The sequence below is a fragment of the Streptomyces sp. NPDC029152 genome (assembly GCF_055564355.1).
Window position 1 is genome coordinate 697,614 of sequence record NZ_JBVHWR010000001.1, and the last position, 110,237, is coordinate 807,850.

Annotated in this window: 109 protein-coding genes, 1 tRNA gene, 1 other RNA gene, 1 pseudogene and 1 riboswitch (2 of these 113 cut by a window edge); of the genes and pseudogenes, 55 read left to right on the forward strand and 57 right to left on the reverse strand. The window is 73.7% G+C overall.

The window, feature by feature from the left end:
- Nucleotides 1-1,689: the 5' portion of a pyruvate dehydrogenase (acetyl-transferring), homodimeric type gene (aceE, locus tag ACZ4V6_RS03005; protein ID WP_467821985.1), read on the reverse strand. Its footprint begins 1,059 nt before the window's first position; the window shows 1,689 of its 2,748 coding nt (coding positions 1-1,689); it begins with the start codon at nt 1,687-1,689; its stop codon lies off the left edge, out of view.
- 377 nt (nt 1,690-2,066) lie between these two features.
- Between aceE and ACZ4V6_RS03010 the strand changes: the two genes are divergently transcribed.
- The 6 genes from ACZ4V6_RS03010 to ACZ4V6_RS03035 all read left to right on the forward strand — a co-directional run bounded on the left by ACZ4V6_RS03010 (nt 2,067) and on the right by ACZ4V6_RS03035 (nt 6,566).
- Nucleotides 2,067-2,504, forward strand: coding sequence for a DUF3052 domain-containing protein (locus tag ACZ4V6_RS03010; RefSeq protein WP_171990677.1), 438 nt, complete (start codon nt 2,067-2,069; stop codon nt 2,502-2,504).
- A 128-nt stretch (nt 2,505-2,632) separates the two neighbouring features.
- Nucleotides 2,633-3,091, forward strand: a complete 459-nt coding sequence (locus tag ACZ4V6_RS03015; RefSeq protein ID WP_467821986.1) for a peroxiredoxin — start codon at nt 2,633-2,635, stop codon at nt 3,089-3,091.
- A gap of 134 nt (nt 3,092-3,225) precedes the next feature.
- On the forward strand, nt 3,226-3,801 hold the full coding sequence (locus ACZ4V6_RS03020) for a calcium homeostasis/redox stress adaptation protein (RefSeq protein ID WP_467821987.1): 576 nt from the start codon (nt 3,226-3,228) through the stop codon (nt 3,799-3,801).
- 111 nt (nt 3,802-3,912) lie between these two features.
- On the forward strand, nt 3,913-4,488 hold the full coding sequence (locus ACZ4V6_RS03025) for a TerD family protein (RefSeq protein WP_077795968.1): 576 nt from the start codon (nt 3,913-3,915) through the stop codon (nt 4,486-4,488).
- Nucleotides 4,489-4,537: 49 nt separating this feature from the next.
- The gene (locus ACZ4V6_RS03030) at nt 4,538-5,677 is read left to right on the forward strand and encodes a DUF475 domain-containing protein (protein ID WP_467821988.1); all 1,140 of its coding nucleotides are present in this window, start codon (nt 4,538-4,540) and stop codon (nt 5,675-5,677) included.
- Between the two features lie 151 nt (nt 5,678-5,828).
- The gene (locus ACZ4V6_RS03035) at nt 5,829-6,566 is read left to right on the forward strand and encodes a TerD family protein (RefSeq protein WP_467821989.1); all 738 of its coding nucleotides are present in this window, start codon (nt 5,829-5,831) and stop codon (nt 6,564-6,566) included.
- Between the two features lie 43 nt (nt 6,567-6,609).
- On the opposite strand, the gene ACZ4V6_RS03040 is transcribed toward ACZ4V6_RS03035, so the two are convergent.
- Nucleotides 6,610-7,539: a TerD family protein gene (locus tag ACZ4V6_RS03040; protein ID WP_467821990.1), complete on the reverse strand. Its 930-nt coding sequence runs from the start codon at nt 7,537-7,539 to the stop codon at nt 6,610-6,612.
- Nucleotides 7,540-7,759: 220 nt separating this feature from the next.
- Between ACZ4V6_RS03040 and ACZ4V6_RS03045 the strand changes: the two genes are divergently transcribed.
- From ACZ4V6_RS03045 to ACZ4V6_RS03055, 3 genes are all read left to right on the forward strand, one after another.
- Entirely contained in the window at nt 7,760-8,926 is a 1,167-nt protein-coding gene (locus ACZ4V6_RS03045) for an HpcH/HpaI aldolase/citrate lyase family protein (RefSeq protein WP_467821991.1), read from the forward strand.
- Between the two features lie 91 nt (nt 8,927-9,017).
- Nucleotides 9,018-11,603 (forward strand): phosphoribosyltransferase, encoded by a 2,586-nt coding sequence (locus tag ACZ4V6_RS03050; RefSeq protein WP_467822231.1) that lies wholly within the window; start codon nt 9,018-9,020, stop codon nt 11,601-11,603.
- A complete protein-coding gene (locus ACZ4V6_RS03055; protein ID WP_467821992.1) occupies nt 11,603-12,412 on the forward strand; it encodes an HAD family hydrolase in 810 nt (269 codons plus the stop codon). Before ACZ4V6_RS03050 ends, ACZ4V6_RS03055 begins: the two co-directional genes overlap by 1 nt.
- 19 nt (nt 12,413-12,431) lie before the next feature.
- Here the strand turns inward: ACZ4V6_RS03055 and ACZ4V6_RS03060 are convergent, their stop codons facing one another.
- The 4 genes from ACZ4V6_RS03060 to ACZ4V6_RS03075 form a co-directional block, all read right to left on the reverse strand.
- Complete coding sequence (locus ACZ4V6_RS03060) at nt 12,432-13,088, reverse strand: DedA family protein (RefSeq protein WP_467821993.1); 657 nt, start codon at nt 13,086-13,088, stop codon at nt 12,432-12,434.
- 70 nt (nt 13,089-13,158) lie between these two features.
- Complete coding sequence (locus ACZ4V6_RS03065) at nt 13,159-13,377, reverse strand: FmdB family zinc ribbon protein (protein ID WP_161163936.1); 219 nt, start codon at nt 13,375-13,377, stop codon at nt 13,159-13,161.
- Between the two features lie 55 nt (nt 13,378-13,432).
- On the reverse strand, nt 13,433-14,839 hold the full coding sequence (locus tag ACZ4V6_RS03070) for a hypothetical protein (RefSeq protein ID WP_467821994.1): 1,407 nt from the start codon (nt 14,837-14,839) through the stop codon (nt 13,433-13,435).
- A gap of 71 nt (nt 14,840-14,910) precedes the next feature.
- On the reverse strand, nt 14,911-15,681 hold the full coding sequence (locus ACZ4V6_RS03075) for a DUF4097 family beta strand repeat-containing protein (protein ID WP_467821995.1): 771 nt from the start codon (nt 15,679-15,681) through the stop codon (nt 14,911-14,913).
- Nucleotides 15,682-15,898: 217 nt separating this feature from the next.
- Between ACZ4V6_RS03075 and ACZ4V6_RS03080 the strand changes: the two genes are divergently transcribed.
- Nucleotides 15,899-15,973 (forward strand) — tRNA-Val (locus tag ACZ4V6_RS03080).
- A gap of 67 nt (nt 15,974-16,040) precedes the next feature.
- Here ACZ4V6_RS03080 and ACZ4V6_RS03085 read toward each other — a convergent pair.
- Nucleotides 16,041-16,391, reverse strand: a complete 351-nt coding sequence (locus ACZ4V6_RS03085; protein ID WP_467821996.1) for a hypothetical protein — start codon at nt 16,389-16,391, stop codon at nt 16,041-16,043.
- Between the two features lie 115 nt (nt 16,392-16,506).
- Here ACZ4V6_RS03085 and ACZ4V6_RS03090 point away from each other — a divergent pair, with 115 nt between their 5' ends.
- The gene (locus ACZ4V6_RS03090) at nt 16,507-16,752 is read left to right on the forward strand and encodes a DUF2277 domain-containing protein (RefSeq protein ID WP_467821997.1); all 246 of its coding nucleotides are present in this window, start codon (nt 16,507-16,509) and stop codon (nt 16,750-16,752) included.
- 19 nt (nt 16,753-16,771) lie between these two features.
- Here the strand turns inward: ACZ4V6_RS03090 and ACZ4V6_RS03095 are convergent, their stop codons facing one another.
- From ACZ4V6_RS03095 to ACZ4V6_RS03110, 4 genes are all read right to left on the reverse strand, one after another.
- Nucleotides 16,772-17,419 (reverse strand): DedA family protein, encoded by a 648-nt coding sequence (locus ACZ4V6_RS03095; RefSeq protein WP_467821998.1) that lies wholly within the window; start codon nt 17,417-17,419, stop codon nt 16,772-16,774.
- 209 nt (nt 17,420-17,628) lie between these two features.
- Nucleotides 17,629-18,081, reverse strand: a complete 453-nt coding sequence (locus ACZ4V6_RS03100) for a DoxX family protein (protein ID WP_467821999.1) — start codon at nt 18,079-18,081, stop codon at nt 17,629-17,631.
- A gap of 233 nt (nt 18,082-18,314) precedes the next feature.
- On the reverse strand, nt 18,315-19,961 hold the full coding sequence (locus tag ACZ4V6_RS03105; protein WP_467822000.1) for an alkaline phosphatase D family protein: 1,647 nt from the start codon (nt 19,959-19,961) through the stop codon (nt 18,315-18,317).
- A gap of 82 nt (nt 19,962-20,043) precedes the next feature.
- Entirely contained in the window at nt 20,044-20,688 is a 645-nt protein-coding gene (locus tag ACZ4V6_RS03110; RefSeq protein WP_467822001.1) for an HNH endonuclease family protein, read from the reverse strand.
- Between the two features lie 399 nt (nt 20,689-21,087).
- On the opposite strand from ACZ4V6_RS03110, the gene ACZ4V6_RS03115 reads away from it, so the two are divergent.
- Complete coding sequence (locus tag ACZ4V6_RS03115; protein WP_467822002.1) at nt 21,088-21,669, forward strand: TMEM165/GDT1 family protein; 582 nt, start codon at nt 21,088-21,090, stop codon at nt 21,667-21,669.
- Nucleotides 21,670-21,818: 149 nt separating this feature from the next.
- On the forward strand, nt 21,819-22,478 hold the full coding sequence (locus ACZ4V6_RS03120; protein WP_467822003.1) for an HAD family hydrolase: 660 nt from the start codon (nt 21,819-21,821) through the stop codon (nt 22,476-22,478).
- A 169-nt stretch (nt 22,479-22,647) separates the two neighbouring features.
- Here ACZ4V6_RS03120 and ACZ4V6_RS03125 read toward each other — a convergent pair whose 3' ends face one another.
- Nucleotides 22,648-23,736 carry a peptidoglycan-binding domain-containing protein gene (locus tag ACZ4V6_RS03125; RefSeq protein ID WP_467822004.1) on the reverse strand — a complete coding sequence of 363 codons (1,089 nt, stop codon included), beginning with the start codon at nt 23,734-23,736 and terminating at the stop codon, nt 22,648-22,650.
- A 195-nt stretch (nt 23,737-23,931) separates the two neighbouring features.
- Here ACZ4V6_RS03125 and ACZ4V6_RS03130 point away from each other — a divergent pair, with 195 nt between their 5' ends.
- Nucleotides 23,932-25,980: an MDR family MFS transporter gene (locus ACZ4V6_RS03130; RefSeq protein WP_467822005.1), complete on the forward strand. Its 2,049-nt coding sequence runs from the start codon at nt 23,932-23,934 to the stop codon at nt 25,978-25,980.
- 6 nt (nt 25,981-25,986) lie between these two features.
- Here ACZ4V6_RS03130 and ACZ4V6_RS03135 read toward each other — a convergent pair whose 3' ends face one another.
- Nucleotides 25,987-26,490: a GNAT family N-acetyltransferase gene (locus tag ACZ4V6_RS03135; RefSeq protein WP_467822006.1), complete on the reverse strand. Its 504-nt coding sequence runs from the start codon at nt 26,488-26,490 to the stop codon at nt 25,987-25,989.
- Between the two features lie 163 nt (nt 26,491-26,653).
- Between ACZ4V6_RS03135 and ACZ4V6_RS03140 the strand changes: the two genes are divergently transcribed.
- Entirely contained in the window at nt 26,654-27,319 is a 666-nt protein-coding gene (locus tag ACZ4V6_RS03140; RefSeq protein WP_467822007.1) for a hypothetical protein, read from the forward strand.
- A gap of 5 nt (nt 27,320-27,324) precedes the next feature.
- Complete coding sequence (locus ACZ4V6_RS03145) at nt 27,325-28,002, forward strand: hypothetical protein (RefSeq protein ID WP_467822008.1); 678 nt, start codon at nt 27,325-27,327, stop codon at nt 28,000-28,002.
- A gap of 10 nt (nt 28,003-28,012) precedes the next feature.
- Here ACZ4V6_RS03145 and ACZ4V6_RS03150 read toward each other — a convergent pair whose 3' ends face one another.
- Nucleotides 28,013-28,420 (reverse strand): DnaJ family domain-containing protein, encoded by a 408-nt coding sequence (locus ACZ4V6_RS03150; protein WP_467822009.1) that lies wholly within the window; start codon nt 28,418-28,420, stop codon nt 28,013-28,015.
- A gap of 91 nt (nt 28,421-28,511) precedes the next feature.
- Here ACZ4V6_RS03150 and ACZ4V6_RS03155 point away from each other — a divergent pair, with 91 nt between their 5' ends.
- Nucleotides 28,512-28,904 (forward strand): hypothetical protein, encoded by a 393-nt coding sequence (locus tag ACZ4V6_RS03155; protein WP_467822010.1) that lies wholly within the window; start codon nt 28,512-28,514, stop codon nt 28,902-28,904.
- A 17-nt stretch (nt 28,905-28,921) separates the two neighbouring features.
- Here the strand turns inward: ACZ4V6_RS03155 and ACZ4V6_RS03160 are convergent, their stop codons facing one another.
- Nucleotides 28,922-29,593, reverse strand: a complete 672-nt coding sequence (locus ACZ4V6_RS03160; RefSeq protein WP_467822011.1) for an O-methyltransferase — start codon at nt 29,591-29,593, stop codon at nt 28,922-28,924.
- A gap of 154 nt (nt 29,594-29,747) precedes the next feature.
- Complete coding sequence (gene proP, locus ACZ4V6_RS03165; protein ID WP_467822012.1) at nt 29,748-31,145, reverse strand: glycine betaine/L-proline transporter ProP; 1,398 nt, start codon at nt 31,143-31,145, stop codon at nt 29,748-29,750.
- Nucleotides 31,146-31,631: 486 nt separating this feature from the next.
- Between proP and ACZ4V6_RS03170 the strand changes: the two genes are divergently transcribed.
- Nucleotides 31,632-33,734 (forward strand): bifunctional glycosyltransferase 87/phosphatase PAP2 family protein, encoded by a 2,103-nt coding sequence (locus ACZ4V6_RS03170; protein ID WP_467822013.1) that lies wholly within the window; start codon nt 31,632-31,634, stop codon nt 33,732-33,734.
- On the opposite strand, the gene ACZ4V6_RS03175 is transcribed toward ACZ4V6_RS03170, so the two are convergent.
- From ACZ4V6_RS03175 to ACZ4V6_RS03185, 3 genes are all read right to left on the reverse strand, one after another.
- A complete protein-coding gene (locus ACZ4V6_RS03175; protein WP_467822014.1) occupies nt 33,688-35,325 on the reverse strand; it encodes a hypothetical protein in 1,638 nt (545 codons plus the stop codon). The two genes, ACZ4V6_RS03170 and ACZ4V6_RS03175, sit on opposite strands and share 47 nt — an antisense overlap.
- Nucleotides 35,326-35,423: 98 nt before the next feature.
- Nucleotides 35,424-35,684, reverse strand: coding sequence for a DUF397 domain-containing protein (locus ACZ4V6_RS03180; RefSeq protein ID WP_467822015.1), 261 nt, complete (start codon nt 35,682-35,684; stop codon nt 35,424-35,426).
- Nucleotides 35,659-36,507 carry a helix-turn-helix domain-containing protein gene (locus ACZ4V6_RS03185; RefSeq protein ID WP_467822016.1) on the reverse strand — a complete coding sequence of 283 codons (849 nt, stop codon included), beginning with the start codon at nt 36,505-36,507 and terminating at the stop codon, nt 35,659-35,661. The genes ACZ4V6_RS03180 and ACZ4V6_RS03185 overlap by 26 nt, the downstream gene beginning before the upstream one ends.
- Nucleotides 36,508-36,599: 92 nt before the next feature.
- Between ACZ4V6_RS03185 and ACZ4V6_RS03190 the strand changes: the two genes are divergently transcribed.
- Complete coding sequence (locus ACZ4V6_RS03190) at nt 36,600-37,055, forward strand: ATP-binding protein (protein ID WP_467822017.1); 456 nt, start codon at nt 36,600-36,602, stop codon at nt 37,053-37,055.
- Here the strand turns inward: ACZ4V6_RS03190 and ACZ4V6_RS03195 are convergent, their stop codons facing one another.
- From ACZ4V6_RS03195 to ACZ4V6_RS03205, 3 genes are all read right to left on the reverse strand, one after another.
- Nucleotides 37,056-38,192, reverse strand: coding sequence for a hypothetical protein (locus tag ACZ4V6_RS03195; RefSeq protein ID WP_467822018.1), 1,137 nt, complete (start codon nt 38,190-38,192; stop codon nt 37,056-37,058).
- A 137-nt stretch (nt 38,193-38,329) separates the two neighbouring features.
- Nucleotides 38,330-39,052 (reverse strand): isochorismatase family protein, encoded by a 723-nt coding sequence (locus ACZ4V6_RS03200; protein ID WP_467822019.1) that lies wholly within the window; start codon nt 39,050-39,052, stop codon nt 38,330-38,332.
- Nucleotides 39,052-39,642, reverse strand: a complete 591-nt coding sequence (locus ACZ4V6_RS03205) for an isochorismatase family protein (RefSeq protein WP_467822020.1) — start codon at nt 39,640-39,642, stop codon at nt 39,052-39,054. Before ACZ4V6_RS03205 ends, ACZ4V6_RS03200 begins: the two co-directional genes overlap by 1 nt.
- 146 nt (nt 39,643-39,788) lie before the next feature.
- Here ACZ4V6_RS03205 and ACZ4V6_RS03210 point away from each other — a divergent pair, with 146 nt between their 5' ends.
- Nucleotides 39,789-40,790 carry a GlxA family transcriptional regulator gene (locus ACZ4V6_RS03210; protein ID WP_467822021.1) on the forward strand — a complete coding sequence of 334 codons (1,002 nt, stop codon included), beginning with the start codon at nt 39,789-39,791 and terminating at the stop codon, nt 40,788-40,790.
- Between the two features lie 87 nt (nt 40,791-40,877).
- Here the strand turns inward: ACZ4V6_RS03210 and ACZ4V6_RS03215 are convergent, their stop codons facing one another.
- From ACZ4V6_RS03215 to ACZ4V6_RS03240, 6 genes are all read right to left on the reverse strand, one after another.
- Nucleotides 40,878-41,291 (reverse strand): aggregation-promoting factor C-terminal-like domain-containing protein, encoded by a 414-nt coding sequence (locus ACZ4V6_RS03215; protein ID WP_467822022.1) that lies wholly within the window; start codon nt 41,289-41,291, stop codon nt 40,878-40,880.
- A gap of 254 nt (nt 41,292-41,545) precedes the next feature.
- Entirely contained in the window at nt 41,546-42,352 is an 807-nt protein-coding gene (locus ACZ4V6_RS03220) for an ECF transporter S component (protein WP_467822233.1), read from the reverse strand.
- Nucleotides 42,353-42,456: 104 nt separating this feature from the next.
- Entirely contained in the window at nt 42,457-44,133 is a 1,677-nt protein-coding gene (locus ACZ4V6_RS03225) for an ABC transporter ATP-binding protein (protein WP_467822023.1), read from the reverse strand.
- Nucleotides 44,130-45,269: a CbiQ family ECF transporter T component gene (locus tag ACZ4V6_RS03230; protein ID WP_467822024.1), complete on the reverse strand. Its 1,140-nt coding sequence runs from the start codon at nt 45,267-45,269 to the stop codon at nt 44,130-44,132. Before ACZ4V6_RS03230 ends, ACZ4V6_RS03225 begins: the two co-directional genes overlap by 4 nt.
- A 106-nt stretch (nt 45,270-45,375) precedes the next feature.
- Nucleotides 45,376-46,035: an SCO2322 family protein gene (locus tag ACZ4V6_RS03235; protein ID WP_467822025.1), complete on the reverse strand. Its 660-nt coding sequence runs from the start codon at nt 46,033-46,035 to the stop codon at nt 45,376-45,378.
- Nucleotides 46,032-47,291: a prenyltransferase/squalene oxidase repeat-containing protein gene (locus tag ACZ4V6_RS03240; protein ID WP_467822026.1), complete on the reverse strand. Its 1,260-nt coding sequence runs from the start codon at nt 47,289-47,291 to the stop codon at nt 46,032-46,034. The genes ACZ4V6_RS03235 and ACZ4V6_RS03240 overlap by 4 nt, the downstream gene beginning before the upstream one ends.
- A 133-nt stretch (nt 47,292-47,424) precedes the next feature.
- A riboswitch (cobalamin riboswitch) is annotated at nt 47,425-47,530 on the reverse strand.
- Nucleotides 47,531-47,608: 78 nt separating this feature from the next.
- Between ACZ4V6_RS03240 and ACZ4V6_RS03245 the strand changes: the two genes are divergently transcribed.
- Nucleotides 47,609-48,280 (forward strand): phosphotransferase, encoded by a 672-nt coding sequence (locus ACZ4V6_RS03245; RefSeq protein ID WP_467822027.1) that lies wholly within the window; start codon nt 47,609-47,611, stop codon nt 48,278-48,280.
- A 10-nt stretch (nt 48,281-48,290) separates the two neighbouring features.
- Here the strand turns inward: ACZ4V6_RS03245 and ACZ4V6_RS03250 are convergent, their stop codons facing one another.
- The gene (locus ACZ4V6_RS03250; RefSeq protein ID WP_467822234.1) at nt 48,291-48,947 is read right to left on the reverse strand and encodes a TetR family transcriptional regulator; all 657 of its coding nucleotides are present in this window, start codon (nt 48,945-48,947) and stop codon (nt 48,291-48,293) included.
- A 210-nt stretch (nt 48,948-49,157) separates the two neighbouring features.
- Here ACZ4V6_RS03250 and ACZ4V6_RS03255 point away from each other — a divergent pair, with 210 nt between their 5' ends.
- From ACZ4V6_RS03255 to ACZ4V6_RS03265, 3 genes are read left to right on the forward strand one after another with little or no spacing between them, the layout of a single operon-like run.
- Nucleotides 49,158-50,543, forward strand: coding sequence for a glycosyltransferase family 4 protein (locus ACZ4V6_RS03255; RefSeq protein WP_467822028.1), 1,386 nt, complete (start codon nt 49,158-49,160; stop codon nt 50,541-50,543).
- Complete coding sequence (locus ACZ4V6_RS03260; RefSeq protein WP_467822029.1) at nt 50,537-51,271, forward strand: class I SAM-dependent methyltransferase; 735 nt, start codon at nt 50,537-50,539, stop codon at nt 51,269-51,271. Before ACZ4V6_RS03255 ends, ACZ4V6_RS03260 begins: the two co-directional genes overlap by 7 nt.
- Entirely contained in the window at nt 51,268-52,356 is a 1,089-nt protein-coding gene (locus tag ACZ4V6_RS03265; RefSeq protein ID WP_467822030.1) for a prenyltransferase, read from the forward strand. The genes ACZ4V6_RS03260 and ACZ4V6_RS03265 overlap by 4 nt, the downstream gene beginning before the upstream one ends.
- Nucleotides 52,357-52,372: 16 nt before the next feature.
- Here the strand turns inward: ACZ4V6_RS03265 and ACZ4V6_RS03270 are convergent, their stop codons facing one another.
- The 6 genes from ACZ4V6_RS03270 to ACZ4V6_RS03295 all read right to left on the reverse strand — a co-directional run bounded on the left by ACZ4V6_RS03270 (nt 52,373) and on the right by ACZ4V6_RS03295 (nt 57,635).
- Nucleotides 52,373-52,660: a hypothetical protein gene (locus tag ACZ4V6_RS03270; protein WP_467822031.1), complete on the reverse strand. Its 288-nt coding sequence runs from the start codon at nt 52,658-52,660 to the stop codon at nt 52,373-52,375.
- Between the two features lie 121 nt (nt 52,661-52,781).
- Nucleotides 52,782-53,594, reverse strand: coding sequence for a hypothetical protein (locus ACZ4V6_RS03275; protein ID WP_467822033.1), 813 nt, complete (start codon nt 53,592-53,594; stop codon nt 52,782-52,784).
- A gap of 157 nt (nt 53,595-53,751) precedes the next feature.
- Nucleotides 53,752-54,744 (reverse strand): N-acetylmuramoyl-L-alanine amidase, encoded by a 993-nt coding sequence (locus tag ACZ4V6_RS03280; RefSeq protein ID WP_467822035.1) that lies wholly within the window; start codon nt 54,742-54,744, stop codon nt 53,752-53,754.
- A 102-nt stretch (nt 54,745-54,846) separates the two neighbouring features.
- Nucleotides 54,847-55,110, reverse strand: a complete 264-nt coding sequence (locus ACZ4V6_RS03285; RefSeq protein WP_403518028.1) for a hypothetical protein — start codon at nt 55,108-55,110, stop codon at nt 54,847-54,849.
- Between the two features lie 37 nt (nt 55,111-55,147).
- Nucleotides 55,148-55,798 (reverse strand): class I SAM-dependent methyltransferase, encoded by a 651-nt coding sequence (locus tag ACZ4V6_RS03290; protein ID WP_467822037.1) that lies wholly within the window; start codon nt 55,796-55,798, stop codon nt 55,148-55,150.
- 97 nt (nt 55,799-55,895) lie between these two features.
- The gene (locus tag ACZ4V6_RS03295) at nt 55,896-57,635 is read right to left on the reverse strand and encodes an MFS transporter (protein ID WP_467822038.1); all 1,740 of its coding nucleotides are present in this window, start codon (nt 57,633-57,635) and stop codon (nt 55,896-55,898) included.
- A 393-nt stretch (nt 57,636-58,028) separates the two neighbouring features.
- Here ACZ4V6_RS03295 and ACZ4V6_RS03300 point away from each other — a divergent pair, with 393 nt between their 5' ends.
- Entirely contained in the window at nt 58,029-58,913 is an 885-nt protein-coding gene (locus ACZ4V6_RS03300; RefSeq protein WP_467822040.1) for a MaoC/PaaZ C-terminal domain-containing protein, read from the forward strand.
- An 87-nt stretch (nt 58,914-59,000) separates the two neighbouring features.
- Here the strand turns inward: ACZ4V6_RS03300 and ACZ4V6_RS03305 are convergent, their stop codons facing one another.
- Entirely contained in the window at nt 59,001-59,168 is a 168-nt protein-coding gene (locus tag ACZ4V6_RS03305) for a hypothetical protein (RefSeq protein WP_467822042.1), read from the reverse strand.
- Nucleotides 59,169-59,265: 97 nt separating this feature from the next.
- Nucleotides 59,266-60,438 carry a hypothetical protein gene (locus ACZ4V6_RS03310; RefSeq protein WP_467822044.1) on the reverse strand — a complete coding sequence of 391 codons (1,173 nt, stop codon included), beginning with the start codon at nt 60,436-60,438 and terminating at the stop codon, nt 59,266-59,268.
- Between the two features lie 197 nt (nt 60,439-60,635).
- On the opposite strand from ACZ4V6_RS03310, the gene ACZ4V6_RS03315 reads away from it, so the two are divergent.
- From ACZ4V6_RS03315 to ACZ4V6_RS03325, 3 genes are read left to right on the forward strand one after another with little or no spacing between them, the layout of a single operon-like run.
- Nucleotides 60,636-61,493: a Nif3-like dinuclear metal center hexameric protein gene (locus ACZ4V6_RS03315; RefSeq protein WP_467822045.1), complete on the forward strand. Its 858-nt coding sequence runs from the start codon at nt 60,636-60,638 to the stop codon at nt 61,491-61,493.
- The gene (locus ACZ4V6_RS03320) at nt 61,490-62,233 is read left to right on the forward strand and encodes a zinc ribbon domain-containing protein (RefSeq protein WP_467822236.1); all 744 of its coding nucleotides are present in this window, start codon (nt 61,490-61,492) and stop codon (nt 62,231-62,233) included. The genes ACZ4V6_RS03315 and ACZ4V6_RS03320 overlap by 4 nt, the downstream gene beginning before the upstream one ends.
- Nucleotides 62,234-62,245: 12 nt before the next feature.
- Nucleotides 62,246-63,643 (forward strand): bifunctional RNase H/acid phosphatase, encoded by a 1,398-nt coding sequence (locus tag ACZ4V6_RS03325; RefSeq protein ID WP_467822046.1) that lies wholly within the window; start codon nt 62,246-62,248, stop codon nt 63,641-63,643.
- Here the strand turns inward: ACZ4V6_RS03325 and eda are convergent.
- Together eda and yaaA are read right to left on the reverse strand one after the other, a co-directional pair.
- Nucleotides 63,618-64,292 carry a bifunctional 4-hydroxy-2-oxoglutarate aldolase/2-dehydro-3-deoxy-phosphogluconate aldolase gene (eda, locus tag ACZ4V6_RS03330; RefSeq protein ID WP_467822047.1) on the reverse strand — a complete coding sequence of 225 codons (675 nt, stop codon included), beginning with the start codon at nt 64,290-64,292 and terminating at the stop codon, nt 63,618-63,620. The genes ACZ4V6_RS03325 and eda overlap by 26 nt on opposite strands.
- A gap of 72 nt (nt 64,293-64,364) precedes the next feature.
- Nucleotides 64,365-65,147, reverse strand: coding sequence for a peroxide stress protein YaaA (gene yaaA, locus ACZ4V6_RS03335; RefSeq protein WP_467822238.1), 783 nt, complete (start codon nt 65,145-65,147; stop codon nt 64,365-64,367).
- 101 nt (nt 65,148-65,248) lie between these two features.
- On the opposite strand from yaaA, the gene ACZ4V6_RS03340 reads away from it, so the two are divergent.
- From ACZ4V6_RS03340 to ACZ4V6_RS03385, 10 genes and pseudogenes are all read left to right on the forward strand, one after another.
- Complete coding sequence (locus ACZ4V6_RS03340) at nt 65,249-65,617, forward strand: hypothetical protein (protein ID WP_467822049.1); 369 nt, start codon at nt 65,249-65,251, stop codon at nt 65,615-65,617.
- A 125-nt stretch (nt 65,618-65,742) separates the two neighbouring features.
- Nucleotides 65,743-66,309 carry a Uma2 family endonuclease gene (locus ACZ4V6_RS03345; protein ID WP_467822239.1) on the forward strand — a complete coding sequence of 189 codons (567 nt, stop codon included), beginning with the start codon at nt 65,743-65,745 and terminating at the stop codon, nt 66,307-66,309.
- Nucleotides 66,310-66,333: 24 nt separating this feature from the next.
- Nucleotides 66,334-67,158, forward strand: coding sequence for an AraC family transcriptional regulator (locus ACZ4V6_RS03350; RefSeq protein WP_467822051.1), 825 nt, complete (start codon nt 66,334-66,336; stop codon nt 67,156-67,158).
- Nucleotides 67,159-67,180: 22 nt separating this feature from the next.
- Nucleotides 67,181-68,008: pseudogene (locus tag ACZ4V6_RS03355) on the forward strand (DMT family transporter); the annotation flags it as partial.
- Nucleotides 68,009-68,078: 70 nt separating this feature from the next.
- An RNA gene (gene rnpB, locus ACZ4V6_RS03360) (RNase P RNA component class A) lies at nt 68,079-68,492 on the forward strand.
- A gap of 465 nt (nt 68,493-68,957) precedes the next feature.
- On the forward strand, nt 68,958-70,748 hold the full coding sequence (locus tag ACZ4V6_RS03365) for a sensor histidine kinase (RefSeq protein ID WP_467822053.1): 1,791 nt from the start codon (nt 68,958-68,960) through the stop codon (nt 70,746-70,748).
- Between the two features lie 119 nt (nt 70,749-70,867).
- Nucleotides 70,868-71,287 carry a roadblock/LC7 domain-containing protein gene (locus tag ACZ4V6_RS03370; protein WP_467822055.1) on the forward strand — a complete coding sequence of 140 codons (420 nt, stop codon included), beginning with the start codon at nt 70,868-70,870 and terminating at the stop codon, nt 71,285-71,287.
- Nucleotides 71,284-71,640, forward strand: a complete 357-nt coding sequence (locus tag ACZ4V6_RS03375) for a DUF742 domain-containing protein (protein ID WP_385469967.1) — start codon at nt 71,284-71,286, stop codon at nt 71,638-71,640. The genes ACZ4V6_RS03370 and ACZ4V6_RS03375 overlap by 4 nt, the downstream gene beginning before the upstream one ends.
- Nucleotides 71,621-72,238, forward strand: a complete 618-nt coding sequence (locus ACZ4V6_RS03380; RefSeq protein WP_467822057.1) for a GTP-binding protein — start codon at nt 71,621-71,623, stop codon at nt 72,236-72,238. Before ACZ4V6_RS03375 ends, ACZ4V6_RS03380 begins: the two co-directional genes overlap by 20 nt.
- On the forward strand, nt 72,235-73,497 hold the full coding sequence (locus ACZ4V6_RS03385) for a cytochrome P450 (protein ID WP_467822059.1): 1,263 nt from the start codon (nt 72,235-72,237) through the stop codon (nt 73,495-73,497). The genes ACZ4V6_RS03380 and ACZ4V6_RS03385 overlap by 4 nt, the downstream gene beginning before the upstream one ends.
- A gap of 71 nt (nt 73,498-73,568) precedes the next feature.
- Here the strand turns inward: ACZ4V6_RS03385 and ACZ4V6_RS03390 are convergent, their stop codons facing one another.
- Entirely contained in the window at nt 73,569-74,795 is a 1,227-nt protein-coding gene (locus ACZ4V6_RS03390) for a cytochrome P450 (protein WP_467822061.1), read from the reverse strand.
- 186 nt (nt 74,796-74,981) lie between these two features.
- Between ACZ4V6_RS03390 and ACZ4V6_RS03395 the strand changes: the two genes are divergently transcribed.
- The 3 genes from ACZ4V6_RS03395 (at nt 74,982) to ACZ4V6_RS03405 (ending at nt 78,784) form a co-directional block, all read left to right on the forward strand.
- Nucleotides 74,982-76,535: a hypothetical protein gene (locus ACZ4V6_RS03395; RefSeq protein ID WP_467822062.1), complete on the forward strand. Its 1,554-nt coding sequence runs from the start codon at nt 74,982-74,984 to the stop codon at nt 76,533-76,535.
- Between the two features lie 214 nt (nt 76,536-76,749).
- Nucleotides 76,750-77,745: a glycoside hydrolase family 11 protein gene (locus ACZ4V6_RS03400; protein ID WP_467822064.1), complete on the forward strand. Its 996-nt coding sequence runs from the start codon at nt 76,750-76,752 to the stop codon at nt 77,743-77,745.
- Between the two features lie 34 nt (nt 77,746-77,779).
- Entirely contained in the window at nt 77,780-78,784 is a 1,005-nt protein-coding gene (locus ACZ4V6_RS03405) for a polysaccharide deacetylase family protein (protein ID WP_467822065.1), read from the forward strand.
- Between the two features lie 52 nt (nt 78,785-78,836).
- Here the strand turns inward: ACZ4V6_RS03405 and ACZ4V6_RS03410 are convergent, their stop codons facing one another.
- Entirely contained in the window at nt 78,837-79,184 is a 348-nt protein-coding gene (locus ACZ4V6_RS03410; protein WP_467822067.1) for a MazG-like family protein, read from the reverse strand.
- 42 nt (nt 79,185-79,226) lie between these two features.
- Nucleotides 79,227-79,769 (reverse strand): DoxX family protein, encoded by a 543-nt coding sequence (locus tag ACZ4V6_RS03415; RefSeq protein ID WP_467822069.1) that lies wholly within the window; start codon nt 79,767-79,769, stop codon nt 79,227-79,229.
- Nucleotides 79,770-79,912: 143 nt separating this feature from the next.
- Between ACZ4V6_RS03415 and ACZ4V6_RS03420 the strand changes: the two genes are divergently transcribed.
- Together ACZ4V6_RS03420 and ACZ4V6_RS03425 are read left to right on the forward strand one after the other, a co-directional pair.
- Nucleotides 79,913-80,239 (forward strand): nuclear transport factor 2-like protein, encoded by a 327-nt coding sequence (locus ACZ4V6_RS03420; protein ID WP_467822071.1) that lies wholly within the window; start codon nt 79,913-79,915, stop codon nt 80,237-80,239.
- Between the two features lie 71 nt (nt 80,240-80,310).
- Complete coding sequence (locus tag ACZ4V6_RS03425; protein ID WP_467822072.1) at nt 80,311-81,324, forward strand: aldo/keto reductase; 1,014 nt, start codon at nt 80,311-80,313, stop codon at nt 81,322-81,324.
- Nucleotides 81,325-81,597: 273 nt separating this feature from the next.
- On the opposite strand, the gene ACZ4V6_RS03430 is transcribed toward ACZ4V6_RS03425, so the two are convergent.
- Entirely contained in the window at nt 81,598-82,392 is a 795-nt protein-coding gene (locus tag ACZ4V6_RS03430) for an SDR family oxidoreductase (protein WP_467822073.1), read from the reverse strand.
- 143 nt (nt 82,393-82,535) lie between these two features.
- Here ACZ4V6_RS03430 and ACZ4V6_RS03435 point away from each other — a divergent pair, with 143 nt between their 5' ends.
- Nucleotides 82,536-84,203 carry an alkaline phosphatase D family protein gene (locus tag ACZ4V6_RS03435; RefSeq protein ID WP_467822075.1) on the forward strand — a complete coding sequence of 556 codons (1,668 nt, stop codon included), beginning with the start codon at nt 82,536-82,538 and terminating at the stop codon, nt 84,201-84,203.
- Here ACZ4V6_RS03435 and ACZ4V6_RS03440 read toward each other — a convergent pair.
- A complete protein-coding gene (locus ACZ4V6_RS03440; protein WP_467822077.1) occupies nt 84,190-85,227 on the reverse strand; it encodes a Gfo/Idh/MocA family protein in 1,038 nt (345 codons plus the stop codon). The two genes, ACZ4V6_RS03435 and ACZ4V6_RS03440, sit on opposite strands and share 14 nt — an antisense overlap.
- Nucleotides 85,228-85,310: 83 nt before the next feature.
- Here ACZ4V6_RS03440 and ACZ4V6_RS03445 point away from each other — a divergent pair, with 83 nt between their 5' ends.
- From ACZ4V6_RS03445 to ACZ4V6_RS03455, 3 genes are all read left to right on the forward strand, one after another.
- On the forward strand, nt 85,311-86,645 hold the full coding sequence (locus tag ACZ4V6_RS03445; protein ID WP_467822078.1) for a multidrug effflux MFS transporter: 1,335 nt from the start codon (nt 85,311-85,313) through the stop codon (nt 86,643-86,645).
- Nucleotides 86,597-87,772, forward strand: coding sequence for a serine hydrolase domain-containing protein (locus tag ACZ4V6_RS03450; protein ID WP_467822080.1), 1,176 nt, complete (start codon nt 86,597-86,599; stop codon nt 87,770-87,772). The genes ACZ4V6_RS03445 and ACZ4V6_RS03450 overlap by 49 nt, the downstream gene beginning before the upstream one ends.
- Nucleotides 87,773-88,554: 782 nt before the next feature.
- Nucleotides 88,555-89,547, forward strand: a complete 993-nt coding sequence (locus ACZ4V6_RS03455; protein WP_467822081.1) for a small ribosomal subunit Rsm22 family protein — start codon at nt 88,555-88,557, stop codon at nt 89,545-89,547.
- Here the strand turns inward: ACZ4V6_RS03455 and ACZ4V6_RS03460 are convergent, their stop codons facing one another.
- A complete protein-coding gene (locus ACZ4V6_RS03460; protein WP_467822082.1) occupies nt 89,548-89,736 on the reverse strand; it encodes a DUF6243 family protein in 189 nt (62 codons plus the stop codon).
- Between the two features lie 110 nt (nt 89,737-89,846).
- Between ACZ4V6_RS03460 and ACZ4V6_RS03465 the strand changes: the two genes are divergently transcribed.
- Nucleotides 89,847-90,470, forward strand: a complete 624-nt coding sequence (locus ACZ4V6_RS03465) for a TetR/AcrR family transcriptional regulator (protein WP_467822083.1) — start codon at nt 89,847-89,849, stop codon at nt 90,468-90,470.
- 92 nt (nt 90,471-90,562) lie between these two features.
- On the forward strand, nt 90,563-91,294 hold the full coding sequence (locus tag ACZ4V6_RS03470) for a bifunctional DNA primase/polymerase (protein ID WP_467822084.1): 732 nt from the start codon (nt 90,563-90,565) through the stop codon (nt 91,292-91,294).
- 22 nt (nt 91,295-91,316) lie between these two features.
- Here the strand turns inward: ACZ4V6_RS03470 and ACZ4V6_RS03475 are convergent, their stop codons facing one another.
- Genes ACZ4V6_RS03475 through efeO form a run of 4 tightly spaced genes read right to left on the reverse strand, consistent with a single transcriptional unit; the run spans nt 91,317 to nt 95,567 of the window.
- Nucleotides 91,317-92,309 (reverse strand): SCO2278 family lipoprotein, encoded by a 993-nt coding sequence (locus ACZ4V6_RS03475; RefSeq protein WP_467822085.1) that lies wholly within the window; start codon nt 92,307-92,309, stop codon nt 91,317-91,319.
- Nucleotides 92,269-93,141: an iron uptake transporter permease EfeU gene (gene efeU, locus ACZ4V6_RS03480; RefSeq protein WP_467822086.1), complete on the reverse strand. Its 873-nt coding sequence runs from the start codon at nt 93,139-93,141 to the stop codon at nt 92,269-92,271. The genes ACZ4V6_RS03475 and efeU overlap by 41 nt, the downstream gene beginning before the upstream one ends.
- A gap of 2 nt (nt 93,142-93,143) precedes the next feature.
- The gene (gene efeB, locus ACZ4V6_RS03485) at nt 93,144-94,397 is read right to left on the reverse strand and encodes an iron uptake transporter deferrochelatase/peroxidase subunit (protein ID WP_467822088.1); all 1,254 of its coding nucleotides are present in this window, start codon (nt 94,395-94,397) and stop codon (nt 93,144-93,146) included.
- Between the two features lie 15 nt (nt 94,398-94,412).
- Nucleotides 94,413-95,567 (reverse strand): iron uptake system protein EfeO, encoded by a 1,155-nt coding sequence (gene efeO / locus ACZ4V6_RS03490; RefSeq protein ID WP_467822089.1) that lies wholly within the window; start codon nt 95,565-95,567, stop codon nt 94,413-94,415.
- A 304-nt stretch (nt 95,568-95,871) separates the two neighbouring features.
- Here efeO and ACZ4V6_RS03495 point away from each other — a divergent pair, with 304 nt between their 5' ends.
- A complete protein-coding gene (locus ACZ4V6_RS03495) occupies nt 95,872-96,516 on the forward strand; it encodes a PhzF family phenazine biosynthesis protein (protein WP_467822091.1) in 645 nt (214 codons plus the stop codon).
- Between the two features lie 34 nt (nt 96,517-96,550).
- Here ACZ4V6_RS03495 and ACZ4V6_RS03500 read toward each other — a convergent pair whose 3' ends face one another.
- Together ACZ4V6_RS03500 and map are read right to left on the reverse strand one after the other, a co-directional pair.
- Nucleotides 96,551-97,198, reverse strand: coding sequence for a biliverdin-producing heme oxygenase (locus ACZ4V6_RS03500; RefSeq protein ID WP_467822092.1), 648 nt, complete (start codon nt 97,196-97,198; stop codon nt 96,551-96,553).
- A 160-nt stretch (nt 97,199-97,358) separates the two neighbouring features.
- Nucleotides 97,359-98,216: a type I methionyl aminopeptidase gene (map, locus tag ACZ4V6_RS03505; RefSeq protein WP_467822093.1), complete on the reverse strand. Its 858-nt coding sequence runs from the start codon at nt 98,214-98,216 to the stop codon at nt 97,359-97,361.
- Nucleotides 98,217-98,273: 57 nt separating this feature from the next.
- Here map and ACZ4V6_RS03510 point away from each other — a divergent pair, with 57 nt between their 5' ends.
- Entirely contained in the window at nt 98,274-98,504 is a 231-nt protein-coding gene (locus ACZ4V6_RS03510; RefSeq protein ID WP_467822094.1) for a hypothetical protein, read from the forward strand.
- Between the two features lie 10 nt (nt 98,505-98,514).
- Here ACZ4V6_RS03510 and ACZ4V6_RS03515 read toward each other — a convergent pair whose 3' ends face one another.
- A complete protein-coding gene (locus ACZ4V6_RS03515; protein WP_467822096.1) occupies nt 98,515-99,819 on the reverse strand; it encodes an MFS transporter in 1,305 nt (434 codons plus the stop codon).
- Between the two features lie 351 nt (nt 99,820-100,170).
- Nucleotides 100,171-100,773, reverse strand: coding sequence for a hypothetical protein (locus ACZ4V6_RS03520; protein ID WP_467822098.1), 603 nt, complete (start codon nt 100,771-100,773; stop codon nt 100,171-100,173).
- Nucleotides 100,774-100,905: 132 nt separating this feature from the next.
- Between ACZ4V6_RS03520 and npdG the strand changes: the two genes are divergently transcribed.
- Nucleotides 100,906-101,613, forward strand: coding sequence for an NADPH-dependent F420 reductase (gene npdG / locus ACZ4V6_RS03525; protein ID WP_467822100.1), 708 nt, complete (start codon nt 100,906-100,908; stop codon nt 101,611-101,613).
- 98 nt (nt 101,614-101,711) lie between these two features.
- Nucleotides 101,712-101,900, forward strand: coding sequence for a hypothetical protein (locus ACZ4V6_RS03530; RefSeq protein ID WP_467822102.1), 189 nt, complete (start codon nt 101,712-101,714; stop codon nt 101,898-101,900).
- On the opposite strand, the gene ACZ4V6_RS03535 is transcribed toward ACZ4V6_RS03530, so the two are convergent.
- A complete protein-coding gene (locus ACZ4V6_RS03535) occupies nt 101,890-102,687 on the reverse strand; it encodes a site-2 protease family protein (protein WP_467822104.1) in 798 nt (265 codons plus the stop codon). The genes ACZ4V6_RS03530 and ACZ4V6_RS03535 overlap by 11 nt on opposite strands.
- Nucleotides 102,688-102,856: 169 nt before the next feature.
- Between ACZ4V6_RS03535 and ACZ4V6_RS03540 the strand changes: the two genes are divergently transcribed.
- Nucleotides 102,857-106,279 (forward strand): AfsR/SARP family transcriptional regulator, encoded by a 3,423-nt coding sequence (locus ACZ4V6_RS03540; RefSeq protein ID WP_467822105.1) that lies wholly within the window; start codon nt 102,857-102,859, stop codon nt 106,277-106,279.
- Between the two features lie 6 nt (nt 106,280-106,285).
- Here ACZ4V6_RS03540 and ACZ4V6_RS03545 read toward each other — a convergent pair whose 3' ends face one another.
- The 3 genes from ACZ4V6_RS03545 to panB all read right to left on the reverse strand — a co-directional run bounded on the left by ACZ4V6_RS03545 (nt 106,286) and on the right by panB (nt 109,156).
- Entirely contained in the window at nt 106,286-107,104 is an 819-nt protein-coding gene (locus tag ACZ4V6_RS03545; protein WP_467822107.1) for an ABC transporter permease, read from the reverse strand.
- The gene (locus tag ACZ4V6_RS03550) at nt 107,101-108,129 is read right to left on the reverse strand and encodes an ATP-binding cassette domain-containing protein (protein WP_467822109.1); all 1,029 of its coding nucleotides are present in this window, start codon (nt 108,127-108,129) and stop codon (nt 107,101-107,103) included. The genes ACZ4V6_RS03545 and ACZ4V6_RS03550 overlap by 4 nt, the downstream gene beginning before the upstream one ends.
- A gap of 151 nt (nt 108,130-108,280) precedes the next feature.
- On the reverse strand, nt 108,281-109,156 hold the full coding sequence (panB, locus tag ACZ4V6_RS03555) for a 3-methyl-2-oxobutanoate hydroxymethyltransferase (protein ID WP_467822110.1): 876 nt from the start codon (nt 109,154-109,156) through the stop codon (nt 108,281-108,283).
- Between the two features lie 197 nt (nt 109,157-109,353).
- Between panB and ACZ4V6_RS03560 the strand changes: the two genes are divergently transcribed.
- A protein-coding gene (locus tag ACZ4V6_RS03560) for an MFS transporter (RefSeq protein ID WP_467822112.1) crosses the window boundary here: on the forward strand, nt 109,354-110,237 show its 5' portion. Its footprint extends 709 nt past the window's final position; the window shows 884 of its 1,593 coding nt (coding positions 1-884); its start codon is at nt 109,354-109,356; its stop codon lies beyond the right edge, outside the window.

Sequence of the window (110,237 nt, forward strand, 5' to 3'; positions counted from 1 at the left end):
CTCGTACTGCTGGCCGAGCGGGTTGTAGATCTTCGCGCTCGGGAAGAAGGAGTCCATGCCGAACGTGCGGTACTCGTCCGGCGCGATCAGCACGAACCGCTTGCCGAGTTCCTTGTCCCGCATGAGGTCCTTGAGCAGCCGCACGAAGGCCATCGTCGTCGCGATGGACTGCTGGCCCGACCCCTTCTTCACGGTCGCGTACACCTGCTCGGGCGGCATCGGCAGGGGCTTGGAACGCACCACACGGGTCGGCACGTAGCCGCCGCAGCCCTTGCGGCGGTCGTGCATGTACTGGATCTCCTCCGTGTCCCGGCCCGGGTGGTAGTACGGCGGCGGGCCGGACTCCAGCTCCTTGTCGGAGATCGGCAGGTGCAGCCGGTCGCGGAAGCGCTTGAGGTCGTCGACCGTCAGCTTCTTCATCTGGTGCGTGGCGTTGCGGCCCTCGAAGTTCGGCCCCAGCGTCCAGCCCTTGATCGTCTTGGCCAGGATGACCGTCGGCTGGCCCTTGTGCTCGACGGCCGCCTTGTAGGCCGCGTAGATCTTCCTGTGGTCGTGCCCGCCGCGGCCCAGGTGCAGGATCTGGTCGTCGGTCATGTTCTCGACCATCGCGCGCAGCCGGTGGTCGTCGCCGAAGAAGTGCTCGCGGATGTAGGCGCCGGACTCGGTGGCGTAGGTCTGGAACTGGCCGTCCGGCGTGGTGTTCATCTTGTTGACCAGCACGCCGTCGCGGTCCTGGGCGAGCAGCGGGTCCCAGGTGCGGTCCCACACCAGCTTGATCACGTTCCAGCCGGCGCCCCGGAAGATCGACTCCAGCTCCTGGATGATCTTGCCGTTGCCGCGCACCGGGCCGTCCAGGCGCTGCAGGTTGCAGTTGACCACGAAGGTCAGGTTGTCCAGGCCCTCGCGGGCGGCGATGGACAACTGGCCCAGCGACTCCGGCTCGTCCATCTCGCCGTCGCCGAGGAACGCCCACACGTGCGACTTCGAGGTGTCGGCGATGCCGCGCGCGTGCATGTAGCGGTTCATCCGCGCCTGGTAGATGGCGCCGATCGGGCCGAGGCCCATCGACACGGTCGGGAACTCCCAGAAGTCCGGCATCGAGCGCGGGTGCGGGTACGACGACAGCATGTACGGCGCCTTGGACTTCTCCTGGCGGAAGCCGTCCAGGTGCTGCTCGGTCAGCCGGTCCAGCAGGTACGCGCGGGCGTAGATGCCCGGCGAGGCGTGCCCCTGGAAGAAGACCTGGTCGCCGCCGTCGCCCTCGTCCTTGCCGCGGAAGAAGTGGTTGAAGCCCACGTCGTACAGCGAGGCGGAGGAGGCGAAGGTGGCGATGTGGCCGCCGACGCCGATGCCGGGCCGCTGCGCGCGCGAGACCATCACGGCGGCGTTCCAGCGGGTGGCGTTGAGGATCTTGCGCTCGATCTCCTCGTTGCCGGGGAAGAACGGCTCGCTCTTGGTCGGGATGGTGTTGACGTAGTCCGTGCTGCGCATCTCGGGCACGGCCACGCGCTTCTCGCGGGCCCGCTCGATCAGCCGCAGCATCAGGTAGCGGGCCCGCTCCCGGCCCCGCTCGTCGACGGCGGCGTCCAGGGAGTCGAGCCACTCCTGGGTTTCCTCGGGGTCGAAGTCAGGAACCTGACTCGGCAGGCCGCCAATGATGATCGGATTGCGATCGGATGCGGAAGCCACGCTGTTCCTTCGCTGTCGGAGGGCCACTTTTGCCGGGGTGTCTGCGCCGGTCCCCCATCGTGTACCTCGCGGGGGCGAACGTCATCTGTACCGTGGGGTAACCGGTTCTCCCGTGAGAGCCGGCGGCACGTTCATTCGAGTCTCGTACCCATACATGGTTCCCAAATACGCAAACGGGGCACAAAGGTGTGGTGTACGTCACCTTCGGCTCGGACGGCACGGCTGGAGTTGCGGCGACACGGCCGGGATCGTCACCGTTTCGGCGGTCCCAGTCGCCGGGTACTTGCGCGATCCGTCCCGCCCGTGTGGACTACGGCCAAGCTTCGCGCACGCGCGTGGCTGAAGACATCACCCAAGACATGATCAGGAGGCAACCCGTGAGCGCGACCGCGGACCACGCGGAGGAGCGGACGAACCCTGCCGCCAGGCTGGGGTTCCAGCCCGGGCAGGTGGTCCAGGAGATCGGCTACGACGACGACGTCGACCAGGAGCTCCGCGAGGCCATCGAGGGCGCCGTCGAGGGCGAACTGGTGGACGAGGACTACGAGGACGTGGCCGACGCCGTCGTGCTGTGGTTCCGTGACGACGACGGCGACCTGACGGATGCGCTGGTGGATGCCACCACGTACATCGAGGAGGGCGGGGCGATCCTGCTCCTCACGCCGAAGACCGGCCGTGCCGGGTACGTCGAGGCCAGCGACATCTCGGAGGCCGCCACGACGGCCGGACTGACGGCGTCCAAGAGCGTCAGCGTCGGCAAGGACTGGAGCGGCAGCCGGCTGGCCACCCCCAAGGCGGCCAAGTCGAAGCGGTAGCCGGTCCGGCTCCGCACCACCCGACCCGCGGACGGGCCGACCGCCGTCGGCCCGTCCGCGGGTCCGTGATGACCCCTGCGTAGGGTGGTTTCCAGCGAGAACCACCCCTCGAAGGGACGAACAGGACCATGGCGATCCAGGTCGGCGACAAGGCCCCCGACTTCGAACTCAAGGACAACCACGGCGCGACCGTGAAGCTGTCCGATTTCCACGGCCGGAAGAACGTCGTGCTGCTCTTCTACCCGTTCGCCTTCACCGGCGTGTGCACGGGCGAGCTGTGCGAGGTGCGGGACAACCTGCCGCAGTTCTCCGACCGCGGCACCCAGGTGCTCGCCGTCTCCAACGACTCCATCCACACGCTGCGCGTCTTCGCCGAGCAGGAGGGTCTGGAGTACCCGCTGCTGTCCGACTTCTGGCCGCACGGCAACGTCTCGCGCGCCTACGGCGTCTTCGACGAGGACAAGGGCTGCGCCGTCCGCGGCACCTTCATCATCGACCGGGAGGGCGTCGTCCGCTGGACCGTCGTCAACGGCCTGCCGGACGCCCGCGACCTGGGCGAGTACGTGAAGGCGCTCGACGCCCTCTGACCGACACCGCGCGCTCCGTCGGCCTGCGGCGGGCGGGAACCCGTCACTAGGATCGATTCGTTGATCCGACAGCCACAACACGTCATCCAACGCACTACGGGGCCTCCCGGCCCCTGGACACCAAGGGAGGACTCGTGGGAGTCAGCCTCAGCAAGGGCGGCAACGTATCGCTGACCAAGGAGGCCCCGGGACTGACCGCGGTCATCGTCGGTCTGGGCTGGGACGTCCGCACCACGACCGGCACCGACTTCGACCTCGACGCCAGCGCGCTGCTGCTCAACAGCTCCGGCAAGGTCGCCAGTGACGCGCACTTCGTGTTCTTCAACAACCTCAAGAGCCCGGACGGCTCCGTCGAGCACACCGGCGACAACCTCACCGGTGAGGGCGAGGGGGACGACGAGCAGATCAAGATCGACCTCGCCGGCGTGCCCGCCGACGTCGAGAAGATCGTCTTCCCGGTCTCGATCTACGACGCCGAGAACCGCCAGCAGTCCTTCGGCCAGGTCCGCAACGCCTTCATCCGCGTCGTCAACCAGGCCGGCGGCGCCGAGATCGCCCGGTACGACCTGAGCGAGGACGCCTCCACGGAGACCGCCATGGTCTTCGGCGAGCTGTACCGGCACGGAGCGGAGTGGAAGTTCCGGGCCATCGGCCAGGGCTACGCCTCCGGCCTGCGCGGCATCGCCCAGGACTTCGGCGTGAACGTCTGAGTCACCGCTCCGTCCGAGGCGACGGCCTCGATCGTCCGGCGCCGCACGGTTTACGTGCGGCGCCGGACGCGCAGGAAACCCAAGAACCATCACCCGGGGAGGGACCATCACATGGGCGTCACTCTTGCCAAGGGGGGCAACGTCTCCCTGTCCAAGGCCGCACCGAACCTCACGCAGGTGCTGGTCGGCCTCGGCTGGGACGCGCGTTCCACCACCGGAGCACCCTTCGACCTCGACGCGAGCGCACTGGTGTGCAGCGGGGGCCGGGTGCTCGGGGACGAGTGGTTCGTCTTCTACAACCAGCTCAAGAGCCCGGACGGCTCCATCGAGCACACCGGCGACAATCTGACCGGCGAGGGCGAGGGCGACGACGAGTCGCTGCTCGTCGACCTCTCCAAGGTGCCCGCCCACTGCGACAAGATCGTCTTCCCGGTCTCGATCCACATGGCGGACGAGCGCGGCCAGACCTTCGGTCAGGTCAGCAACGCCTTCATCCGGGTGGTCAACCAGGCCGACGGCCAGGAACTCGCCCGCTACGACCTGAGCGAGGACGCCTCCACGGAGACCGCGATGATCTTCGGCGAGCTCTACCGCTACCAGGGCGAGTGGAAGTTCCGTGCGGTGGGACAGGGGTACGCGTCGGGGCTCCGAGGCATCGCTCTAGACTTCGGAGTCAACGTTTCGTAAAGCCGAGTACGGCGCGGGGGAGCCCCGTACACACACGATTGGGTAGCCAGTGCTTCTGAAAACCTTCGGCTGGTCGTTCGCGGTCACCGCGCTCGGCTTGGTCGCGGCGGTCTTCTACGGGGGGTGGACCGCTTTCGGACTCGTGGCGATCCTCTCCATCATGGAGATCTCGCTGTCGTTCGACAACGCGGTGGTCAACGCCGGGATCCTGAAGAAGATGAACGCCTTCTGGCAGAAGATCTTTCTCACCGTCGGCGTCCTGATCGCCGTCTTCGGCATGCGCCTGGTCTTCCCGGTCGTCATCGTGGCCATCAGCGCCAAACTCGGACCGATCGAGGCCGTCGACCTCGCCCTCACCGACAAGGACCGCTACCAGGAGCTGGTCACCGACGCCCACCCGTCGATCGCCGCCTTCGGTGGCATGTTCCTGCTGATGATCTTCCTCGACTTCATCTTCGAGGACCGGGACATCAAGTGGCTGGCCTGGCTGGAGCGTCCGCTGGCCAAGCTCGGCAAGGTCGACATGCTGTCGGTCTGCATCGCCCTGATCGTGCTGCTCGTCACCTCGATGACCTTCGCCACCCAGGCCCACCTGCACGCCGGCCACGCCGACAAGGCGGAGACGGTCCTCATCTCCGGCATCGCGGGTCTGATCACCTACCTGATCGTCGGCGGTCTCTCCGGCTACTTCGAGGACAAGCTCGAGGAGGAGGAGGAACGCGAGCACGAGGCCGAGGAGGAGGCCGCGCGCACCGGCAAGCCCCGCTCGGCCGTCGCGCTGGCAGGCAAGGCCGCGTTCTTCATGTTCCTCTACCTGGAGGTGCTGGACGCGTCGTTCTCCTTCGACGGCGTCATCGGCGCCTTCGCCATCACCAACGACATCGTCCTGATGGCCCTCGGCCTGGGCATCGGCGCCATGTACGTGCGGTCCCTGACCGTCTACCTGGTGCGTGAGGGCACCCTCGACGACTACGTCTACCTGGAGCACGGCGCCCACTACGCCATCGGCGCCCTCGCCGTCATCCTGCTGGTCACCATCCAGTACGAGATCAGCGAGATCGTCACCGGCCTCATCGGCGTGGTCCTGATCGGCTGGTCCTTCTTCTCCTCCGTGCGCCGCAACAGGGCGCTCGCGGCGGCCGGGGGATCGGGCGAGGGAGACAAGACGGAGGTCTCCTCGGGGGTGTGACACCCTGACGGTCCCGGACCGGTGCGCCCCCGGTGCGCCCACGCCACCGGTGTGAACCCGGCCCGGACGAGGAACGCTCTGTGCGGGGCGGCCGACGAGGACGACTCCTCGGGGCCGCCCCGTCGGCGGTGAAGGGAACGTGGGGGCGGGAATGGGCTTCTTGGACGGGCTGTGGCGCGGCCGCGAGAGCGAGTTCGACTCGGGCAGCGCGGCCACCAACTCCATCGAGCTGACCAAACGGCACGGCCAGGTCTCCCTGACGAAACAGGGCGCGGCCACCGGGCACCTGCGCATCAACCTCACCTGGCGGATGCGCACCTCGGACATCATGGGCAACCAGCGCGAGAGCCTGCTGCGCCACCCCTTCAAGGCGCTCAAGCCCCCCGAGGTCGTCGGCCACAGCCAGAGCATGGTCAACGTCGACCTCGACCTCGGCTGCCTCTACGAGCTCCAGGACGGCACCAGGGGCGTCGTCCAGCCGCTCGGCGGCTACCTGGGCGACGTCAACGCCCCGCCGTACGTCAAGCTCAGCGGCGACGACCGGTTCGGCTCGGCCTCCGGTGAGACGATCTACGTCAACCTCGACCACAAGGACGCCATCAAGCGTCTGCTGCTCTTCGCCTACATCTACGACCAGACGCCGGCCTTCGACCGTACGCACGCCATCGTCACGCTGTACCCGAGCAACGGGCCGCGCATCGAGATAGGCCTCGACGAGCGGCACCCGCAGGCCCGCTCGTGCGCCGTGGTGATGATCGAGAACGTCAAGGGCGAGATCCTGGTCCGCCGCGAGGTGAAGTTCGTCTACGGCTTCCAGGGAGAGCTGGACCGGCTCTACGGATGGGGGCTGCAGTGGGGACGGGGCTACAAGACCAAGGTCGAGCGATGAGCCCCGCGCCGGCCGGTCCCGGCGCTCCCGCGGCCCGCGCGCCCTACCGGCCGACGAACTGCGGCCCCTGCGGCGGCAGCCGGAAGTCCGGGTCGGGCGCCGCGGTGGCCGCCGGCGGATAGCCGTAGCCGGGCCGGCCGGCGGCCCCGGAGGTGGCGGGCGGCGTCTGCGGGTAGCCGTAGGTCGCGGCGGCCGGCTGCGGGTAGCCGTAGCCGGGCTGCGCGGCCGGGGGCTGCTGCGGGTAGCCGTAGCCGGGCCGGCCCGGCACTCCCGGGGGCTGCTCCGGCGGCAGCGGGTGCGAGACCTCGGGCGCGGCCGGGACGGGCAGCGGCTGCACGGTCGTCGGCTGTTCCGGGTCGACCACGGGGCGGGCGGGCGTCTGCGCGGCCGGCTCCGGCGCGGGCGCGGCCTCCGGTTCCCCGGCCGCCTCGGACTCGTCCACCGAGATGCCGAAGTCGGTCGCCAGGCCCTTCAGCCCGTTCGAGTAGCCCTCGCCGAGTGCCCGGAACTTCCAGCCCTCCCCGCGCCGGTACAGCTCGCCGCAGATCAGCGCGGTCTCCTGGCCCGTCTCCGGCTTCACGTCGAAGCAGGCCAGCGGATCCCCGTCCGGGTCCGCCGCGTCGTACAGCAGGATGCGCAGGTCCCGTACGCGGTCGAAGGCCACCCCGTCCGCCGAGGCGACCAGCAGGACCCGGCCCACCGAGGGCTCGACGCCGGAGAGGTCCGTCTGGATCGTGTCGGTCAGACCTTCGGCGACCCGCTTCTTGCCGAGCCGCCAGACCTGCCCGGACGGATGCCGGGGCTGGTTGTAGAAGACGAAGTCCTCGTCGGAACGCACACGCCCCTCGGGGCCCAGGAGCAACGCGGAGGCATCGACGTCGGGGACCCCCTGCCCGGGTGACCAGCGCAGCACGGCGCGTACCGTGGTGGCTTGCAGCGGGATGTTCGACCCCTTCAGCATCGCGTGCGTCATGCCGTCATCCTGCCCTCTCGGTCCTGCTCACGACAACGCGGGGGCGGGATACCCGGTGGCTGTCCGGACCGTGCCCGCACGGCCCCGGCCGCCCGCCGCCGACCCGGCGGGGTCACCCGGAATTCATGCCCGGTGGGAACCACCGACATGAATACGTACGTACTATTACCGGCCACCTTGGACCGCCGACCGATCGCCCAGACACCGCGGGGGAGTATTCATGCGTCATTTCGGGCACATCGCCCCTGAGGTGCGCGGGCGCCTCTTCCACCGAGAGCCCTGCGCGTTCACCGCGGACTCCCCGGCCAGGCTGCTGTCCGCGGCCCTGGGAGCCACGCTCTACAGCCCCGCCACCCGGCCGAAGCTCGCCGACGACGTCCTCAAGCAGGGGGCGCGCGGGGTGGTGTCGATGGTGCTGTGCCTGGAGGACTCGATCGACGACGCCGACGTGGCGGCCGGCGAGGAGAACCTCGTACGGCACTTCACGGACCTGGCGAACCGCCCCGGCGCGGACGTGCCGCTGCTGTTCGTCCGGGTGCGCACCCCCGGACAGATGACCGACCTCGTGCGGCGCTTCGGCCCGGCGGTGCGGCTGCTGTCCGGATTCGTGCTGCCCAAGTTCACCGAGGAACGCGGCACGGCCTTCCTGGAGGCGCTCACCGCGGCCGAGGCGGCGAGCGGCCGGCGCCTGTTCGCCATGCCGGTGCTGGAGTCGCCGGACCTGCTGTACCGCGAGTCGCGCGTGCAGACGCTGGAGGGCATCTTCCGCGCGGTCGACAAGTACCGCGACCGGGTGCTCGCCCTGCGCCTGGGCGTGACCGACTTCTGCTCCTCCTACGGGCTGCGCCGGGCCCCCGACATGACGGCCTACGACGTCCAGGTGGTCGCCTCCGTGATCGCCGACGTGGTGAACATGCTCGGCCGGGCCGACGGCACCGGGTTCACCGTGACCGGGCCGGTGTGGGAGTACTTCCGGGTCCAGGAAAGGATGTTCAAACCGCAACTGCGGCAGAGCCCGTTCCTGGAGGGGCAGGCCGTGGAGCTGCGCCAGAAGCTGATCGAGCACTCCATGGACGGCCTGCTGCGGGAGATCGCGCTGGACCACGCCAACGGCCTGCTCGGCAAGACCTGCATCCACCCCTCGCACGTGCTGCCGGTGCACGCCCTGTCCGTCGTCAGCCACGAGGAGTTCAGCGACGCCCAGGACATCCTGAGCCCCGAGCGCGGCGGCGGGGGCGTGCTGCGGTCCGCGTACACGAACAAGATGAACGAGGTGAAGCCGCACCGCGCCTGGGCGGAGCGGACCCTGCTGCGCGCCGAGGTCTTCGGCGTGGCCAACGAGGACGTCGGCTTCGTGGAACTCCTCGCCGCCGGCCTGTCCGACTGAACCCGCCCGACCGAACCCGTCCGACCGAACCCGTCCGACCGAACCCAAGGAACCGATGAACGACGCAGTGGACCACGGGAGGCACGAGCAGATGAGCGAGGGGCCGCGGGCCGAGGGGCACGCCGGTGTCTGGTCCGGCAGCTGGGTCGCGGAGCGGCTCGGCGTCGAACTCGCGGGCGACGACGCCCTCACCGGCATGCTGGGGCTCGCCCTGCGCCGCAACCCCAAGCGCGCCCACCTGCTCGTGTCCCACGTGCTCGGCAAGCACGTCCCGCAGTCCCCCTCCGTCGTGTACGGCCACGGTCTCGTCCTCGGCCGCCGCGTCCGCGACCTGCTGGGCGCCGAGGAGACCGGCCGGGCCGTCGTCCTCGGCTACGCGGAGACCGCCACCGGACTCGGCCACTCGGTCGCCGACGGCCTGGGCGACGCCCCGTACCTGCACTCCACCCGCCGCCCCGTCACCGGGGTCGCCCGCGCGGGCGGCTTCGAGGAGTCCCACTCGCACGCCACCTCCCACCTGCTGCTGCCCGAGGACCCGGCGCTGCTGGCCGGCGACGGGCCCCTGGTCCTGGTCGACGACGAGTTCTCCACGGGGAACACGGTGCTGAACACCGTGCGCGACCTGCACGAGCGGTATCCGCGGGAGCGGTACGTGGTGGTCGCCCTGGTGGACATGCGGTCCGCGGCGGACGTGGGGCGGCTCGAGGAGTTCGCGCGGGAGATCGGCGCGCGGGTGGACCTCGTGGCGGCGGCTTCGGGGACGGTGCGGTTGCCGGAAGGGGTGCTGGAGAAGGGGCAGGCGCTGGTGGCGCGCTACGAGGCGGAAGGCGCCGGGGCCGGTGGTCCGTCGTCCGCGGCGCCGTCGTGGCCGGCCGCGCAGGCCCCCGCGCCCCCGAAGGGCGCCGCCGGCCCCGTGAGCCGTGAAGCCACCGCGCGACCGGCCCCCGGCCACGCGCACGACCACCGCACCCGTGCCACCCCCGTGGACCTGCGCTGGCCCCCCGGCCTCCCCGACGGCGGCCGGCACGGCTTCACCCCCGCCCACCGCGCCCGCCTCGAATCCGCCCTGCCCGCCATGGCCGCCCGGATCGCCCGGGCGCTGCCCGCCGGCGCGCGCCGCGTGCTCGTCCTCGGCTCCGAGGAGCTGATGTACGCCCCGCTGCGCCTGGCCTGCGAGCTGGAGCGGACCGTCGGGGCCGAGGTGCGCTACTCCACCACCACCCGCTCGCCCGTCCTCGCGGTCGACGACCCCGGGTACGCGATACGCACCCGCCTGGTCTTCCCCGCGCACGACGACCCCGCCGACGGCCCCGGCGAGCGCTACGCCTACAACGTCGCGGGCGGCGGCTTCGACGCCGTCGTCGCCGTCGTCGACTCGGCCGCCGACACCCCCGCGCTGCACGCGCCGGACGGGCTGACGGCCCGGCTGGCCGCGCACGTCCCGCACGTCCTGCTCGCGGTCGTCCCGTCGTACGCGCCCGGCTCCCCCGGGCCCCCGCACGCCCCCGAAAGGCCCCCGATGCTGCCCGAGCCCCTGCGCGGCCCCGCCTTCTCCTCGTACGCCCCCGACGAGGTCGGCTGGCTGCTCCAGGACCTCTCCGAGGTGACGCTGGAGGCGCCGACCGAGGAGCGCGAGGAGGCGATCCAGCGGGGCGGCGCCCACTACGCCGAGTCGCTGCCCGTCGAGTACCAGCCCAGCGAGCAGTACCAGGAACTGTTCCACGCGGCGCTGGAGGCGTCCGCCGCCCGCCTCGCGCGAGCCGTCGGCGCCGTCACCGAGATCGTGCTCACCGAGCGGTCGCCGCGCCCCGTCCTGGTCTCCCTCGCCCGCGCGGGCACCCCCGTCGGCATCCTGATGCGCCGCTGGGCGCAGTACCGGCACGGCCTCGACCTGCCGCACTACGCCGTCTCGATCGTCCGGGGCCGCGGCATCGACGCCAACGCGCTGCGCCGGCTGGCCGCCGACCACGACCCGGCCGAGGTCGTCTTCGTCGACGGCTGGACCGGCAAGGGCGCCATCGCCCGCGAACTCGCCGCCGCGCTGCGCGACTTCGAGGCCTCCGACGGCATCACCGGCTTCGACCCGGAGATCGCCGTCCTCGCCGACCCGGGCTCCTGCGTACGCACCTACGGCACCCGCGACGACTTCCTCATCCCGTCCGCCTGCCTCAACTCCACCGTCTCCGGGCTGATATCCCGCACCGTGCTCCGCGCCGACCTGGTCGGCCCGCACGACTACCACGGCGCGAAGTTCTACCGCGAACTCGCCGGCGCCGACCTCTCGGCGGCCTTCCTCGACGCCGTCTCCGCCCGCTTCCCGGAGGTCGCGGGCACCGTCGACGCCCAGGCCAAGGAACTCCTCGCCGCGGACCGCACCCCCACCTGGGAGGGCTGGGCCGCCGTCGAGCGCATCAGCGAGGAGTACGGCATCCACGACGTCAACCTCGTCAAGCCCGGCGTCGGCGAGACCACCCGCGTGATGCTGCGCCGGGTGCCCTGGAAGGTGCTCGCCCGGGCCGGCGCGGGCGCCGACCTGGACCACGTGCGGCTGCTGGCCGAGCAGCGGGGCGTCCCCGTGGAGGAGGTCGACGGCCTGCCCTACACCTGCGTCGGGCTGATCCACCCGAAGTACACGCGCGGCGCGACCGGCGCCGACGGCAGGGCGGTGACCCGCTGATGCCGGTGCTCGTCGCGAGCGACCTCGACCGCACGCTCATCTACTCCGCGGCCGCCCTGGGACTGACGATGCCCGACGCGAGGGCGCCCCGGCTGCTGTGCGTGGAGGTCTACGGGAGCAGGCCCCTGTCCTACATGACGGAGACGGCCGCCGGACTGCTGGCCGACCTCGGCGGCACGGCCGTCTTCGTGCCGACCACCACCCGCACCCGCGAGCAGTACCGGCGCATCAGGCTCCCCGGCCCCCCGCCGGAGTACGCGATCTGCGCCAACGGCGGCCACCTGCTGGTCGACGGCGTCACCGACCCCGACTGGCACGCACGGGTGACCGCGCGGCTGGCCGACGAGTGCGCCCCGCTGGACGAGGTCCGCGACCACCTGACGCGCGCCGCCGACCCGGTGTGGGTGCGCAGGCAGCGGGTCGCCGAGGACCTGTTCGCCTACCTCGTCGTCGAGCGCGAGCTGCTGCCCGAGGACTGGGTGAAGGAACTCGCCGTCTGGGCCGAGGACCGCGGCTGGACCGTGTCCCTCCAGGGCCGCAAGATCTACGCCGTGCCCAGACCGCTGACCAAGGGCGCCGCCGTGCGCGAGGTCGCCCGCCGCACCGGCGCCGACCTCACCCTGGCCGCCGGCGACTCCCTCCTCGACACCGACCTGCTGCTGGCCGCGGACCGGGGCTGGCGTCCCGGCCACGGCGAGCTGGCCGACTCCGGCTGGGCGGCGCCGGCGGTCGACGCCCTGCCCGAGCGCGGGGTGCTGGCGGGGGAGCGGATCCTGCGGGAGTTCCTCACGGCGGCGCGCGGCCGTTAGCGGACGCGCCCGGCGCCGCTCACCGCCGGTCGGCCTTGCGGCGGCTGCCGCGGCCCCGGCGCAGCAGCCGCAGGAGCACGAAGACCACCACGGCCAGCGCGGCGGCGCCGAGCACGACCTTGGAGTACGCGGAGACGACGGTGCTGACCCGGTGCCAGTTGTCGCCGAGGAAGTAGCCCGCCAGGACGAAGGCGGTGTTCCAGACGGCGCTGCCCGCGGCGGTCAGCGCCGTGAACACCGGCAGGGGCATGCGCTCCACGCCCGCCGGGACGGAGACCAGGCTGCGGAAGACGGGGAGCATCCGGCCGAAGAACACGGCCTTGGTGCCGTGCCGGCGGAACCACTCCTCCGTGCGCTCGACGTCCGAGACCTTCACCAGCGGCAGCCGGGCCGCCACGGCGATCGTCCGCTCCCGGCCGAGGAGCGCCCCGATGCCGTACAGCGCGAGGGCGCCCACGACCGAACCGGCGATGGTCCACACGAGCGCGGCGACCAGGCTCATGTCGCCGGTGCCGGCCGCGAAGCCCGCCAGCGGCAGGACGACCTCGCTCGGGATCGGCGGGAAGAGGTTCTCCAGGGCGACGGCCAGCCCGGCCCCGGGCGCGCCGAGGGTGTCCATCAGGTCGCTGATCCACCGGGGCGCGCCGCCCGTCGCCTCCGCCGCGATGACTGCCATGTCCCCACGCTAGGCGGGCGAACCTGAAGGGATCCTGAGCCGCCGGGGCCCTGGGGCCCGGCGGCACCGGTCAGCCGCAGCAGCCCCCGCCGCAGCAACCGCCTCCGCCGCCCGCGCGGGGCGCCGGGGCCGGTGCGGAGGCCGAGCCGCCGACGGCGACCGTCGACAGCAGCTTCACCGTGTCGTCGTGGCCCGCCGGGCAGGGCGCGGGGGCGGAGGACTCGGCCATGGGACGGCTCAGTTCGAAGGTGTCGCCGCAGCTGCGGCAGCGGTACTCGTAGCGAGGCATGCGCACAGGTTAACCGGCGCTCCCGGGCGGCCGGCCCCGGTGGCGGAAGCCGGTCTCAGTGACCGCTTCCCCGTTCCTCGCGGATGCGCGCCACCACGTCGGCGGCCGTCCGGCGGACCGCGTCCGTCTCCGTCAGGAAGTGCCAGTAGTCGGGGTGCCGGCCCTCCAGCGTGAGGATCGCCCGCTCCAGCCGGGCCACGGCGTCGTCCAGGGGCCGCGCGTGCCGGGGGTCGGGGGTGTTGCGGCCCGCCATGGCGAGCCGCTGGGCGTCGCGGATCGCGAACCGGGTGCGCTCGATCTCCTGCTGCGGGTCCTTCTGCACGGCGTTGAGCCGCCGCAGCCGGTCGCCGGCGGCGGAGACGGCCTCGTCGGTGCTGTTCAGCAGGGCCCGGACCGTCGACAGCAGGGCGGTGGCGTCGGGCCAGCGCTGCCCGTCGCGGGCACGCTGCGCCTCGGCCAGCTTGTCCTCGGCCTGCCGGACCGTTTCGGCGGCGTGGTCGGGCACGTGCTGGAGGTCCTGCCAGCAGGCGGCCGTGAACCGCCGCCGCAGCTCGCTCAGCACCGGCTCGACCTGCTCGGCACGGGTGGTCAGGGCCTGGGCGCGGGTGCGCAGGGACACCAGCCGGTGGTCGGTCTCGGCGGCCCGCTCGGGCAGCCGCTCGGCCTCGGCGCGGACGGCCTCGGCCTCCCGGGTGACCCGCTCGGCCCGTTCCAGGGTCTGCGGCACGCCGTGCTGTCCGGCGCCCTGGTTCAGCCGGGTCAGCTCCGGTCCCAGGGCGGCGAGACGGGCGGCGAGGTCGTCCGCCTCCAGCCCGGCGCCCCGTGCGGCGTCCAGGGCGTCGGAGGCGGCGAGCAGGGTCTGCCGGGCCCGCTCGACGGCGGGGGCGAGCCGGGCCAGCTGGGTCTCGGCCTTGCCGAGCAGCGGACCGAGCCCTTCGGCGAAGCGGTCCAGTTCCTGCTTGACCCGGCCCAGCTCGTCCTTGGCGGCGGTCAGTTCGGTGCGGGCGCGGGAGGCGGCCGACGCCTCCAGGTCGTCCCGGTCCAGGTCGTGGGCGTCGACGGCGCTGATGTACCGGCCGCTGGCCTCGTCGATGCGCCGGCCCAGCGCCGCGAAGTGGTCGGCGGCACGCCGGGCGGCGGGGGAGGAGTCGACGGCCGCGATCGTCTCGATCGAGATCCGCAGGTCCCGCTGGGCGGTGTCCAGCTCGTAGAAGGCCGCCGCGGCGGCGTCCTTCGCGGCCTGCGCCTCGGCCCGCTGGTTCTCGGCCCGTCCGCCGAACCAGCGCCGGGTGCCGCCGCCGGCGAACGCGGCGGGCAGGGCGAGCGCGGCCAGCAGCGGCAGGCCCAGCAGGGCGAGCGTGTCACGGAGCGCGCCGGGCGGGCGCCTCCCGGGGGGCCGGCGCGGCAGGCGCGGCGCGCGCGGCACCATCGGCGAGTGCGGCTGCGATGGTGTCGCCGTCACATCACTCTCCCGTGTCGTCCGTCCTGCCCGGGTTCATTCTCCCACCCGTGAGAGACGAACACACGGGCCGGTCAGTTCGCGGTCCGGACCGTGACTTTGCCGTCCCGGGTACGGGTGTTCACCACGTGGGAGCTCGTGTCGTCCCGGGGGACGGACACGTGGACGGACCCGTCGTCGCTGTCGGCGGACACCTTGTACGCGGCCCGGGGCAGGTCGACCGTGACGGAGCCGTCGTCGCTGCGGGCCTCCACCAGGTCCGGGACGGCCCCGAGCTCGAGGCGGACCGAACCGTCCTCGGTGGCGGCGTCCACCCGGCGCGAGGAGACCTCCGCGCGCAGCGACCCGTCGTCGCTGCGCAGCGCCAGCGGCCCGGTGGTGTCGCTGACGCGCACGGACCCGTCCGCCGTGCGGATGTCCAGCGCGTCCCGGAAACCCCGTGCCCGGACGCTGCCGTCGTCGGTCCTCACCGTGACGGCGATGCCGCGGGGCACCTCCACGCGGTGCTTGGTGGCGCAGTCGGCGATCACGCCGGAGCAGTGGGTCCGCAGCTTCAGCCGGTCGCCGTCCATGCTCCAGGTCACCTCGGGGTCGGAACCGAGGGCGACCGAGCCCTCGAACCACCGGGTCACGTCGATCTTCCCGGACGCGTTGCCGTCGGCGGCGACGATCTCCAGCGCGGAGTCGTCGGCGTCGACGGTGAGGGTGGTGCCCTGGAGGGCGAAGGACCGGTGGTCGGGGTCCTTGTCCTCCTCGGCGGAGGAGCAGGCGCCGAGCCCCGCGACGAGGACGGCGACGGCGCCGGCGGCGGCGAGCGCGCGGACCGGAAGGATGCGGCGGGACATGTCGGTTTCCCCCAGGGTCGGACGACGAGGTGCCGCCGGCCGGACCCGTGGAGCGGGCCCCGGTGCGGCGAGGTCCTCCGACCGTACGGAGGGGCGGCTTTCGGCGGGATCCGGGCCGCTCCCGGATCCGGGGTGGGGGTAACCCCCGGCCGTGGATGCGGCCCGTGACGCGTTTGCCGGACCGGGTCCCGGGCCATGTAGGCTGTCGACTCGTCCCGGGTGCGTAGCTCAGGGGTAGAGCGCCTGCCTTACAAGCAGGATGTCGGCGGTTCGAAACCGTCCGCGCCCACCAGGACCGGCGTCGGCGCCGGCCGAGAGGCCCCCGGAGATCTCCGGGGGCCTCTCGCGTGCGTCTGTCGCTACTCCCTGTCGTCCCGCTCCGGCCGGGTGCCGTGCGCGTGCTTCAGCCGGGTGCGCGCGTCCACGCGGTCGGGGCCGGTGATCTCGGTCCAGTAGCGGTGGGTGCTGACGAAGACGGCGAGTTCGCGCTCGCGCTGCCGGAGCTTGTCCACCTCGGCCTGCTCGTCCTGCGACCAGCCGGGCGAGGCGGGGCGCTCGACCTTGCGCCAGCCGTTGTCGTCGCTGAAGCCGTCCAGCGGCTCGACGGACCAGGGGAGCCTCTTCAGCAGGGCCGACAACTCGGCCCGGACCTGACGCAGTTCCTCCTGACCGGCGAGGAGGTCACTGGGGAAGTCATAGGTCGTAGCCACGCCCCAATGATACGACTGTTCGATTTTCGGGTGCGCGTTCCCTTCGGTGGTTCACGCGAACGGGTGGCCCGGCCGCGGGTGCCGTACGTGCCGGGCCCGGGGGGAGACTGGAGTCATGTGCCGCAGCATCAGGACGCTTCGCCCGCCCGCGTCGGCCGAGGAGGCCACCGGGGACGAGATCAGGGCCGCCGCCCTCCAGTACGTGCGCAAGGTGTCCGGGTTCCGGGCGCCGGCCGCGCACAACCGGGAGGTCTTCGACCGGGCCGTGGAGGCCGTCGCCGCGGCCACGGCCGAGCTGCTGGACGGCCTGGAGGTACGGGGAGGGGCCGGCGCGCGCCGGGGCGGGGCGACGCCGCCGTGACCGGGCCTCCCGGGGCCGGCTAGGAGGCCTCGCCGGCCTGCGGCTGGCGGCGCATCAGGTACGCCGCGCCCGCCCCCGCGCCGAACAGCGCGAGCAGGGACACCCCCGTCGCCAGCCAGCTCGCGCCGAGCCACTGGCCGCCGAAGTAGCCGAGGGCGACGCTGTAGGCGGCCCAGGACAGCCCGGCGAGGGCGGACCAGGGCAGGAACTCGCGGACCTTGCGGTGGGCGGCTCCGGCGACGAGGGACACGACCGAGCGGCCGGCCGGGGCGAAGCGGGCCAGGACGACGAGCGCGCCCCGGGCGCCCCCGCTGCGGGCGAGCGCCCCGCCGAGACGCTGCTGCGCCGTGGTCAGCCGGCGGGACCGGGCGATCGCGCGGTCCAGCCGGGCCCCGCCGCGCCAGGCCAGGCGGTAGACCACCAGGTCGCCGAGGACGGAGGCGGTCGTGGCGCACAGCAGGAGGAGCAGGATGTCGGGGACGTCGTGCGGCACCCGTCCGGCCGCCGCCGCGCCCGAGCCCGCGGCCGCCGCCGTGGCCGCCGTGATCACCAGCACGCCGCTCGGCAGCACCGGCAGGAAGACGTCGAAGAGCACCGAGAGGGCCACCAGCACGTAGATCCATGGGCTGCTGACCAGCGCTGCGACGTTCCCGAAACCCTCGACCACCACACACTCCCGTGAAGCCCCCGTGGACCGGACCGTGCCGCGATGCGCGGGGAAACGGCAGGAGCGGTCGATGACAGCCATACAGCGTACGCCCGGGGTGTGACGGACGGTTCACAGGGGCACGCGGGCACGCCACGGAGTGTTCACCCGGCCGCCGCGGACGCGGAGCGGCGCCCATCCCGTACGAGGTGGGCGCCGCTCCGGCGGGCTCAGGCCGCGACGGGCGTCTGCTCCGCGGCCCGCTCCTCCGGCTCGGACGCGCGCCGGGCCAGGAGGCGGTCCAGGCCGAAGGCGCCGGAACCGGTGAAGGCCAGCAGCAGGAAGGCCCAGCAGAACATGGCGGAGGCCTCGCCGCCGTTCTCCATCGGCCACAGGGCCTCCTGCTGGTGCACCGTGAAGTAGGCGTACGCCATCGATCCCGAGGCGACGACCGCGGCGGCGCGCGTGCCGAGGCCCAGCAGGACGAGGGCGCCGGCGACGAGCTGGATCACGGCGGCGTACCAGCCCGGCCAGGTGCCGGCCTCTATCGTGCCGCCGCCTCCCGAGGCGCCGCCGAGCACGCCGAAGAGGGAGGCGGCGCCGTGGCAGGCGAAGAGCAGGCCGACGACGATGCGGAACAGGCCGAGGGCGTAGGGCTGCGCGCTGTCCAGGCGTCCGGACATGTGGGGGGTGCTCCTTCGGTCGGGCCGGCCCAGGGGGGACCGGTGGGGGACGGAACCGAGTGGGCTGCCCACGTTAGGTGACCCTAAGCAGTGCTTGCAAGTTCAACATTTGGCCATGGCTTAACCAGCGGTTGTTGAGGCTTCGCAGGCGTCTCGGCAGGTGGGAGCGCTCCCATGAAGGGCTGCGCTCCGCCCCGCGTGACTGGTTTCCTACCCGCGGACCGGCCGGTCGCCTACGCCAACTCCCTTTCCGTGACGGTCCGCAGCGCCGGCGCGCCGTTGCCCTCCGACCGGGCCCGCTCCAGGCGCAGTCGGGCCGAGCGCCCGCGCAGGGTCAGCGTCATGAGCTGGTTGCCGAACCAGGGGCCGCCGGTCTTGCGCCAGGAGACCGCCGGAGGCGAACAGCGGCCGTGCCGGGCGATGCGCCTCCCGAGGGCACGCGCCGGGGCGCTCCAGCCGAAACGGAAGCCGAGGCGCATCGACAGCGGGACGGAGTTGTGCACGGGGGAGCAGGTCAGCTGCACGACCCGGGCGTCGGGGTCCCGGCCCGGCCAGGACGGCTCGGCCACGTAGGCGTGGTGGACGTCCCCCGACAGCACGCTCACCGTCGCGGGCGCACCCGGCCCCGTGCCGGCGTCGGCGATCAGACCGGCGAGCGCGTCGAAGGAGGACGGGAACGCCGGCCAGTGCTCCAGGTCCGCCCCGCGCCGGATCCGCTCCCCGAGCCGGGCCCAGCGCTCGCCCCGTTCGCCGCCGCACATCGAGGCGTTCCACGCTTCGAGGTCGTGCACGAGATGGGGCAGCAGCCAGGGAAGGGAGGTGCCGACGAGGAGGTGGTCGTAGGCGCCCCCGCCGTCACCCCGCCCGTCCAGCACCTGCTCGCGCAGCCAGGCGGCCTCGCCCGGGTCGAGCATCGCGCGCCGGTCCTCGTCCAGGACCCTGGCGGCGCGGGAGTCCACCATCACCAGCCGCACGCGGCCGAAGTCGCGCCGGTAGCTCCAGCGCACGGAGGCCGGGTCGGCGTCGGCCCGCGCGGCGAAGTCCCGCAGCGCGTCGGTGCCGTCGGGGGCCGCGCGGACGGCCGCGTAGAGGGGGTCGGCGGCCAGCTCGGCCGGGGAGAGGTTCCCCAGGTGCTGGTACACCCAGTACGACATCAGGCCGCTCAGGATCCGCTCGCGCCACCAGCCGGTGGCCCGCATGTCGGCGACCCAGGCGGCGGAGGTGTTCCAGTCGTCGATCACGTCGTGGTCGTCGAAGACCATGCACGAGGGCACGGTGGACAGCAGCCAGCGCACCTCCGGGTCGCTCCACGACTCGTCGTAGAGCCGGGTGTACTCCTCGTAGTCCGCGACCTGGTCGCCCGGGGGCTCCGCCAGGTCGCGGCGTCCGGCGATCCAGCGGCGGGTCGCGTCGGAGACCTCGTCGGCGTACACCTGGTCGCCGAGCAGCAGCAGCACGTCGGGCCGCGTGCCCCCGGGGTCGGCCGCTACGCGGGTCGCGAGGGAGTCCAGGGCGTCCGGGCCCACCGGGTCCTTCCCGCCGGCCGGCGGTGCGGCCCAGCGGCAGGAGCCGAAGGCGACGCGCAGGCCGTCGTCGGCGGCCGGCGTGGCGATCACCGAGGGCGGGAAGCGCGAGTCGGGCGGCGGCCACACGGGGGCGCCGTCGAGCAGCACCTCGTACTCCGTCGCCGTCCCGGGCGTCAGGCCGGTCACCGGGACCAGGACGTAGTGGTGGCCCGCGACCTGGAACGTGCGGGCCGTGCCGTGCGCGCCGTCGGCACAGCGCACCTCGGCGGTGCAGGGACGGTTCGTCTCGGCCCAGATGGTCGCGGACGAGCCGTCGTTGTACCTCAGCAGTGGTCCAAGGCGCAGTTCCGCCATGGCGATCCCCTCCTCCGTCGCCCCGTACGGTACGGAACGACGGAGGGGTGCGGGGAGTGTCCGCGCCGGAGCCGGGGCGGTCTCAGCAGCTCGCGAGCTGGTTCGTCAGCGCCGACTTCTCGGCGGAGTCGACGGAGAGGCCGTAGTAGTACTTCACCTGCACCCACGCGCGCGCGTACGTGCACCGGTAGGCGGTGCGGGAGGGCATCCAGGTGGCCGGGTCCTGGTCGCCCTTGGCCTGGTTGACGTTGTCGGTGACGGCCAGGAGCTGCGGGCGGGTCAGGTCGTTGGCGAACGCCTGGCGCCGGGAGGTGGTCCAGCCGCTCGCGCCGGAGTCCCACGCCTCGGCGAGCGGGACCAGGTGGTCGATGTCGAGGTCGGAGGCGGCGGTCCAGGTGGCGCCGTCGTAGGGGGAGTACCAGCTTCCCGAGGTGGCGGCGCAGGCGGAGTCGGTGACGACGCCGGACCCGTCGCGCTCGAGGACCGTCTCGCGGGTGTTGCAGGTGCCCGACTGGGTGATCCAGTGCGGGAACAGGTCGCGGTCGTAACCGGTGCGGTTCTCGGCGGCCACGGTGAGGGAGGCGAGGTAGGAGCGGGCGGTGGCGGCGCTCACCGGGGTGGGCAGGGCGGCGGAGGCGGCCGGGCCGTTGAACAGCCCGGCGGAGGCTATGAGTCCGGTGAGCGCGGCGAGGCCGGCGAGGCGTCGACGCGCGTAGAACCTGGGCATGCGAACTCCCTTGGGGTGTGGGGGCCTTGGGTGCGGGCGAGGGGAATGCTCGCGAGGCCGCATGGCGCACGGGTGTGCGGCCGGTAAGAAGCTAGTGACGTGTGCATGGCACGTCTAGGAGTGCGGCGGGACTTTCGCCCCTCGAGGGCGTGCGGGGGCTCGCGTACTATGGACGGCGCAGAAGGGGAGTAGCTCTTCGCCGGACCGTCGACATACTGCTCAGCTCGTCTGAGCCGGCGCCCGGAGGCGGACCCCGGTCACGGGGCCGCCAGCGAGACCTTCGGCAAGCAGTGCACGCCCGTGCCGTACGGCGGGGGCGACCGTGTGCTGCCGTGCCGAGGTGTCGTTCGCGCAGGACCAGCACTCTCGGCGGGGCGGCCCCGACCGATAGAGGATTCCTTGATCAGCCTGACCGTGACGGCGCTCGTCTTCGGCGTCGTCTTCCTCGCCGAACTGCCGGACAAGACCGCGCTCGCCGGCCTCGTCCTCGGCACCCGCTACCGGGCCTCGTACGTCTTCGCCGGCGTGGCCGCCGCGTTCCTGCTGCACGTCGTGCTCGCGGTCGCGGCCGGCAGCGTGCTGACCCTGCTGCCGCAGCAGATCGTGCACGCGCTGACGGGCGTGCTGTTCCTGGGCGGCGCCGCGGTGCTGCTGATGAAGAAGGACGACGGGGAGGAGGAGATCCGCAAGCCCGAGGACCAGTCCTTCTGGAAGGTCGCCGGGGCGGGCTTCATGCTCATCCTGGTCGCCGAGTTCGGCGACCTGACGCAGATCATGACGGCCAACCTCGCGGCCCGTTACGACGACCCGCTCTCCGTCGGCCTGGGCGCGGTGCTCGCGCTGTGGGCGGTGGCCGGGCTCGGCATCGTCGGCGGGAAGGCGCTGATGAAGCGGGTGCCGCTGGCGCTGATCACGAAGATCGCGGCGGTGCTGATGCTGGGCCTCGGTGTGTGGAGCCTGTGGGAGGCGGTCACCGGCTGAGAGGGCGAACGGCGGGTGAACGTCCGCCGGGCACGGTGGCGCGAGCCCGTCCTGTTTTGTACCGTGGAGAAACAAAGTGGCTCCCGCCCGTTCTCCCTGACCGGCGGGCGGGGCCGCCTTGTCCCCTCCCCGTGCTTTGGAGTCTGCCGATGACGGCCACCACCGTTCTGCCCGCCCGTGCCCTGCTGCTCGACATGGACGGCACCCTCGTCAACTCGGACGCCGCCGTCGAGCGCGTCTGGCGGCGCTGGGCCGACCGGCACGGGCTGGACGGCGACGAGGTCATGAAGGTCGTCCACGGACGGCAGGGCTACGCCTCGATGGCGCTGCTGCTGCCGGACCGGCCGATGGAGCAGAACCACGCCGACAACGCGCGGATGCTCGCCGAGGAGACCGCCGACACCGAGGGCGTCGTGGAGATCCCCGGGGCGCGGGAGTTCCTCGCCTCGCTGCGGGAGCTGCCGCACGCGCTGGTGACCTCCGCCGACGTCGCGCTGTCCACCGCGCGGATGGCCGCCGCCGGGCTGGCCCTGCCGGACGTCCGGGTCACCGCGGAGTCGGTCGGCGCGAGCAAGCCCGATCCGGAGGGGTTCCTCAAGGGCGCGGCCGAACTGGGCGTCGACCCCGCGGACTGCGTCGTCTTCGAGGACTCCGGGGCGGGCATCGCGGCCGGGCGGGCGGCGGGGATGCGGGTCGTGGGGGTCGGGCCGCGGGCCGGTGCGCACGGGCCGGACGTGGTGGTGCGGGACCTGACGCAGGTGCGGGTGGAGGCCGACGGGCGCGGCGGGCTGCGGCTGCACGTGGGCTGACGGGCCCCGGGCGGGGGCCGGCGTCCGGGAGGCGTCCTGGGCGCCCGGTGCCGGCGGGGACGGGGTGCTGCCGCGCCCACCCGTGCCGCCCGTGGGGTACCTCCCGGGCCGTTCAGGCACTGGGGGAGGCACGATCGCCCGCGGTTCGTGTGCCGGGGTGGTCGTTCCGTCAGGGCCGGTGGGTTTCCGATTCCAGCATCTGGCGGGTGGCTTCGCCGTAGACGCCCAGTTCGTCGGAGCGGATGCCGCGGGCCCACTGGTAGGTGCGGACCGAGTCCTCGACCTCGCGGTCGTACTTGCCGTCGTCGGCGCCCGTGTACAGGTACAGCTGGGCCAGGCGCTGCTGGAGTTCGGTGACCTCGGCGCCGCGGTCGCCGCGGTGCAGGGTGCCGCCGCCGTCGTCGCGGTCGCCGTCCTCCCCGTCGTCGGGGGCGAGGGCGGGGGCGCTCGGCGTGGTCGTGGTCGGTTCGGGCGACCGGGACGGGGTCGGCGAGGCGCTCGACGCCGAGGGGGACGGCGAGGCCGAGGGGCTCTCGCTCGCCGACGCGGAGGCGGACGCCGACGCGGACGCTGACGGGGACGCGGTGGCCGGCTCCGCGGACGGGGCGCTCGGCCGCGGTGCCGTCGAGGACGCCGTGACCGACGGGGCCGGGACGCTCGCCCGGACCTCGTCCGGCAGGGCGCCGTCCCGCGACGGCGACTCGTAGGAGAACAGCCCGCTCGCGTACCCGGCCGTCCCCACCACGACCACGACCGCCGCGGCGGCGCTGAGCAGCACGCCCCGCCGCCGTCCGCGCGGCCGGCGGCCGCCGGTGCCGGCCGGCACCGGCTCCGGCGGCGCCGTGGAGGCCGGGCCGCCCGCCGCCGAGGCGTCGAACAGGCTCAGGTCGTGGTCGCTGGGCGCGCCGGCCGAGGGCGCCAGCGGCGTGGGCAGCACGGAGGTCGCCTCCGTGGCCGGGGGCGCGTCGCAGGGCCCGGCGCCGACGGCGCGCAGCGTCATCGTGGCGTCCGGCTCCGGCTCCGGCTCCGTGGGCTCACCGGCGCCGTCCAGCTCGACGTACGGCCGTATCCGCAGCGGGTCGAAGTCCTCCGCGGCGGCCGCCTGCGCCGTACGCGCGTCGCGCAGGGCGTCGGCCGCGCGGGGCCCGCAGGCGCAGGACGGCGTGTTGTCCGCCTCCCTGGGCGCTCCGCACTCCGGGCACGGGTGCTCCGAGGGCCGTCCCTGCGGCTCCCGCGAAGGCCTCTGCTGCTGCTCCAACGCTCGTCCCTCCCCTCGCGCCCCTCGCGACTCCCCTCGCGAACTCCAGAGATTATGCAGATCTTCTCCACCGTTCGCGCGCACGCGCCCCCGGAACACCGCCCTCCCGCAGGACTGAACAGGCCATAACCGGTCACACCGTTCAGGATGGAGGACGGGTGGCGACACCCGTGGGACGGCGCCGGGAGGTCATCGATGGCAGCGGATGTGCGCGAAGCGACGGAGCCGGTACGGCCCGAGGAGCGCGAACAGGTCTCCGGCGGCGTGCTGGTCTCGATCGGGGCCCTGCTCCTCGGCATGCTGCTCGCCGCCCTCGACCAGACCATCGTGTCGACGGCGCTGCCCACCATCGTCAGCGACCTGGGCGGGCTGGAGCACCTGTCCTGGGTGGTCACCGCGTACATGCTGGCCGCGACCGCCGCGACCCCGCTGTGGGGCAAGCTCGGCGACCAGTACGGCCGCAAGAGGCTGTTCCAGACGGCCATCGTGATCTTCCTGGTCGGTTCCGCGCTGTGCGGCGTCGCGCAGAGCATGCCCCAGCTGATCGCCTTCCGGGCGTTGCAGGGCCTGGGCGGCGGCGGGCTGATGGTGCTGTCGATGGCGATCGTCGGCGACCTGGTCCCGCCCCGTGAGCGCGGCCGCTACCAGGGCCTGTTCGGTGCCGTGTTCGGCGCGACCAGCGTGCTGGGGCCGCTGCTCGGCGGGGTCTTCACCGAGCACCTGAGCTGGCGGTGGGTCTTCTACGTCAACCTGCCCGTCGGCGTCGTCGCGCTCGCCGTGATCGCGGCGGTCCTGCACATCCCGCGCCGGGCCACCCGGCACGTCATCGACTACCTGGGCACCCTGCTCATCGCCTCCGTCGCCACCTGCCTGGTGCTGGTCGCCTCGCTCGGCGGCACGACCTGGGGGTGGGGATCGCCGCAGATCATCGGCCTGGCGGTGCTGGGCGTCGTCCTGGCCGTCGTGTTCACGGCGGTGGAACGCAAGGCCGCCGAGCCCGTCCTGCCCCTCAAGCTCTTCCGCGTCCGCACCTTCACGCTCTCCGCCGTCATCAGCTTCGTCGTCGGCTTCGCGATGTTCGGCGCGATGACCTACCTGCCCACGTTCCTCCAGGTCGTGCGGGGCGTCAGCCCGACCATGTCCGGTGTGCACATGCTGCCGATGGTGGCCGGCGTCCTGCTGGCCTCGACCGGTTCCGGGCAGATCGTCAGCCGCACCGGCCGCTGGAAGGTGTTCCCCGTCGCGGGCACCGCCGTCACCACCTTCGGCCTGCTCCTGCTGCACCGGCTCGACGAGAACAGCTCGACCGCCGAGATGAGCACCTACTTCTTCGTCTTCGGCCTGGGCCTCGGCCTGGTGATGCAGGTCCTCGTCCTCATCGTGCAGAACGCCGTCCCCTACGAGGACCTGGGCGTCGCCACCTCCGGCGCCACCTTTTTCCGCTCCATCGGCGCGGCCTTCGGCGTCGCCGTCTTCGGCACGGTCTTCGCGAGCCGCCTCGGCGCCGAGCTCACCGACGCCTTCCGCGGCGCGCAGCTGCCGCCCGGCGTCTCCGCGGACTCGCTCAAGGCCGACCCGCGCGGCATCGGGGCCCTGCCCCCCGCCCTGCGCCCGGAGGCCCTGCACGCCTACGCGACCGCCATCACCGACGTCTTCCTGTACGCCGCCCCCGTCGCCCTCCTCGGCTTCCTGCTGGCCTGGTTCCTGAAGGAGGACCGGCTGCGCGGCTCGGTCACGGCGCCCGACGGCACCCAGACCTTCGCCAGCAACCCGGTCGAACGGTCCTCGCACGACGAGGTGTGCCGCGCCCTGTCGGTGCTCGGCACCCGCGAGGGCCGCCGGGAGATCTACCGCAGGATCACCGAGCGGGCGGGCTACGACCTGCTGCCGGCGGCGAGCTGGATGCTGCTGCGGGTCAGGAAGTACGGCCGGGTGGAGCCGGCCGTGCTCGCCGAGCGCAGCCCCGTGCCGCTGACCGCCGTCATGGCGGCCGCCCGCCAGGTGGAGGAACGGCACCTCGCCGTCCGCGAGGGCCCCGACCTGATCCTGACCGACCGGGGACGCGAGTACGCCGAACGCCTGGCGAAGGCCCGCGAGGACTCCCTGGCCGAGCTGCTGGGCGACTGGTGGGGGCCGGACCGCCCGACCGACCTGGTGCGGCTGGTGAAGGAGCTCACCGGTGAGCTGTGCGGCTCGGAGCGGGAGCGTCCGCACGACCAGCGCACCCTGACCCGGGCCGGCTGAGCCGCCTCAGACGACGGCCCGGGCCAGCGGCTTGGTGAACCAGTGCTCGGCGTACGGGTCGTCCTTGTACGCCTCGGTCTCCGTGTAGCCGAGCCGCGCGTACAGGGCGCGGGCCTCGACGAGGTCGCCGCGGGTGTCGAGGACGATCCGCGCGGCCCCGAGCTCCCGTGCGGCCTCCTCGGCGGCCCCCACGAGCAGCGCGGCACCGCCCCGGCCGCGCGAGGCCGGCCGGAGGAACACCCGGGTCAGCTCGGCGGTCGTGGCGTCCAGCAGCCGTACGCCCGCGGTGCCGGCCGGCTCACCGGCGTGGCGCGCCACCAGCAGCCGGCCCCGCGGCGGGGCCAGGTCGGCGCCGGACTGCGCGGCGATCTCCCGCTCCAGCTCGTCCGGGTCGGTGCGCCGACCCTCGTGCAGCAGGTACCAGCGGTCGCTGACCTCCGTGTAGTAGGCGCGCCACAGTGCGGCGGCGACGGGGGAGTCGGGCGGTTCCGGGGCGACGGTCCAGGTCATGACCGGCATTGTCGGGACGGGCCGGTCCGGTGCGCGAGCGCATTTTCCCACCGGCGGGCCGCCGGCGCCTGCCGTGCGCCGTTTGAGGAGGAATCGCGCGGCAACACGAAGGGCGAACCGGCCGCTCGGAGAGCCGGTTGGGCCGAGAACCCGGAAGGCACACATGTCCACAGGCGTGATCATCGCTCTGATCGTGATCGTGGCGGCCCTGCTCGTCGTCGCGGCCGTCCTGGCCTCGCGCGCACGGGGCTCCAGGCACGGAGGAAACCTGAAGCGGCGCTTCGGGCCGGAGTACGACCGGGCCGTGGCCCGGCACGACGGCGACACCAAGGCCGCCGAACGTGAACTGGCCGAGCGCGTCGAGCGGCACGGGTCGCTGCACACGAGGCAGCTCGACCCGGCCGAGCGCGAGCGGTTCGAGGCGCGCTGGACGGCCGTCCAGGAGCGCTTCGTCGACGCCCCGCGCGAGGCGGTCGCCGAGGCGGACCGGCTGATCGCCGAGGTGGCCGGCGCCCGCGGCTTCCCGGACGGCGGGCAGTACGAGGAGCAGGTCGCCGCGCTGTCCGTGCACCACGCCCACCACGTCGAGGGCTACCGGCGCGTGCACCGCGTGACCCACGCCCGGGTGGACGGCGCGCAGGACAGCGGCGCGGGCACGGAGGAGATGCGCGCGTCCCTCGTCGAGGCGCGCGCCCTGTTCGAGGACCTGGTGCGCCCGTCCCGCCACGACGGCGGCCGGCACCGCGCCGGGGCGGACGACGGCGCGGCCGCGCCGGCCCGCACGCACCGGTCCTGGTCTTTCAGCAAGCACCAGCCGAAGGAGAGTTGAGCCACATGTCCGACGTGACCCGGCAGCCCGGCGGCGATCCCGCCGGACGCGACCCGCACACCCCCGACACCCGCGGTGGGACCGCTCCGGGCGGCCCGGGCGCCGACCAGGGCGCCGGCATCCGTGCCGACCACGCCGTCGGCGCCCGCGAGGACGTCACCCCCGGCCTGGGGACGGGCACCACCGGCACGGCGGGCGCCCCCGCCCCGCACACCGGCACCTCGCACGGCGTCCACGCCGCGCCCGGCACCGGCACCGGCACCGACGGCGGCCACGGCACCCAGGGCGTCGGCACCTCGCACGGCGTCCACGCCGCGCCCGGCACCGGCACCGACGGCGGTCACGGCACCCAGGGCGTCGGCACCTCGCACGGCTCGCACGGCGCCCACGGCGGTGCCGGTGGGCTGCTCCCGCACGAGGAGTGCGACCGGCTCGGACAGCGGCTGCACCACGCGGTGGCGGAGTTCGTCGACGCCCCGCGCGCCTCCGTCGAGGAGGCCGACCGCGTCCTGGAGGAGCTCGCCGCCCGCTTCGCGGACGCCGTGACCCACCGCCGCCGCGCCCTGCGCACCTCCTGGCAGGACACCGGCGAGGAGACCCGCGCGACCAGCACCGACACCGAACAGCTCCGTCTGGCCCTGAAGGACTACCGCGAGCTGGCCGACCGCCTGATGCACGTGTGACGCGCAGGCGTCACCGCTCCGCCCGGCGCTCCCGCCACTGCCGTACGACCTCTTCGACGTCGTAGGGCTTCTTGCCCAGCGGGGGCCCGGGCGGCGGCTTGAACATCACTTCGCGGATCTTGACGTTGATCTGCTCGACGATCCTGCGGGCCGCCCCTTCCGTCGGGGCGTCCAGGGCGGCCGCCAGCGCGTCCTCCGCCTCCTTGCGCAGCGCCAGCGTCGGCGGCAGCACGGAGAGGCCCTCGCGGGCCATCTTCCGCTTGACCCACCACAGTTCGTCGTAGGTGGATTCCACCTCGCTCGGGAGCGGTCTCCCCACCCCCGGCAGCCGGTCGAACTCGCCGCGCGCGTCCGCGTCGCGGATCTGCTTGTCGACCCAGGACTCGAAGTCGACGCCGGGTGGCTTCCGCTCGGTCATGACCCCATTGTGCCGGACACCGCCCCACCGGCCGATCTATCATGCGGCGGCACAGGCCAACGCCCAGCCGGGACGTCTCGAAGGAGCGCACGTGCTCGAACTGACCATGGCCGCCGTCACCGCGGCGGACGCGGGCGCCACCGCCGGCATGCAGATGGCCGACGCGCCCAGCGAGCCGGGCGCGGTGCTGCGGGTGGGCCGGGACAGGTCCGTGTGCCGCCTGTCGACGCCGGACGACTGGCTGTTCGTCTCCCGGGTGCACCTGGAGTTCCGCTGCGGACCCGACGGCACCTGGCAGCTGACCTGGCTGCGCGGCTCGCAGCCGGACCCGGCCTCGGAGGTCCGCCTCACCGTCGGCGCGCACACGCGGCCCCTCGCCTACGGCGCCACCGTGCCGCTGCCCAGGGGCGGCAGCGGCGAGATCGTCGTCCAGGACCGCACCGAGCCGCGCAGCGTCAACGTCGGCTTCTACCACGAGGCGTAGGGCCCGGGCCCGGCCGCTCAGGCCAGGACGCGCGCCAGCGCGAAGCCGTCGTACCCCTTGCCGCCGACGGTCTGGATCGCGGTGCCGCTCAGCCGCGGATGGCTGCCGATCATCTCGATGGCGGCCCGGGTGCCGCGCACGTCGTCGGCGTCGTCGCCGGCGTCGGCCACGCGTCCGCCGCGGACCACGTTGTCGACGACGATCAGGCTGCCGGTGCTGGTGAGCCGCAGCGCCCACTCCAGGTAGTGCGGGTTGTTGCCCTTGTCGGCGTCGATGAAGACCAGGTCGAAGGGCGGCGGGTTCTCGTCGGCGAGCTTCGGCAGCGACTCCAGCGCCGGGCCCACGCGCACGTCGACCAGGGCGTCCAGGCCGGCGCGGGCGATGTTGCGGACGGCGACCTCGGCGTGCCGGGCGCTGTACTCCAGGGTGACCAGGCGGCCGTCGGCGGGCAGGGCGCGGGCCAGCCAGATGGTGCTGTAACCGCCGAGGGTGCCGATCTCCAGGACGGTGCGGGCGCCCTGGATCCGGGCGAGGAGGTGGAGGAGCTTGCCCTGGGTGGGGGTGACGGCCACCGGCGGCAGCCCGGCGGCGTCACTGTCCCGCAGGGCGGCCGCCAGGGGCTCGTCGTCCGCCGCGAGGTGGCTGGTGAAGTAGGCGTCGACGTCGTCCCAGAGCCGTGGGTCACTCATGCCGGGGTTGCCTCCCGTACGCGTGGTTAGCACTTCTAAGTAGGTGCGCTAACGAATATAGACGCGCGGGGGAGGGCGTGTCCCGAAGACGGCCGGGGCCCGGCCGGGTGTGTCCCCCGGCCGGGCCCCGGCCGTCTCGACGGGCCCGGAGGGCTCAGGCGGCCTCGACGTGTTCGACCGAGGGGGCCGAGCCCGGGAGCGGGCGGCCGGCCGACTCCTTCATGAACCACACCGCCGCGCCGCCGATCACGGCCGCGGCCATCATGTAATAGGCGGGCATCATCATGTTGCCCGTCGCGCTGATCAGCGCCGTCACCACCAGCGGCGTCGTGCCGCCGAACAGGGACACGGACACGTTGAAGCCGATCGACAGCGAGCCGTAGCGCACCCGCGTCGGGAACAGCGCGGGCAGGGCGGCCGGCATCGACGCGGTGAAGCAGACCAGCAGCAGGCCCAGCGCGGCCATGCCCAGCCCCACGGCGAGCAGGCTGCCCTGGCGGATCAGCAGCAGCGCCGGGACGGACAGCAGCAGGAAGCCGGCGCAGCCGGCCGCGATCACGGGCCGGCGCCCGACCCGGTCGGTGAGCGCGCCCGCGAACGGCTGCACGATCATCATCAGCGCCATCACGGCCAGCACGACCAGCAGCCCGTGCGTCTCGTCGTACTTCAGCTCGCTGGTCAGGTAGCTCGGCATGTACGACAGCAGCATGTAGTCGGTGACGTTGAAGACCAGCACCAGGCCGACGCACAGCAGCAGCGTCTTCCACTGCCCCGTGATCATCTCCCGCAGCGGCACGCGGGGCCGCGTGGCCTCCGCCTTCTCGACCTCGGCGGCGAACGCCGGGGTCTCCTCCAGCCGCATCCGCAGGTACAGCCCGATGAGGCCCATCGGTCCGGCGATCAGGAACGGGATGCGCCAGCCCCAGGAGGTGAGGTCGCCGTCCGGCAGCAGGGCCGTCATCAGGGTCACCAGCCCCGCGCCGCCGATGTAGCCGGCGAGCGTGCCGAACTCCAGCCAGCTCCCCAGGAACCCGCGCCGCTTGTCCGGCGCGTACTCGGCGATGAAGGTGGAGGCGCCCGCGTACTCGCCGCCGGTCGAGAAGCCCTGCACCAGGCGGGCCACCAGCAGCAGCACCGGCGCCCACACGCCGATCGACGCGTACGACGGGATCAGGCCGATGGCGAACGTGCCCGCCGCCATCATGATCATCGTGACGGCGAGGACCTTCTGCCGTCCCACCCGGTCGCCGAGCGGGCCGAAGACCATGCCGCCGAGCGGCCGGACCAGGAACGCGGCGGCGAAGGCGCCGAAGGTGGACAGGAGCTGGGCGGTCGGGTTGCCCGAGGGGAAGAAGACCTTGCCGAGGGTGACGGCGATGTAGCTGTAGACGCCGAAGTCGAACCACTCCATGGCGTTGCCGAGGGCCGCCGCCTTCACCGCGCGCCTGACGAGGGCGGGGTCGGTGGCGGTGACGCCCGCGCCGGACGGTGACGCGCCGGAACGGGAGTGCTTCTCGAGGGACAGGGGGGATGCGACGGTGGCAGCCGACAAAACTCCGCTCGCCTACCTTTCGACGGGGACAGGGACACCGCGACCCGCACGGCGGCACTGTCGCCGGGCCGGAAGGGACCCGCGGCAACGCGCCACAGGCCGAAAAGCGACCATAGGGGGTGATGCGCCGCTTACGCCCGGTAAACTGCTCGTTGCACACTGCATCAATATGACGCCCACGCAGGGACGTCTCCTCGGTGCGGAGCGCGCTCCGCACCCCTGACCTGTGATCCTTCTCGCTCCCACCGGGGCGGCGGCGGGCCCCGGGGACGGGGCGGGAGGCCCCCGACGTGCGACCGGACTATCGTCGTGCGGACAAAGACGGCCAAAGGGCCGGCCGGCGGCGGACGACGGGGACGACGGGTCAGGCGGAACGGGGGCCGCCTGCGTCTCCCCCGGGGGGCGGTGCGAGCCTCATAGGGTTCGCATGGACGAAGCACCGCGCACACGGGCGCGCGGACGAGCGGGGCGGGAGGCCGACGGGGCGTGGCGAATGCGGAGCACAGTGGGCGACCGGCGGAGGCTTTCGGAGCCCCGGCCGTCGACGCGACCAGGGCACGGTTGCGTGCGGTGCGGCTGGGACTGTGGCTGGTCGCCGCCGTCCTCGCCGTACGCCAGCTCGCCTCCGTCATCGGCACCCCGCGCGGGGAGCGGCTGACGGACCTGGAGACCTGGGTCGGGGAGCACGGGGTGCTGCACGTGGAGGGGTCGCTGTACGACTCCACGCGGTTCACCGGCACCCCCTTCGTCGGCCTCGTCCTCAAACCGTTCACGAAGGCCGCCGAGCAGGCCCTCGGCTGGGGCTGGACCTTCGGCTCGCTGCTGCTGGTCGTGGCCCTCGGCCTGGTCGCCGCCCGCGCCCTGCCCCGGCCGGTCGGCCGCCGCACGGCGCTGCTGGCCGCGCCCGTCGCCGTCAGCCTGCTGATGCTGTCGCTGCCGGTGCGCAACGCGCTGTGGCTCGGCCAGACCAGCATCCTCCCCGTCCTGCTCGTCCTGCTGGGCTGCTTCGCCGTCCGCGGCGAGCACGGCGAACGCGCCGGCGGCGCGCTGATCGGCGTCGCCGCCGCCTTCCAGCCGACCGTGCTCCTGTTCGTGCCCCTGCTGTGGTTCACCGACCGCAGACGGGCCGCCGTCTCCACGGCCGCCGCCTTCGCCGCCTGCACGGCCGTCGCCTGGGCGGCGATGGCGCAGGACTCCTACACCTACTGGGTGCACCACCTGGCGGGCGTCGGTCTCGGCGGCGCCGCGGACGACCTCGCCAACCAGTCCCTGCACGGCGCCCTGCTGCGGCTCGGCCTCTCCGGCCCCCTGGAGATCGCCCTCTTCCTCGCCCTCGGCGCCGCCGTCGCGGTCCTCGCCCTGCGCCGCGCCGTGCGCTACGCCCGCGACGGACAGCTCCTGCTCGCCGTCGCCGTCACCGGCTGCGCGGCGGTCGCCGTCTCGCCGACCACCTGGCAGCACCAGCTGCTGTGGGTGCTGCTCGCCGTCGTCGGCCGGGTCGGCAAGCGCGCCTCCGACCGGTACGTGTGGCCGGTCGCCGTCGTCCTGGTGATGACGCTGCCCGCCAAGATGATGCTGCCGAACATGGCGGCCCTGTTCCCGCTGCGCGACAACCTCGTCCTGCTGGCGGCGCTGGCCGCCGCCATCGCCGTGCCGTTCCTGCCCCGCACCTCGCCGTACTACGGCTCGCCGGTCCCGACGAGCTACGCGCCGCCGGTCCCCACCCGCTTCCGGCACGTCCCCCTCCTGCCCTTCCTGCGCCGGGTCCTCACCCGCCCCAACCTCCTGCTGGAACTCCTCCTCATCCGCGTCACCTACGCCGCCTACTCCCAGGTCCGGCTCGCGGCGACCGGCGGCAGCAACTCGGCCGGCCGGGAGCGGGCGGAGGAGCACGGCCGCCAGATCCTCGACCTCGAACGCCTCCTGCACATCGACATCGAGCACACGATCAACCACGCGGTGGTGAAGGTCGGCTGGCTGCGGGACTTCTTCGACTTCTACTACACGTCGTTCCACTTCGTCGTCCCGCTGACCGTGCTCGGCGTCCTGTACTGGCGCCGCCCGGTGGACTACCGCTGGGCCCGCGCCTCCCTCGGCTTCGCCACCCTGCTGGCCCTGGTCGGCTTCTGGCTGTACCCGCTGGCCCCGCCGCGCCTGATGCCGGGGCTCGGGATCATCGACACGGTGCACGGCGTGCAGGACTTCTCCAAGCCGGACTACGGCACGCTCACCCACCTCACCAACCAGTACGCGGCGATGCCCTCGCTGCACTTCGGCTGGTCGCTGTGGTGCGGGGTGGCGATCGCGATCATCGCCCCGAAGGCGTGGATGAAGGCCCTCGGCCTGCTCCACCCGCTGTTCACGGTCTCGGCGATCGTGGCGACCGGCAACCACTGGGTGCTGGACGCGGTGGGCGGCGCCCTCGTGGTGGGCGGCGGCTTCGGGCTGACGTACCTGTTCCAGGGGCCGCGCGCCCGGACGGTCACGACGGTGGCGCGGGAGCGGGTCCCGGCCCCCGGCCCCCGGCCCGTGGCCGACGAGGTCAGCAGCGGTCCGGCGTCGTCGGCGAAGGAAGGTACGCCGAGCTGAGCCGGTACTCGCCCGCCGCCGGGACGGTCAGCCGCGTGAACTCGCCGTCCCGGCTCAGGCACCCGCCGTCGGTCCGCAGCCACGGCGACCACGCGATCCTCACGGTGACCGGGCCCGGCCGGTCCGCGCGCAGCACCAGCTCGGTGCCGGTGGTCGTCACGACGGTGCCGGGCGCGGAGACGAGCGGCACGGCGTCCCGCACCCGGAACACCCGCCAGTGCTCGTCCTGCCAGACCGGCTCCAGCCACCCGGGCCGCGACTCCGGGTCCCGCACGAGCGCCGCCTCGGCCTCGGCGGGGCCGTCCGGCTTGGCGAGCGGCAGGACGACGAGGCCGACGGCCCAGCGGTCCAGCCACGCCCGGTAGGCGGCCGCGGAAAAACCGCCGTCGTAGAAGAGCCGGCCGCGCTCCACATCGAGCTGCCGGTTCCAGCCGCGGGCCATGTTGACGTGCGGGGCCAGCCGGGCGGCCTCGCGGTGGTTGCGGGCGGGCACGACCTCGACCCGGGTGCGGTCGGCCCCGAGCCCCTCCAGCGCCCGCACGACGCCGTCCGTCTCGGCGGCCCAGGCGGGCACCGCGGTCGACACCTTCAGGTCGTCGGCGGTCTTCTTCCCCACCCACCCGACGGAGCAGACGAGCGCGACGGCCAGCAGGACGCTCGTGAAGCGCCGCGTCCGGGGCAGGGTGAGCAGGGCGGCGAGCAGTGCGGCGGGCGCGAACAGCTCGGCGAGCCGCTCGACGTTCGTCCCGATCGGCGAGGCGATCAGATACGTCAGCACGACCCCGACCGCGTACACGGCCCCGCCCCACCGCGCCACCCGCCAGGTGCGCGGCGCCAGCACGGTGACGGCGAGCCCGAGCACGGCCGGCTGCCAGATCCGCCCCGCCGGCATCGGCTGCTCCCCGGTGAAGGGGAAGAACAGCGTGGTCAGCCCGACGACGGCGGCGGGCGGCACGAGCAGGACCAGGGCCCGCCCCCAGTCCCGCACCATCAGGAACCCGGCCCCGACGACGGCCACGAACAACCCGGCCACCGGGGAGGCCATGGTGGCGAGCGCGGCGTAGGCGGCGGCGAGGGCGAGCCGCCGCTCGCGGACCAGCGGCACGCACGCGGCCAGCCCGAAGGCGACGCCCAGGGCGAAGGTGGTCCGCCCCGAGGCGACGTTGCACCACAGGGCGAGCGCGGCCAGCAGCGCCGGCCACAGCGGCCGGCGCACCCCCGCCCGCCTGATCAGGACCGCCGCCAGCCACGTGGCGGCCAGCCCGGACACCACGGTGACCGTGCGCACGCCGAACGCGGCCATCAGGTACGGCGATATCAGGCTGTAGTTGGCGGTGTGCATCCCGCCGTACCAGAACAGCCCGTACGCCGACCCGCCGTGCCGCGCCGCGAAGTCCGCCCACGCCTGCTGCGCGGCGAGGTCGCCGCCGCCGGTGGCGAGGAAAGCCCACCAGATCCCGTACAGGGGCAGGGTGGGCAGCGTGGCGAGCAGGGGGACGCCGTGCCGGTGCCAGAAGGCGCGCGGCGCGGCGTCCGGGCGTCTGTCCGACCGCTGGTCGGGCCGGGAGACGGTGAGATCGGCAGGGACCACGGTCGGGGTTTCCGTTCGGCTTCGTCAGGCGTGCCCGGTGTGGACACACGTGCGAAGACGATAAATCGAACGGAAACGTTGACCCGACCCGCCCCGGGTCAAGCGGCCGGTGCGGAGGCCCAGTCGAGGAAGGCGGCGAAGGCGGCGGGGGCCAGGGTGAGGACCGGTCCCGCCGGGGCCTTGGAGTCGCGGACGGCGACGGCGGCGGGCAGTTCGGCGATCTCGACGCACTCGCCGCCCTGGTCGCTGCTGTAGCTGGACTTACGCCACGCGAGCCGGCCGAGCGGCGCGCACTCGACGCACTCGCCGCCCTGGTCGCCGCTGTAGCTGGACTTACGCCACTGGGTCTTTTCCGGCATCGCCTTGCTCTCCATAGCGTTCCTCCATCACGCGCCGGATCAACTCCGCCGAGTCCTTGAGGGAGAGTGCGGCGGCCCGCAGATGATCGTAACGGAGCGAACAGTCCCTGACCGTGTCCGGATTCGCGGTCGGATGCGCGCTGCCATACCCCTCGGTGTAGACGATGGTCGGGTCTGCGGTGAAGCGGAAGAGTGTGAACGAGCCGGTGAGTCCAGCGTGCGCTCCCGCCGAGAATGGCAACACCTGCACGTTGATCCGGGGATTGCTCTCGAACGACAACAGACGGGCCAGTTGACCGCGCATCGTCCCCCGGTCGCTGATCTCCTGGTACAGGGCCGCTTCGCTGATCACCAGCCACAGAACCGGCGGTTCGGCCTTCTCGAAGATGCGCTGGCGAGCGAGTCGCACGGCGGTGCGGACGTCCAGGTCGGTCTCGTCCAGCGCCCCGAGCACACCCCGGACGTAAGCACCGGTCTGGAGCAGTCCGTGCACCATGTGCGTCTGGAAAGCGCAGATTTCGACCGCTCGCGTCTCCAACTCGGCCACCTGTTGGAACCAGCCCGGCAACTGACTGCGCATCACCAGCGTGACCAGCCGGGACAGCAACCCGCCCGTGCCCAGCGCCGCGTCCACCCGCTCGCTGAACTCCGGCGTCGGCAGTTTCCGGGCGGTCTCGATCTGGCCGACCAGGGAGCCGGTGTAGTTGACGATGTCGCCGAGCTGCCGTTGGGTCAGTCCGGCCGCCTCGCGGTACCGGCGCAGCTCGAAGCCGTAGTAGTCGAGCGGTGAGGCACCCGGGTCGAGGATGCTGACGTGGGTCACGCAGAGGCCCCTCTCGCGCAACTCGGCCCACTGCGGGACCGGTTGTATTCGTCCGGTAGCCCACGGTAGTCGTCCGACGTCAGACTCGTGCCGTGAACGATTACTTTCCCTCGGTCCTCGTGGGCCACTGTCCGGATCAGTACCGGATGAGCTTCACCGCCGGCGCGCACTCGGCCCGGCACGTCCGGCGGATCGTCCGCTCCTACCTGGCCGAGTGGGGGCTCGCCGGCCTCGCCGACGCGGTGGAGCTGGGGGTGACGGAGCTGCTGGCCAACGTCGTGCGCCATGTCCCGGACCGCCGGTGCACGCTGCTGTTGCTGCGGCGGGAGGACGGGGACGGGGTCCGGGTGGAGGTGGCGGACGGCAGCCCGTGCCTCCCGCGCCTGGCCGACGAGGTGCCCGACGACGCCGAGGGCGGGCGAGGGCTGGTGCTGCTGGACGCGGTGGCCGACAAGTGGGGTGTCGGGGCGGGTCCTGGGCGCGGCAAGACGGTGTGGTTCGAGTGCGAGGGGGCACCCCCCGCCACGGGAGCGGGGGATGCCCGGTGATCACACCGCTGCGGTGTGCCCGGTGATCGGGCAGGTGCCGGCCGCCGCCGCCGTCCCGAAGGCGGCGGTCCTGGCGGTGGGCGCCGTTCCGCCGATCTGCTGGAGGATCTCGTCGGAGAGCAGGTCCTCCTTGCCCTTGAGGGCGTCGGCGACCTTGAGGTCGGTGTTGAAGACCATTTCGGCGGCGACGTTGTCCTGGACGATGCGGGCCAGGTTGTCCAGGGCGACGGCGATCGGGTCCGAGGGGGTCTCCACGGTCGGCAGGTCGATCAGGTGGGTGTCCACCTTCGCCTGGTTCATGGTGCGGCGGATGATGATGGACGCCTGGTTCAGCTCGGCCGTGGTCCAGATCGACAGCACCGTGACGTAGAGGTCGCTCCACGCCTTCTCGCCGATCAGCGTGCGCCACCGCTTCATGAGGCTCTCGATGCCGGTGATCTGCGCGGTGGCGGCGAAGGTCATGTTGACGCGGATGGACGGGTAGACCGTGGCGGCGAACCGGTTGAACGACACCATGTCGAACGCCTGGGCCTTGACGGACGCGTCGATGAACTTGACGGCCTCGCTGAGGATCTTGTCGCAGGAGTTCTCGAGGTCGAGCGGGAGGTTCGCGGTGCCGAGCTTGGTGTACGCCGTCTGGAGCGTGGTCCTGAAGGCGTTCAGCGGGGTGATCCAGCCCTTGTCTCCGGGCGCCTTGGTGACGACCATGTCGAGGTCGTGCGGGTCGATGCGCTCGGAGTTGGGGATGTTGGGGACCTGGTCGCTGAGGTAGGAGGCGAGGATCGAGAAGAGGCCCAGGGGAACGTGGGCGATCGACTTGGCCAGTTCGAAGTACTCCGGAACCGGGTCGACGGTCTCGATCTGCTTGCCGCCGTTGATGAGGGTGAAGCGTCCGCCGACCGCGTTGTTCGAGACGACGACGACCGGGCTGAGCTGGGTGGTCAGTTCGCTCTTGAGCGTCGCGTAGTTGGCGCGCATCTTCGCGTTGACGGCGCGTATCGCGTCGCGTGCCGCCTTCTCGTCGGTCGCGGCGGTGCCCGTGGTGGCCGCCGAGGCGGTGGAGGCGGTCTGGTTCACGAGTAACGCCGCCGCCCCGACGGCCGACGCGGTGCCCAGAAATCCTCTACGTGTTGCCATGCCCCGTTTTCCTGCTTTCTCGGGTGGGTGGAAGCGCCTTGTGGCGTGTGGGGGGGGAACAACGTGGGGGGAAATTCAGGGTGGGGGGACCTCGGAATGAGGCGATCGTGGGGTGGGGGTGGGAGGGAACCGCAGGGTCAGGTCAGGGACTTCTGCGACGGGACCACGACTCCGTAGAGGTCCTGGACCGTGGCGAGGGCGGCCTCGTGGACCTGCTGCGCGGGAATGCCGTTCGGGTTGCCCTTTAGGGGCAGCGGCCGGGTCGCGGAGGCGTCGGCCACCACGGTCGGCTTGTTGCCGTTGAGGAAGGCGCCCTGGGTGGTGAACAGCGTGCACATGTTGGTCATGAAGCCCGCGATGATGACGTTCTCGCGGCCGGCCTTCTTCACCTGCGCGGCGAGGTCGGTGCCGTGGAAGCCGTTCGGGACGCTCTTGACGACGACGGGCTCGCCCTTGACCGGCTTCACCGCCGGGATGATCTGGCCCGCCTTCGACTTCAGGTCGTAGCCCTTGTCGACGATGTGGATGACCGGCGTGCCCGCCGCGCGGGCCCGCTTCAGGAGGGCCGCGGCGTTGTCCACCGCAGGCTTCCACCCGTCGAGCTCCATCACGCCCTCGGTGTAGGTGTTCTGGTAGTCGACGAGGATGAGCGTCGCGTCGGAGAGCGTGGCCGGGGTCTCGTCCAGGCCGTTGAGCTCGCGCAGCGTCGTGGTGTCCTTCGCGACGTTCGCCGCGGTGGTGGCGGAGGCCGAGGGCTCGCCCTTGGGGGAGGCGGCCTCGGACTCGCCGCCGCAGGCGGTGGCGGTGACCGCGAGGACGACGGCGGCGCCGAGCGCGACGGCCGGGCGGAGCAGCTTCATCAGACGATCTCCTTCTGCGACTCGACGACGACCCCGTACAGGTCGGCGATGGTGGCGAGGGCGCCGTAGTGCACCTGGCGGGCGTCCACCTCGGTGCCCGCGACCGGCAGGGCGCGGGTGGCGCTGGCGTCGGCCACCACGGTGGGGCGGTTGCCGCGCAGGAAGGCGCCCTGGGCGGTGAAGGCCACGCACATGTGCGTCATGAAGCCGGCGATGACGACGTCCTCGTTGCCCGCGGCGTCGACGTGCTCGTCGAGGTCCGTGCCCACGAAGGCGTTCGGCACCTTCTTGACGACCACGGGCTCGCCGTCGACCGGCGCGACGCTCGGGTGGATCTGCCCGATCTCGGCGCGGATGTCGTACGGGGTGCCCTCGCCGCCGTCGTTGACGACGTGGACGACCTTCGCGCCCGCCGCGCGGGCCCGGGCCAGCAGCTCGGCCGCGGCGTCCAGCGCCTCGCGCCAGCCGTCCAGCTCCATGACGCCGGTCGTGTAGGTGTTCTGGTAGTCGACGAGGATCAGCGTGGACCCGGCGAGCTTCGCCGGGGTCTCGTCGAAGCCGTTGAGCTCGCGCAGCGTCGTTCTGGGCATGAGGAACCACCTGGATTCGCGTGGAGGGAGAGGCAGTTCACCGGTGCGGTGACCTGCGCCTAAGACGCTATGGCCACCGGCCCGTGTCGGCAATGTCATCTAACATGCAGATACCGACATGGCAGTTGCCGAGCGTGGGGGGTCCCTTGAGCACCGTCGGACGGCTGATCGTCATCGTCCTCTTCCAGGACGTCGACCTGCTCGACGTCACCGGACCGCCGGAGGTGTTCTCCCTCGCGCGCCGCGAGACGGACGAGGCGGCGGGCTACGACGTCGTCCTCGCCGCCGAGACCATGGACCCGGTCACCACCGGCGCCGGGGTCCGGATCCTGCCCGACACCACCTTCGGTGAGCTGGCCACGAAGAGCATCGACACCCTGATCGTGCCCGGCGCCGTCGAGGTGGACGACCAGCGCCGCGTGCACCCGCTCACCGACCCCGCCGTGGTGGAGCGGGTCCGGCAGCTCGCCGCCCGCACCCGGCGGGTCACCTCCGTCTGCGTCGGGGCGCACATCCTCGCCGCCGCCGGGCTCCTCGACGGCAAGCGCGCCACCACCCACTGGTCGACCGCGCAGCAGCTCGCCGCCGAGCACCCGGCCGTCGAGGTCGACGCCGACCCGATCTTCATCCGCGAGGGCGACGTGTGGACGGGCGCGGGGATCAGCGCCTGCCTCGACCTGTCCCTCGCGCTCATCGCCGACGACCTCGGCGAGGCCGTCGCGCTGCGCGTGGCCCGGCAGCTCGTGATGTACCTGAAACGGCCGAGCGGACAGAGCCAGTTCAGCGTCCCCCTGGAGCAGGTCTCCGCGACCCGGCGCATCGAGGACCTGCGCCACCACATCATGCGCCACATCGCCGAGCCCCTCACGGTCGCGGACCTCGCCGCGTGCGCCCACGTCAGCGACCGCCAGCTCACCCGGATCTTCAAGAACGAACTCGGCACGACCCCGCACGCCTACATCGAGTCGGCCCGCGTCGAGGTGGCGCGCCACCAGCTCGAATCCACCGACGCCACCCTGGAGCGGATCGCCACCGCCTGCGGATTCGGCACCGTCGACACCCTGGTCAGGGCCTTCCGCCGCCGCCTGGACACGACCCCGACCGAGTACCGGCGCCGGTTCCGCACCGGACCGGCGCGGGCACGCTGACGCCGGCCCGGGGCCGGCGTCCGGACGCACGAAGGCGGCGGCCCCGGGGATCGGGGGGCCGCCGCCTCCGGTATGGGAGAGCCGGTATCAGTACCAGCTGTTGGCCTGCCAGAAGTTCCAGGCGTCGCAGGCGCCGCCGTAGCGGTCCTTCATGTAGTCCAGGCCCCACTTGATCTGGGTGGCCGGGTTGGTCCTCCAGTCGGAGCCCGCCGAGGCCATCTTCGAGCCCGGCAGGGCCTGCACCAGGCCGTAGGCGCCGCTGGAGGCGTTGGTGGCGCTGACGTTCCAGCCGCTCTCGTGCTCGACGATCTTCGAGAAGCACCGGTACTCGGCCGAGTCACCGATCACCTTCTTCGCGGTCGCCCGGGCCGAGGAGGCCGGCGTCGCGGCCTGGGCGGGCCCGGCGGCGATCAGGGAGCCGCAGGCGGCCGCGGCCAGGGCGGCGCCCGCGAGGGCCTTCTTCGGGGCGGCGACGGAGCGGAGGAGGGAGACGGCGGTCAACGGGGTGCCTTTCTTCGGGGACAGGGGCGTCGGCGCAGCCCGGCCGGTCCGCGCGGTGCGCGGCGGGGGCGTGCGTCGGCGCCGTGGCCCGTGAAGGGCATCGGCGCCTGGCGACCGGTTCAGGGAAACAGGCGGGCTCCTCGCCCGCAATCATCCCTTTTGCTAAGGATGGCCGTAGGTGGGGGCGGGAGCGGTCGTGCGAGGGCCGGGTGCCCGGCCCGTCGGCTACGACCCCGCTTCGTAGGTGAACCGGGTCACGTGGGGCGCCTCACCCCGTCGGCCTCCTCGAACGTGACCGGGGCCTCGAAGGCCGCCCGGCGGGTGGCGCGGCGCAGCGCCTTCAGGACCGGCGTGCCGAGCGCGAGGGTGAGCACGACCGTCATGGCGGCGCGGCCGCCGTCCCAGCCGAGGGACGTGGCCAGGCAGTAGGCGACGAAGCGGGCCAGGTTGTCGGGGAGCGGGGCGTCCGGGTCGAAGGCGATGCCCGAGGCGAGCGTGTTCATGAAGGTCCAGCCCGCGAGGTTCATCACCGTGCCGTAGGCGAACGCGGCCAGGAAGCCGTAGGCGGCCAGCAGGAGCAGCTCCCCGCGGCCGCGCAGCCGGTCGGGGAGGGGCAGCAGGCCCGCGCCCATCGTGAACCAGCCCATCGACAGCATCTGGAACGGCATCCACGGCCCCACCCCGCCCGTGAGCAGCGCGGACGCGAACATCGTGACCGAGCCGAGGACGAAGCCGAAGCCGGGTCCCAGGACCCGGCCGCTGAGGACCATCAGGAAGAACATCGGCTCCAGACCGGCCGTCCCCGCGCCGATGGGGCGCAGCGCCGCGCCCGCCGCCGCCAGCACGCCGAGCATCGCCACGGCCTTGGGGCCGAGGCCCGACTCCGAGATCGTCGCCGCCACCACCGCCACCAGCAGCACCAGCACGCCCGCGAACAGCCACGGGGCGTCCTGGGCGTGGGCGTTCACCGAGGCGTCCGGCGGGGCGAGGAAGGGCCAGCCGAAGCCCGCCACGCCCACCGCGCTGACCAGGACCAGGGCGGCGACGGAGCGGGGTCCCAGGCGGACGGCACGGGCCTGGCGCTGCGGGGCGGCGGGCCCGTCCGCGGAGGGTCCGCCGGAGGCGGGCTTCCGGGCGCCGGGGCCGGCGGCCCGGGTCGTGCCGCTCACGACAGGGCCTCCCGCACCTGCGTCACCGTCAGCCACTTCTGCGGCGCCAGGACCTTCGCGGCCTGCGGGGCGAAGGACGGGGACGCCACCACCACGTCCGCCGCCGGGCCGTCGGCGATCACCTCGCCCTCGGCGAGCAGCACGACCCGGTCGGCCAGCTCGGCGGCCAGTTCCACGTCGTGCGTGGCCAGCACGATCGCGTGACCGTCGGCCGCCAGCGACCGCAGGATGCCGGCCAGCCGGGCCTTCGCCGCGTAGTCCAGACCGCGCGTCGGCTCGTCCAGGAGGAGGAGGGGAGGGCGGGCGGTCAGGACCACGGACAGCGCGAGCGTCAGGCGCTGGCCCTCCGAGAGGTCGCGGGGGTGCGTGCCGTCGGCGACGCCGGGGAGCAGCTCCGCCAGCAGGGCGCGGCAGGTGCCGGGCGCCGCGTCCGCGTCCCGGTCGGCGGCCGCGCACTCGGCGGCGACCGTGTCGGCGTACAGCAGGTCGCGCGGCTCCTGCGGGACCAGGCCGACCCGGCGTACGAGCTCACGCGGCGCCGTGCGGTGCGGCACGGCGTCGCCGGCGCGGACCGCGCCGGCGGACGGTTCGACGAGGCCGACCAGCGCGGAGAGGAGGGTGGACTTTCCGGCGCCGTTGCGGCCCATGAGGGCGACCGTCTCGCCGGGGGAGACGGTGAGGTCCACGTCGCGCAGTGCCTGGACGCGGTCGCGCCGGACGGCGAGGGAACGGACCTCGGCGGCGTACGGGGAGGGGACGGCGTCCGGCGCCTTCCTGCGGCGGAGCCGGCGGGAGGCGGGCGCGGGGCGGGGCGCGGGGAGCGCGGAGGGCGAGGGGGCGCGCTCCGGAGGGCGCCGGCCGGCGAGCCGCTCCCGCAGCGGGGCCGCGCGGCGGCGGGCGTCCCGGATCGTCAGCGGCAGCGGGGACCAGCCCGCCAGCCGGCCCAGGTCCACCACCGGCGGGTACACCGGGGACACGGCCATCACCTTTGCCGGGGGGCCGATGACCGGTGCCGCGCCCGGGGACGGGAGCAGGACGACCTGGTCGGCGTACTGGATGACCCGTTCCAGGCGGTGCTCGGCCATCAGGACCGTCGTCCCGAGGTCGTGGACCAGGCGCTGGAGGACCGCCAGGACCTCTTCCGCGGCGGCGGGGTCCAGGGCGGACGTCGGCTCGTCCAGGACCAGGACGTCCGGGTGCGGGGTGAGGACCGAGCCGATGGCGACGCGCTGCTGCTGGCCGCCGGAGAGCGTGGCGATGGGGCGGGCACGCAGGCCGGACAGGCCCAGCAGGTCGAGGGTCTCCTCGACGCGGCGGCGCATCACGTCCGGGGCGAGCCCCAGGGACTCCATGCCGTAGGCGAGCTCGTCCTCGACGGTGTCCGTCACGAAGTGGGACAGCGGGTCCTGGCCGACCGTGCCGACCACGTCGGCGAGTTCGCGCGGCTTGTGGGTGCGGGTGTCGCGGCCGGCCACGGTGACCCGGCCGCGCAGGGTGCCGCCGGTGAAGTGCGGCACGAGGCCGCCGACCGCGCCGAGCACGGTCGACTTGCCGACGCCCGACGGCCCGGCCAGCAGGACGAGTTCGCCCTCGGGTACCTCGAAGTCCACGCCGCGGACGGTGGGTTCCGCCGCGCCGTCGTAGGTGACCGACACGTCCTCGAAGCGGATCACGACGGCTCCTTCACGGCGGTGGGGTCGGGGGAGGGGGTGACGAACGCCGGGAGCAGGCCGACGAGTACGGCCGCCGCCGGCCACAGCGGGAGCGACGGCGCGACCAGCGGGACCACGCCCGGGTGCAGCGCCGCCGGGTCGCGGACGGCGGCCACGGACAGCGAGGCCGCGACGGCCACGCCGGAGGCGGTGACCAGCCAGGCGCGGGCGTCCCAGCGGTCGGGACGGTAACGGGTGCGCGGGGTCCGGCGGCCGCCGAGCCACAACCCCGCGAGCGCGGCGGCCAGTCCGGCGAGGAGGACGGGGACGCCGTACGTGCCGCCGGCGGCGGTCAGCACGCCGTACGTCCCCGCGCAGACGCCGAGCAGGCCGCCGAGGGTGAGGGCGGCGGTGGTACGGCGTACGGCGGCGGGCACCCGGGCGGTGCGGCCGTAGCCGCGGGCGTCCATCGCGGCGGCGAGGGCGACGGAGCGCTCCAGGGCGCCCTCCAGCACCGGCAGTCCGACCTGGAGCAGGCCGCGTACGCCCTTGTCGGGACGGCCTCGCAGGCGCCGGGCGGCGCGGAGGCGGTGGACGTCGGCGATCAGGTTCGGGGCGAAGGTGAGGGCGACGACGACGGCCACGCCCATCTCGTACAGGGCGCCCGGCAGGGACTTGAGGAGGCGGGAGGGGTTGGCGAGGGCGTTCGCGGCGCCGACGCAGACGAGGAGGGCGGCGAGCTTCATCGCGTCGTACAGGGCGAAGGCGAGGCCCTCGGCGGTGACGCGGCCGCCGAGGCGGATGCCCTGCGCCCAGTGGGGGAGGGGGACCTCGGGGAGGGTGAGGAGGGTGTGGGTGCCGGGGATGGGGGAGCCGAGGACGGTGGTGAAGGCGAGGCGGACGAGGAGGACGGCGAGGGCGAGTCTGACGAAGGCGCCGTAGGAACGGGACCAGGGGGCGTGGGGGCGGCGGGCGACGACGACGTAGGCGGAGACGGCGACGAGGAGGGCGAGGAGGAGGGGGTTGGTGGTGCGGGTGGCGGCGGTGCCGAGGGCGAGCGCCCAGAGCCACCAGGCGCCGGGGTGTACGGACGCGGTGCGCCGGTGGCGGTGGGTGTGGACACGCGCCGGTGCCGACGGGGCGCCGCCCGCGCCCACCCTCCCCCGCTCCCGGCTTCGCCCGAGCGGGGGGACCCCCGTCGCCCCGGCGGCACGGCTGCCCGCGGGCCGGGACGGCCGGGTGGGCCGGGTGGGGTCGGCCGGGTCAGGAGCCGGCATTCCTGCGCCGCCTCGACTGCCAGGTCGCCGCGGCGGCCAGGGCCGCGACGACGGCCATGCCGGTGACGAGGCCGGTCGACGGGCCGCCGCCGTCGTCGTCCTGCGCGGGCTTCTGCGCCGGAGCCGCGCTCGTCGTCGGGTCCTGCCTCTGCGTCACCTGCTCCCCGCACCCCGTCCTCGGGTAGCCCGCGATGGCGCACAGCAGCGCGTTGGCGTCGTAGCGCAGGGGGCCGGCGGCCGCGGCCAGGGCGTCGGCCGTCGTCGCGTCGGGGGCGACGCGGGCGCAGGCCGTGCGCCCGGCGGGAGGGGTCTCGCCGGACGGGGCGTCGGCCGCCGTGCCGAAGTCCAGGACGAGCGCCACCCGCTTCTCGCCGTCCCGCGCGGGCGTCTTCGCGCAGATCGTCGCGAAGTCCGCCGTGCCGCGCGGCCGGGCCGCGTCGCCGGAGTCCTCGCTCACCGAGAAGCGGAAGCCCTGGACGTCGCCGTCGGAGGGGCGGGCCGTGGAGGGGCCCTGGGTGGCGTACGTCCAGTGGTCGCCGTCGCGGTCCCAGAAGGACCAGTAGCGGTAGCCGGTGGCCTGCGCCGGGCCCGCGCCCATGACGAGCACGAGCACGGCCGGCAGCAGCAGGGCGAGGCGGCGTATCACGGCTGCTGCTTCCGGTTGCGGCCGCTGAGGACGAAGCCGATGCCGATGCCGAAGACGAGGCAGACGCCGACGAACCACCAGACGCCGAAGGGGGAGCCGTCCTTCCCGTCCTTCTTCTCGTCCTTCGCCTCGTCCTTCTTCTCGTCCGAGCCGGTGGCGCGGTCCTTGACGCCCTGCGGCGCCGGCCCCGTGGCGTTGAGCTGTGCGACCAGGTCGGTGCCGCCGAAGGCGCGGGGGTCGGTGCCCGTGGCGTGGGCGGCGAGGACGAGCTGGGCGTAGGCGGCGGGACCGCTCTGCTTCGCCCAGGCCGCGGCGTTCTTCTCCAGCCAGGCCAGCGGCTTCGCGGCGCTGCCGGCCCCGCCCTGCGCGGCGAGCGCGACGACGGCGTCGGCGGTGTTGCCGTAGTCGGGCTGGGCCTCGGCGCCGGCGAGGGCGGACGTCAGGTGGCCGTCCTTCGCGACCGCCTGCGCGAGGTGGGCGGCGCCGTTCGCGGCGGCCTGCTCCCGCGTGGGCCGGTCCCCGCCGGCGCAGCCGGCGTCGCCGCCCGCCGCCTTGCCCGGCTCGGCGACCAGGCCCTTGCCGAGCGCGCCGAGGACGCCGGCGGCGGTCGCGTCGTCGTTGGCGAGGAGCTTGCCGTCCTTGTCGGGCTGGAAGGCGAAGGCGCCCGCGCCCTCGTCCTGCGAGCAGGGCAGGGCGAACGTCAGCAGGGCGTCGTAGGGCGACTTGCCGTCCTTCGTGACGGTCTCCGGCTTCGTGCCGGTGGCGGTCAGGGCGCCGATGACCACGGAGGTGGAGTTGGCGTCGCTGGGGCCGCCGGGGGTGTAGCCCCAGCCGCCGTCCTCGTTCTGCACGGACCTCAGCCAGGCGAGGGCGTCCTCGACGACGTCGCCGTGCCCGCCGACGGCCCACAGGGCCTGGACGGCGGCGGCCGTGCTGTTGGTGTCGACCGTGGTCTTGGCGTCGCAGGGCTTGCCGGTGTCGGCCCGGTAGGGCGCGAAGGCGCCGTTGTCGCACTGCTGCCCGGCGAGCCAGGTCACGGCCTGCGTGGACGGGACCACGCCCACGGTGTCCTGGGCGAGCAGGGCGAGCGACTGGCGCCAGACGCCGTCGTACTGGGGGTCGGCGGTGCCGTACAGCCCGGCGGGCGTGGACGCGGAGGCGGACGGTGACGGGTCGGCGGCGACCGCGGGCGCGGCGGCGGCGCCGAGCACGGCTATGGCGGCGAGAGCCGCGGCGCTGCGACGGCGGACGTTCATGATCGGCGGGTGCCTTTCCCTGCGCGGGGCCGGACAGCACGGGGCACCCCCGGCGGCTCGGCCCCGTGTGCCTCGACGGTGCCCGTGCACGGCGGGCGCCGGGCACGTGAGCCGGTCACGGTTCCGTCCGGGGCGATCCGGCTCACCGCCCGCGGATCTGCTCGGGGGACGGCTCACGGTTGCGGGTCAGCGCCGGAATTGCACCGGCTTCCCCCCGTACGGGCGTGATGACGACGCCGCCACTTTACCCGCCCGTAAGGAGGGCGGGCCGGGGGGCGGTCCTGAGGGCGGGACGGGCTGCCGGTACCTTCCGGGGCATGCCCCTGGGGAGACTGCTCGGCGCGGGACGCACGGCCGACGTGTACGAGATCGACGAGGCGTGGGTGCTGCGCCGCGACCGGGAGGGCGTCGGGGACGCCGTGTCCGAGGGCGCGGTGATGGAGCACGTGCGCGCGCACGGCTACCCGGCGCCCCGGGTGCGGCCCGGCGGGCCGGGGGCGCCCCGGACCGATCTGGTGCTGGAGCGGCTGTCCGGGCCGACCGCGCTGCGGGCGTGCCTGTCGGGCTCCCTGGCGCCCCGGGAGGCGGGGACCCTGCTCGCGGGGCTGCTGCGGCGGCTGCACGACGTCCCCGCCCGCCGCTCCGCCGTCCCCGGCGTCCGCGTCCTGCACCTGGACCTGCACCCGGACAACGTGATCCTCACGCCCGACGGGCCCCGCGTCATCGACTGGTCCAACGCCGAGGAGGGCGACCCGGGCCTGGACTGGGGCATGTCCGCGGTGATCCTCGCCCAGGTGGCCGCCGACGACGGGCCGATGGCCGGGCCCGCCGGGGAGATGCTGGCCGCGCTGCTCGCCGGTCCCTCCGGGATCACCCCCGACGGCCTCGCCGAGGCGCTGCGGCGGCGCGCGGCCAACCCGACCATGAGCCGGCGGGAGCGGGACGTCCTGCCCGCGGCCGAAGCCCTGGTCCGGGCCCACCTGGCCTGAACGGCCCGGTTCACCGGACCGGCGTGCCCCTCTCCCCGGCCTCCGTCAGGTCGATCAGGCGGCACGCCGTGTCGATGTCCGCCTTCACCTCGGCGATGGAGGCGCGGCCCGAGAGCCAGGTGATCAGGGTGGAGTGCCAGGTGTGCTCGATGACGCGGACCGCGGAGAGCTGCTCGGGGGTCGGATCGGCCAGGCCGCCCATCGCGTCCAGGATGATCGCCGTCGTCTGGCGGGAGACCTGGTCGACCTCCGGGGAGACGCTGCGGTCGGCGAAGGTGAGGGCGCGGGCCATCGCCTCGGCCAGTTGCGGTTCGCGCTGCAGGGCGCGGAAGGCCCGCATCAGGGTCTGGGCCACCCGCTCCGCCGCCGTCTCGCCCGCCGGCGGCTGCCTGCGCAGCGTCGCGTGCAGGTGCTCCAGCTGGTCCTGCATGGTCGCGACCAGCAGGTGCACCTTGGACGGGAAGTAGCGGTACAGCGTGCCGAGGGCGACCTGCGAGGACTCCGCGACCTCGCGCATCTGCACCGCGTCGAAACCGCCCCGGCCGGCCAGCCGGGCGCTCGCCTGGAGGATGCGGCGGCGACGCGCCTCCTGCCGTTCCGTCAGGGGCGGGCAGGACGCGGCGCGGCGCACGGGAGCGGCTGTCGTGCCCGCCACCGGACGGTCCACCTCGGTCACCTTCTTCCCCTTCCTCCCCCCGCCCGGCCCGGCGGGGGTCCCGGCGTGACCGCCGTCGTGGCGTGAATCACCTGATCCACCCGTCACAGCTCCTCTACCTGCCGGTAGATTCGGAGCCTCTGACGATCAAGTCTGAAACTTGTTCTAGATTAGCGTCCCGGCATAGTGTCGCGGGACGAAGCAGGGAGAGAGGGGCCCAGAGTGACCGCTGAGGCCAGTCAGGCGGGTCCCCGTCCGGAGCCCGCCGCCGACGGCTTGCGACCGCTCCGCATCGCACTCCTCACCTACAAGGGGAACCCGTTCTGCGGCGGCCAGGGCGTCTACGTCCGCCACCTCTCGCGGGAACTGGCCCGTCTCGGCCACCGGGTCGAGGTCATCGGCGCCCAGCCCTACCCCGTGCTGGACGAGGGCCTGGAGGACCGGCTCTCCCTCACCGAGCTGCCCAGCCTCGACCTGTACCGCCAGCCGGACCCCTTCCGCACCCCGAAGCGCGACGAGTACCGCGACTGGATCGACGCCCTCGAGGTCGCCACCATGTGGACCGGCGGCTTCCCCGAACCGCTGACGTTCTCCCTGCGCGCCCGCCGCCATCTGCGCGCCCGCCGCGGCGAGTTCGACGTCGTCCACGACAACCAGACCCTCGGCTACGGCCTCCTCGGCGACGTCGGCGCGCCCCTCGTCACCACGATCCACCACCCCATCACCGTGGACCGGCGGCTGGAGCTGGACGCCGCCGACAGCCGCAGGCGCCGGTACTCGGTGCGCCGCTGGTACGCGTTCACCCGCATGCAGAAGCGCGTCGCGCGCCGCCTGCCCACCGTGCTCACCGTCTCCGGCACCTCCCGCCAGGAGATCGTCGACCACCTCGGCGTACGGGACGAGCGCGTCCACGTCGTCCACATCGGCGCCGACACCGACCTGTTCTCGCCCGACCCGTCGGTGCCGCAGGTGCCCGGCCGGATCGTGACCACCTCCAGCGCGGACGTGCCGCTCAAGGGCCTGGTCTTCCTCGTCGAGGCGCTGGCAAAGGTCCGCACCGAGCAGCCCGACGCCCACCTCGTCGTCGTCGGCAAGCGGCCCGCCGAGGGGCCCGTCGCCCAGGCGATCGAGCGGTACGGCCTCGACGGCGCCGTCGAGTTCGTCAAGGGCATCTCGGACGCCGAACTCGTCGACCTGGTCCGCTCGGCCGAGGTCGCCTGCGTGCCGTCCCTGTACGAGGGCTTCTCGCTGCCCGCCGCCGAGGCCATGGCGACCGGCACCGCGCTGCTCGCCACGACCGGCGGGGCCGTCCCGGAGGTCGCCGGACGCGACGGCGAGACCTGCCTCGCCGTGCCGCCGGGCGACGCGGGCGCGCTGGCCGCCGGACTGAAGCGGCTGCTCGGCGACCCGGAGCTGCGGGCCCGGCTCGGCGCGGCCGGACGCGAACGCGTGCTGCGGCACTTCACCTGGGCCCGCGCCGCCGAGGGCACGGTCGCCCGCTACCGCGAGGCCGTCGGCCCCTCCTCCCCGACCACCCCGGGGATCGTGACCGCGACCCCGGCCACCAGTGACACCGGCGTCTACCCCGAAAGCAGGGCCACGTGCTGACCGTCGACTTCTCCCGGTTCCCGCTCGCCCCCGGCGACCGCGTCCTGGACCTCGGCTGCGGCGCCGGCCGGCACGCGTTCGAGTGCTACCGGCGCGGCGCCCAGGTCGTGGCGCTGGACCAGAACGGCGAGGAGATCCGCGAGGTCGCCAAGTGGTTCGCCGCGATGAAGGAGGCCGGAGAGGCGCCGGCCGGCGCCACCGCCACCGCCATGGAGGGCGACGCGCTGGCCCTGCCCTTCCCGGACGAGTCCTTCGACGTCGTCATCATCTCCGAGGTGATGGAGCACATCCCCGACGACAAGGGCGTCCTCGCCGAGATGGTCCGCGTCCTCAGGCCCGGCGGCCGCATCGCCATCACCGTGCCGCGCTACGGCCCCGAGAAGGTCTGCTGGGCGCTGTCCGACGCCTACCACGAGGTCGAGGGCGGCCACATCCGCATCTACAAGGCGGACGAACTCCTCGCGCGCATCCGCGAGGCGGGCCTGAAGCCCTACGGCACCCACCACGCGCACGCCCTGCACTCGCCGTACTGGTGGCTGAAGTGCGCCTTCGGCGTCGACAACGACAAGGCGCTGCCCGTGCGGGCGTACCACAAGCTGCTGGTCTGGGACATCATGAAGAAGCCGCTGGCGACCCGGGTCGCCGAGCAGGCCCTCAACCCGCTGATCGGCAAGAGCTTCGTGGCCTACGCGACCAAGCCGCACCTGGCGCCGGTGGACGCCGCGTGACGCCGCCCAGCAGCCCCCGCACCCCCCGCACGGAACACCTCGTCCTGCCCGGCGTCCTCACCGAGGAGCAGGCCGCGGCCACCGTCCGCGGCATCCTCGCCGTGCAGCGCGAGGACGGCGCCATCCCCTGGTTCCGCGGCCACCACCTCGACCCCTGGGACCACGTCGAGGCGGCGATGGCCCTCGACGCGGCCGGCGAGCACGACGCCGCCGAGCGGGCGTACGCGTGGCTGGCCCGGCACCAGAACCAGGACGGCTCCTGGTACGCCGCCTACGCCGACGGCGACTTCGCCGACGTCACCGACCGCGGCCGGGAGACCAACTTCGTCGCCTACGTCTGCGTGGGCGTCTGGCACCACTACCTCGCCACCGGCGACGACACGTTCCTGGACCGGATGTGGCCGGTCGTCGTCGCCGCGACCGAGTTCGTGCTGCTCCTCCAGCAGCCCGGCGGGCAGATCGGCTGGCGGCGCGACGACGACGGCACCCCGGTCAAGGACGCGCTGCTGACCGGCAGTTCCTCCATCCACCACGCGCTGCGCTGCGCCCTCGCCATCGCCGAGCAGCGCGAGGAGACGCAGCCCGACTGGGAGCTGGCGGTGGGCGCGCTGCGGCACGCCGTCCGGCGCCACCCGGAGCGGTTCCTCGACAAGGGCCGCTACTCGATGGACTGGTACTACCCGGTGCTGGGCGGCGCGCTGACCGGCACCGAGGCCCGGTCGCGCATCGAGGAGAGCTGGGACCGCTTCGTCGTCCCCGGCCTCGGCGTGCGCTGCGTCGTGCCCAACCCGTGGGTGACGGGCGGCGAGTCGGCCGAACTGGCCCTCGCGCTGTGGGCGGTGGGCGAGTCCGACCGCGCCCTGGAGATCCTCCAGTCCATCCAGCACCTGCGGGACGCCGACAGCGGCCTGTACTGGACGGGGTACGTCTTCGACGACCGGGTCGTCTGGCCGCGCGAACTGACCACCTGGACGGCCGGCTCCCTGCTGCTCGCCGTCGCCGCGCTCGGCGGCCACGAGGCGACCTGCCAGGTCTTCTCGGGCGACCGGCTGCCCAGGGGCCTCGACCCGGACTGCTGCGTCTGACCGGGGCGCCGGGCGGTCAGCGGTGGCCGAGCCGGTTGGCGATGGCGTGGCCGACGAAGAGGTAGACCACGGCCGCCAGGCCGTACCCGGCCACGACGCGCGCCCAGGCCTCGTCGAAGGTGAACAGGTCACGCGACCAGCCGGCCAGCACGTCGGCCGCGTCATGGACGAACCGCACCAGGTCGTTGGCCCGGTTGGCGTCCAACAGGTACATCACTATCCACAGGCCGAGGATGAAGGCCATGACGTCCGCGACGATCGCGACGGCCCGTCCCGCGGAGCTGGAACCGTGGTATCTAGACATGCCTTGCGTATGGCCCCGCGGGCCCGGCGGAAACCTGCGGACGGGCGGGCAGGAGACGGCCCCCCGGCCGGAACCGCGTCCGGACGGGGGGCCGTTGGGGCGTTCGGCGACCGCGAGGGGGTCAGCCGCGCTGGATGCCCGAGGTGTCCTGCAGGACGCCGCGACGGCCGTCCTGCGTCTGGGCGACGAGATTCGCGCCGCGCTGCTCGACGGCCAGGTACCAGGTGCCCGGCGCCAGTTCGGCGATCGGCGTCGGCGAGCCGTCCTCCGCGAACAGCGGACGCGGCACCGGCACGGCGAACCAGAACGGCGAGAAGTCCCCGGCCGGCTGCGCCTGCTGCGGCTGCGCGGCCTGCGGCTGCGGCTGGCCGCCGAACGACGGCTGGCCGGGCTGACCCGGCTGCGCGCCGTACGGCTGCTGCGGCGCACCCGCGCCCGGGTAGCCGTAACCGCCCTGCGGCTGGCCCCCGTAGGGCTGCGGCGCGGCCGGGCGGGGAGCCGGGACGAGCGCGCCCTTGAGGGCGGGGACGAGGGGGGTGGCGAGGGCGGCGGCGGCCAGCACCAGGGCGGCGATCAGACCGAGGATGAGGCCGGAACCGGCGTCGATGCCCGAGCCGAGCTGGTCGAACGGACCGGCCGGGTCGATGATCGTCCAGAACGCGGTCCAGGCGGAGAAGACGGCCAGCGCGACGCCGAGCTGACCGAGCTCCAGGCCGACGACCTTGCGCGGCTGGGGAAGAGCACGGGCGAGGACGATCAGCACCGCCCCGATGATGCCGCCGACGTACATGCTCATCACCAGGCCCAGGTTGTCCCAGGCGTTGGGGATGTCACTGCCTTCGCCGTCGTACGTGGCGAGGAACGACGCGATGAACAGCAACACCGCTGCTCCGATCACCACGCCGTCGCCTCGAGTGAGGGAGCGGATATTCACTTCAGGTCCTTCGTAGGTCGTCTCGTCGTCGGTAGAGGCGTCGCTGTCACCATGTCGCCGTCGGGCCCTGATGGGAAGCGCGGGGGTGACCCCTCATCGTACGGACGACACTATCGTCCGCACACGGGGCTGTCCGCAGGGATCCGGGCGGCGACCGCTACCCGCGCAGGAAACTCACGATTCCCTCGGACATCCCCTGTGCCGCCTTCTGCCGCCAGCCGCCGCTGGTCAGCAACGCCACGTCCTCGCCGTCGCGCATGTTGCCGCACTCGATGAACACCTTGGGAACCGTTGACAGATTGAGACCGCCCAGGTCCGTGCGCGTGACCAGGCCGGTGCCGCCGCCGAGGTAGTTGGCGGGCGCGGTGCCCGTGACGCGGACGAAGTTGCCCGCGATGCGCCGGCCGAGCTCGGCGGAGGGGGCGACGATGGCGCGGGTGTCGGCGGCGCCCTCGTGCACCGCGCCCGGCAGGATGACGTGGAAGCCGCGGTCGCCGGCCCCCGCGCCGTCGGCGTGGATGGAGATCGCGGCGTCCGCACGCGCCTCGTTGCCGATCCGGGCCCGCTCGTCCACGCAGGGCCCGTAGGGGCGGTCGTCGTCCTGCGTCAGCTTCACCGTGGCGCCCTGCTCCTCCAGGAGCGCGCGCAGCCGGCGGGCCACGTCGAGGGTGAACTCGGCCTCGGGCCAGCCCGCGTCGGTGGACGTGCCCGTCGTGTCGCACTCCTTGCGGTTCGTTCCGATGTCCACCGGGCGGTTGATCTCGGACGGGTGCCGGAAGTTGCCCGGGTTGTGCCCGGGGTCGATGACGACGACCTTGCCCTGCAGCGGCCCCGTTCCGGCGGCGGGCGCGGACGTCCGCGGACCGCGGGAGGCGGAGGCGGAGGGCGTGCCGTCCGCGGACGGGGAGGACGTGCCGGCGGGTGTCCCGGCGTCCTCGGTCCGGGAGGCGGAACCGCCGGCGGACGACGCCGGCGCACCGGCCGCCCGGTCCGCACCGCCGCCCCCGCCGTCCGGGCCGCCGACCGCGGCGTACACCCCCCACCCGAGCAGCGCGCCGAGGACGAGCGCGGCGACCGCCACGGTCAGCGGGCGGCGCAGGGGGGAACGGCGGGGCTGGGGAGGATCGAAGTCCGGGCCTGTGTACGACACGTCAGCCACCTTAGAGGCCGCGGGCGTGCCCCGCAGGGCCCCCACCGCGCTCGCCCCCGCCCCCGCCGACGGGCCGGACCGGGGCGGCGGCCGGGCGACCGGTCAGTCGTCCCCGGACTGCTGCTCGTGCCGGTAGGTGCCGCGCGCCAGCTCCTGCAGCAGCTCGTGCTCGGTCTTGCCCGTCACGCGGGCCATGGTGCGCAGCAACTGGGCGCAGAGCGCCGCCGCGCCGTCCATCAGGGCCTCCGTCGCCAGCGGGTCCTCACGGCGCCGCTCGGCGACGTACTCGGCCAGCAGGTCGTCCCCGGAGACGTAGGCGGTCATGAACTCGATACCGGTGCGGACGCGGTCGTAGTCACTGCTCATGGCCGAACGATCGCACACGGACGCGTCCGGGGCGCCCTCAGACTCCCCTGCCCGTCCGCCGCAGCACGCGCAGCGAGTCGGTCGCCGAGACCTCGGTGAACGCGCCGGACGCGAGGGCCCGGAGGTAGACGCGGTACGGGGCCTGGCCGGTGAACTCGTCGGCCGGGTCCGGGAAGACGTCGTGGATGACCAGCAGACCGCCGTCGGCCACGTGCGGGGCCCAGCCCTCGTAGTCGGCGTTGGCGTGCTCGTCGGTGTGGCCGCCGTCGACGAAGACCAGGCCGAGGGGGGAGTTCCAGAGGGCCGCGACCTGGGGCGAGCGGCCGACGAGGGCCACCACGTGCTCCTCCAGGCCGGCCCGGTGCAGGGTGCGGCGGAAGGCGGGGAGCGTGTCCATCACGCCGAGTTCGGCGTCGACCGTCTCCGGGTCGTGGTAGTCCCAGCCCGGCTGCTGCTCCTCGCTGCCCCGGTGGTGGTCGACGGTGAGCGCGGTGACCCCGGCCCGGCGGGCCGCGTCGGCGATCAGGAGGGTGGAGCGCCCGCAGTACGTGCCGACCTCCAGGAGCGGCAGTCCGAGCCCGCCCGCCTCGGCCGCCGCCGCGTACAGCGCCAGTCCCTCGTGCGCGGGCATGAACCCCTTCGCGGCGTCGAAGGCGGCCAGGATCTCCGGCGTGGGTGCCGCGGGCATGGGGTTCCTCCCGGTCGTACGTGCGTGCAGGCGCCCATGCTGCCGCACCCCCCGCCGCGCGGTGCGACAGGGGGTGCGGACGGGCGGGCGGCGCGGGTCAGGCGGAGACGGTGTCGCCCGGCAGGGACAGGTCCAGGTCGACCGGGCGCTCGTCGCCCCCGTGGGTCGCCGCGTGGGCGAGCGGACCGTGGCCCGCGGCGCGGGCGGCCAGCACGTACGGCCCCTCGGCGGGCACGGCGAGCGTGTAGCTGCCGTCCCCGGCGGTCAGGGTCGCGCCCGCCTGGCGGCCGTGGCGGTCGATCAGCGTGACCTTGGCGCGGGCGACGGGCGCGCCGTCGGCGGCCAGCACCCGGCCGCGGAAGCCCCGCAGCGCCTCCTCGGCGCGGGCCAGGTTCGCGTCCTCCTCGCTGCTCGCGCGCAGCTGCGTGGTGGCCGCCGGGCGCCTGCGGGGCAGGAAGAAGGCCAGCACGAGGCCGGCCGCGACCGCGACGGTCGCGATCAGGAAGGAGACCCGGAAGCCGTGCATGGTCGGGACCGCCACGCCCCCGACGGTGGTCGAGGTGTTGGCGAGCACCATGCCGATGACGGCGCTCGACACCGACGTGCCGATGGACCGCATCAGGGTGTTGAGACCGTTGGCCGCGCCCGTCTCCGAGGCCGGGACGGCGCCCACGATCAGCGCCGGCAGCGACGAGTAGGCGAGGCCGATGCCGGCGCCGAGCAGCACCGAGGTGACGACGGTCTGCCAGGCGGCGCTCATCAGGCCGAGGCCGCCGCCGTAGCCGACGGCGATGACCAGCAGGCCGATGATCAGGGTGGTGCGCGGGCCGTAGCGGGCCGACAGCCGGGCGTACACCGGCGCGGTGAACATCATCGTCAGGCCCAGCGGGGCCACGCACAGGCCCGCGACGACCATCGACCGGCCGAGGCCGTAGCCGGTGGCGGAGGGCAGCTGGAGGAGCTGGGGCAGGACCAGGGAGACGACGTAGAAGGCGACGCCCACCATGATCGAGGCGAGGTTGGTGAGGAGCACCTCGCGGCGGGCCGTGGTGCGCAGGTCGACCAGCGGGGCCGCGACGCGCAGCTCCATCAGGCCCCACAGCAGCAGGACGACGACGGCGGCGGCGAACAGGCCGAGCGTGGTGGCCGACCCCCAGCCCCAGTCGCTGCCCTTGGTGACCGGCAGCAGGAGGAGGACCAGGCCGGCGGAGAGGCCGAGCGCGCCGGGCAGGTCGAAGGAGCCCTTCGCGCGCAGCGGGGACTCCGGTACGACGAGGAGGGCCAGGGCGATGGAGAGGACGCCGAGGCCGGCGGCGCCGTAGAACAGGGCGTGCCAGTCCGTGTGCTGGGCGACCAGTGCGGCGGCGGGCAGCGCGAGACCGCCGCCGACGCCGATCGAGGAGCTCATGAGGGCCATCGCCGAGCCGAGCCGCTCGCGCGGCAGCATGTCGCGCATGAGGCCGATGCCGAGGGGTATCGCGCCCATCGCGAAGCCCTGGAGCGTACGGCCGACGATCATGGGCAGCAGGGCGTCGGTGACGGCGCTGACCAGCGCGCCGGCCACCATCACGGCCAGGCTGACGATCAGCATGCGCCGCTTGCCGTACAGGTCGCCGAGGCGGCCCATGATCGGCGTGGCGACGGCTCCGGACAGGAGCGTGGAGGTCAGGACCCAGGTGGCGTTGCTGGGTGTGGTGTCCAGGAGTCGGGGAAGATCCTTGATGACCGGGACGAGCAGGGTCTGCATCACCGCGACGACGATGCCCGCGAAGGCGAGCACCGGGACGGTGGCCCCGCTCACTGGCCGGGCGGGCTCGTCGGTCGTCGTCTGGGACATTGAGTGGGGCCTCCGGGCCGGGTTCGGCGAACGCGTCGTTCTGCTTGATGTGTGCAGGCTGAACCTCGTGCGCCCGGGCACCTATTCCGTTGCTTCGAGTCCCTAACTATTTCTTGACCTTCTCTTGACACACCCCTGTCCGAGGGCCGGGCGGGCGCCGCGGCCGGGGCCGGCCCCGCCGGCGGGCCTCGCGCGGCTCGGCGGCGTCCCCCGGCAACGGCGCGAGGGCGCCGCGCACCGTGCCCCGGCCCCCGGCGAGGAGGACGCGGACGGGGCGGGACGGACGGCAGGCGCGGCTGTCCGCACCCCCACGGGACACGTGTCCCGGGCGGCCGCCGTCCCGTACGGTCGTCGCCGTCCACGACCGGGCCACCCGACGACGTACGGAGACGCATGCCCATCGACGCAGCCCAGGCGCTCGCCGCCGCACCCCGCGTCCGCGAGATCACCTGGGACCACGAGGACGTCCAGCTCTACCACCTCGGCATCGGCGCCGGCGTCCCCGCCACCGACCCGCGCGAGCTGCGCTACACCCTGGAGTCCCGGCTGCGTGTCCTGCCGAGCTTCGCCACCGTCGCGGGCGGCGGGCCCCCGGGGGTGATCCGCGCGCTGTCCGTGCCCGGTGTCGACGTCGACCTCGCCCGCGTCCTGCACGGCGGACAGAGCCTGCGGATCCACCGGCCCGTCCCGGCGCGGGGCCGGGCGACCGCCACCTCGCGCGTCGTCGCCGCGTACGACAAGGGCACGGCCGCCGTCCTCGTCCTGCGCACCGAGGCCGCGGACGCCGAGGGCCCGCTGTGGACCGAGGAGGCCGAGGTCTTCGTCCGGGGGGAGGGCGGGTGGGGCGGTGAGCGCGGCCCGTCCGGGCGGCCGGCGCCGCCGCCGGCCGGGGAGCCCGACCTGGTCGTGGAGCGCCCCGTGCGCGAGGACCAGGCCCTGCTGTACCGGCTGTCCGGCGACCTCAACCCCCTGCACGCCGACCCCGGGTTCGCCGCGCGCGCCGGCTTCGGCCGGCCCGTCCTGCACGGCCTGTGCACCTACGGCAGCACGCTCAAGGCGGTCGTCGACGCGCTGCTCGACGGCGACGTGACCCGGGTGCGCGAGTACCGCACGCGCTTCACCGGGGTCGTGTACCCGGGGGAGACCCTGCGGGTGCGGCTGTGGCGGGCGGACGACACCGTCGTACGGGCGTCCGTGAGCGCCGTCACGGGGGACCCCCGGGAGCGGGGGAGGGACGACGTGGCCGTCCTCGCCGACACCGTCGTACGCCACGACTGACCGCGGGACCCGGGCCGGCGACGACGACGGCCCCGCCCGTCGCACGCGACGGGCGGGGCCGTGTCTCCCGTGGTGTCCGGCGTGCCGTCAGGCCGCCGGTTCGGCCTCCTCCACCGGCTTGCGGTGGCGGCCGCGCGGCGTGGCCGCGCCGTCCTGGCTGGAGACCGGTCCACGGTGCCGGCCGTGGCCGGTGTCGGTCTCGCGAACGTCGGCACCGGCGGCCTGGAACGGCTGGGTCGTGCTGGCGTCGTTCATCGGAAGGAATTCACCCCGTCAACATGATCTTTCCTACAGCCGGGCGAGTGTAACCGGCACACCACGGCCCGGATCCAGGCGACCACGCCGACCGGGACTAGTTCGTTACAAGCCGTGCCAACGGGGCCTGTTGCAGCGGAACCGGGCGCGACGGAACGGGGGTCAGAGCCTCCGCTTCCGCCGCCCCGGCCGGAGCCGGACGCTCCGCGCCGTCCGCCCGCCCGTCCTCGGTGAAGGGCACCGTCAGCCGCGCCACCCCGCACGGTGATTCCCGGGTGGCGTACGGCAGATGCAGCTCGCCGCCCGCCGTCCACACCCCGGCCCCCGTCAACCAGCCCTCGGGCGCCGCGAGATGCCGCACCCGCCGCTCGGCGGGCCGCCACACCGCGACCCAGCTGCCCCGCGCGCCGTCCACCCGGAACGCCACCGCGCAGCGCTCCGGCGTGAGCATCTGACCCGGCTGCACCGCGAACGGCGTCACGGCGCAGTCCGGCAGCCGCAGGCACTCCGGGAACCGCACCGGCAGGGTGCTGCCCAGCACGCCCCAGCCCAGCCGGGCGTGCCCCGGCGAGGGCGCGTCCGAGCGGACCAGCACCAGCCCGCTGTCCGGGTCGGCCAGCAGTATCCGGTCGTCGCTGTCCGCGGCGATCTGCAGCAGCGGCGACACCTCGCCGCCGCACCCCAGGTCCACCACGACCGCCTTGGTGCGCCCGCCGGTCTCCCGGTCCACGGCCAGCATCCGTCCCTCGCGGTCCAGCCAGACCCCGCCCGAACAGCGGCCGGGGATCTCCGCGAGGTGCTCGGGGCCGGAAGCGCCCCCCGCCACCTGCCACAGCGCCGTCGAACGCGGCCCGGCGGCCAGGGCGTACGCCCGCTCGCCGCCCGGCACCGGCGGCAGCAGCCGCAGCGGGCCGGCGCCGTCGGGGCACTCGACCGCGCCGAGCGGCTGCTCACCGGTGCCCGGACCGGTCGGGTACAGCAGCGCGAACAGGTGCCGCCCGGCCGCGACGCGGTGGACCAGGACCCGCCCGTCGGCCATCGGCTGCACCTCGGTGCCGGGCTCCTCCGGCTGGTCGCCGGGCAACGGCACCGCGTACGGCTCCGGACCGTCCAGGGTCCAGCGCTCCGGGTACCAGCAGTCGCCGGCCGGGGCGAGGCGCGCGGCGTAGGCACCCTCCGCGGTGATGGCGCAGTCCGCCTGCGGTGTCCCGTCGTTCTCCGGACCACCGTCCTCGCGGGCCGCCGAAGGCTCGGTAGCACAGACCGTCATCGTTCGGTCACCTCCGGCGACGAAGGTAGTTTTCGTACGCACAGGCGGGGGGCGGAGAGCGCCCCCATCACACATACGTGTGGCACAGGAACGATTCGCCTGAGGGAAGGGCGAGGGGTGTGCTGCGCGGCACCGGTGCGCCCGGGACGGCACGCGGCGGGTACAGCGGCCCAGAAGCTCCGGGTAGCCTTGCGTTCGTGCCCCGTCTGTCAGAAGTCATCGCCGCGCTGGAGAACCTGTGGCCCGCCGAGCGGGCCGAGTCCTGGGACGCGGTCGGCACCGTCACGGGCGACCCCGACCAGGAGGTCTCCCGGGTCCTGTTCGCCGTCGACCCCGTCCAGGAGGTCGTCGACGAGGCGGTGAGGCTGGGCGCCGGCCTGCTCGTCACCCACCACCCGCTGTACCTGCGCGGGACGACGACGGTCGCGGCCTCCACCTTCAAGGGCCGCGTGGTGCACACGCTCATCAAGAACGACGTCGCGCTGCACGTCGCCCACACCAACGCCGACACCGCCGACCCGGGCGTCTCCGACGCGCTGGCCGGCGCGCTCGACCTGCGCGTCCTGCGCCCCCTGGTGCCGGACCCGTCCGACCCCGAGGGCCGCCGCGGCCTGGGCCGCGTCTGCGAACTGGAGCACCCGCTCACCGTCCGCGAACTCGCCGCCCGCGCCGCCGAACGGCTGCCCGCCACCGCGCAGGGCATCCGCGTCGCCGGCGACCCCGAGGCCGTGGTCCGCACGGTCGCCGTCAGCGGCGGCTCCGGCGACAGCCTCTTCGACCACGTGCGGGCGGCCGGCGTCGACGCCTTCCTCACCGCGGACCTGCGCCACCACCCGGTCTCGGAGGCCCGCGCCCACAGCTCTCTCGCGCTGCTCGACGCCGCGCACTGGGCCACCGAATGGCCCTGGTGCGAGCTGGCCGCAGCCCAGCTCGACGAGATCTCCGACCGCAACGGATGGGACCTGAGGGTCCACGTCTCCAGGACGGTCACCGACCCCTGGACCGCCCACGCGGCGTCCACCACCACAGCCGACACCATGGGAGCCCCCAACTGAACGCCGCGCCCGCCGACCAGATCCGACTCCTCGACGTCCAGGGCCTCGACGTCCGCCTCCAGCAGCTCGCGCACAAGAAGCGGTCGCTGCCCGAGCACGCCGAGATCGAGTCACTGACCAAGGACCTCACCCAGCTGCGCGACCTGCTCGTCGCCGCGCAGACCGAGGAGAGCGACTGCGCCCGCGAGCAGACCAAGGCCGAGCAGGACGTGGACCAGGTGCGCCGGCGCGCCGCCCGCGACCAGCAGCGCCTGGACTCCGGTGCCGTCACCTCCCCGAAGGACCTGGAGAACCTCCAGCGCGAGATCGCCTCCCTCGCCAAGCGGCAGGGCGACCTCGAGGACGTCGTCCTGGAGGTGATGGAGCGCCGCGAGTCCGCGCAGGAGCGCGTCGACGAGCTGACCGGACGGGTCGCCTCCGTCCAGGCGAAGATCGACGACGCCGCCGGGCGCCGGGACGCGGCCGTCGAGCAGCTCGACGGCGAGGCGGCCTCGGTGACCAAGGAGCGCGAGGTCGTCGCGGCCACGATCCCCGCGGACCTGCTGAAGCTCTACGACAAGCTGCGCGAGCAGCAGGGCGGCGTCGGCGCGGCCAAGCTGTACCAGCGCAGCTGCCAGGGGTGCCGCCAGGAGCTGGCCATCACCGAGCTGAGCGAGATCCGCTCGGCGGCGCCCGACACGGTCGTACGCTGCGAGAACTGCCGCCGCATCCTCGTGCGCACGGCCGACTCCGGGCTGTAGGGGGCCGGTCCGGTGGCGAGCGCGGGGGCGGATCCGGCGGCGGGTCCGGCGCGGGAGTTCGTGGTGGAGGCCGACGGCGGGTCGCGGGGCAACCCGGGGCCCGCGGGCTACGGCGCGGTGGTGAGCGACGCGGTGACGGGGGAGACCCTGGCCGAGGCCGCCGAGTACCTCGGCGTCGCCACGAACAACGTCGCCGAGTACCGGGGCCTGCTGGCCGGCCTGCGCGCCGCCCGCGAGCTGGACCCGTCGGCGTCCGTCCACGTCCGGATGGACTCCAAGCTCGTCGTCGAGCAGATGTCGGGCCGCTGGAAGATCAAGCACCCCGACATGAAGCCGCTCGCGGCCGAGGCGGCGCGCGTCTTCCCGCCCGGCCGGGTGACCTACGAGTGGATCCCCCGGGCGAGCAACAAGCACGCCGACCGTCTGGCCAACGAGGCGATGGACGCGGGGGCCCGCGGCGAGCAGTGGTCGCCGTCGGCGTCCACGGCGGACCTGGACGCGGCGGCCGGGGGCGTCCGCGCCGCCCGGGGCGGTCGCGCCGGGGGCGAGGCGGAGCCCGTCGCGGGCGGCCGCCGGGCCGCCGCGGGTGCCGCCGCACGGGCCGCCGAACCGGCCGGGCGTGATGCCGGCACCACCGGGGGCGTCCGCGCCGCCCGGGGCGGTCGCGCCGAGGACGAGCCGGGCGCCCGCTCCTTTGGCACCGCCGCCGATGCCGGCGCCTCCGCCGACGGCGACGTACGGGCCGCCAGGACCGTGGCCTCGCCCGGCTGGGGCCCGCCCGACCTGGGCGCCCCCGCCACCTTCGTGCTGCTCCGGCACGGGGAGACGCCCCTGACGCCGCAGAAGCGGTTCTCCGGGAGCGGCGGCAGCGACCCCTCGCTGTCCGCCGTCGGCCGCGAGCAGGCCGCCAGGGTCGCCGAGGGCCTCGCCCGGCGCGGCACCGTCCAGGCGATCGTCACGTCCCCGCTGGCCCGCACCCGCGAGACCGCCGCCGTCGTCGCCGCCCGCCTCGGCCTGGAGGTGACGGTCGAGGAGGGCCTGCGCGAGACCGACTTCGGCGCCTGGGAGGGACTCACCTTCGCCGAGGTCCGCGAGCGCTACCCGGACGACCTGAACGCCTGGCTGGCCTCCCCGGACGCCGAGCCGACCGGCGGCGGTGAGAGCTTCACGGCGACCGGCACCCGCATCGCGGCCACCCGCGACAGGCTGGTCTCCGCCCACGCGGGCCGCACCGTCCTGCTGGTCTCGCACGTGACGCCGATCAAGACGTTCGTCCAGCTCGCCCTCGGCGCCCCGCCCGAGTCGCTGTTCCGCATGGAACTGTCGGCGGCCTCGCTGTCGGCCGTGGCGTACTACGCCGACGGCGGCGCCAGCGTCCGCCTGTTCAACGACACGTCCCACCTGCGCTGAGCCCCGCCGCCTCGCGGGCCAGCGCCTCGACCCGCGCCCAGTCGCGCCCGGCGACGGCGTCCTTCGGCAGCATCCAGCTCCCCCCGACGCAGCCGACGTTGGGCAGTGCGAGGTACCGCGGCGCGGAGTCCGCTCCGATGCCGCCGGTCGGGCAGAAACGGGCCTGCGGCAGCGGGGCGGCGAGCGCCTTGAGGTAGGCGGTGCCGCCCGCGGCCTCGGCGGGGAAGAACTTCATCTCCCGCACCCCGCGCTCCAGCAGCGCCACCACCTCCGACGTGGTCGACACCCCCGGCAGGAACGGCACCCCGGACGCCCGCATCGCCGCCAGCAGCGACTCCGTCCACCCCGGGCTCACCAGGAACCGCGCCCCGGCCGCCACCACCTCGCCGACCTGCTCCGGCGTGATGACCGTGCCCGCGCCGACCACCGCGTCCGGCACCTCGCCGGCGATCGCCCGGATCGCGTCGACGGCGACCGGCGTCCGCAGCGTGACCTCGATGGCGGGCAGCCCGCCGGCCACGAGCGCCCGGGCCAGCGGCACGGCGTCCGAGAGGTCGTCGACGACCACGACGGGGACGACGGGCGCCAGGCCGAGGACCGAGGCGGAGGGGGACGCGGGCAGCGGGGAGGAGGGCAGCGGTGAGGTCATGACCTCATCGTGCCCTCCGGTAGCATCCTCTGCAATCGACGTTGCGCAGGATGCAACGCTGGTGCGGTCCGGTCAGTGGACCTCCTCCACCAGCACGTCCAGCGACCACGGCTTCCCCGCCTTCGCCGGCGCCTCGGCCTCCACCACGTACCCCAGGTCGCGCAGCGCCCCCACCAGCTCCGCCGGCCCCTCGGGCGCGCTCCCGGACGACAGCAGGCTGCGCACGATCCGCCCCTTCGTCGCCTTGTTGAAGTGGCTGACCACCTTCCGGGTCGGCGCGTGCAGCACCCGCACCGAGGCGGTCCGTCCGGCCACCTCCCCCTTCGGCTTCCACGCCGCCGCGTACGCCGCCGACCGCAGGTCCAGCACCGGCCCGTCCCCGGCGGCCTCGGGCAGCACCTCGGCCATCGGCGCCCGCCAGAAGGCGCCCAGGGCCCCCACCCCGGGGAGCTTCACGCCCATCGAGCACCGGTAGGAGGGGATCCGGTCGGTCACCCGCACGGCACCCCACAGCCCGGAGAACACCAGCAGCGACCGCGCGGCACGCTCCCGGGCGGCGGTGTCCAGGGAGGCCAGGTCCAGGGCGTCGTAGAGCACACCGGTGTAGATCTCCCCGGCGGGCCGCGCCCCGGCCGTCCGCAGCTCCGCGTTCTTGGCCACCTCGCCGCGCAGCCCCTCGCTCAGCCCCAGCACCTCGCGCGCCTTCTCCTCGTCGGCGGCGCACAGCTCGACCAGCTCGGCGAGGACGGTCTCGCGGGCGGGCGTCAGCCCCGGGAGGGACAGCGTCCCGGGCTCCAGCGGGGCGCCCGGGCCGGACGCGGCCTTCCCCTCGGACGGCGGCAGCAGGACAAGCACAGGCACTCCTTCACTCCAAGCTCCCGGTCAGGGTACGGGGTGCGTCCGGCGGACCCGGCGGCCCGTACTCACCGGAAGCGAGCACGGGGGAGGGGCTTCTCATGCGGCGCGGGAACAGGGCGCGGACCGTCACGACAGCGCTCGTCACGACAGCGCTGACGGCCGTGGTCGTCGTCGGCCTGACGAGCGGCTGCTCCTCCCGCGACACCGAGCGGGACGACGAGACGCGACAGCACTACTGCTTGGCCCTCGGGACCTGGCAGCGGACGAAGGCCCGGTCCGAGAACGCCGACGTCGCCGGATACGCGGCCCTCGCCGCCGCGAGACGGCTCGACCGGGAGGGCCTCGACCGGTCCGGCAGCCACGTCCTCCGGGACACCGCCCTGGCGGTCGACACCGCCGACCCCGCCGCCGAGGGCCGCATGGCGACCTACTGCACGGACACCGGCTTCGAGACGTACGTCCGCTGAGCCGCGCCCCCGGGGACGGTGATCCTGTGCCAGGATCGAGGGAACGGTTCCCGATCTCTCGTACAGGTGATCACCCCATGTCCCAGTCTGGCGAGCGACCGAAGGAGGGGCGTGACATGACTGCCATGGCACACGAACCGATCACGCAGGACCTCTTGCTGGAGTGGTTTCTCGCCCTGGAGACCCCGGAGGGGTTCCGGGCGGAGCTGATCGAAGGGGAGATCGTCGTGACGCCGCCGCCGGATGGGGACCACGAGGACTGCATCGAGCTGATCGTGGACCAGATGTACCGGGGTTCCGCGACCCGCATGCAGTTCTCGGGCAACAAGGGCCTCAAGCTGAGGAACGCCGACGGCCTCCTGGCGGACCACGTCATCCCTGACGGCACCTTCGCGCCCAGGGCGTCCCGGCTCTATCGCGGAGCCGAGCCCTGGATGCCCTGCGACGGCGTCTCTCTGGTGCTGGAGGTAACCTCCACCAAGCCGAGGGCCGACCGCGAGGCCAAACGCCGTGCGTATGCGCGCGGCGGTATCCCGTTCTACCTGCTCGTCGACCGTCAGGAGTCGTCGATCACGTTGTTCAGCGATCCGGGCCAGGACGACTACCGGCAGCACTGCACCGTCGCCTTCGGGAAACCGCTGACTCTGCCCGCCCCCTTCTCCTTCGACCTGGACACCGCCGACTTCCTCTGACCATCCTGGGACGGGGGTGGGAAGGTGGCCGCACGCGAGCAGGCACGGTGGACCAGGGCACGGCTGGGGACGGACGGGCCGCCCCTGGACCTGCTCACCGCCCGTTTCGACCGCCACGTCTACGCCCCCCACGCCCACGACGAGTTCACGGTCGGCGTCACCGTCGGCGGCCTGGAGGTCATCGCCTACCGGGGCGGGCACATCCACTCGGGGCCCGGATCCATCGTCGTCCTGGAACCCGGCGAGGTGCACACCGGCGGCCCCGCGGCCCCCGACGGCTATTCCTACCGCGCCCTGTACGCGGCGCCGTCCCTGCTCGCCGACGGCACGCGCGGCGGCCTGCCGCACTTCCGCGAACCCGTCCTCCAGGACCCCGAACTCGCCCGCGCCCTGCGCGCCGCCCACACCGGCCTGACCCGCCACCCCGACCCGCTGGAGGCCGAGTCCCGCCTCCCCTGGCTGCTCACGGCCCTGGCCCGGCGCCACTCCACGGCCCGCGCGGCCGACGACGCGGTCCCCGGCGCCGGCCGCATCGCCCGCGTCGTACGCGACCGCCTCGCCGACGAGCTCCTCGCCCCGCCCTCCCTGGCGACCCTCGCCACGGACCTCGGCCTGTCCCGCTACCAGCTCCTGCGCGCCTTCCGCACGACGACGGGGATGCCGCCGTACGCCTGGCTGGCCCAGCACCGGGTGGCCAGGGCGCGCGGACTCCTGGACGCGGGGCTGCGCCCGGCCGAAGCGGCGGCCCTGGTGGGCTTCGCCGACCAGGCGCACCTGACGCGCTGGTTCCGCCGCGTCCTCGGCGTGACCCCGGCGGCGTACCGCAACAGCGTTCAAGACGGCGGGTGAGGGCGGCCCGCAGACTGCCGCCATGACTGCACGCGGCTGGGCCCTGTTCTCCCTGATGGGAGTGGTCTGGGGCATCCCCTATCTGATGATCAAGGTGGCGGTGGAGGACCTCTCCCCGTCCGTGGTCGTGTTCACCCGGTGCGCGCTCGGCGCCGCCCTCCTGCTCCCCTTCGCCCTCCGCCAGGGAGGCCTCGCCCGGACGGTCCGGGCGCACTGGGCACCGATGCTGGCCTTCGCCGTCATCGAGATCATCGGCCCCTGGTGGACCCTCACCGACGCCGAACGCCACCTCTCCAGCTCCACCGCCGGCCTGCTCATCGCGGGCGTCCCCATCGTCGCCGTCCTCCTGGCCCGCTTCTTCGGCGCCGAGGAACGGGTCGGCGCCCGCCGGATCACCGGACTCGGCGTCGGCCTCGGGGGCGTCGCCGTCCTCACCGTGCCGCACCTCACCGGCGGCGACGCCCGTTCACTGGCCGAGGTGCTGGTGACGGTCGTCGGCTACGCCACCGCCCCCCTGATAGCCGCCCGCCACCTCAAGGACGTCCCCACCCTCCAGCTCATCACCCCCTGCCTCACCCTGGCCGCCGTCGTCTACGCCCCCGCCGCCTTCCTGACCCGGCCCGCCGCCCTCCCCCCGGGCGAGGTCCTGGCGGCCCTGACCGGCCTCGGCGTCGTCTGCACCGCGATCGCCTTCGTGGCCTTCCTGGAGTTGATCAAGGAGGTCGGCCCGACCCGGGCCGGCGTCATCACCTACGTCAACCCGGCGGTCGCCGTCGCCGCGGGCGCCCTCTTCCTGGACGAGGACCTGACCCTCGGCATCGGCGTCGCCTTCACCCTGATCCTGGCCGGCTCGGTCCTCGCGACGGCCGCCGCCGGTCCGAGGCGGGAGGTGCGCCGGGTACCATGGTCGGCACGGCAGACGAGCCGGGCGGACGGCCGCGTGAAGACCCTCACGGGACTTCCCGAGGAACGTCCGGGCTCCACAGGGCAGGGTGATGGCTAACGGCCACCCGGGGTGACCCGCGGGACAGTGCCACAGAAAGCAGACCGCCCGGGACTCCGGTCCCGGGTAAGGGTGAAACGGTGGTGTAAGAGACCACCAGTGCCCAGGGCGACCTGGGCAGCTAGGTAAACCCCACCCGGAGCAAGGTCAAGAGGGGACGCCTCCTCGAGAGAAGGGGCGGCCCTGCGCGGACGTTCGAGGGCTGCCCGCCCGAGTCCGCGGGTAGACCGCTGGAGGCCGGTGGCAACGCCGGTCCTAGATGGATGGCCGTCGCCGGCGGGCCCGCGAGGACCCGCCGGAACAGAACCCGGCGTACAGCCCGACTCGTCTGCCCCCCCCTTCCCGGGCCGCCGTCACGGAACCTCCACGATCAACGGCATTCCCCCACCCCGGGGGCCCGGCCGATCCGACGGCCCGTGCGTACAACGGGGCTCGGCGTACGTATAGTTGGCTGGAAATCGACAGCTCGTGCGGACGGGGGACCGGTGTAGCCCAGGCAGTTGAGGCGATGTGGCGTCGCGTCGGTGCGGCTCCTGCCCGCCTTCCCGCCCTTGACCGGGCTCCTCCGGCCTCGTCCCGGATACCACAGCGGGGCGTACGAGCGATGGGTTCGCGACGAACTCGGATTGCTGACGGACCATGCAACAAGCGGGGTTTTCCCGCACGTCAGGGTGATTAGCATGAGCCGTACCTGGACGGAAGATCGCCTTCCTGTTGGCTGACCTCTCTCCCGGCCCGCGGCTGCTTCGTGCCGTCACCCCGATTCCCCTGCTCTCACCGACCGAGGGACCGCTCCATGCCAGTGCCTGCTCCGCCCAGCCAGCACCGACCGGCGGGGGCGCCGCGCACCTCGCTCGCCGCACGGTCGGTCGTGCCGGTGACGACCGCCGCCGCCGGCGGCGCGACGGTCGCCCTGGCACCGTCCGACGCCTCCACGTGGGTCCTGGCCGTGGTGGTGGTCGCCTGGGTGTGCGTGACCGTCACCGTCCTCGTCGCCCACCGGCTGGTCCACCGGGCCCGCAGCGCGGCCGCCGAACGGGAGTCGGAGAACGGCCGCCTCCGGGCCGAAGCGGCCCGGCTGTCGGTCGAGATGTCCCACCTGGCCGGTCAGACGCTGCCCGACGTGGCCGAGCGTCTGCGGCAGGGCACGAGCGCGGCCGACGTACTGGCCAGCGTCCCGCCGTCGTCCGACCCGCACCTCCAGCGGCTGACCCACACGTTCGCCGCGGTCGTCGAGGAGGACGTGCGGCGGCTGGCCGCCCTGGACGGCGAGTACCGCACGATGCGCGACGACATGGACCGGGCGGGGGCCGAGTACGAGCGCTTCGTGAAGGAGACGCTGCCCGCCGCGGTCGCCCGGCTGCGCGAGGGCCGGTCCGCCGACACCGTGCTCGCCGAGTTCGAGCTGCCCCGACTGCCGGAACTGCGGATTCCGGCCGAGTCCTTCATCCGCGAACTCGCCCACAGCGAGCGGCGCGCCGCCGCGGCCCAGGCCGCCTCCGCCAAGGCGCTCAGCCGCGTCCAGGCCAAGGCCGTGCGGATGCTCGCCGACCTGCGGGACATGCAGGAGCGGCACGGCGAGGAGGTCTTCGGCGACCTGCTGAAGCTGGACCACAGCACCTCCCAGCTCGGCCTGATGACCGACCGGCTGGCGCTGCTGATGGGCGGCAGGTCCAGCCGCGCCTGGAACAAGCCGATCGTCATGGAGAGCATCCTGCGCGGCGCCGTCGGCCGCATCTCCGCCTACCAGCGGGTGCGCCTGCACTGCTCCACCCGCGCCGCGGTCTCCGGCTTCGCCGCCGAGGGCGTGATGCACCTGCTCGCCGAACTGATGGACAACGCCGCGAACTTCTCCCCGCCCATCGACGAGGTGCACGTCTACGTCGAGGACCGCAGCGCCGGCATCGTCGTCACCATCGAGGACAGCGGCCTGAAGATGGCCGACGCGGCGATGCGCCGCGCCGAGGAAGCCGTGACCGGCCGCGTCACCGACCTGGCCTCGCTGCAGGGCACCCGGCTCGGCCTCGCCGTGGTGGGCCGGCTCGCGGTGAAGTACGGCATCAGCGTCAACTACCGCCCCTCCTCCCGCGGCGGCACCGGCGTCGTCGTCCTGCTGCCCCTGCACCTGCTCGCCCAGCAGCGCGACCTGGTCCCACACCGGACGGCCCCCCGGCCCGAGGCCATGCCGACGGCGCTCGCGCCCGCGCCGTTGCCCGAGGTCCACGAGCGTCCCGCCGCGGCACTGCCGGCGGCCGGCGAGCGCCCCGCGGCCGCGGCACTGCCGCCCGCCGCCGAGCCCCCCGCCGCCCGGCCCGAGCTGCCCGCCCAGCGACGGCACCGGCGGCCCGACGGCACCACGCCGAACGGTCTGCCGGTGCGAGCCCCCGGCCGCACCATGGCCGAGGCGGAGCGCGAACGCGAGCAGCGCCACTCGGCGTCCGCGCAGGCCGCCGACGCACCGCCGGCCCGGCGCCCGGCACGCGACGCGGGCTCGCGGTTCGGCGCCTTCCACCGCGCACGGCAGTCCGCGGACGGTACCGCCGGACCGGCCGCCCGGCCCGGAACCGAGCCGCCCGCGGCTCCCTAGTCATCCCCCCTTCCCGTACGGCGCCCGGAGCGACGGCGCCCCCTTCCCGCTCGAGCTCGTGAGATAGGAGGAACGGGCCGGTGGCCGGTCAGCCGGGCACCACCGTCCCATCACCCATCATGCAGACCACCGACAACAGCCTCAGCTGGCTCCTGCAGAATCTCCTGGACCAGACCCCCGGCGCCCGCCACGCCCTGGTCCTGTCCCGGGACGGTCTGAAGCTCTGCTGGAGCGAGCACCTCACGCTCGACCAGGCCGACCAGCTGTCGGCGATCTGCTCCGGCATCCAGGCCCTCTCCCAAGGGGCCTCCATGGAGTTCGGCGACGGCACCGGCGGGGTCCGGCAGTCGATGACCGAGTTCCACGGCGGCCTGCTGTTCATCGTGGAGGCCGGCGAGGGGGCGCACCTCGCCGTCGTCGCCGGGGAGGACGCCGATCCCGGAGTGGTCGGCCACCAGATGACGGAGCTGGTCGAGCAGATCGGCGAGCACCTGCGGGCCGAGCCGCGGGGCCAGGCCAGGGCGAACGGCACCGCGTGATGCGCAAGCCCGTCGACACGGGTGATCCCGACCGGCTCTACACCGTCACCCGTGGACGCAGCCGTGCCGACGAGTCCTTCGACCTGGTCACCCTCGTCGTCAGCGAGAGCGGTCCGGTGCCGGGGATGCAGTCGGAGCTCGCCCGGATCCTGGAGATGTGCCGGCACCCCACCGCCGTCGTCGAGATCGCCGCGGAACTCGCACTGCCGGTCACGGTGGTGCGGATCCTGCTCGGCGACCTGCTGGACACGGGCCGCATCACCGCCCGCCACCCGCGCACGGCGCAGTCCGTCGCCTCCCTGCCTGATTCCGCCCTACTCCAAGAGGTGCTCCATGGGCTCCGCAACCTCTGAGCCGCCCTCCCACCGCACACCGCTGAACGACACCGCGGAGACCGGTCTGAAGATCGTCGTCGTGGGCGGATTCGGCGTCGGAAAGACGACCCTCGTCCGCTCCGTGAGCGAGATCCGGCCGCTCAACACCGAGGAAGTGATGACCCAGGCCGGCGTGGGCGTCGACGAGACCGGTGCGGTGACGGGGAAGACCACCACGACGGTCGCGTTCGACTTCGGACGGATCACCCTCAACGACCGCATGGTGCTGTACCTGTTCGGAGCTCCCGGCCAGGAGCGCTTCTGGTTCCTGTGGGACCGGCTGTTCTCGGGAACGCTGGGCGCCGTGGTCCTCGTGGACACCCGGCGGATGGACGACTCCTGGTACGCGATCGACCGGCTGGAACACCACCGCACGCCCTTCGTGGTGGCCGTGAACCGGTTCGACGACGACGGCGTCCGCTACTCCCTGGACGAGATCCGCCAGGCGCTCGCCCTGCCCGCGCACGTGCCGATGGTCGACTGCGACGCGCGGGTCAGGCAGTCCGGCAAGGATGTCCTGCTCACCCTCGTCCACCACCTGCACGACATGGCCATCGCCCAGGAGGCGACACTGTGACCGACTCCGGCTACCCCTCCGCGCGACCGGCGCCCCCGGGCTGCCCCGCCCACGCCGGGGCGGTGCGCCTCGGAGGGCTCGAGTACCAGCAGACGCCGTCGCAGCTCTACCGCGCGCTGCGCCGGGAGCACGGTCCGGTCGCGCCGGTCCTGCTCGACGGCGACGTCCCCGCCTGGCTCGTGCTGGGGTACTCGGAGGTCACGTACGTCACCAGCCACGACGAGCTGTTCGCGCGCGACTCGCGGCGCTGGAACCAGTGGGACGCCATCCCGCCGGACTGGCCGCTGCTGCCCTTCGTCGGGTACCAGCCGTCGGTGCTCTTCGCCGAGGGCGAGGAGCACCGGCGGCGGGCCGGGGTGATCACCGAGGCGCTGGAGGGGATCGACCAGTTCGAGCTGTCCCACGACTGCCTGCTGATCGCCGACGAGCTCATCGCCCGGTTCGCCGGCAGCGGCCGGGCGGAGCTGATGGCCGACTACGCGCACGCCCTGCCGATGCGCACCGTGGTGCAGATGTGCGGGATGCCGACCTCGGGCGAGGACACCCGCCGGCTCGTCGACGACCTGCGGATCTCCCTGGACGCCGTCGAGGGCGACGACCCGGTGGCGGCGTACGCGCGCGTGGGGGAGCGGCTGCGTCAGCTGGTGCGGGACAAGCGGGCCGTCCCCGGCCCGGACGTCACCTCGCGCATGCTGGCGCACCCGGCGGGCCTGACGGACGAGGAGATCGTCCAGGACCTGATCTCCGTGATCGCGGCGGCGCAGCAGCCGACCGCGAACTGGATCTGCAACACGCTACGGCTGCTGCTGACGGACGAGCGGTTCGCCGTGAACGTGTCGGGCGGCCGGCTCAGCGTGGGCGAGGCGCTCAACGAGGTGCTGTGGCTGGACACGCCGACGCAGAACTTCATCGGGCGGTGGGCGGCACGGGACGTCCAGCTGGGCGGCCGGCAGATCCGGGCCGGTGACTGCCTGGTGCTGGGGCTGGCCGCGGCCAACACCGACCCGCAGATCTGGCCGGAGGGGCACGTGGGCGCGGAGAACGCCGCGCACCTGTCGTTCAGCAACGGCGAGCACCGCTGCCCCTATCCGGCTCCCCTGCTCGCGGACGTGATGGCGCGGACGGCGGTCGAGACGCTGCTGGAGCGGCTGCCCGACCTGGTGCTGGCGGTGGACCCGGAGGAGCTGACCTGGCGACCGTCGATCTGGATGCGCGGGCTGTCGGCGCTTCCGGTGCGGTTCACACCGGTGGTGCAGTAGCGCGGGTTCCGGGCTCGTGACCAGAGCCCGGACTCCGGCGCGGACCGGCGAGGGGAACGGGCCGGTACGGGTCAGTCCCGCACGGGCGTGAAGCGCACCGGCAGGCTCTGCGGTCCCCGGGTGAACACGCCCTGCTCGGCCGGTTCGAAGCCGTCGGCGAGGCGCACGTCGGGCATGGCGTCGAGGAGCTGGCCGACGCCGGTCTCCACCTCCGCCTTGGCCAGCAGCGCGCCGACGCAGAAGTGCCGGCCGAGCGCGAAGGCGAGGTGGTCGGCGGCGGCCGAGAAGGCGGTCGTGGTGGTGAGGTCGTCGCGGAAGATGTCGAAGCGGTCGGGGTCGCGGTAGCGGCTCTCGTCACGGTTGGCCGCGCCGATCAGGCAGGTGACGGTGGCGCCCGCGGGTATCGTGCCGCCGCTGAGCGTCACCTCCGTCGCGGACTGCCGCATGATCATGTGCACGGGCGGGGTGAACCGCAGGGTCTCGGCGAAGGCGCGCGGGATCAGCGAGCGGTCCGCACGGACGGCGGCGAGCTGGTCGGGGTGGAGCAGCAGGTTCGCGAAGATGCCGGCGATGGCCTTGTCGGTGGTCTCGCCGCCGGCGGCGAGCAGCAGGCTGCAGAACGCCTTGACGTCCTCGTCGCTCATCCGCACCCCGTCGACCTCGGCGGCGCACAGCGCGGACAGCAGGTCGTCGCCCGGGTTCTCGCGGCGTTCCCGGATGATCGGCAGCATGTACTCGGCGAACTCCACCCGGGTCCGCTCGCCGGCCGCCGTCACCTCGGGGTCGCCCGAGAGGTTCCCGAGGAAGGCGATGACGGCCGTGTACCAGCGGTGGAAGCGGGAGTGGTCGGCCTTGTCCAGGCCCAGCATGTCGGCGATGACGTTGACCGGGAAGCGGGTGGCGTAGTCCGTGACCAGGTCGGCGGAGCCGGTGTGCCGGAAGGAGTCGATCAGTTCGCGGGAGTTGCGCTCGATGACGGGCAGGAACTTCCGCTCCAGGTCGCTGCCGCGGAAGGCGGGGGCCACGAGCGCCCGGCGCACGGCGTGCTCCCGCCCGCTGAGCTGGAGGATCGTCTTGCCGTGCACGGGTTCGATCTGCCAGGCGTAGTTGTCCGTGGTGAACTCTCCCGCCTTGTCCTTGAAGACGCGCTCGACATCCTCGTAGCGCGAGACGATGTAGCTCCGCGTCGCCTCGTGCCAGATGAGGGGCGCGGTGTCCCGCATGATCCGGTAGGCGGGGTAGGGGTTCGCCGCGAACTCGGGCGAGAGGATGTCGGGCACCTGCTGGGCGGTGGACATGGGGCTCCCAGGATCGTGACTTGGTGTACCAAGCAAGGTTATTGACCGGCCATCAGTTACGACAGAGCGTTCGGTGACCGGTTGTGCCGGGAGTGACAGGAGGAGGCCGGGTGTCGTCCCGCGCCCGACGTTCCGTAGTCTCCTGGCTGTTTCGCGCGTCACCCGGTGCAGGAGGAAGCAGACCGCATGGCCCCCACGCGATACGACCAGCGGGTCCGGGTGTTCGTGCAGGTCCGCGGCGGTGAGCACGACTGGCGGGAGGCCGAGGCGCGTTTCGAGGCGCACGGCTGGCCGGTGCGCGACGCGCACCCCGCGGGCCGGGGACCGCTGGGCGCGGCACTGGAACCCGATCCCGGGTCCCGCGTGTACGAGATAGAGGTCCGCCTCTTCGGCGCGGCCAGGGGCAGCGACCGGGGCGCGGCCGACCGGGTGCGCAAGGTGCTGCGCGGCGCCCGCCTCGAAGGCTACGTCCGCCGGGCCGAACCGCTGGAGCGGGACCGGGAGCTGTTCCCCCACTGGAGGATCGTCAGCACCGCCCACCGGCGTCCGGGCAGGCGGCCGGCCTGGCGACGGCACCTCGCCCGCGCCGCCACGCGGCTCGGCAGGCACGACACCGGCGGGTTCGTCGCCGGCGGACCGCGCCAGGCGCTGCGGCTGGCCCGCGCGGACGCTCCCGCCGGGGCCGCCCGCCCCGCCGTGGCCGTACGGCCGCTCGACGGACGCCGGCGTGAACCGGCCCCGTACCGGCGGGAGGAGCAGCTGGAGCGCTCGATCTACCGGCTGGTCCTGTGGACCCTGCTGGCGACGGGCGCGCTCATCCTGGCCTCGGCGGCGGTCCCCGGCGCCCCCCGGTGGATCCTGGGGGCCCTGGCGCTCTTCGGGGCGTGCGGGGCCGTCCGGTCCGGCTGGGAGATGAGCGGGGAGGGCAAGCGGTACGAGGGCGTCGTCGTCGCCGTGCTCTGCCTGCTGGTCTTCGCCGCCTTCGGGACGGGCCTCCTCAGCAGCGACGGCAAGGCGTGGTCTCCGCTGCGGACCCTCACGACCGCGGTGGTGGTCGCCGTCCTCGCGGGGCTGTGGCTCCTGGTGCGGCAGTGGACGTGGGGCGAGTGGGTCGCCTGGGCGGTTCCGCTGGCGGTGACCCTGACCGTCTCCGCGTTCGTGGCCGCCGGTTCCGTCCTCCACGCCCTGTACGCCGACGGTCTCTCGCTCAGCCCGTCGGACCTCGACGTGCCCCCGGTCTGGCAGTTCGCGGCCGCGGTGAAGCTGCTGGTGATGCTGAGCCTCGTCATGATCGTCCCCGCCTGGTGGGGGTTCGCCAAGCACCGCCACCACCGGTACGCCACCCCGGGGGACGGCACGAACATCATCCTGAACGTGTGCCTCTTCGTGGCGATGCTCGCCGGGGCCGGGCTGCAGGCGTGGAACTCCGCCGGGACGGCCGTGGACCGCACCGTCGCGGCGGCGGCGCGCGGCGAGGACCCCCCGTCGTACTTCGGCGTCGAACCGGAGTGGACCTGCGTACGGCTCGCCGTGCCGGCCGCCGAACTCTCCGGGGAGGGACCGCCGTTGGAGCCGGACAGGCCCTACCTCTCCTTCGGCGTCGCGGGGGAGACGGCGGTCCTGTGGGACCCGGCCACCCGCGAGCCGGTGAAGCTGCCGGCGAACCAGGTGTGGCTGGGACCGGCGGAGTCGGGGAACGTCACGTGTCCGGGACGGCCCGGGAATTCGAAACATTCGTAAAGCAGCCCTCTCGTTTCTGATCTATGCGGCGACTGTCTTTGCTGCGAGATGGCTCGATGATGGTGAATGGGCGTCTGAACTGGCCTTACGGTCCGGCTTCGCGATCCCCCCGTGGCCGAAGTTTTCGAAACAATCACCGAAACTATTGACGCTTGACGGGTGCAGCTCAACACTGGCGCCGTTGTCGATCCCCCCCAGGAGAGGAAGCACCGCCATGAGCGTGCTCGTCCAACCCGTGCGGCGCGGAAGTCGCGGCGTCGCGTTGTCCGTCAGAACCGCGTGGGCCGTCGCGCTGGCCGCCCTGGCCGCGCTGCTGCTGCCGGCCACCGCCCACGCCGACACGGTCGTGACCACCAACCAGACCGGCACCGACAACGGCTACTACTACTCGTTCTGGACCGACAGCCAGGGCACCGTCTCCATGAACATGGGGGCCGGCGGCCAGTACAGCACCTCGTGGCGCAACACCGGCAACTTCGTGGCCGGCAAGGGCTGGAGCAACGGCGGGCGCAGGACCGTGCAGTACTCGGGCACGTTCAACCCGTCCGGCAACGCGTACCTGGCTCTGTACGGATGGACCTCGAACCCGCTCGTCGAGTACTACATCGTCGACAACTGGGGAACCTTCCGGCCCACGGGCACCTTCATGGGCACCGTGAACAGCGACGGCGGCACCTACGACATCTACCGGACGACGCGGTACAACGCCCCGTCCGTCGAGGGCACCCGCACCTTCGACCAGTACTGGAGCGTGCGGCAGTCGAGGCGGACCGGCGGCACCATCACCACGGGCAACCACTTCGACGCGTGGTCGCGTGCCGGGATGCCGATGGGCAGCTTCAACTACTACATGATCATGGCGACCGAGGGCTACCAGAGCAGCGGCAGCTCCAGCATCAACGTCGGCGGCACGTCCGGCGGTGGCGGCGGTGGGGGCGGTGGGGGCGGCTGCACCGCGACGTTGTCGGCCGGGCAGAAGTGGGGCGACCGGTACAACCTGAACGTCTCGGTGAGCGGGGCCAGCGACTGGACGGTGACGATGAACGTGCCGTCCCCGGCGAAGGTGTTGTCCACCTGGAACGTCAGTGCCAGTTACCCGAGTTCACAGGTGCTGACCGCCAAGCCCAACGGCAGCGGCAACAGCTGGGGCGCCACCATCCAGGCCAACGGCAACTGGACCTGGCCCAGCGTCTCCTGCAGCGCGGGCTGACCCCGGACACGAGGAACGAGGAGGACCCACTCGTATGCGCACCAGACCCCGTCCGTCATGGCGTTCCCGCGTCACCGGGATGGCCGCCGCCGGGCTGACCGTCGCCGCGCTGGCCGCCGCGGGCACCGTCACCGCCGACGCCGCACCCGCCGCCGCCCCCGCACGGGCCGCCGCCTGCAACGGCTACGTCGGCCTCACCTTCGACGACGGCCCCTCCGGCACCACACAATCCCTGCTCAACGCCCTCAAGCAGAACGGGCTGCGGGCCACCATGTTCAACCAGGGCCAGTACGCGGCCCAGAACCCGTCCCTGGTCCGCGCCCAGGTCGACGCCGGCATGTGGGTCGCCAACCACAGCTACACCCATCCGCACATGACCCAGCTCGGCCAGGCCCAGATGGACGCGGAGATCTCCCGCACCCAGCAGGCCGTCGCGAACGCGGGCGGCGGCACGCCGAAGCTGTTCCGGCCGCCGTACGGCGAGACGAACTCCACGCTGCGGTCGGTCGAGGCCAAGTACGGCCTGACCGAGGTCATCTGGGACGTCGACTCGCAGGACTGGAACAACGCGAGCGCCGACGCCATCGTGCAGGCCGTGTCCCGGCTGGGCGACGGTCAGGTCATCCTCATGCACGACTGGCCCGCCAACACGCTCGCGGCGATCCCCCGCATCGCGCAGACCCTGGCGGGCAAGGGCCTGTGCTCCGGCATGATCTCCCCGGCGACCGGCCGCGCGGTCGCCCCCGACGGCGGCGGCACCGGTGGCGGTGGGGGCGGCTGCACCGCGACGTTGTCGGCCGGGCAGAAGTGGGGCGACCGGTACAACCTGAACGTCTCGGTGAGCGGGGCCGGCGACTGGACGGTGACGATGAACGTGCCGTCCCCGGCGAAGGTGTTGTCCACCTGGAACGTCAGTGCCAGTTACCCGAGTTCACAGGTGCTGACCGCCAAGCCCAACGGCAGCGGCAACAGCTGGGGCGCGACCATCCAGGCCAACGGCAACTGGACCTGGCCCACGGTCAGCTGCAGCGCGGGCTGATCCGCGCACGGGACTGTGGTGCGGCGGCCGCCCGGCCGCCGCACCACAGGCCTCAGGCCCCCGGCGGGAGCGACCGTCCCGCCACCCGGGCCAGGTGCCGCCCGAACACCTCCCGCGCCTCGGGCGTCAGCGTGCGCAGGGCCACCATCGCCGTGATCACCACGTCGCACAGTTCCGCCTCGACGTCCGCCCACGTGTGCGTGGTCCCCTTGCGCGGGTTCTGGCCCGTCGCGCCGATCACCGCCTCGGCGACCTCGCCGACCTCCTCCGACAGCTTCAGCATGCGCAGCAGCAGGCCCTCACGGCCGCCGACGGGCTGCTCCGCCTCCAGCCACTTCCACAGGGCGTCGACAGTGGTCCACGGGTCGCCGGCGGGACTGCCGCCTCGGTTGTCGCTCATGACGGGCAGCCTGCCACGGCGGACGGGGCGGTCCCCGCCGGCTCAGTCGAACAGCTTCTCCTGCTTGCCCTCCGCCGCCTTCCGTACCCGCCTGTTCCGCGCCCCCACGACCACCGTCGTGGCCGCCGCCGTCACCGCGAAGGCCGCCGGGACCATCCAGTTCCGGTTGACCGCGTGGCCCAGGGCGTGGTCCAGGGAGAGGCGGCCGGGGCCCGTGACCGCGAGGCCGGCGGCCGTCAGGCCCAGGGAGGCCGCGTACTCGTAGCCGCCGCTCTGGGCGAAGAAGCCGTTCGGGGCGTGCACCGCCGCAGCGCCCGCCATCGCGCCGGCCGCCGCCGCGCCCGCGGCCGGGGTGGCCAGGCCCAGCGCCAGCAGGAGGCCGCCGCCGGCCTCCGCGAGGCCCGCCGCGGTCGCGCTGGCCCGGCCCGGGGTGTAGCCCATGGCCTCCATGGCCTGGCCGGTCCCCTCGAGCCCCCCGCCGCCGAACCAGCCGAGCAGCTTCTGCGCGCCGTGGGCGGCCAGTACGCCTCCCGTCCCCAGACGGAGCAGCAGCAGTCCGAGGTCGCGCCGGTCGTAGCAGGTCATGTCGGCTCCTTCGGGAGAACGTGCGCTGGTGCCCCTCCTCGCGTTCCCACCGTCACACCGGCCCCGCGCCCCCGCACCCGACCGGCCCGCCGCGGGCGCCGTTCGGGTGGCGGGGGCGCGGTACCGGTGTGACGCTGGCCGGCATGACGATCCAGACCACCCGACTCAGCGACCCGGCCGTGCGGGCCTTCGTCGCCGCCGTCAACGCCCACGACCGCGAGGCCTTCCTGGCGCTGCTCGCGCCGGACGCCACCATGGCCGACGACGGCGACGACCGGGACCTCGCCCAGTGGATCGACCAGGAGATCTTCTCCTCCAACGGCCACATGGAGGTCGACAACGAGTCGAACGGCGGGCGCGCCCTCATCGCCCGCTACCGCAACGACACCTGGGGCGAGATGCGCACCCGGTGGAGCTTCACCGTGGACGACGACGGCCGCATCGCGCGGTTCGAGACCGGGCAGGCGTGACCGGGACCGCGTCCGGGGACACGTGATCGCCCTTGCCCTCGGGTGCGCTTCAACTCCTAGCGTTCCCGGACATGAACACCAACGGAATCACCACGGCCGGCACGGCCACCCGGACCCTCGGCCGCAGTGGCATCGAGGTCAGCGCGCTCGGCTTCGGCTGCTGGGCCATCGGCGGCGAGTGGCGGGACACCGCCGGGCAGCCGCTCGGCTGGGGGCGCGTCGACGACGACGAGTCCGTACGGGCGATCCGGCGCGCCCTCGACCTCGGAGTGACCTTCTTCGACACCGCCGACGTCTACGGCACCGGGCACAGCGAGCGCCTGCTCGGCCGGGCCCTCGGCAGGCGGCGCGACGACGTGGTCGTCGCCACCAAGTGGGGCAACGTCTTCGACGCGCGGACCCGCACCCTCACCGGCGCCGACGACTCGCCCGCGTACGTCCGCCGGGCGCTCACCGCGTCGCTGGAGCGCCTGGGCACCGACCACGTCGACCTCTACCAGCTGCACCTCGCCGACGCCGACCCGGAGCGTGCCGCGGAGCTCCGCGACGTCTGCGAGGAGCTCGTGGGGGAGGGGCTGGTGCGGGCGTACGCGTGGAGCACGGACGACCCCGGGCGCGCGGCCGTGTTCGCGGCCGGCGAGCACTGCGCGGCCGTGCAGCACCGGGCCAACGTGCTCCAGGACGCGCCCGAGATGATCGCCCTGTGCGAGGCCTCGGGGCTGGCGAGCGTCAACCGCAGCCCGCTCGCCATGGGGCTGCTCGGCGGCAGGCACACGGAGCGGCGGGCCCTGGCGGCCGGGGACATCCGGAGCAGGCCGCCCGCCTGGCTGCCGGGGTTCGGGGAGGGGACCGGTGCCGACCCCGAGTGGCTGGCGCGGGTCGAGGCACTGCGGGACGTCCTCACCGCGGGCGGCCGTACGCTCGCCCAGGGCGCCCTGGCCTGGCTGTGGGCCCGCAGTGACCGCACCGTGCCGATCCCCGGGTTCCGTTCCGTCGCGCAGGCCGAGGAGAACGCGGGCGCGCTGGAGAAGGGTCCGCTCACCCCCGGACAGATGGCCGAGGCCGAGCTGATCCTCCGGGGCTGACGCCACCGGGCGTCGTACGCGGCAGCCGTTCCGCCCACCGGTGCGCATCCCGCGGTCCCGCGCGGGATCCACCCCCAGCCGGTGGCCGGAACGGCTGCCGCCTCCCCCCTCGATGTGGCTCGCGGAGTTCCGGAAGGCTGACGCTCCGAGTGTGAAGCTTCGGTGAAGGAGAGTTGAGCACAAGTCCGCCACCGGCCGCAAGGGTTCGGACTGCTGAATTCCGGTTGTATGGGTCGCCGACGGGCCGTCAAGGCGCCTGTCCACGCGGTCCGTTCAGCCGCGCCCCACGTACGGCATCGTCGTCGCCATGACCGTCGCGAACTGCACGTTCGCCTCCAGCGGCAGCTCCGCCATGTGCCGCACCGTGCGCGCCACGTCGGCGACGTCCATCACCGGCTCGGGCGCCACCTCCCCGTTGGCCTGGAGCGCCCCGGTCTGCATGCCGGCCGTCATGTCGGTCGCCGCGTTGCCGATGTCGATCTGGCCGACCGCGATGCCGTAGGGCCGGCCGTCCAGGGACAGCGACTTGGTCAGGCCCGTCAGCGCGTGCTTGGTCGCGGTGTACGCCACCGAGTGCGGACGCGGCGTGTGCGCGGAGATCGAGCCGTTGTTGATGATCCGGCCGCCCTGCGGGCTCTGCTCCTTCATCTGCCGGTACGCCGCCTGCGCGCACAGGAACGCCCCGTCGAGGTTGGTGGCCACCACGTGCCGCCACGCGTCGTAGGACAGTTCCTCGACCGGCACGCCGCCCGGACCGAACGTCCCGGCGTTGTTGAACAGCAGGTCCAGCCGCCCGAACCGGTCGCGTACGGCGGCGAACAGGGCGGCCACGTCCTCGGGCCGCGACACGTCGGTCGGTACGGCGAGCGCGGTGCCGCCGGGGACGAGCGCGGCCGTCTCCTCCAGGGTCCCGGCGCGGCGGCCGGCCAGGACCAGCCTCCAGCCCGCGCGCAGCAGTTCGGCGGCGACCGCGCGGCCGATGCCGGAACCGGCACCCGTGACCACGGCGACCCTCTCCCGGCCGGTCATGTCGTACGTCCCCTCGTCAGCGGTTCTCACGGTGTTCATGAGGCCGCAGCGTACGCGTGGGGGACCGGCCGCCGATCATGCGGAACTCATCCGTCCGACACAAGCCCGCCATGTCCGCGCCAAGGCGGCGTCGTCCCCGGCCATTCGAATGCCCCCTGCACCCACCGCAAGGGGAGGAACGGATGACACCCGCGAACCACCAGGCTTCCGACCGTGCCCAGGCCGGCCCGGCCACGCACGCGCCCGAACTCCGCGCCGCCGCCCGCCACCTGGGCCGCCGCCGCTTCCTGACCGTCACCGGCGCCGCCGCGGCGCTCGCCTTCTCCGTCAACCTGCCCGCCGCCGGCACCGCGAGCGCCGCCGGACTCGACCCCGCCCGGCTCACCGGCGACCCCTTCACGCTCGGCGTCGCCTCGGGCGACCCGCTGCCGGACTCCGTCCTGCTGTGGACGCGCCTGGCCCCCGCGCCGTACCAGGCCGACAGCGGACTGCCCGCCAAACGCGTCGACGTCGGCTGGGAACTCGCCCTCGACGAACGCTTCCGCCGCGTCGTCAGACGGGGCACCGCCACCGCCCACCCCGAGTTCCACCACACCGTCCACGTCGAGGTCGACCACCTCGCCCCGGGCCACGTCTACTACTACCGCTTCCGCGCCGGCCGCTTCGTCAGCCCCGTCGGCCGCACCCGCACCGCGCCCCCGGCCCGCAGCCGGGCCGCCGAGCTCACCTTCGGCCTGGTCTCCTGCCAGCGCTACGACCAGGGCTACTACACGGCGTACCGCCACCTCGCCGAGGAGGACGTGGACGTCGTCTTCCACCTCGGCGACTACCTCTACGAGTACGCCGTCAACTCCGCCGGCGGCTCCCGCGCCTACCCGGCCGGCACCCTGCCCGACCTGTTCGACCACGAGACGGTGACGCTGGAGGACTACCGCCTGCGGTACGCCCTCTACAAGTCCGACCCCGACCTGCGGGCCGCGCACGCCGCGCACCCCTTCGTCGTCACCTGGGACGACCACGAGACCGAGAACAACTACGCGGGCGACACCCCGGAGAACAGCGTCCCGCCGGAGGAGTTCCTGCTGCGCCGGGCCGCCGCCTACCGCGCCTACTGGGAGAACATGCCGCTGCGGCGCCCGCAGCTGCCCGAGGGCCCGGACCTGAAGCTGTACCGCCGTCTGCACTGGGGCCGGCTCGCCCAGTTCGACGTGCTCGACACCCGCCAGTACCGCTCCGACCAGGCCTACGGCGACGGCTGGCAGTACCCCGGCCCCGAGTCCGAGGACCCGGGCCGCACCCTGACCGGCGACGCCCAGGAACGCTGGCTGATCAACGGCTGGCACCGGTCGGACGCCGTGTGGAACGTGGTGCCCCAGCAGGTCACCTTCTCCCAGCGGTACAACTCCACCACCACGCCCTCCAAGGTCTCCATGGACTCCTGGGACGGCTACCCGGCCTCCCGCGAACGGATCCTGGCCGGCGCGCAGGCCGCCGGTGTCGAGAACCTGATGGTCCTCACCGGCGACGTGCACGTGCACTACGGCTTCGACATCAAGCGCGACTTCTCCGACCCGGACTCCCGGACCCTGGGCACGGAGATCGTCACGTCCTCGATCACCAGCGGCGGCAACGGTTCCGAGAAGCCGTCCAACTGGAACACCTACCTGGCCGCCAACCCGCACCTGCGGTTCTACAACGGGCTGCGCGGCTACGCGACGGTGTCGCTGGGCCGGGAGCTGGCGCGCGCCGACTTCAAGACGGTGTCCCACGTGACCACCGAGGGCGCGCCGCTCACGACCGCCGCCTCCTTCGTGACGGAGGTGGGCGAGCAGGGGCTCAAACCGGCGTGACCTCGCGCTCCGCGGCCACCTCGCCGGGGTGCTCGCCCGGGTAGCGGACGCCGACGCGGTCCCGGATCGCGTCGAGCGTCCGCATCACGGCGAGGGTGCCGTCGAGCGGAACTAGCGGCGATTGGGTCTCACCGGCCCGCAGTGCGCGCATCACCTCCCGCGCCTCGTGCTTGAGGCTGGCCCGGGGGCCGTCGGCCGGGTCGGCCGTGAACTCCTCGGGGTCGCGGCCGTCCCGGTGCAGCACGAAGCGCTCCGGGAAGAAGAAGCCGTCGGGGACGTCGACGCGGCCCCGCGAACCGGTGACCGACGCGGCGTTGGGGGTACCGCCGGTGATGGAGCAGTGCACCGAGGCGAGAGCGCCGCTGTCGTAGGAGAGCAGCGCACCCGTCTGGAGGTCGACGCCCTCCGGCGAGAGCACCGCCCGCGCCGTCACGTCCGACGGCTCACCGAGCAGCAGGTGCGCGAACGACACCGGGTACACGCCCAGGTCGAGCAGCGCGCCGCCGCCCTGCGCCGGGTCCCGCAGCCGGTGCGCGGGAGGGAACGGGCCCGCCAGTCCGAAGTCCGCCTGAACGCTGCGGACCTCACCGATCGCGCCGCCGTCGACCAGCGCCTTCAGCCGCCTCACCAGCGGATTGCAGTACATCCACATCGCTTCCATCAGGAAGGCCCCGCGCTCGCGGGCGAGGGCGACCAGTTCCTCCGCCTCGCGCGCGTTCAGCGTGAACGGCTTCTCGCACAGCACGTTGCGGCCCGCCTCCAGACAGAGGCCGGCGGCGGCCCGGTGCGCCGCGTGCGGGGTGGCGACGTACACCACGTCGACGTCCTCGTCCCGGGCCAGCGACTCCCAGTCGCCGTACGCCCGCGGTATCCCGAACCGCTCCGCGAACGCCTTCGCCGAGGCCTCGGTCCGCGAGGCGACCGCCACGACCTCCGCGTCCGGCAGGTCGACCAGATCCGCCGTGAACGTCGCCGCCATTCCGCCGGTCGCCAGAATCCCCCAGCGCACCTTCTGCTCGGTCACCGTGCCCCACCCTCGCTCGCGTTCAGACAAGTCCGTACGAGCTGAGAGCATAGGTGCCGGATCTGTCGAAGAGGGAGGGGCACATGCCCGAGCGCGGGCCGTCCATACCGCACGCGTCACCACCGGACACCACACAGCCCGACACGCCCCGGGCGGCCGGGCCGGACACGGAACCGGCCGTCCGTCCGCCGCGCGGCACCCGCCGCACCAGTCTGCTCGTCACGCTCGTCCTCGGCGGTCTGACCGCCACCCCGCCGCTGGCGATGGACATGTACCTCCCCGCGCTGCCGGAGGTCACCGAGTCCCTGCACGCGCCGGCCGCGACCGTCCAGCTCACGCTCACCGCCTGCCTGGCCGGCATGGCCCTCGGACAGCTCGTCGTCGGGCCGATGAGCGACAAGTGGGGCCGCCGCCGTCCGCTGCTGACCGGCCTCGCCGTCTACGTCGTCGCCACCGCGCTGTGCGCGCTCGCGCCCACCGTCGAGCTGCTGGTCGCCTTCCGGCTGGCACAGGGCCTCGCGGGGGCCGCCGCCATCGTCATCGCGCGGGCCGTCGTGCGCGACCTGTACGACGGCGTGGCCATGGCCCGCTTCTTCTCCACCCTCATGCTGATCTCCGGCGTCGCCCCGGTCGTCGCACCGCTCATCGGCGGGCAGATCCTGCGGGTGACGGACTGGCGGGGCGTGTTCGTCCTGCTCACCGTGGTCGGGGCGCTGCTGGGCGGGGTCGTGTGGGCCAAGCTGCCCGAGACCCTGCCGGAGGCCGAACGGCACGCCGGCGGGATCGGCGACACCCTCCGCTCGATGCGCGGCCTGCTCGCCGACCGGGCCTTCACCGGGTACATGCTCGCCGGTGGCTTCGCCTTCGCCTCGCTGTTCGCCTACATCTCGGCCTCCCCGTTCGTCGTCCAGGAGATCTACGGCGCCTCCCCGCAGACCTTCAGCCTGCTGTTCGGGCTCAACTCGGTCGGCCTGGTCGTCGCCGGACAGATCAACGGCAAGGTCCTCGTCGGGCGGGTCGCCCTGGACCGGGTGCTGTGCATCGGCCTCCTCGTCGTCATCGCCGCCGCCACCGCCCTGCTCCTGATGTCCCTCGGCGTCTTCGGCGAGGTCGGGCTCGCGCCGATCGCCGCCGCGCTGTTCGTGCTGATGTCCGCGATGGGCATCAGCCTGCCCAACACCCAGGCGCTCGCCCTGATGCGGGTCGAGCGGTCCGCCGGCTCCGCCTCCGCGCTGCTCGGCACGTCCTCCTTCCTCATCGGCGCCATCGCCTCCCCGCTGGTCGGGATCGCCGGGAAGGACACCGCCGTGCCGATGGCCGTCGTCCAACTGGGGGCGGCGCTGCTGGCGTTGGCCTTCTTCCTGGGCATGTGCCGCCCCTCGGCCGGGCGTACGACCGCGGAGGGGGCGGAGAGCTGAGCGCTCCGAGACTGCGCCACGGCACCCCGGAACGGGCCGGACTCGACCCCGGGCAGCTCCGCCGTGCCGTGGAGGACGTGCACGCCCTCACCGCCGGAGAGCGGCCCTGGGCGGCGGGCGCCGTCGTGGCCGTGGGCCGCGGGCCCGTGCTCGCCGTCGAGGAGGCGGCGGGCTGGGCCGTGCGGTACGCGTCCTACGATCCGCGCACCGACACCGGCGTGGAGCTGCCCGCCGGCTCCCGCGTGCCGGTGACCGTCGGCACGCCCTTCGACCTGGCGTCCCTGACCAAGCTGTTCACCGCGGTCGCCGCCGTGCAGCAGATCGAACGCGGCACGCTCGGCATCGACGCGGAGGTGGGTGCGTACCTGCCCGACTTCCGCGGGGCCGCCGCGCACGGCGTCACCGTGCGGCAGCTGCTCACGCACACCTCCGGACTGCGGCCCGAACTGCCGCTGTACGACTGCGCCGACGGCGAGGAGCGGCTGCGGCGGCTGCGCGCCGAACCGCCGGTGGGGGTGCCCGGCACGTACTGCTACTCCGACCTGAACATGCTGCTCCTGCAGAAGGTGCTGGAGCGCGTCAGCGGGCGCGGCCTCGACGTCCTCGTGCGCGACGGGATCACCCGGCCGCTGGGCATGACGGCGACGCGCTTCGGGCCGTGTCCCGGCGCGGCGGCGACGGAGGACCAGCGGCGGCCGTGGGCCAAGGCGGACCGGGGCATGCTGCGGGGCGTCGTCCACGACGAGAACGCCTGGGCACTGGGCGGGGTGGCCGGACACGCGGGGCTGTTCTCGACCGGCCGGGACCTCGCGGTCTTCTGCCGGGCGCTGCTCGCGGGCGGCGCGTACGGGCCCGCGCGCATCCTCGGCCCCGACTTCGTGGAGCTGCTCCTCGCCGAGCCGGGGCTCGGCTTCGCCCTGGACCAGCCGTGGTTCATGGGGGAGCTGGCGGGGCGCGGGGCGGCGGGGCACACCGGGTTCACGGGCACGATGCTGGTCCTGGACCGCGCGACGGACACGTTCGCGGTCCTGCTCGCCAACACGGTGCACCCGCGGCGCCGGCCACCGGACAACGGGCCGCGGGCGGCGCTGGGGACGCGGGTGGCCAGGGCGGTGCGGGCGATCTGACCGCGTGCGGAGCGCGGGTGCCTGCGGGGGCCTCCGGCGGTGGCGCGGGGTGCCTGCGGCGGCCTGTGCGGGTGTGGTGGGGGTGCGGGGGTGCCTGCGGCGGCCTGTGCGGGTGTGGTGGGGGTGCGGGGGTGCCTGCGGCGGCCTGTGCGGGTGTGGTGGGGGTGCGGGGGTGCCTGCGGCGGCCTGTGCGGCTCCGGTGGGGGTGCGGGGGTGCCTGCGGCGGCCTGTGCGGCTCCGGTGGGGGTGCGGGGGTGCCTGCGGCGGCCCGTACGGCTTTGGTGGGGGTGCGCGTAGCGCGGTGCGTGGTCTTGTGGGTCGGGGCCGCGCCGGGGGGTGTCCGTCCTCGGAACGGCGCGGAATCGGGTACTGACCAGCAGGCGGGGCGTTGACGCGCCAACCGCTGCGGGCGGACACCCCCCGACACGTCCCCTTCCCGCCGTACGCGGCTCCCCCGCCGTCGCGCCACGCCGCCCGGCTGCGGGCAGCCGCCATACGCCGCTGTAGCTGCGGGCAGTCGCCATACGCCGCCGTCCCGGCTGCGGGCAGTCGCCGTGCCGCCGCCGCTGCGGGCAGTCGTGCCTCCCCCAGTGCCTGAACGGCCTGGGCGGTACCCCCAGGGCGGCACGGATGGGCGGTGGGGGTCCCCCCGCTCGAGCGAAGCCGAGAGTGGGGGAGGCACCCCGAAAGCGCCGGGCCACGCGGCCCACCCCGCGTCCACACCCACGCCGGGCACCTTGGGGCGCCGGGTCACGTGACCCGGCGCCCCGTAGAATCCCCGGGTGAACGCCCCCGCCACCCCCGCCGACACCCTGCGTACCGCCCTCGCCGACCTCGTCGACGGGCTCCCGCCCCGCCAGGCCGCGCAGGCCGTCGAGCGACTGATCGCCAACTACCGCGGGGCCACTCCGACCGACGCCCCGATCCTGCGGGACCGCGCGGACGTCGTCGCGTACGCCGCGTACCGCATGCCGGCGACCTTCGCCGCCGTGCGGTCGGCGCTCGCGGCGTTCGCGGACGCCGTGCCCGACTGGGCGCCCGCGAGCCACGTGGACGTGGGCGGCGGGACCGGCGCGGCGACCTGGGCCGTCAGCGACACCTGGGGCGGCGCCCGCCCCGTGACCGTGCTCGACTGGGCCGAGCCCGCGCTCGCCCTCGGCAAGGAGATCGCCGCCGCCCACCCGGCCCTGCGCGACACCCGCTGGCAGCGCTCCCGGATCGGAGCGGCGCTCACCGTCGAGAACACCGACCTCGTCACCGTCTCCTACGTCCTCAACGAACTGACCGCCCCCGACCGCGCCGCCCTCGTCGACGCCGCGGCCGGCGCCGCCCGGGCCGTCGTGATCGTGGAGGCGGGCACCCCCGACGGCTACGCCCGGGTCATCGAGGCCCGGCAGCGGCTGATCGCCGCCGGTTTCCACGTCGCCGCGCCCTGCCCGCACAGCGCCGCCTGCCCCATCGCCCCCGGCACGGACTGGTGCCACTTCGCGGCGCGGGTCAGCCGTTCCTCCCTGCACCGCCAGGTCAAGGGCGGCTCCCTCGCCTACGAGGACGAGAAGTTCAGCTACGTCGCCGCCGCCCGCTTCCCGGTCGCCCCCGCCCCCTCCCGCGTGGTCCGGCGCCCGCAGATCCGCAAGGGGCAGGTCCTGCTCGACCTGTGCGAGACCGACGAGCAGCTCCGCCGCCGGACGGTCACCAAGCGCCACGGCGACCTGTACAAGGCGGCCCGCGACGCGGACTGGGGCGATCCGTGGCCCCCGGCGGCGGAGCGCTAGTCAGGACTCCTTCCGGGCCGCCTCCTCCCGTTTCTCCTGGAGCCTGCGCAGCAGCTCCCGCTTCTGGGCCCGCGCGTCCGGCGCGCCGCCGATCCGGTCGCCCCGGCCGCCGCCGCGCAGGGCCTTGCGGCCGAGGTTGCGGCGCGCGCCGCCCACGCCCAGCATGTCTCCGGCTCCGCCTCGGGTCATCGGAGGCTCACTTCCCTTCACTCCAAAGCGACGAGACGGTTCGTCTCGTTTCAGTGCTGTCCTCACTGTCGGGCGAGACGCTCCGTCTTGTCAACTGGTAAATTCGGGCCATGGCCACCCAGAAACCCACCCAGGTCCCCGACGCCACGCGCCGCAGCACCAGGTCCCGCCGGGCCATCTACGACGCCGCCCTCGCGCTCGTCGCCGAGGTCGGCTACCCCAGGACCACCATCGAGGGCATCGCCGCCCGCGCCGGCGTCGGCAAGCAGACCATCTACCGCTGGTGGTCCTCGAAGGCCGACGTCCTGCTGGAGGCCTTCCTCGACCTCGGCGACCAGTCCGCGCGGGCGGCGGGTCAGGAGACGTACGCCATCCCGGACACCGGCGACCTCGCCGCCGACCTCAAGGCCGTGCTGCGCGCCACCGTCGACGAACTCACCGACCCGAGGTTCGAGGCGCCCTCGCGCGCCCTCGCCGCGGAGGGCGTCGTCAACGAGCAGCTCGGCCGGGAGTTCGTCACCAAGCTCCTGGAGCCGTCGCTCCAGCTCTACGTCGACCGGCTGCGCGCCGCCCAGGACGCCGGCCAGGTCCGGCCGGAGGTCGATCCGCGCATCGCCCTCGAACTCTTCGTCTCCCCGCTCGCCCAGCGCTGGCTGCAGCGCACGGCCCCGTTCGACCACGACTACACCGACACGCTCGTCGACTACGCGCTGTACGGCCTCGCTCCCCGCTGACCAGTGAGGTTTGTCCCTTCCCGGCCCTTCGCGCGCCGAATGGTGGGAGCATGGGGCATGCTGGTGCGCACGACGGCGAGGCGAGGGGATAGATGAGCGCGGACTTCGGTGGCCGGCCCGGCCTGCGGGACAAACTCTCCGAGTGGCTGCGCAAGGGCCGCCCGAAGGAGGCCGCCGGCGACGGCGGCCGGGAGTCCCTGCTGCTCGCCGCCGCCGCCGCGGGGCTGCCGCTGGCGCCCGCCGCCCACCCCGTCGGCTACCGCTGTTCCTGCGACCGCGTCGGCTGTCCCACCCCTGCCCGGCACCCGGTGTCCTTCGCCTGGCAGACGCAGTCCACCACCGACCGGTCGCAGGTCGAGCGCTGGGCCCGGCACCAGCCGGAGGCGAACTTCATCACCGCGACCGGCATGGTGCACGACGTCCTCGACGTGCCCCTGGAGGCGGGCCGCGAGACGCTGCGGAGGCTGCTCGACGCGGGCGTCGAGGTCGGGCCCGTGGCCGAGAGCGACGACGGCCGCATGCTGTTCTTCACCCTCACCCGCGGCACCCCCGAGCAGGAGGACGAGTGGTGGCCGTGCGAGCTGGACTGCCACCCCGAGACCATGGACGAGCACCCCGGCCTGCGCTGGCACTGCCGCGGCTCCTACGTGCTCGTACCGCCCGCCCGGCTGCCCGGTGAGGACCGGACGGTGCACTGGGTGCGCGGCCCCGAGCACCCGCTGCCCGACCCGCTGACCCTGCTGGAGACCCTCACCGACGCCTGCGCCCGGCACGTCGGCGAGGAGAGCGACCCCGCCGGCACCGCCTGGCCGCTGCGCCGCTGAGCGCGGGCCGGCCGCGAGGGCGCTACTCGCCCTTCGCCGACGTCATGCCCTGGATCCGGCCCAGGACGGACACCCGGCCGCTCCCCGCCGGGTCCAGCGCGACCTCGTTGGAGACGAACTCCATCGTCAGCGACTGCTTGATCTCGCCGTCCGTCAGCGCCAGCACGTCCTTGTTCGGCGTGGGCACGGAGGTGCCCTGCGCGGCGGTCTGCTTCTCGAAGTGGCGCGTGGTGAAGAACACCAGCGCCCCGCCGTCCTTCGTGCGCAGCGCCAACGGCGCGTAGTCGCCGTTCGTCAGCGGCTCGTCGATGTACTGGGTGACCAGCCCCGGCCTGACCGCCCGCTTCTCGCGCAGCTCCCGCCACGCGCTGGTGTGCGCGCCGTCCGCGAAGGTCTTCCCGCCGTCCTCGAGGTACGTCGCGTAGTCCTCGCTCAGTCCGGCGGGCACGGCGGCCAGTTCGGTGGAGTTCGCGGGGACGGCCTCGGCCCAGCCGTCCTCGTCGGTCTTGAACTCGGGCACGTCACCGGGGGAGACCAGCGTCAGGTACGCGGCCTGCCAGGTCTCCTCCAGGCCGTTGCGGGTGAACACCAGCAGCCAGCGCGCCTCACCGCCCTTGTTGGCCCTGGTGTCTGCGACGAACCAGCGGGGCCAGCCCGCCTTCTTCGGGATCGTGAACTTCGCGTCCGTCAGCTCCAGCGGCGTGTGCGAGGGATTGCCGCCCGGGTTGTTGGTCCGGCCCGCCTTCAGCCGCGCCGAGTCGATGGCGGCGAGGGCGCCGGTGGTGTGTCCGGCGTCCAGGGAACCGTCGTAGGCCTTGTCGGCCTCGTTGTAGGCGTCCGTGAACTGTTCGAGCGCCTTCGCGGCCTCGGCCCGGGTGGTCGCGGGGAGCACCTCGCGTTCGCCGTGCACCACCACGCAGCCGCTCGCCGACAACGACAAGGCGGTCACCGAGGCCGCCATGAGAACGCTCCGGTCAAGCCTGCGGGGCCTTCGAGGGCCGCGATCCCTGCTCATCAGGTTCCTTCACCTTCCCCTTCCCGGAGGCGAACCCTACCGGGGCGAGGAACAGCGCGAGCGCCGGGACCAGGTACAGCAGCCACACCGTGACCTGGAGGACGGTCGGGTCGGGCTGGAAGTTGAACACGCCCTTCAGCAGGGTGCCGTACCAGCTCGACGGATCGACGGTGCTGCTGATGTCGAAGGCCAGGTTCGTCAGGCCCGGCAGCAGGTCGGCCTCCTGGAGGTCGTGCACGCCGTACGCCAGCACGCCCGCGGCCACGACGACCAGCATGCCGCCGGTCCAGGTGAAGAACTTGGCCAGGTTGATGCGGAGCGCGCCCTTGTAGAACAGCCAGCCGAGCAGCACCGCCGTCGCCAGGCCCAGGGCCACGCCGATCAGCGGGCGCGGGGTGCCGTCGCTCGCCGCGTGCACCGACGCCCACACGAACAGGGCGGTCTCCAGGCCCTCCCGGCCGACCGCGAGGAAGGCGGTGGCCACCAGCGCGCCCGTGCCCATCCGCAGGGCCGCGTCCAGCTTGCCGTGCAGTTCCGACTTCAGGTGACGGGCGGTGCGCCGCATCCAGAACACCATCCACGTCACCAGCACGACCGCGACGATCGACAGCGAGCCGCCGAGGGCCTCCTGCGCCTTGAACGTCAGCTCCTGCGAACCGAACTCGAGGACGCAGCCGAAGCCGAGCGCGATGACGACCGCGACGCCGATGCCGGCCCAGATGGGCTTCAGGGCGTCCCGGCGGCCCGTCTTGACCAGGTAGGCGATGAGGATGCAGACGACGAGGGAGGCCTCCAGGCCCTCGCGCAGTCCGATCAGGTAGTTGGAGAACACGGTTACGCCTCCCTGGCGAACAGCGTGCTGCCCCACCAGTCGTCCGCGTCACGGACGCCGGGCGGGATCGCGAAGACCGCCGAACCCACGTGCTGGATGTATTCGTTGAGCGCGTCCGTCGCCAGATTGCGCTGGACGCGGATGAAGCCGGTGCGCACGTCGCGCTGGTAGGCGAGGAAGAACAGACCCGCGTCCAGGCGGCCCAGGCCGTCGGTGCCGTCGGTGAACGAGTAGCCGCGGCGCAGGATCGTCGCCCCGCCGTTGGCGTCGGGGTGCGCGAGCCGGACGTGCGCGTCGGGCTTCATCGCCTTCAGGAACGGCTCGTCGCGCTCCTTGGCCTTGCCGACCGGGGCGCCCTCGCCCTTGTCGCGGCCGAAGACGTCCTCCTGCTCCTGGAGCGAGGTGCGGTCCCAGGTCTCGATGTGCATGCGGATGCGCCGGGCGACCAGGTAGGAGCCGCCGGTCATCCAGTCCGGGCCGTCCTTCGCGCCGACCCACACGTGCTTGTCCAGGCGCTCGGTCTCCGTGCCCGAGATGTTGCGGGTGCCGTCCTTGAAGCCGAACAGGTTGCGCGGGGTCTGCGCGTTTGCCGTCGTCGAGGACGTCTTGCCGAAGCCCAGCTGGGACCAGCGCACGACGACCTTGCCGAAGCCGATGCGGGCCAGCTGGCGGATCGCGTGCACGGCGACCTGCGGGTCGTCCGCGCAGGCCTGGACGCACAGGTCGCCGCCGCTGCGGTTCCTGTCGAGGTTGTCGCCGGGGAACTTCGGCAGGTCGACCAGCGCCTCGGGGCGCCGGCCGGCGAGACCGAACTTCCCGAACAGGGAGGGCCCGAAGCCGACGGTGAGCGTCAGCCGGGACGGTTTGAGGCCCAGCGCCTCGCCGGTGTCGTCCGGCGGGGCCTCGGCCAGCCCGCCGTAGGCGCCCTCGCCGACCGGCTGTCCGGCGGTCATCCTCCGGGCCGCGGCCGTCCAGTCCTTCAGCAGCTGGACGAACTCGGCGCGGTCGTCGGTGGTCACGTCGAACGCCGCGAAGTGCAGCCGGTCCTGCACCGGGGTGGCGATGCCCGCCTGGTGCGCCCCGTGGAAGCCGACCGCGCCGCCCGCGTCGGCACCGGCCGGGTCCGCGTCGTCTCCGGCGCGGGCCATCGCCATCGCGCCGCCCGCCGCGGCGGCGCCGAGGGCGAGCCCCGCGCCGCCCCAGCCGATCAGCGCCCGGCGGGAGGGAGCCTGCGCCCTGCCGTCCGTGTCCGTCATCGTCGTCCCCCGGCGCTACTTGCCGACCACGGCGGCGGCGAGCTTGGACAGCGGCTCGGCCAGCGCGTTGACGGCGTCCGACAGTTCCTTGCGGCTCGCCTCGCCGACCTTGTCGTAGGAGGTGAACTCGTACGACGTCGGGCCCGGCCGGTACTGGTCGAGCAGCTCGTCCAGGGCGGCGAAGCGCTTGTCGAGGTCCGCCGTCAGGGCCGCGTCGTTCTCCTTCGCGACCGGCTTCAGCAGCTCGTACGACTTCCGGGCGCCCTCGACGTTGGCCTTGAAGTCGACCAGGTCGGTGTGCGAGTAGCGCTCCTCCTCGCCGGTGACCTTGCCGGTGGCGACCTCGTCGAGGAGTTCCTTGGCGCCGTTGGCCATGGACGTCGGGGTGATGTCGGCGGTGCCGACGCGGTTCTGCCAGTCCTTCAGGTCGGTGACCAGCATGCCGGCGAGCTCCTTCTCGCGGTCGCCGATCTTCCCGTCCTGCCACAGCGCCTTCTCCAGGCGGTGCCAGCCGGTCCAGTCGGTCGCCGGGTCCTGGCCGTCCTCCAGGCCGTCCTCGCGGACGTCGACCTTCGGGTCGATGTCGCCGAAGGACTCCGCGACCGGCTCGGTGCGCTCCCAGCCGATGCGGGAGGGCGCGTACGCCTTCTTCGCGGCCTGGAGGTCACCGGCCCGGACGGCCTTCGCGAACGCCTCGGCCTTCGGCAGGGTCTCGTCGGCCTGCTGCTGCACGTACTGGCGGTAGGCGGCCACGGCCCCGTCCAGGCGCGGGTCGCGCTCGGCGGCCTTGCCGCCGGTGGCCTTGACGTCCTGGCGGATGCCCTTGCCCTTCATGCCCGGCTTGCAGGCGATCCGGTAGTCGCCGGCCTTCACCTCGGCGGTGACCCGCTGCCTGGTGCCGGGGCCGATGTTCTCCCGCTCGGTGACCACGCGGTCGTCGGGGAAGAGGAGGTAGACCTCCGTGACCTTGGACCCCTTGTTCTCGATGGCGAGTTCGACGTGCCCGGCCGGGAACTCCTTCGCCGACACCTCGCACGCGTCGTCCGTCGCCGTGACGGTGACGACGTGGTCGCCGTCGGCCGAACCGCCCTTCTCGGCGCATCCCGTCACGGCGGTCAGGGCGGCCGCGGTGGCGACGGCGGTGACGACGGAGAGTCTGGCGGCTCGCATGCGGGCTCCAAGGATGGCCGAAAGTACGCGTGACGGACCTCATAGGGAAGGTGAGGCTCGCCTAACGTACCTAAGGTTTTCCTAAGCGGAACCCGGCGAGACGGTGATCCGAATCTCATGGACGGTGTATGGGCACGGAGCGGTCACGGTGGCTCAAAGACGTGCTCATAGGGGAGTCAAAGGAACGTCAAGGGCGGCGCCCCGGGGCCGCCCCCGTGTCCCCGGGTGCGACCGGCCCTCCCCGCCCGGTCTCCCCGCCCGGCCTTCGCGACGGGTCCGGCCCCGGCGGTGCTTGAATGCCCCGGTGACTGACTACGACGTACTGCGCGTCTTCTGCGCGCCGAACGGCGGATACGGCAACGAGCTCGGCGTCGTCCGGGACGGCTCCGTGCTGCCCGGACGGGGCGAGCGGCAGGAGTTCGCCGCCGGGACCGGCTTCAGCGAGACGGTGTTCGTGGACGACCCCGAGCGCGGCGTCGTCGACATCTACACGCCCACCCTGCGCCTGCCGTTCGCCGGCCACCCCTGCGTCGGCACGGCCTGGCTCCTGGACGTGCCCGAACTCGTCACCCCGGCCGGGGTGGTGGGCGCCCGGCAGGACGGCGAGTTCAGCTGGATCGAGGCCCGCCCCGAGTGGGCGCCGCCCCGCACGCTGCGCCGGTACGCCTCCGTCGCCGAGGTCGACGCGCTGCCGGTGCCCCCGAAGGGGGAGTGGATCTACGCCTGGGCCTGGGAGGACGAGGCGGCGGGCCGCGTCCGGGCCCGGGCCTTCCCGGGCCGCGACGACGGCATCGACGAGGACGAGGCGACCGGGGCCGCGGCGCTGCTGCTGACCGAGCGGCTGGGCCGCGCCCTCAACATCACGCAGGGCGCCGGTTCGCAGATCCTCACGGCGCCCCAGCCCGAGGGATGGATCGAGGTCGGGGGACGGGTGCGCCTGGAGCGGTGACGCCCCTCCGGCGTCCCCTGCCCCCGGGGCGGGGTCACGCCGACAGCGGGAACTCCTCGCCCAGGGCCCGGAACACCGCCGTGTTCAGCGCGAAGGCCCGCTTGCACTCGGCGACCACCCGCTGCTTCTCCAGGTCGTCGGCGTGGACGCCGTCCAGCAGTTCGCGGTACTCGCGCTTGAACGCGCCCGGGTTCGTGATCTCGTCGAAGACGTAGAAGCGCACTCCGTCGCCCTTGCGCGCGAAGCCCCACGTCCGCTCCGCCCTGTCGCGGATGATCTGGCCGCCGGACAGGTCGCCGAGGTAGCGCGTGTAGTGGTGCGCCACGTACCCGGCGGGCCAGCTCTCGGCGCACTCGCGGATCCGGGCCGCGTAGGCCCCGGTCGCGGGCAGGGCGGTCAGGCCCGTGCGCCAGCCGGGACCGCGCAGGTGCTCCAGGTCCCGCTCCAGCGACGGCAGCCGCATCAGCTCCGCGCGCACGAAGGGCCCGGCCACCGGGTCCGACGCCAGCCGTCCGGCGGGGGCCTCCAGGGCCGCGTAGACGAACCACAGCTGCTCGGTGTAGCGCGCGTACGCCTCGACGCCGAGCCGGCCGCCGAGCAGATCGCTCATGAACGTGGAGGTCTCCGCTTCCACGTGCTGCTCGTGGGAGGCCGTGCGGATGAGGATCGAGAAGGAGTCCATGAGCCCGATCCTCTGTGGTTGGGGTTACCTGAGTCAATGAGTTGCCGACAAGGTGTCGGTAAAGTTCCCGACAGTCTGTCGGGAAGGCAGTACCCGGACGGGGCACGAAGAAGCCCGCCCCCCGTGACGGAGGGCGGGCTCTGGGCCGGTGGCGGGCCGGTCAGGGCAGCGTGAGGATCTCCGCGCCCGTGTCGGTCACCACCAGGGTGTGCTCGAACTGGGCGGTCCGCTTCCGGTCGCGCGTCACGACCGTCCAGCCGTCGTCCCACATGTCGTACTCGTGCGTCCCGAGCGTCAGCATCGGCTCGATCGTGAAGGTCATCCCGGGCTGGATGACGGTCGTCGCGTGCGGGCTGTCGTAGTGCGGGACGATCAGCCCGGAGTGGAACGACGAGTTGATCCCGTGCCCGGTGAAGTCCCGCACCACCCCGTACCCGAAGCGCTTGGCGTACGACTCGATGACCCGGCCGATGATGTTGATCTGCCGGCCCGGCTTGACCGCCTTGATCGCACGGTTCAGCGACTCCCTGGTGCGCTCGACCAGCAGCCGGCTCTCCTCGTCCACGTCGCCGACCAGGTACGTCGCGTTGTTGTCGCCGTGCACGCCGCCGATGTACGCCGTCACGTCCAGGTTGACGATGTCCCCGTCGCGCAGCACCGTGGAGTCCGGGATGCCGTGGCAGATCACCTCGTTGACGGAGGTGCACAGGGACTTCGGGAAACCCCGGTAGCCGAGCGTCGAGGGGTAGGCGCCGTGGTCGCACATGTACTCGTGCGCGACCCGGTCCAGCTCGTCCGTGGTCACGCCCGGCGCGATCAGCTTCGCGGCCTCGGCCATCGCCCGCGCCGCGATCCGCCCGGCCACGCGCATCGCCTCGATCGTCTCGGGCGTCTGCACCTCCGGCCCCGTGTACGGCGCCGGAGCCGGTTTGCCGACGTACTCGGGCCGGCGGATGTTTCCGGGTACGGAACGGGTGGGGGACAGCTCCCCTGGGACGAGCAGCGACTGGCCAGACATGCCGCGAGTCTAACCAGCGGGCAGCGGGGAAGATGTCGGTGGCGAGAGGAGCTGGTCATGGCCCTGTTCAAGAAGCGCACGGTCGGCAAGCCGGGCGAGTGGTACTACTGCCTGGAGCACAGGAAGGTCGAGGAGGGCCCGGAGTGCCCGGCCAAGGACCGCTTCGGGCCGTACGCGTCCCGGGCGGAGGCCGAGCACGCGATGCGGACGGCGCGCGAACGCAACCTGGAGTGGGAGAACGACCCCAGGTGGCACGACGCCCCGGCCGGGCGCGCGGACGAGGACTGACGAGGACCGGTCAGGCGTCCGGCACGGCGGCCGCCGCGCGCTTCTCGCGCAGCCGCACCGCGTGCTCGTTCGTCCGCGCGTCGTACGTCATCATCGTCGGCAGGCACAGCGCCAGCAGGCACACCGCGCCGGCGCACAGCAGCCCGCCCGACCACACCGACGCCCGCACCCCGGTGAGCGCGGCCGTGCCGCCGGCCCGGACCTGACCCAGCTGCGGGCCCACCGAGTACGACAGCAGCTCGATCCCGGCGAGCCGGCCGCGCAGCTCGTCCGGGATCGTCTGGTTCCACATCGCGCTGCGGAAGACGCCGCTGACCATGTCGCAGGCACCGGCCAGGGCGAAGCAGAGCAGCACCAGCCACACGTTCCCGGCGACACCGGCGGCGGCGATCGCGACGCCCCAGCCGACGGCCGCCAGTACCACCATCCGCCCGTGCCGGTGCACCCGCGTCGTCCAGCCGCTGCTCACGCTCACCAGCAGCGAACCGGCCGGGATCGCCGCGTACATCAGGCCCAGCGACCACTCGGCGTCCAGCTCGTCCGCGAGGAACGGCAGCACGGCCAGCGGCATCGCCAGGAACATCGCGGCGAGGTCGACCGCGTACGTGCCCAGCAGCTCCTTGCGGTTCCACGCGTACCGGGCGCCCTCCGCGATCGCCGCCCAGGACGGCTTCGCCGCGTCGTGCGAGGCGGGGGACGCGGCGAGACGCACCCCCAGCAGGACGGACACGGCGAAGGTGACGAGGTCCACCGCGTACGCCCACCCCAGCCCCGCGTACGCCACCACGACGCCGGCCAGCGCGGGCCCGGCGATCCCGCCGACCTGCCAGCGCAGCGCGGTCAGCGACGCGGCGGCCGGCAGGTCCTCGTGCGCCACGATCCGGGGGATCAGCGCGTCCAGCGCGGGCCGCTGGACCCCGCCGAGCGCCGAGGTGAGGGCCGCGACGACGTACAGCGGCCACACGGCGGGGTCCGGCAGCAGCGCGTTGACCAGCAGCACCGCGCACAGCAGGCCCTGGCCGGCCTCCGTCCACAGGATCAGCTTCCGCTTGTCCCAGGCGTCGGCCAGCGCCCCGCCGTACAGCCCGAACACCACCAGCGGAACCAGCTCCACGGCACCGATCGCGCCGACGGCCGCCGCCGACCCGGTCAGCTCCTTGAGCTGCACGGGCAGGGCGACGAACGTCAGGAAGCTCCCGAAGTTCGTGATCAGCCCCGCCACCCACAGCCGCCGGAAGTCGGCGGAGGCCCGCCAGGGCGACAGATCGGGCAGCAGGGCGCGCAGCCCGGAGGGGCCGGAGGACTCGTGGGTCACGAGGCGCCATCGTCGACGGAAGGACCACGGCGGGCAACCGGTTTTCCCACCGCGCCAGGGGGAGGCACCCGACGTCACAGCTGCGGGCAGACGTGCCGCCGGGGCGGCCCGGGTGGGCGCAGCGGCACCCGACGGCACCGGGCCACGCCACCCCCGCGCCAGGGGAGGCACCCGACGTCACAGCTGCGGGCAGACGTGCCGCTGGGGGCCCGGGTGGGCGCGGCGGCACCCGGCGGCGCCGGGCCACGCGATCCCGCCCCCGGCCGCGCCGGAGCGCCGGGCACCCGGCCGCGCCGGGCCACGCCACCCCCGCGCCCCCGGCCGCGCCGCCGGGTACCGGACCCCGCGCTCTCACCAGCGCGGCGGTGGCGGAGCCGTCAGGTGGTCGGTCAGGCGGGACAGGCGGTCACGGAAACGGCGGCGGCCCCGCGGGGGCGGCACCGCGTTCTCGCCGGCCGCCGCGCTGACCAGGTGCTGCACGGTGTCCAGGTCCAGCTCCGCCCCGTCCGGCACGGTCAGCGTCTCGTGCGCCATGGCCGTCAGCTCCCGCTCGCCGCTGCCCAGCGCCAGCACCGTCGCGCCGGCCCGCCGGGCGTCGTGCACCCGCTCCAGCAGCGGGGCCCCGGGATCGTCGGGCGCCACCACCAGCAGCGTCTCCCCCCGCCGGGCCGCCGCCAGCCGCCCCAGCCCCACCGCCAGGTGCGCCGGGTCCGACGGACGCGCGTCGTGCCGCACCAGGGTCGGCGCCAGCTCCGGCGTCCCCGACCAGGCGGCCTCGTCCACCAGGTGGGCCGCCAGGTGCCACGGCTCGTACCCGGCCGTGCCCACCAGCAGCAGCCCGCCCCCGTGCGGCACCACCGATCCCCGCAGCGCCCCCGCGAAACGCCGGGTGGCCCCCAGCCACTCGGTCCCGGCGAGCACGTCCCGCAGCAGCGCTACCCGTACGGCGTCCATGCGCCCGCATCCTGCCGCAACCCGGTCCCCCCGGCCCGGCGTTCGTCCCGGATTCCCCCGACCCGGGGACGGCGTCCCGCCCGGCGGCACCCGGACCGGTGCGGCGGCCGGGGCGGACGTAGGGTCGGGCCCATGACCTCTACCGACAGTGCCGCACAGAAGGCCCCCGCCAAGGACCCCTGGGACCTGCCCGACGTCTCCGGGCTCGTCGTCGGCGTGCTCGGCGGGACCGGCCCGCAGGGCAAGGGCCTCGCCTACCGCCTCGCCAAGGCCGGCCAGAAGGTGATCGTCGGCTCCCGCGCCGCCGAGCGCGCCCAGGCCGCCGCCGGGGAACTCGGGCACGGCATCGAGGGCGCCGACAACGCCGAGACCGCCCGCCGCAGCGACGTCGTGATCGTCGCCGTGCCGTGGGAGGGGCACGGCACGACCCTCGAGTCCCTGCGCGGGGAACTGGCCGGCAAGCTCGTCGTCGACTGCGTCAACCCGCTCGGCTTCGACAAGAAGGGCGCCTACGCCCTCAAGCCCGAGGAGGGCAGTGCCGCCGAGCAGGCCGCCGCCCTGCTGCCGGACAGCCGGGTCACCGCCGCCTTCCACCACCTCTCGGCGGTCCTGCTCCAGGACCCGGAGATCGACGAGATCGACACCGACGTCATGGTGCTCGGCGAGGAGCGGGCCGACGTGGAGATCGTGCAGGCCCTCGCCGGGCGCATCGCCGGCATGCGCGGCGTCTTCGCGGGGCGGCTGCGCAACGCCCACCAGGTCGAGTCGCTGGTCGCCAACCTGATCTCCGTCAACCGCCGCTACAAGGCGCACGCCGGGCTCCGCGTCACCGACGTGTGAGGCGATGGGGGACACTGGTGGGTGCCGGTGCCGCGCGTGCCGGCCGCACCCGCAGTACCGCGGTACCCGCACGTGTCCCCCCGACAGGAGCCCCGCCCATGCCCCGCCTCGCCGTCTACGCCCTGATCGTCTGCGTGCTCGCCGTGGTCGCCGCCGTCGTCTCCTTCGTGCAGGGCAGCGTGGTGATCGGCGTCGTCTGGGTGCTGCTGACGGGCGTGTCGTCCAACATGTGCTGGTACTACGTCAAGCGCGGCCGGACCCCGCGCCGCGAGTCGGTCACGAACTGACCGAGCAGTACTCGTCGGTCTGCCAGAACCGGTACAGCTCGAAGCCGCAGTACGAGTCGACGTCGCCGATCCCCAGCCCGCACAGGATCGCGTCGACCGCGTCGAAGAACACGCCGTTGACCGCCGGCAGCCACAGCAGCGCGAACACGAACAGCAGCCCGAACGGCGCGAACGGCTCCACCTGCCGCCGCACGCCGTACGACAGCCAGGGCTCGATCACCCCGTAGCCGTCCAGTCCCGGCACCGGCAGGAAGTTCAGGATCGCGGCCGTGACCTGGAGCAGCGCGAGGAAGGCGAGCGCGAGCCGGAAGTCGCGCGGCACGCCGTCCAGCGCGTCCAGCCAGAACGGGGCCGTGCACACCGCGGCGAACAGGACGTTCGTCAGCGGACCCGCGGCCGAGATCAGACTGTGCCGCCAGCGCCCGCGGACGCGGTCGCGCTCGATGAACACCGCGCCGCCCGGCAGGCCGATCCCGCCCATGATCACGAACAGCACGGGCAGCACGACGCTCAGCAGCGCGTGCGTGTACTTCACCGGATTCAGCGTGAGGTAGCCCTTCGCGCCGACCGAGATGTCGCCGCCGTGCAGCGCGGTGCGCGCGTGCGCGTACTCGTGCAGGCACAGCGAGACGATCCACGCGGCCGTCACGAACAGGAACACGGCCAGGCCCGGCTGCTCGGCGAACCCGCTCCAGGTGGCCCACCCCGTGACCGCCGTGACGGCCAGGATCCCGAGGAACACGGGACTGATCCGGCGGTCGCCGGGGCGGGTGGTGGCGGCGGTCATGGGACTCCCTGACTGACTTGCGCAGGCACGGCCTGGCCCGAGGTGATCACGGGGACTGCCGACCGTACCCGGCGCGGCGGGTGTTCGGCGAGGCCCCGGCCGGCCGCTGCCGCGCCGCACCGGCACAAACCCCGTGACCGGTCCCGACGGCGCCAGGGACAATGGCCCCGTGCGCTATCGCATCCTCGGCACCACCCAGGTACTCCGCCCCGACGGCACGGCCGTCCCCGTGGGCGGGGCGCGACTGCGCGCCCTGCTGACCGTGCTCGCCCTCAGGCCCGGCCGCGCCGTGCCCGCGGGGCTGCTGGTGGAGGAGGTGTGGGGCGACGACCCGCCCGCGGACGCGCCGGGCGCCCTCCAGGCGCTGGTGGGGCGGCTGCGCCGGGCGCTCGGCGCGTCCGCGGTCGCCTCCGCCGACGGCGGCTACCGGCTCACCGCCGCCCCCGACGACATCGACCTGCACCGCTTCGACCGGCTGGCCGGCGAGGGGGCCCGCGCCCTCGCCGGCGGCGACCCGGACAAGGCGGCCGAGCTCCTCGACGACGCCCTCGCCCTGTGGCGCGGTCCCGCCCTCGCCGACCTGCCCGACCGCACCGCCGAGGCGGCCCGCTGGGAGACCCGGCACCTGGACGTCCTGCGCGCCCGCCACGCCGCCGCCCTGGACCTCGGGCAGGCGGAGCGCGCCCTGCCCGAGCTGACCGCGCTGTGCGACGGCCACCCCCTGGACGAGCGCCTCCAGGCCCTGCGGCTGCGCGCCCTGCGCGACACCGGGCGCACCGCCGAGGCGCTGGCCGCCTACGAGGGCCTGCGACGCCTGCTCGCGGACCGCCTCGGCACCGACCCGGGGCCCGAGCTGCGCGCGCTGCACGGGGAGTTGCTCAACCCCACGGCGTCTTCCGGTCTCACGGCGCCCTCCGGTCCCACGGCGTCCTCCGGCGCCGCGGCGCACCCCGGTTCCGAGGGGCGCGCGACGCCCGCCGGACCTGCGGCGCACCCCGGTTCCGCGGCCCCCGCCGGCCCCGCCGCGCGCTCCGCGTCCGGGACCCGCGAGGCCCCCGCCGCGACCCGGCCCCGGGGCAACCTCCGCGCCCGGCTCACCTCGTTCGTCGGCCGGGACGCCGACATCGAGGCCCTGCGCGCCGACCTGGCGACCGCACGGCTCGTCACCCTGCTCGGGCCCGGCGGCGCCGGGAAGACCCGGCTGTCGCAGGAGGCCGCCGAGGGCGCCGGTGAGGTCGCGCTGGACGGCGCCTGGCTGGCCGAACTCGCCCCCGTCGACGACCCCGACGCCGTGCCGGAGGCCGTGCTGACCGCCCTCGGCGCCCGCGAGACCGTGCTGTACGGCGCCGGCGCCGAGGAGATGCGGGCCGCCGCCGCCGACCGGCAGGCCACCGCCGTCGAGCGCCTCGTCGAGCACTGCGGCCGACGCCGCATGCTGATCGTCCTCGACAACTGCGAGCACGTCGTCGACGCCGCCGCCCGGCTCGCCGAGGAACTGCTCGCCCGCTGCCCCCGCCTGACCGTCCTCGCCACCAGCCGCGAACCCCTCGGCGTGCCGGGCGAGCTGCTGCGCCCGGTCGAGCCGCTCCCCGAGCCGGCCGCGCTGCGGCTGCTCGCCGACCGGGGAGCAGCCGCCCGCCCCGGCTTCCGCCCCGACGCCGACGAGGAGACCGCGGCAGCCTGCGCCGAGATCTGCCGCCGCCTCGACGGCCTGCCGCTCGCCATCGAACTGGCCGCCGCCCGGCTGCGCATGCTCACCCCGCGCCAGATCGCCGACCGCCTCGACGACCGCTTCCGCCTGCTCACCTCCGGCAGCCGCACCGTCCTGCCCCGCCAGCAGACGCTGCGCGCGGTCGTCGACTGGTCCTGGGACCTGCTCGACGAGGAGGAACGGGACGTCCTCGGCCGCCTGTCGGTGTTCGCCGGCGGCTGCGACCTGGCCGCAGCCGAGGCCGTGTGCGGGCCGGCCGCGCTGGAGGCGCTCGGCTCCCTGGTCGACAAGTCCCTGGTCGTCGTCGCCGCCCCCGCCGGCGACGGCGAGATGCGCTACCGCCTGCTGGAGACCGTCTCCGAGTACGCCGGCGAACGCCTCGACGAGACCGGCGCCCGCGCCGTCGCCGAACGCGCCCACCTGACGTACTACCGCGAACTCGCCCGCACCACCGACCCGTTGCTGCGCGGTCCCGGGCAGCTGCCCGCCATCGAGCGGCTGGAGCGCGAGTACGAGAACCTGCGCACCGCCCTGCGGCACGCGATCGCCGAGCGCGACGAGCAGGAGGCGCTCAGCCTGGCGCTGTCGCTGGTCTGGTACTGGCAGATGCGCGACCTGCGGGTGGAGGCCCGGAACTGGTTCAGCGAGGTCATGGCCCTCGGCCCGGACCCGTTCGGCGAGCCGGTCCGGCGCGCCGAGCCGGTGTGGGAGCGGTGCACGTCCGCGCCGCCCCCGATGACCGGGGAGGTGCTCGCGGAGGCCCGGCGGGGAGTCCACCTCGCCCACCTCGCCTGCATGGACACGGAGCTGGACGCCTGGCAGAACCCGCAGGCCCAGCGGAAGCTGCGCGTCATCGCCGAGACCTACGAACCGGGCATGCCGCAGACCTGCGCCCCTCCCGGCCTGCTCTGGTTCTTCGCGGTGATGCTCTCCGGCGACATGGACCGGCTGCACGAGATCATGAACGCCGCGGTGCGCACCTGCCGCGAGACGCCGGGCTTCGAATGGGAGCTGGCCGGTGCGCTGCAGATGCGCGCCCAGATGCTCGCCAACCGCACCGACTGGGCGGGCGACGCGGCCCGCGACGCCGACGAGGCGCTGGGCATCTACCGCCGCCTCGGTGACGCCTGGGGCACCGCCGAGGCCCTGTCCGCCCGCGCCGAGGCCCAGGAGCGCCAGGGCGAGTACCGGCTGGCGGCCGCCTCCTACGAGGCCGCCGCGGAACTCGCCCGACGGATCGGGGCGCACGCCCAGGTGGACATCCTGGAAGCCCGGCTCGGCAGCGTGCTGATGGAGGCGGGCCACACCGATCGGGGTGAGCTCATGCTGCGCGCGGTGATCGCCCGGACGGAGGGGACGGGACACAACGGCGCCATGCCGGCGGCCCGGCTCTACCTCGCCGGCCGGCTCGGCATAACCGGCCGGACCGCCGAGGCCCGCGAGGAGCTGCGGCTGCTGCGCGAGAACTTCTCCATCGCCCACTTCGTCGTCTTCGACGCCTTCCTCCTCGCCGCCGAGGCGTGGCTCGCCACGCTGGAGGGCCGCCACGAGGAGTGCCTGACCAGGATCCGGGAGTCGCTGGAGCGGGCGGACGACCCGCTGTCCACCGCCATCGCCCCGCACATGCGGTCCGGGTTCCTGACCATCGCCGCGATGGCGATGGCCCGGGTGGACGGCGGGCGCCGCGCCGTGGACGCCGCGCGCTGCATCGGTGCCGCCGACGCGACGCTGCCGCCGGACCACGTCGCGATGGGCCTGGAGCGGGACGCGCGCGTCCGGGCCGTGGAGCGGGTCCGCGAGGTGCTCGGCACCGAGGCCTACGGGGCCGCGTACGCCGAGGGCACCGGCCTCACCGTGGAGGAGGCCGGTGCCCTGGTCTGACCCGGGTCAGGCCTTCGTGCGGAACTTGTGGATCGCGATCGGCGCCATCACCGCCGTGAGCGCCACCGACCAGCCCACCGTCATCCACAGGTCGTGCGCGACGGGGCCGCCCACCATCAGGCCGCGCGCGGCGTCGGCGAGGCTGGAGAGCGGGTTGTAGTCCGTGAAGGCCTTCAGCCAGCCCGGCATCGACTGCGTCGGCGCGAAGATCGACGAGCCGAACTGGAGCGGCATCAGCACCAGGAAGCCCATCGCCTGCACGGACTGCGCGTTCTTCATCGTCACGCCCAGCGTGAGGAAGATCCACATCAGGGCCGAGCCGAACAGCACCGACAGCCCCACGGAGGCCAGCAGCCCGCCCCAGTCGGTGATGTCGAAGCCGACGAGAACACCGACGATCAGGAGCACCACGGTGGCGAACAGCATCCGCATCAGCTCCACGGCGATCTTGGCGAACAGCACCGAGCCGCGCCCGATCGGCAGGGACCGGAAGCGGTCCATGACACCGGAGTTGAAGTCCTGGTTGAAGCCGGTGCCCACGCCCTGGGCCATGTTCATGCCCATCATGGCCATCAGGCCGGGCACCACGTACTGCACGTACGCCTGCTGCCCGCCGCCCAGCGACTGGCCGATGGAGCCGCCGAAGACGTAGACGAACAGCAGCGTGAAGATCACCGGGAACAGGATCGCGTCGAACATCGACTCCGGGTCCTGCCGGATCCACAGCAGGTTGCGGCGGACCAGCGCGCCGGTGTGCCGTACGTGCCCGCGCAGCGGGATCCGCGCGTCGGGAGCGGGAGCGGGGGTGACGGTGGCGGCGCTCATACGGCGACCTCCTCGCGGGTGTCGGTGGCGGGCGCGGGGTCCTGCGGGACACTGGCGCGGTGGCCGGTGAGGGACAGGAAGACCTCGTCCAGGCTGGGCAGTTCGGTGCTGATGGAGGCGATGGTGATGCCGCGCGCGGTGACCGCGCCGACCACGGCGGTCAGCTGCTCGTCACTGAGGATCGGCACCAGCACGGCCCCGCGCTGGGCGTCCACGGTGGAGTTGGCGAGCCCGGTGATGCCCATCTCGTCCAGGAAGGAGGCGAGCGGGCGCAGCTGGGCCGGATCGACCGGGCGGACGCGCAGGGTGCGCCCGCCGACCTTCGCCTTCAGCTCCTCGATGCCGCCGTTCGCGATGACCTTGCCGCGGTCGACGACGGTCAGCTCGGAGGCGAGCTGCTCGGCCTCCTCCATGTACTGGGTGGTCAGCAGCACGGTGACGCCGTCGCCGACCATGCGCTTGACCTCGTCCCACACCTCGTTGCGGGTGCGCGGGTCGAGGCCCGTGGTGGGCTCGTCCAGGTAGAGGACGGCCGGGTGCCCGATCATGGAGGCGGCCAGGTCGAGGCGGCGCCGCATGCCGCCGGAGTAGGTCGACGCGGGACGCTTGGCGGCCTCGGTGAGCGAGAACCGCTCCAGCAGTTCGTCGGCCCGCGCGCGGGCGTCCCTACGGGACAGGTCGAGCAGCCGCCCGATCATGTAGAGGTTCTCCCGGCCGGGGAGCTTCTCGTCCACGGACGCGTACTGCCCGGTGAGCCCTATCACCCGCCGCAGCTGCCGGGGCTGGCGTACGACGTCGTAGCCGGCGACGTGCGCCTGTCCGGCGTCGGGGGCGATGAGGGTGGACAGGATGCGCACGAGGGTGGTCTTGCCGGCGCCGTTCGGCCCGAGCACGCCCATCACGGTGCCCTCGCGCACGTCCAGGTCGACGCCGTCCAGCGCCTTGGTCTCGCCGTAGTGCTTGACCAGTCCCCGCACGGTGACCGCGCTGTTCGCGGCCGGGGGATCTCCGTCGATTCGCTTCATGCCGACGACGGTGTCAGGGGCCGCCGACAGACCGCCGACAGTCCGCCGACAGCCGTCCGGCGCCACCGACAGCCCGCCGACGTCCCGCCGACGGCACCGGGCCCCGCCGACGGGGGAGGATCGGCGGGGCCCGGTGTCGTACCGCGATGGCTCAGTGGACGGAGTGCTCCTCCAGCGGGAACGTTCCGCCGACGACGTCGTCGGCGAACGCCTTCGCCGCGTCGCCCATGACCTGCCGCAGGTCGGCGTACTTCTTCACGAACTTCGGCACCCGCCCGCCGGTCAGCCCGAGCATGTCGGTCCACACCAGCACCTGCGCGTCCGTCTGGGGACCCGCGCCGATGCCGACGGTCGGGATGTGCAGGGTGCGCGTCACCTCGGCGGCCAGCTCGGCCGGCACCAGCTCCAGGACGACCGCGAAGGCGCCCGCGTCCTGCACGGCCTTGGCGTCACGCAGCAGCTGCTGGGCGGCCTCCTCGCCGCGGCCCTGCACCCGGTAGCCCATGGCGTTGACGGACTGCGGGGTGAGGCCGATGTGCGCCATCACGGGGATGCCGGACTCCACCAGCAGCTCGATCTGCCGGTGCGAGCGCTCGCCGCCCTCCAGCTTGACCGCCCCGGCCCCGGCCTCCTTGACCAGCCGGGTCGCCGAGCGCAGCGCCTGCACCGGGCCCTCCTGGTAGGACCCGAAGGGCAGGTCGGCCACGATCAGGGCACGGCTGGTGCCCCGGACGACGGCGGCCGAGAGCATGGTCATCTCGTCCAGCGTGACGGGGACGGTGGTGTCGTAGCCGAGGTGGCAGTTGCCCGCGGAGTCGCCGACGAGCATGACCGGGATGCCGGCCTCGTCGAAGACGGACGCGGTCATCGCGTCGTACGCGGTGAGCATGGGCCACTTCTCGCCGCGCTCCTTGGCGGCGGTGATGTCCCGGACGGTGATGCGGCGGGTGCTCTTGCCCCCGTACAGCGCCCTGCCGCCGTCGGCGGGCTTGGCCTGAGGCGTCTGGGCAGCCGGAAGCTGCGTCATGGCAACGGCTCCTTCATGTCATCTCGAGGCGCCCTGACGGCGTCCCCGGATCCCTCCCATGGTGGCATCCCGCGCCGACGGTCGGCTAGGGGACCCGCGCCACGCGGTCCACGGCCGGATCCGACGGGCGTAAGAGCTGGGTAAGAGGTTTACGATACGGAACGGTCTCGTATATGAGGAATCCTAGGCTCGACGGTATGACTACTCCTGCCGTCTCCGCCTCCCGGCACATACCGGAAGAGGTGCACCGGCGCCGCTGGGCCATCCTCGGTGTGCTCATGCTGAGCCTGCTGATCGTGGTGCTCGACAACTCGATCCTGAACGTCGCCGTCAAGACCATCTCCACCCCCGAGCCCACCGGCCTGGGCGCCACCCAGAGCGAGCTGGAGTGGGCGATCAACGCCTACACCCTCGTCTTCGCCGGCCTGCTGTTCACCGCCGGTCTGCTGGGCGACCGGCTCGGGCGCAAGAAGGTCCTGCTCGGCGGCCTGGCCGTGTTCGGCATCGGTTCCGCCCTCGCCGCCTTCTCCGGCTCGCCCGGCGAACTCGTCGCCTTCCGCGCGGTGATGGGCCTGGGCGCCGCCTTCGTCATGCCCGCCACCCTCGCCGTCCTCATGAACGTCTTCGAGCGCGGGGAACAGCCCAAGGCCATCGGCATCTGGGCCGCCGGCGTGGGCCTGGCCATCGCCATCGGCCCGATCACCGGCGGGCTGCTCCTGGACCACTTCTGGTGGGGCTCGGTCTTCCTCGTCAACGTGCCGATCGTCGTCCTGGCCCTCGCGCTGATGCTGTGGCTGGTCCCCGACTCCCGCGACCCGAACCCCGGCCGCCTCGACCCGGTCGGCGTCGTCCTGTCCGTCGTCGGCCTCGTCCTGCTCGTCTACGGCATCATCAAGGGCGGCCAGCTCGCCGACTTCACGGACGCGGCCGTGCTGGCGACGACCGGCGCGGGCCTCGCCGTGCTCGTGGCCTTCGTCGTGCACGAGAAGCGCAGCGACCACCCGTCCATCGACGTCACGTACTTCCGCAACAAGGTCTTCTCCGCCGCGATCGCCGCCATCGCGCTGGTCTTCTTCGCGCT

Bases quoted from the DNA above. Each gene is read 5' to 3' on its own strand.
- ACZ4V6_RS03200 (WP_467822019.1), bottom strand. From the start codon at position 39,052: ATGAAGCTGCTCCGCCCGGCCGTCGCGCTCGGCGCCGCCGTCGTCCTC.
- panB (WP_467822110.1), bottom strand. From the start codon at position 109,156: ATGACGCAGCTTCCGGCTGCCCAGACGCCTCAGGCCAAGCCCGCCGAC.
- ACZ4V6_RS03460 (WP_467822082.1), bottom strand. From the start codon at position 89,736: ATGACCCGAGGCGGAGCCGGAGACATGCTGGGCGTGGGCGGCGCGCGC.
- ACZ4V6_RS03050 (WP_467822231.1), top strand. From the start codon at position 9,018: ATGAGCGAGGGGCCGCGGGCCGAGGGGCACGCCGGTGTCTGGTCCGGC.
- ACZ4V6_RS03310 (WP_467822044.1), bottom strand. From the start codon at position 60,438: ATGACGGTCTGTGCTACCGAGCCTTCGGCGGCCCGCGAGGACGGTGGT.
- ACZ4V6_RS03025 (WP_077795968.1), top strand. From the start codon at position 3,913: ATGGGCGTCACTCTTGCCAAGGGGGGCAACGTCTCCCTGTCCAAGGCC.
- npdG (WP_467822100.1), top strand. From the start codon at position 100,906: ATGACCTCTACCGACAGTGCCGCACAGAAGGCCCCCGCCAAGGACCCC.
- ACZ4V6_RS03150 (WP_467822009.1), bottom strand. From the start codon at position 28,420: ATGACCGAGCGGAAGCCACCCGGCGTCGACTTCGAGTCCTGGGTCGAC.
- ACZ4V6_RS03060 (WP_467821993.1), bottom strand. From the start codon at position 13,088: ATGGCAGTCATCGCGGCGGAGGCGACGGGCGGCGCGCCCCGGTGGATC.
- ACZ4V6_RS03055 (WP_467821992.1), top strand. From the start codon at position 11,603: ATGCCGGTGCTCGTCGCGAGCGACCTCGACCGCACGCTCATCTACTCC.
- ACZ4V6_RS03535 (WP_467822104.1), bottom strand. From the start codon at position 102,687: ATGACCGCCGCCACCACCCGCCCCGGCGACCGCCGGATCAGTCCCGTG.
- ACZ4V6_RS03550 (WP_467822109.1), bottom strand. From the start codon at position 108,129: ATGAAGCGAATCGACGGAGATCCCCCGGCCGCGAACAGCGCGGTCACC.
- ACZ4V6_RS03245 (WP_467822027.1), top strand. From the start codon at position 47,609: ATGCCCCTGGGGAGACTGCTCGGCGCGGGACGCACGGCCGACGTGTAC.
- ACZ4V6_RS03420 (WP_467822071.1), top strand. From the start codon at position 79,913: ATGACGATCCAGACCACCCGACTCAGCGACCCGGCCGTGCGGGCCTTC.
- ACZ4V6_RS03135 (WP_467822006.1), bottom strand. From the start codon at position 26,490: ATGACCTGGACCGTCGCCCCGGAACCGCCCGACTCCCCCGTCGCCGCC.
- ACZ4V6_RS03045 (WP_467821991.1), top strand. From the start codon at position 7,760: ATGCGTCATTTCGGGCACATCGCCCCTGAGGTGCGCGGGCGCCTCTTC.
- ACZ4V6_RS03100 (WP_467821999.1), bottom strand. From the start codon at position 18,081: ATGTCCGGACGCCTGGACAGCGCGCAGCCCTACGCCCTCGGCCTGTTC.
- ACZ4V6_RS03035 (WP_467821989.1), top strand. From the start codon at position 5,829: ATGGGCTTCTTGGACGGGCTGTGGCGCGGCCGCGAGAGCGAGTTCGAC.
- ACZ4V6_RS03270 (WP_467822031.1), bottom strand. From the start codon at position 52,660: ATGTCTAGATACCACGGTTCCAGCTCCGCGGGACGGGCCGTCGCGATC.
- ACZ4V6_RS03430 (WP_467822073.1), bottom strand. From the start codon at position 82,392: ATGAACACCGTGAGAACCGCTGACGAGGGGACGTACGACATGACCGGC.
- map (WP_467822093.1), bottom strand. From the start codon at position 98,216: ATGTCTGGCCAGTCGCTGCTCGTCCCAGGGGAGCTGTCCCCCACCCGT.
- ACZ4V6_RS03445 (WP_467822078.1), top strand. From the start codon at position 85,311: ATGCCCGAGCGCGGGCCGTCCATACCGCACGCGTCACCACCGGACACC.
- ACZ4V6_RS03195 (WP_467822018.1), bottom strand. From the start codon at position 38,192: ATGGCAACACGTAGAGGATTTCTGGGCACCGCGTCGGCCGTCGGGGCG.
- ACZ4V6_RS03500 (WP_467822092.1), bottom strand. From the start codon at position 97,198: ATGGACTCCTTCTCGATCCTCATCCGCACGGCCTCCCACGAGCAGCAC.
- eda (WP_467822047.1), bottom strand. From the start codon at position 64,292: ATGACCTCACCGCTGCCCTCCTCCCCGCTGCCCGCGTCCCCCTCCGCC.
- ACZ4V6_RS03465 (WP_467822083.1), top strand. From the start codon at position 89,847: ATGGCCACCCAGAAACCCACCCAGGTCCCCGACGCCACGCGCCGCAGC.
- ACZ4V6_RS03415 (WP_467822069.1), bottom strand. From the start codon at position 79,769: ATGACCTGCTACGACCGGCGCGACCTCGGACTGCTGCTGCTCCGTCTG.
- ACZ4V6_RS03065 (WP_161163936.1), bottom strand. From the start codon at position 13,377: ATGCCTCGCTACGAGTACCGCTGCCGCAGCTGCGGCGACACCTTCGAA.
- ACZ4V6_RS03160 (WP_467822011.1), bottom strand. From the start codon at position 29,593: ATGAGTGACCCACGGCTCTGGGACGACGTCGACGCCTACTTCACCAGC.
- ACZ4V6_RS03395 (WP_467822062.1), top strand. From the start codon at position 74,982: ATGGCCCCCACGCGATACGACCAGCGGGTCCGGGTGTTCGTGCAGGTC.
- ACZ4V6_RS03340 (WP_467822049.1), top strand. From the start codon at position 65,249: ATGCGGCGCGGGAACAGGGCGCGGACCGTCACGACAGCGCTCGTCACG.
- ACZ4V6_RS03295 (WP_467822038.1), bottom strand. From the start codon at position 57,635: ATGTCCCAGACGACGACCGACGAGCCCGCCCGGCCAGTGAGCGGGGCC.
- ACZ4V6_RS03410 (WP_467822067.1), bottom strand. From the start codon at position 79,184: ATGAGCGACAACCGAGGCGGCAGTCCCGCCGGCGACCCGTGGACCACT.
- ACZ4V6_RS03105 (WP_467822000.1), bottom strand. From the start codon at position 19,961: ATGGCGGAACTGCGCCTTGGACCACTGCTGAGGTACAACGACGGCTCG.
- ACZ4V6_RS03520 (WP_467822098.1), bottom strand. From the start codon at position 100,773: ATGGACGCCGTACGGGTAGCGCTGCTGCGGGACGTGCTCGCCGGGACC.
- ACZ4V6_RS03470 (WP_467822084.1), top strand. From the start codon at position 90,563: ATGAGCGCGGACTTCGGTGGCCGGCCCGGCCTGCGGGACAAACTCTCC.
- ACZ4V6_RS03305 (WP_467822042.1), bottom strand. From the start codon at position 59,168: ATGAACGACGCCAGCACGACCCAGCCGTTCCAGGCCGCCGGTGCCGAC.
- ACZ4V6_RS03290 (WP_467822037.1), bottom strand. From the start codon at position 55,798: ATGCCCGCGGCACCCACGCCGGAGATCCTGGCCGCCTTCGACGCCGCG.
- ACZ4V6_RS03345 (WP_467822239.1), top strand. From the start codon at position 65,743: ATGGCACACGAACCGATCACGCAGGACCTCTTGCTGGAGTGGTTTCTC.
- ACZ4V6_RS03145 (WP_467822008.1), top strand. From the start codon at position 27,325: ATGTCCGACGTGACCCGGCAGCCCGGCGGCGATCCCGCCGGACGCGAC.
- ACZ4V6_RS03205 (WP_467822020.1), bottom strand. From the start codon at position 39,642: ATGCCCAGAACGACGCTGCGCGAGCTCAACGGCTTCGACGAGACCCCG.
- efeO (WP_467822089.1), bottom strand. From the start codon at position 95,567: ATGCGAGCCGCCAGACTCTCCGTCGTCACCGCCGTCGCCACCGCGGCC.
- ACZ4V6_RS03300 (WP_467822040.1), top strand. From the start codon at position 58,029: ATGCCCATCGACGCAGCCCAGGCGCTCGCCGCCGCACCCCGCGTCCGC.
- ACZ4V6_RS03425 (WP_467822072.1), top strand. From the start codon at position 80,311: ATGAACACCAACGGAATCACCACGGCCGGCACGGCCACCCGGACCCTC.
- ACZ4V6_RS03530 (WP_467822102.1), top strand. From the start codon at position 101,712: ATGCCCCGCCTCGCCGTCTACGCCCTGATCGTCTGCGTGCTCGCCGTG.
- ACZ4V6_RS03140 (WP_467822007.1), top strand. From the start codon at position 26,654: ATGTCCACAGGCGTGATCATCGCTCTGATCGTGATCGTGGCGGCCCTG.
- ACZ4V6_RS03040 (WP_467821990.1), bottom strand. From the start codon at position 7,539: ATGACGCACGCGATGCTGAAGGGGTCGAACATCCCGCTGCAAGCCACC.
- ACZ4V6_RS03370 (WP_467822055.1), top strand. From the start codon at position 70,868: ATGCAGACCACCGACAACAGCCTCAGCTGGCTCCTGCAGAATCTCCTG.
- ACZ4V6_RS03435 (WP_467822075.1), top strand. From the start codon at position 82,536: ATGACACCCGCGAACCACCAGGCTTCCGACCGTGCCCAGGCCGGCCCG.
- ACZ4V6_RS03405 (WP_467822065.1), top strand. From the start codon at position 77,780: ATGCGCACCAGACCCCGTCCGTCATGGCGTTCCCGCGTCACCGGGATG.
- ACZ4V6_RS03380 (WP_467822057.1), top strand. From the start codon at position 71,621: ATGGGCTCCGCAACCTCTGAGCCGCCCTCCCACCGCACACCGCTGAAC.
- ACZ4V6_RS03390 (WP_467822061.1), bottom strand. From the start codon at position 74,795: ATGTCCACCGCCCAGCAGGTGCCCGACATCCTCTCGCCCGAGTTCGCG.
- efeB (WP_467822088.1), bottom strand. From the start codon at position 94,397: ATGACGGACACGGACGGCAGGGCGCAGGCTCCCTCCCGCCGGGCGCTG.
- ACZ4V6_RS03015 (WP_467821986.1), top strand. From the start codon at position 2,633: ATGGCGATCCAGGTCGGCGACAAGGCCCCCGACTTCGAACTCAAGGAC.
- ACZ4V6_RS03545 (WP_467822107.1), bottom strand. From the start codon at position 107,104: ATGAGCGCCGCCACCGTCACCCCCGCTCCCGCTCCCGACGCGCGGATC.
- ACZ4V6_RS03240 (WP_467822026.1), bottom strand. From the start codon at position 47,291: ATGAACGTCCGCCGTCGCAGCGCCGCGGCTCTCGCCGCCATAGCCGTG.
- ACZ4V6_RS03365 (WP_467822053.1), top strand. From the start codon at position 68,958: ATGCCAGTGCCTGCTCCGCCCAGCCAGCACCGACCGGCGGGGGCGCCG.
- ACZ4V6_RS03090 (WP_467821997.1), top strand. From the start codon at position 16,507: ATGTGCCGCAGCATCAGGACGCTTCGCCCGCCCGCGTCGGCCGAGGAG.
- ACZ4V6_RS03130 (WP_467822005.1), top strand. From the start codon at position 23,932: ATGGCAGCGGATGTGCGCGAAGCGACGGAGCCGGTACGGCCCGAGGAG.
- ACZ4V6_RS03075 (WP_467821995.1), bottom strand. From the start codon at position 15,681: ATGTCCCGCCGCATCCTTCCGGTCCGCGCGCTCGCCGCCGCCGGCGCC.
- ACZ4V6_RS03120 (WP_467822003.1), top strand. From the start codon at position 21,819: ATGACGGCCACCACCGTTCTGCCCGCCCGTGCCCTGCTGCTCGACATG.
- ACZ4V6_RS03400 (WP_467822064.1), top strand. From the start codon at position 76,750: ATGAGCGTGCTCGTCCAACCCGTGCGGCGCGGAAGTCGCGGCGTCGCG.
- ACZ4V6_RS03285 (WP_403518028.1), bottom strand. From the start codon at position 55,110: ATGAGCAGTGACTACGACCGCGTCCGCACCGGTATCGAGTTCATGACC.
- ACZ4V6_RS03180 (WP_467822015.1), bottom strand. From the start codon at position 35,684: ATGCCGGAAAAGACCCAGTGGCGTAAGTCCAGCTACAGCGGCGACCAG.
- ACZ4V6_RS03475 (WP_467822085.1), bottom strand. From the start codon at position 92,309: ATGAGCAGGGATCGCGGCCCTCGAAGGCCCCGCAGGCTTGACCGGAGC.
- ACZ4V6_RS03110 (WP_467822001.1), bottom strand. From the start codon at position 20,688: ATGCCCAGGTTCTACGCGCGTCGACGCCTCGCCGGCCTCGCCGCGCTC.
- ACZ4V6_RS03510 (WP_467822094.1), top strand. From the start codon at position 98,274: ATGGCCCTGTTCAAGAAGCGCACGGTCGGCAAGCCGGGCGAGTGGTAC.